The sequence below is a fragment of the Ruegeria sp. genome, assembly GCF_965199275.1.
Taxonomy (GTDB): domain Bacteria; phylum Pseudomonadota; class Alphaproteobacteria; order Rhodobacterales; family Rhodobacteraceae; genus Ruegeria.
In genome coordinates, this window is the sequence record NZ_CBDAQX010000008.1 from 392,681 (window position 1) to 504,067 (window position 111,387).

The 111,387-nt window shown below is 58.5% G+C and carries 115 protein-coding genes, 1 tRNA gene and 4 pseudogenes (2 of these 120 only partly in view); 67 read left to right on the forward strand and 53 right to left on the reverse strand.

Going from position 1 to position 111,387, the window contains the following annotated elements:
• From ACOERD_RS04155 to ACOERD_RS04175, 5 genes are all read left to right on the forward strand, one after another.
• On the forward strand, positions 1–301 hold the final stretch of the coding sequence (locus ACOERD_RS04155) for an AAA family ATPase (RefSeq protein ID WP_170466382.1). 545 nt of this gene lie to the left of the window's left edge; only the last 301 of its 846 coding nucleotides appear in the window; its start codon lies beyond the left edge, outside the window; its stop codon occupies positions 299–301.
• Positions 302–360: 59 nt separating this feature from the next.
• Positions 361–828, forward strand: coding sequence for an N-acetyltransferase family protein (locus tag ACOERD_RS04160; protein ID WP_419738347.1), 468 nt, complete (start codon positions 361–363; stop codon positions 826–828).
• Between the two features lie 205 nt (positions 829–1,033).
• Positions 1,034–2,188: a DUF2927 domain-containing protein gene (locus ACOERD_RS04165; protein WP_419738142.1), complete on the forward strand. Its 1,155-nt coding sequence runs from the start codon at positions 1,034–1,036 to the stop codon at positions 2,186–2,188.
• 7 nt (positions 2,189–2,195) lie between these two features.
• Positions 2,196–2,366, forward strand: coding sequence for a hypothetical protein (locus ACOERD_RS04170; RefSeq protein ID WP_170373958.1), 171 nt, complete (start codon positions 2,196–2,198; stop codon positions 2,364–2,366).
• A gap of 3 nt (positions 2,367–2,369) precedes the next feature.
• Positions 2,370–3,554, forward strand: coding sequence for a vWA domain-containing protein (locus tag ACOERD_RS04175; protein ID WP_419738143.1), 1,185 nt, complete (start codon positions 2,370–2,372; stop codon positions 3,552–3,554).
• Positions 3,555–3,735: 181 nt separating this feature from the next.
• Here the strand turns inward: ACOERD_RS04175 and ACOERD_RS04180 are convergent, their stop codons facing one another.
• Positions 3,736–3,894, reverse strand: coding sequence for a hypothetical protein (locus ACOERD_RS04180; RefSeq protein ID WP_419738144.1), 159 nt, complete (start codon positions 3,892–3,894; stop codon positions 3,736–3,738).
• Between ACOERD_RS04180 and ACOERD_RS04185 the strand changes: the two genes are divergently transcribed.
• From ACOERD_RS04185 to ACOERD_RS04195, 3 genes are all read left to right on the forward strand, one after another.
• The gene (locus ACOERD_RS04185; RefSeq protein ID WP_419737624.1) at positions 3,887–5,629 is read left to right on the forward strand and encodes an IS1634 family transposase; all 1,743 of its coding nucleotides are present in this window, start codon (positions 3,887–3,889) and stop codon (positions 5,627–5,629) included. The two genes, ACOERD_RS04180 and ACOERD_RS04185, sit on opposite strands and share 8 nt — an antisense overlap.
• An 80-nt stretch (positions 5,630–5,709) precedes the next feature.
• Positions 5,710–8,364, forward strand: a complete 2,655-nt coding sequence (locus ACOERD_RS04190) for a nucleoporin (protein WP_419738145.1) — start codon at positions 5,710–5,712, stop codon at positions 8,362–8,364.
• A gap of 85 nt (positions 8,365–8,449) precedes the next feature.
• Positions 8,450–9,136 (forward strand): M48 family metallopeptidase, encoded by a 687-nt coding sequence (locus ACOERD_RS04195; RefSeq protein ID WP_419738146.1) that lies wholly within the window; start codon positions 8,450–8,452, stop codon positions 9,134–9,136.
• A 70-nt stretch (positions 9,137–9,206) separates the two neighbouring features.
• On the opposite strand, the gene ACOERD_RS04200 is transcribed toward ACOERD_RS04195, so the two are convergent.
• The 5 genes from ACOERD_RS04200 to ACOERD_RS04220 are packed head-to-tail and all read right to left on the reverse strand — an operon-like array spanning position 9,207 to position 14,514.
• Positions 9,207–9,749, reverse strand: a complete 543-nt coding sequence (locus ACOERD_RS04200; RefSeq protein WP_419738147.1) for an RSP_2648 family PIN domain-containing protein — start codon at positions 9,747–9,749, stop codon at positions 9,207–9,209.
• Positions 9,746–10,948 (reverse strand): RSP_2647 family RNA methyltransferase, encoded by a 1,203-nt coding sequence (locus ACOERD_RS04205; RefSeq protein ID WP_419738148.1) that lies wholly within the window; start codon positions 10,946–10,948, stop codon positions 9,746–9,748. The genes ACOERD_RS04200 and ACOERD_RS04205 overlap by 4 nt, the downstream gene beginning before the upstream one ends.
• Positions 10,949–10,987: 39 nt before the next feature.
• Positions 10,988–11,260: a hypothetical protein gene (locus ACOERD_RS04210; protein ID WP_419738149.1), complete on the reverse strand. Its 273-nt coding sequence runs from the start codon at positions 11,258–11,260 to the stop codon at positions 10,988–10,990.
• Positions 11,244–14,039: a glutamine-synthetase adenylyltransferase gene (locus ACOERD_RS04215; protein ID WP_419738150.1), complete on the reverse strand. Its 2,796-nt coding sequence runs from the start codon at positions 14,037–14,039 to the stop codon at positions 11,244–11,246. The genes ACOERD_RS04210 and ACOERD_RS04215 overlap by 17 nt, the downstream gene beginning before the upstream one ends.
• Before the next feature lie 49 nt (positions 14,040–14,088).
• A complete protein-coding gene (locus ACOERD_RS04220) occupies positions 14,089–14,514 on the reverse strand; it encodes a DUF4440 domain-containing protein (RefSeq protein WP_419738151.1) in 426 nt (141 codons plus the stop codon).
• A gap of 104 nt (positions 14,515–14,618) precedes the next feature.
• Here ACOERD_RS04220 and ACOERD_RS04225 point away from each other — a divergent pair, with 104 nt between their 5' ends.
• The 6 genes from ACOERD_RS04225 to ACOERD_RS04250 all read left to right on the forward strand — a co-directional run bounded on the left by ACOERD_RS04225 (position 14,619) and on the right by ACOERD_RS04250 (position 18,980).
• Positions 14,619–15,041, forward strand: a complete 423-nt coding sequence (locus ACOERD_RS04225; protein ID WP_419738152.1) for a DUF2852 domain-containing protein — start codon at positions 14,619–14,621, stop codon at positions 15,039–15,041.
• A 66-nt stretch (positions 15,042–15,107) separates the two neighbouring features.
• A complete protein-coding gene (locus ACOERD_RS04230; protein WP_419738153.1) occupies positions 15,108–15,539 on the forward strand; it encodes an RDD family protein in 432 nt (143 codons plus the stop codon).
• A gap of 75 nt (positions 15,540–15,614) precedes the next feature.
• Positions 15,615–16,439: an arginyltransferase gene (locus ACOERD_RS04235; RefSeq protein ID WP_170676309.1), complete on the forward strand. Its 825-nt coding sequence runs from the start codon at positions 15,615–15,617 to the stop codon at positions 16,437–16,439.
• Positions 16,440–16,446: 7 nt separating this feature from the next.
• Positions 16,447–16,740 (forward strand): VOC family protein, encoded by a 294-nt coding sequence (locus tag ACOERD_RS04240; protein ID WP_419738154.1) that lies wholly within the window; start codon positions 16,447–16,449, stop codon positions 16,738–16,740.
• An 85-nt stretch (positions 16,741–16,825) separates the two neighbouring features.
• Complete coding sequence (istA, locus tag ACOERD_RS04245; RefSeq protein WP_419737605.1) at positions 16,826–18,334, forward strand: IS21 family transposase; 1,509 nt, start codon at positions 16,826–16,828, stop codon at positions 18,332–18,334.
• Complete coding sequence (locus ACOERD_RS04250) at positions 18,321–18,980, forward strand: ATP-binding protein (protein WP_419737964.1); 660 nt, start codon at positions 18,321–18,323, stop codon at positions 18,978–18,980. The genes istA (ACOERD_RS04245) and ACOERD_RS04250 overlap by 14 nt, the downstream gene beginning before the upstream one ends.
• 6 nt (positions 18,981–18,986) lie before the next feature.
• Here the strand turns inward: ACOERD_RS04250 and ACOERD_RS04255 are convergent, their stop codons facing one another.
• The gene (locus ACOERD_RS04255) at positions 18,987–20,729 is read right to left on the reverse strand and encodes an IS1634 family transposase (protein ID WP_419737624.1); all 1,743 of its coding nucleotides are present in this window, start codon (positions 20,727–20,729) and stop codon (positions 18,987–18,989) included.
• Positions 20,730–20,844: 115 nt separating this feature from the next.
• Between ACOERD_RS04255 and istB (ACOERD_RS04260) the strand changes: the two are divergent.
• Positions 20,845–21,342: pseudogene (istB, locus tag ACOERD_RS04260) on the forward strand (IS21-like element helper ATPase IstB); the annotation flags it as partial.
• A gap of 132 nt (positions 21,343–21,474) precedes the next feature.
• Here the strand turns inward: istB (ACOERD_RS04260) and ACOERD_RS04265 are convergent.
• The 6 genes from ACOERD_RS04265 to ACOERD_RS04290 all read right to left on the reverse strand — a co-directional run bounded on the left by ACOERD_RS04265 (position 21,475) and on the right by ACOERD_RS04290 (position 27,645).
• Positions 21,475–22,092, reverse strand: a complete 618-nt coding sequence (locus tag ACOERD_RS04265) for a hypothetical protein (RefSeq protein ID WP_419737607.1) — start codon at positions 22,090–22,092, stop codon at positions 21,475–21,477.
• Between the two features lie 55 nt (positions 22,093–22,147).
• Positions 22,148–22,501: an IS66 family insertion sequence element accessory protein TnpB gene (tnpB, locus tag ACOERD_RS04270; RefSeq protein ID WP_419737608.1), complete on the reverse strand. Its 354-nt coding sequence runs from the start codon at positions 22,499–22,501 to the stop codon at positions 22,148–22,150.
• The gene (gene tnpA / locus ACOERD_RS04275; RefSeq protein ID WP_419737609.1) at positions 22,498–22,908 is read right to left on the reverse strand and encodes an IS66-like element accessory protein TnpA; all 411 of its coding nucleotides are present in this window, start codon (positions 22,906–22,908) and stop codon (positions 22,498–22,500) included. The genes tnpB and tnpA overlap by 4 nt, the downstream gene beginning before the upstream one ends.
• Positions 22,909–23,143: 235 nt before the next feature.
• Positions 23,144–25,498, reverse strand: coding sequence for a TRAP transporter large permease subunit (locus tag ACOERD_RS04280; protein ID WP_170640715.1), 2,355 nt, complete (start codon positions 25,496–25,498; stop codon positions 23,144–23,146).
• A 17-nt stretch (positions 25,499–25,515) separates the two neighbouring features.
• On the reverse strand, positions 25,516–26,442 hold the full coding sequence (locus ACOERD_RS04285) for a TRAP transporter small permease subunit (protein WP_419738155.1): 927 nt from the start codon (positions 26,440–26,442) through the stop codon (positions 25,516–25,518).
• Positions 26,443–26,562: 120 nt separating this feature from the next.
• Positions 26,563–27,645 (reverse strand): TRAP transporter substrate-binding protein DctP, encoded by a 1,083-nt coding sequence (locus ACOERD_RS04290; protein WP_170373973.1) that lies wholly within the window; start codon positions 27,643–27,645, stop codon positions 26,563–26,565.
• 248 nt (positions 27,646–27,893) lie between these two features.
• Here ACOERD_RS04290 and ACOERD_RS04295 point away from each other — a divergent pair, with 248 nt between their 5' ends.
• Both ACOERD_RS04295 and ACOERD_RS04300 read left to right on the forward strand, forming a co-directional pair.
• Positions 27,894–29,327, forward strand: coding sequence for a cache domain-containing protein (locus ACOERD_RS04295; protein WP_419738156.1), 1,434 nt, complete (start codon positions 27,894–27,896; stop codon positions 29,325–29,327).
• A complete protein-coding gene (locus ACOERD_RS04300; protein WP_419738157.1) occupies positions 29,324–29,962 on the forward strand; it encodes a response regulator transcription factor in 639 nt (212 codons plus the stop codon). The genes ACOERD_RS04295 and ACOERD_RS04300 overlap by 4 nt, the downstream gene beginning before the upstream one ends.
• Positions 29,963–30,041: 79 nt before the next feature.
• Here the strand turns inward: ACOERD_RS04300 and ACOERD_RS04305 are convergent, their stop codons facing one another.
• Positions 30,042–30,425 (reverse strand): bleomycin resistance protein, encoded by a 384-nt coding sequence (locus tag ACOERD_RS04305; protein WP_419738158.1) that lies wholly within the window; start codon positions 30,423–30,425, stop codon positions 30,042–30,044.
• 46 nt (positions 30,426–30,471) lie between these two features.
• Positions 30,472–30,816, reverse strand: a complete 345-nt coding sequence (locus tag ACOERD_RS04310) for a hypothetical protein (protein ID WP_419738159.1) — start codon at positions 30,814–30,816, stop codon at positions 30,472–30,474.
• On the opposite strand from ACOERD_RS04310, the gene ACOERD_RS04315 reads away from it, so the two are divergent.
• A complete protein-coding gene (locus ACOERD_RS04315; RefSeq protein WP_419737624.1) occupies positions 30,809–32,551 on the forward strand; it encodes an IS1634 family transposase in 1,743 nt (580 codons plus the stop codon). The two genes, ACOERD_RS04310 and ACOERD_RS04315, sit on opposite strands and share 8 nt — an antisense overlap.
• Before the next feature lie 85 nt (positions 32,552–32,636).
• Here ACOERD_RS04315 and ACOERD_RS04320 read toward each other — a convergent pair whose 3' ends face one another.
• Both ACOERD_RS04320 and ACOERD_RS04325 read right to left on the reverse strand, forming a co-directional pair.
• Positions 32,637–32,957, reverse strand: coding sequence for a VOC family protein (locus ACOERD_RS04320; RefSeq protein ID WP_419738160.1), 321 nt, complete (start codon positions 32,955–32,957; stop codon positions 32,637–32,639).
• 46 nt (positions 32,958–33,003) lie between these two features.
• Positions 33,004–33,849 carry a HalD/BesD family halogenase gene (locus ACOERD_RS04325; RefSeq protein WP_419738161.1) on the reverse strand — a complete coding sequence of 282 codons (846 nt, stop codon included), beginning with the start codon at positions 33,847–33,849 and terminating at the stop codon, positions 33,004–33,006.
• A gap of 425 nt (positions 33,850–34,274) precedes the next feature.
• Here ACOERD_RS04325 and ACOERD_RS04330 point away from each other — a divergent pair, with 425 nt between their 5' ends.
• From ACOERD_RS04330 to ACOERD_RS04340, 3 genes are all read left to right on the forward strand, one after another.
• A complete protein-coding gene (locus ACOERD_RS04330) occupies positions 34,275–36,026 on the forward strand; it encodes an acetolactate synthase 3 large subunit (protein ID WP_419738162.1) in 1,752 nt (583 codons plus the stop codon).
• Between the two features lie 66 nt (positions 36,027–36,092).
• A complete protein-coding gene (gene ilvN, locus ACOERD_RS04335; protein ID WP_170373979.1) occupies positions 36,093–36,653 on the forward strand; it encodes an acetolactate synthase small subunit in 561 nt (186 codons plus the stop codon).
• Positions 36,654–36,918: 265 nt separating this feature from the next.
• On the forward strand, positions 36,919–37,626 hold the full coding sequence (locus ACOERD_RS04340) for a helix-turn-helix domain-containing protein (RefSeq protein WP_419738163.1): 708 nt from the start codon (positions 36,919–36,921) through the stop codon (positions 37,624–37,626).
• Between the two features lie 2 nt (positions 37,627–37,628).
• Here the strand turns inward: ACOERD_RS04340 and ACOERD_RS04345 are convergent, their stop codons facing one another.
• The 6 genes from ACOERD_RS04345 to ACOERD_RS04370 form a co-directional block, all read right to left on the reverse strand.
• A complete protein-coding gene (locus tag ACOERD_RS04345) occupies positions 37,629–38,402 on the reverse strand; it encodes a DUF2189 domain-containing protein (RefSeq protein WP_170688831.1) in 774 nt (257 codons plus the stop codon).
• Positions 38,403–38,425: 23 nt separating this feature from the next.
• Positions 38,426–39,826 (reverse strand): amidase, encoded by a 1,401-nt coding sequence (locus ACOERD_RS04350; RefSeq protein WP_419738164.1) that lies wholly within the window; start codon positions 39,824–39,826, stop codon positions 38,426–38,428.
• A 190-nt stretch (positions 39,827–40,016) separates the two neighbouring features.
• Entirely contained in the window at positions 40,017–41,141 is a 1,125-nt protein-coding gene (gene prfB, locus ACOERD_RS04355) for a peptide chain release factor 2 (protein ID WP_170373982.1), read from the reverse strand.
• A 112-nt stretch (positions 41,142–41,253) separates the two neighbouring features.
• On the reverse strand, positions 41,254–43,743 hold the full coding sequence (locus tag ACOERD_RS04360) for a penicillin-binding protein 1A (RefSeq protein WP_419738165.1): 2,490 nt from the start codon (positions 43,741–43,743) through the stop codon (positions 41,254–41,256).
• Positions 43,744–43,837: 94 nt separating this feature from the next.
• Positions 43,838–45,058: an N-acetylmuramoyl-L-alanine amidase gene (locus ACOERD_RS04365; protein WP_419738166.1), complete on the reverse strand. Its 1,221-nt coding sequence runs from the start codon at positions 45,056–45,058 to the stop codon at positions 43,838–43,840.
• A 66-nt stretch (positions 45,059–45,124) separates the two neighbouring features.
• Positions 45,125–46,285, reverse strand: coding sequence for a pyridoxal phosphate-dependent aminotransferase (locus tag ACOERD_RS04370; RefSeq protein WP_419738167.1), 1,161 nt, complete (start codon positions 46,283–46,285; stop codon positions 45,125–45,127).
• Between ACOERD_RS04370 and ACOERD_RS04375 the strand changes: the two genes are divergently transcribed.
• Genes ACOERD_RS04375 through ACOERD_RS04385 form a run of 3 tightly spaced genes read left to right on the forward strand, consistent with a single transcriptional unit; the run spans position 46,284 to position 49,450 of the window.
• Entirely contained in the window at positions 46,284–47,666 is a 1,383-nt protein-coding gene (locus ACOERD_RS04375; protein ID WP_419738168.1) for a M48 family metalloprotease, read from the forward strand. The two genes, ACOERD_RS04370 and ACOERD_RS04375, sit on opposite strands and share 2 nt — an antisense overlap.
• Positions 47,663–48,421 (forward strand): DsbA family protein, encoded by a 759-nt coding sequence (locus tag ACOERD_RS04380; RefSeq protein WP_419738169.1) that lies wholly within the window; start codon positions 47,663–47,665, stop codon positions 48,419–48,421. The genes ACOERD_RS04375 and ACOERD_RS04380 overlap by 4 nt, the downstream gene beginning before the upstream one ends.
• A gap of 54 nt (positions 48,422–48,475) precedes the next feature.
• Positions 48,476–49,450, forward strand: a complete 975-nt coding sequence (locus ACOERD_RS04385) for an agmatine deiminase family protein (RefSeq protein WP_419738170.1) — start codon at positions 48,476–48,478, stop codon at positions 49,448–49,450.
• Positions 49,451–49,456: 6 nt separating this feature from the next.
• Here the strand turns inward: ACOERD_RS04385 and ACOERD_RS04390 are convergent, their stop codons facing one another.
• Positions 49,457–51,199: an IS1634 family transposase gene (locus tag ACOERD_RS04390; RefSeq protein ID WP_419737624.1), complete on the reverse strand. Its 1,743-nt coding sequence runs from the start codon at positions 51,197–51,199 to the stop codon at positions 49,457–49,459.
• Between ACOERD_RS04390 and ACOERD_RS04395 the strand changes: the two genes are divergently transcribed.
• Positions 51,192–51,431, forward strand: a complete 240-nt coding sequence (locus ACOERD_RS04395) for a hypothetical protein (protein WP_419738171.1) — start codon at positions 51,192–51,194, stop codon at positions 51,429–51,431. The genes ACOERD_RS04390 and ACOERD_RS04395 overlap by 8 nt on opposite strands.
• Positions 51,380–52,141 (forward strand): agmatine deiminase family protein, encoded by a 762-nt coding sequence (locus tag ACOERD_RS04400; protein WP_419738348.1) that lies wholly within the window; start codon positions 51,380–51,382, stop codon positions 52,139–52,141. Before ACOERD_RS04395 ends, ACOERD_RS04400 begins: the two co-directional genes overlap by 52 nt.
• Here the strand turns inward: ACOERD_RS04400 and ispG are convergent, their stop codons facing one another.
• A complete protein-coding gene (ispG, locus tag ACOERD_RS04405) occupies positions 52,142–53,263 on the reverse strand; it encodes a flavodoxin-dependent (E)-4-hydroxy-3-methylbut-2-enyl-diphosphate synthase (RefSeq protein ID WP_419738172.1) in 1,122 nt (373 codons plus the stop codon). It abuts the gene before it with no gap.
• A 71-nt stretch (positions 53,264–53,334) separates the two neighbouring features.
• Positions 53,335–54,531 carry a helix-turn-helix domain-containing protein gene (locus tag ACOERD_RS04410; protein WP_419738173.1) on the reverse strand — a complete coding sequence of 399 codons (1,197 nt, stop codon included), beginning with the start codon at positions 54,529–54,531 and terminating at the stop codon, positions 53,335–53,337.
• 211 nt (positions 54,532–54,742) lie between these two features.
• On the opposite strand from ACOERD_RS04410, the gene ACOERD_RS04415 reads away from it, so the two are divergent.
• The 4 genes from ACOERD_RS04415 to ACOERD_RS04430 all read left to right on the forward strand — a co-directional run bounded on the left by ACOERD_RS04415 (position 54,743) and on the right by ACOERD_RS04430 (position 59,024).
• Positions 54,743–55,756 (forward strand): ISNCY family transposase, encoded by a 1,014-nt coding sequence (locus tag ACOERD_RS04415; protein WP_419738174.1) that lies wholly within the window; start codon positions 54,743–54,745, stop codon positions 55,754–55,756.
• A gap of 69 nt (positions 55,757–55,825) precedes the next feature.
• Positions 55,826–56,839, forward strand: a complete 1,014-nt coding sequence (locus tag ACOERD_RS04420) for an ISNCY family transposase (protein WP_419738174.1) — start codon at positions 55,826–55,828, stop codon at positions 56,837–56,839.
• 69 nt (positions 56,840–56,908) lie between these two features.
• Positions 56,909–58,090 carry an ISNCY family transposase gene (locus tag ACOERD_RS04425; RefSeq protein WP_419737631.1) on the forward strand — a complete coding sequence of 394 codons (1,182 nt, stop codon included), beginning with the start codon at positions 56,909–56,911 and terminating at the stop codon, positions 58,088–58,090.
• Between the two features lie 244 nt (positions 58,091–58,334).
• Entirely contained in the window at positions 58,335–59,024 is a 690-nt protein-coding gene (locus ACOERD_RS04430; protein ID WP_419738175.1) for a glutathione S-transferase N-terminal domain-containing protein, read from the forward strand.
• Between the two features lie 28 nt (positions 59,025–59,052).
• Here ACOERD_RS04430 and ACOERD_RS04435 read toward each other — a convergent pair whose 3' ends face one another.
• Both ACOERD_RS04435 and ACOERD_RS04440 read right to left on the reverse strand, forming a co-directional pair.
• Positions 59,053–59,901: a hypothetical protein gene (locus ACOERD_RS04435; protein ID WP_419738176.1), complete on the reverse strand. Its 849-nt coding sequence runs from the start codon at positions 59,899–59,901 to the stop codon at positions 59,053–59,055.
• Positions 59,846–60,058 (reverse strand): hypothetical protein, encoded by a 213-nt coding sequence (locus ACOERD_RS04440; protein WP_419738177.1) that lies wholly within the window; start codon positions 60,056–60,058, stop codon positions 59,846–59,848. Before ACOERD_RS04440 ends, ACOERD_RS04435 begins: the two co-directional genes overlap by 56 nt.
• Between ACOERD_RS04440 and ACOERD_RS04445 the strand changes: the two genes are divergently transcribed.
• Positions 60,051–61,793, forward strand: a complete 1,743-nt coding sequence (locus ACOERD_RS04445; RefSeq protein WP_419737624.1) for an IS1634 family transposase — start codon at positions 60,051–60,053, stop codon at positions 61,791–61,793. The genes ACOERD_RS04440 and ACOERD_RS04445 overlap by 8 nt on opposite strands.
• An 85-nt stretch (positions 61,794–61,878) precedes the next feature.
• Here the strand turns inward: ACOERD_RS04445 and ACOERD_RS04450 are convergent, their stop codons facing one another.
• Positions 61,879–62,142 carry a hypothetical protein gene (locus tag ACOERD_RS04450; protein ID WP_419738178.1) on the reverse strand — a complete coding sequence of 88 codons (264 nt, stop codon included), beginning with the start codon at positions 62,140–62,142 and terminating at the stop codon, positions 61,879–61,881.
• Between the two features lie 101 nt (positions 62,143–62,243).
• Entirely contained in the window at positions 62,244–62,450 is a 207-nt protein-coding gene (locus ACOERD_RS04455; protein WP_419738179.1) for a hypothetical protein, read from the reverse strand.
• Here ACOERD_RS04455 and ACOERD_RS04460 point away from each other — a divergent pair.
• Complete coding sequence (locus ACOERD_RS04460; protein WP_419737624.1) at positions 62,443–64,185, forward strand: IS1634 family transposase; 1,743 nt, start codon at positions 62,443–62,445, stop codon at positions 64,183–64,185. The genes ACOERD_RS04455 and ACOERD_RS04460 overlap by 8 nt on opposite strands.
• Before the next feature lie 97 nt (positions 64,186–64,282).
• Positions 64,283–64,444 (forward strand): hypothetical protein, encoded by a 162-nt coding sequence (locus ACOERD_RS04465; protein WP_419738180.1) that lies wholly within the window; start codon positions 64,283–64,285, stop codon positions 64,442–64,444.
• Positions 64,445–64,529: 85 nt separating this feature from the next.
• Here the strand turns inward: ACOERD_RS04465 and ACOERD_RS04470 are convergent, their stop codons facing one another.
• Together ACOERD_RS04470 and ACOERD_RS04475 are read right to left on the reverse strand one after the other, a co-directional pair.
• Positions 64,530–64,793, reverse strand: a complete 264-nt coding sequence (locus ACOERD_RS04470; protein WP_419738178.1) for a hypothetical protein — start codon at positions 64,791–64,793, stop codon at positions 64,530–64,532.
• 101 nt (positions 64,794–64,894) lie between these two features.
• Positions 64,895–65,275, reverse strand: coding sequence for an OB-fold nucleic acid binding domain-containing protein (locus ACOERD_RS04475; protein ID WP_170376367.1), 381 nt, complete (start codon positions 65,273–65,275; stop codon positions 64,895–64,897).
• A gap of 127 nt (positions 65,276–65,402) precedes the next feature.
• On the opposite strand from ACOERD_RS04475, the gene ACOERD_RS04480 reads away from it, so the two are divergent.
• Positions 65,403–65,726, forward strand: a complete 324-nt coding sequence (locus tag ACOERD_RS04480) for a 2Fe-2S iron-sulfur cluster-binding protein (RefSeq protein WP_170677577.1) — start codon at positions 65,403–65,405, stop codon at positions 65,724–65,726.
• A gap of 65 nt (positions 65,727–65,791) precedes the next feature.
• Entirely contained in the window at positions 65,792–66,493 is a 702-nt protein-coding gene (locus tag ACOERD_RS04485) for an FG-GAP repeat domain-containing protein (RefSeq protein ID WP_419738181.1), read from the forward strand.
• 140 nt (positions 66,494–66,633) lie between these two features.
• Here the strand turns inward: ACOERD_RS04485 and purD are convergent, their stop codons facing one another.
• On the reverse strand, positions 66,634–67,896 hold the full coding sequence (gene purD / locus ACOERD_RS04490; protein WP_419738182.1) for a phosphoribosylamine--glycine ligase: 1,263 nt from the start codon (positions 67,894–67,896) through the stop codon (positions 66,634–66,636).
• Between the two features lie 76 nt (positions 67,897–67,972).
• On the opposite strand from purD, the gene xseA reads away from it, so the two are divergent.
• Positions 67,973–69,457, forward strand: coding sequence for an exodeoxyribonuclease VII large subunit (gene xseA / locus ACOERD_RS04495; protein ID WP_419738183.1), 1,485 nt, complete (start codon positions 67,973–67,975; stop codon positions 69,455–69,457).
• 3 nt (positions 69,458–69,460) lie between these two features.
• On the opposite strand, the gene ACOERD_RS04500 is transcribed toward xseA, so the two are convergent.
• The gene (locus tag ACOERD_RS04500; protein ID WP_419738184.1) at positions 69,461–69,856 is read right to left on the reverse strand and encodes a hypothetical protein; all 396 of its coding nucleotides are present in this window, start codon (positions 69,854–69,856) and stop codon (positions 69,461–69,463) included.
• Positions 69,857–69,985: 129 nt separating this feature from the next.
• Here ACOERD_RS04500 and ACOERD_RS04505 point away from each other — a divergent pair, with 129 nt between their 5' ends.
• The 4 genes and pseudogenes from ACOERD_RS04505 (at position 69,986) to ACOERD_RS04520 (ending at position 73,415) form a co-directional block, all read left to right on the forward strand.
• Positions 69,986–70,624 carry a lysoplasmalogenase gene (locus ACOERD_RS04505; RefSeq protein ID WP_419738185.1) on the forward strand — a complete coding sequence of 213 codons (639 nt, stop codon included), beginning with the start codon at positions 69,986–69,988 and terminating at the stop codon, positions 70,622–70,624.
• A 59-nt stretch (positions 70,625–70,683) separates the two neighbouring features.
• The gene (ftsY, locus tag ACOERD_RS04510) at positions 70,684–71,805 is read left to right on the forward strand and encodes a signal recognition particle-docking protein FtsY (RefSeq protein WP_419738186.1); all 1,122 of its coding nucleotides are present in this window, start codon (positions 70,684–70,686) and stop codon (positions 71,803–71,805) included.
• Between the two features lie 86 nt (positions 71,806–71,891).
• Positions 71,892–72,793 (forward strand): annotated as a pseudogene (locus ACOERD_RS04515) (EamA family transporter).
• 16 nt (positions 72,794–72,809) lie between these two features.
• Positions 72,810–73,415 (forward strand): inner membrane-spanning protein YciB, encoded by a 606-nt coding sequence (locus ACOERD_RS04520; RefSeq protein ID WP_170376332.1) that lies wholly within the window; start codon positions 72,810–72,812, stop codon positions 73,413–73,415.
• 190 nt (positions 73,416–73,605) lie between these two features.
• On the opposite strand, the gene ACOERD_RS04525 is transcribed toward ACOERD_RS04520, so the two are convergent.
• The gene (locus ACOERD_RS04525; protein ID WP_419737631.1) at positions 73,606–74,787 is read right to left on the reverse strand and encodes an ISNCY family transposase; all 1,182 of its coding nucleotides are present in this window, start codon (positions 74,785–74,787) and stop codon (positions 73,606–73,608) included.
• A gap of 157 nt (positions 74,788–74,944) precedes the next feature.
• On the opposite strand from ACOERD_RS04525, the gene ACOERD_RS04530 reads away from it, so the two are divergent.
• From ACOERD_RS04530 to ACOERD_RS04545, 4 genes are all read left to right on the forward strand, one after another.
• Positions 74,945–75,073: a hypothetical protein gene (locus tag ACOERD_RS04530; protein WP_419738187.1), complete on the forward strand. Its 129-nt coding sequence runs from the start codon at positions 74,945–74,947 to the stop codon at positions 75,071–75,073.
• 111 nt (positions 75,074–75,184) lie between these two features.
• On the forward strand, positions 75,185–76,693 hold the full coding sequence (gene istA / locus ACOERD_RS04535; RefSeq protein WP_419737605.1) for an IS21 family transposase: 1,509 nt from the start codon (positions 75,185–75,187) through the stop codon (positions 76,691–76,693).
• On the forward strand, positions 76,680–77,411 hold the full coding sequence (istB, locus tag ACOERD_RS04540; RefSeq protein WP_419737606.1) for an IS21-like element helper ATPase IstB: 732 nt from the start codon (positions 76,680–76,682) through the stop codon (positions 77,409–77,411). Before istA (ACOERD_RS04535) ends, istB (ACOERD_RS04540) begins: the two co-directional genes overlap by 14 nt.
• A 189-nt stretch (positions 77,412–77,600) precedes the next feature.
• The gene (locus ACOERD_RS04545) at positions 77,601–78,158 is read left to right on the forward strand and encodes a Crp/Fnr family transcriptional regulator (protein ID WP_419738188.1); all 558 of its coding nucleotides are present in this window, start codon (positions 77,601–77,603) and stop codon (positions 78,156–78,158) included.
• 224 nt (positions 78,159–78,382) lie between these two features.
• Here the strand turns inward: ACOERD_RS04545 and ACOERD_RS04550 are convergent, their stop codons facing one another.
• From ACOERD_RS04550 to rpiA, 6 genes are all read right to left on the reverse strand, one after another.
• Positions 78,383–79,819, reverse strand: a complete 1,437-nt coding sequence (locus ACOERD_RS04550) for a Do family serine endopeptidase (protein ID WP_419738349.1) — start codon at positions 79,817–79,819, stop codon at positions 78,383–78,385.
• A gap of 185 nt (positions 79,820–80,004) precedes the next feature.
• Entirely contained in the window at positions 80,005–80,199 is a 195-nt protein-coding gene (locus tag ACOERD_RS04555; RefSeq protein ID WP_419738189.1) for a DUF2065 domain-containing protein, read from the reverse strand.
• Positions 80,199–81,077: a protease modulator HflC gene (hflC, locus tag ACOERD_RS04560; RefSeq protein ID WP_170470136.1), complete on the reverse strand. Its 879-nt coding sequence runs from the start codon at positions 81,075–81,077 to the stop codon at positions 80,199–80,201. The genes ACOERD_RS04555 and hflC overlap by 1 nt, the downstream gene beginning before the upstream one ends.
• On the reverse strand, positions 81,077–82,222 hold the full coding sequence (hflK, locus tag ACOERD_RS04565) for an FtsH protease activity modulator HflK (RefSeq protein ID WP_419738190.1): 1,146 nt from the start codon (positions 82,220–82,222) through the stop codon (positions 81,077–81,079). Before hflK ends, hflC begins: the two co-directional genes overlap by 1 nt.
• Positions 82,223–82,294: 72 nt before the next feature.
• On the reverse strand, positions 82,295–83,653 hold the full coding sequence (gene gor / locus ACOERD_RS04570) for a glutathione-disulfide reductase (RefSeq protein WP_419738191.1): 1,359 nt from the start codon (positions 83,651–83,653) through the stop codon (positions 82,295–82,297).
• A gap of 124 nt (positions 83,654–83,777) precedes the next feature.
• Complete coding sequence (gene rpiA / locus ACOERD_RS04575; protein WP_419738192.1) at positions 83,778–84,566, reverse strand: ribose-5-phosphate isomerase RpiA; 789 nt, start codon at positions 84,564–84,566, stop codon at positions 83,778–83,780.
• A 169-nt stretch (positions 84,567–84,735) separates the two neighbouring features.
• Here rpiA and ACOERD_RS04580 point away from each other — a divergent pair, with 169 nt between their 5' ends.
• Genes ACOERD_RS04580 through ACOERD_RS04595 form a run of 4 tightly spaced genes read left to right on the forward strand, consistent with a single transcriptional unit; the run spans position 84,736 to position 88,210 of the window.
• Positions 84,736–85,437: a glutathione S-transferase family protein gene (locus ACOERD_RS04580; RefSeq protein ID WP_419738350.1), complete on the forward strand. Its 702-nt coding sequence runs from the start codon at positions 84,736–84,738 to the stop codon at positions 85,435–85,437.
• A gap of 1 nt (position 85,438) precedes the next feature.
• Positions 85,439–86,812, forward strand: a complete 1,374-nt coding sequence (locus tag ACOERD_RS04585) for an L-serine ammonia-lyase (protein ID WP_419738193.1) — start codon at positions 85,439–85,441, stop codon at positions 86,810–86,812.
• 21 nt (positions 86,813–86,833) lie between these two features.
• Positions 86,834–87,250, forward strand: coding sequence for a GFA family protein (locus tag ACOERD_RS04590; RefSeq protein ID WP_419738194.1), 417 nt, complete (start codon positions 86,834–86,836; stop codon positions 87,248–87,250).
• Between the two features lie 45 nt (positions 87,251–87,295).
• Positions 87,296–88,210: a DMT family transporter gene (locus tag ACOERD_RS04595; RefSeq protein ID WP_419738195.1), complete on the forward strand. Its 915-nt coding sequence runs from the start codon at positions 87,296–87,298 to the stop codon at positions 88,208–88,210.
• On the opposite strand, the gene ACOERD_RS04600 is transcribed toward ACOERD_RS04595, so the two are convergent.
• On the reverse strand, positions 88,155–88,862 hold the full coding sequence (locus tag ACOERD_RS04600; protein WP_419738196.1) for a thiamine diphosphokinase: 708 nt from the start codon (positions 88,860–88,862) through the stop codon (positions 88,155–88,157). The genes ACOERD_RS04595 and ACOERD_RS04600 overlap by 56 nt on opposite strands.
• Before the next feature lie 123 nt (positions 88,863–88,985).
• On the opposite strand from ACOERD_RS04600, the gene ACOERD_RS04605 reads away from it, so the two are divergent.
• Positions 88,986–90,599: a hypothetical protein gene (locus tag ACOERD_RS04605; protein WP_419738197.1), complete on the forward strand. Its 1,614-nt coding sequence runs from the start codon at positions 88,986–88,988 to the stop codon at positions 90,597–90,599.
• 178 nt (positions 90,600–90,777) lie between these two features.
• Positions 90,778–91,338, forward strand: a complete 561-nt coding sequence (locus ACOERD_RS04610; protein ID WP_170765697.1) for a GNAT family N-acetyltransferase — start codon at positions 90,778–90,780, stop codon at positions 91,336–91,338.
• A 151-nt stretch (positions 91,339–91,489) separates the two neighbouring features.
• On the opposite strand, the gene ACOERD_RS04615 is transcribed toward ACOERD_RS04610, so the two are convergent.
• The 5 genes from ACOERD_RS04615 to nthA form a co-directional block, all read right to left on the reverse strand.
• Positions 91,490–91,732: a DUF2842 domain-containing protein gene (locus ACOERD_RS04615; protein WP_170642268.1), complete on the reverse strand. Its 243-nt coding sequence runs from the start codon at positions 91,730–91,732 to the stop codon at positions 91,490–91,492.
• Positions 91,732–93,027, reverse strand: coding sequence for an adenylosuccinate synthase (locus ACOERD_RS04620; RefSeq protein WP_419738198.1), 1,296 nt, complete (start codon positions 93,025–93,027; stop codon positions 91,732–91,734). The genes ACOERD_RS04615 and ACOERD_RS04620 overlap by 1 nt, the downstream gene beginning before the upstream one ends.
• 219 nt (positions 93,028–93,246) lie before the next feature.
• A complete protein-coding gene (locus ACOERD_RS04625; RefSeq protein ID WP_419738199.1) occupies positions 93,247–93,576 on the reverse strand; it encodes a nitrile hydratase accessory protein in 330 nt (109 codons plus the stop codon).
• Positions 93,573–94,250, reverse strand: coding sequence for a nitrile hydratase subunit beta (gene nthB / locus ACOERD_RS04630; RefSeq protein WP_419738200.1), 678 nt, complete (start codon positions 94,248–94,250; stop codon positions 93,573–93,575). The genes ACOERD_RS04625 and nthB overlap by 4 nt, the downstream gene beginning before the upstream one ends.
• Entirely contained in the window at positions 94,247–94,861 is a 615-nt protein-coding gene (gene nthA, locus ACOERD_RS04635; protein ID WP_170765706.1) for a nitrile hydratase subunit alpha, read from the reverse strand. The genes nthB and nthA overlap by 4 nt, the downstream gene beginning before the upstream one ends.
• A gap of 150 nt (positions 94,862–95,011) precedes the next feature.
• Here nthA and secG point away from each other — a divergent pair, with 150 nt between their 5' ends.
• On the forward strand, positions 95,012–95,377 hold the full coding sequence (secG, locus tag ACOERD_RS04640; protein ID WP_170376300.1) for a preprotein translocase subunit SecG: 366 nt from the start codon (positions 95,012–95,014) through the stop codon (positions 95,375–95,377).
• Between the two features lie 192 nt (positions 95,378–95,569).
• Here secG and ACOERD_RS04645 read toward each other — a convergent pair whose 3' ends face one another.
• Together ACOERD_RS04645 and ACOERD_RS04650 are read right to left on the reverse strand one after the other, a co-directional pair.
• Entirely contained in the window at positions 95,570–96,751 is a 1,182-nt protein-coding gene (locus ACOERD_RS04645) for an ISNCY family transposase (protein ID WP_419737600.1), read from the reverse strand.
• A 222-nt stretch (positions 96,752–96,973) separates the two neighbouring features.
• Positions 96,974–97,159: a hypothetical protein gene (locus tag ACOERD_RS04650; protein ID WP_419738201.1), complete on the reverse strand. Its 186-nt coding sequence runs from the start codon at positions 97,157–97,159 to the stop codon at positions 96,974–96,976.
• Here ACOERD_RS04650 and ACOERD_RS04655 point away from each other — a divergent pair.
• Positions 97,152–98,894: an IS1634 family transposase gene (locus ACOERD_RS04655; protein ID WP_419738202.1), complete on the forward strand. Its 1,743-nt coding sequence runs from the start codon at positions 97,152–97,154 to the stop codon at positions 98,892–98,894. The two genes, ACOERD_RS04650 and ACOERD_RS04655, sit on opposite strands and share 8 nt — an antisense overlap.
• A gap of 85 nt (positions 98,895–98,979) precedes the next feature.
• Here ACOERD_RS04655 and ACOERD_RS04660 read toward each other — a convergent pair whose 3' ends face one another.
• Positions 98,980–99,255 carry a helix-turn-helix domain-containing protein gene (locus ACOERD_RS04660; protein ID WP_419738203.1) on the reverse strand — a complete coding sequence of 92 codons (276 nt, stop codon included), beginning with the start codon at positions 99,253–99,255 and terminating at the stop codon, positions 98,980–98,982.
• 203 nt (positions 99,256–99,458) lie between these two features.
• Here ACOERD_RS04660 and ACOERD_RS04665 point away from each other — a divergent pair, with 203 nt between their 5' ends.
• The 9 genes from ACOERD_RS04665 to ACOERD_RS04705 all read left to right on the forward strand — a co-directional run bounded on the left by ACOERD_RS04665 (position 99,459) and on the right by ACOERD_RS04705 (position 105,123).
• Positions 99,459–101,102 carry a CTP synthase gene (locus ACOERD_RS04665; protein ID WP_419738204.1) on the forward strand — a complete coding sequence of 548 codons (1,644 nt, stop codon included), beginning with the start codon at positions 99,459–99,461 and terminating at the stop codon, positions 101,100–101,102.
• A gap of 97 nt (positions 101,103–101,199) precedes the next feature.
• On the forward strand, positions 101,200–101,976 hold the full coding sequence (locus ACOERD_RS04670; protein ID WP_419738205.1) for an isocitrate lyase/PEP mutase family protein: 777 nt from the start codon (positions 101,200–101,202) through the stop codon (positions 101,974–101,976).
• 62 nt (positions 101,977–102,038) lie between these two features.
• Positions 102,039–102,332 (forward strand): DUF1330 domain-containing protein, encoded by a 294-nt coding sequence (locus ACOERD_RS04675; RefSeq protein WP_170470190.1) that lies wholly within the window; start codon positions 102,039–102,041, stop codon positions 102,330–102,332.
• A 42-nt stretch (positions 102,333–102,374) separates the two neighbouring features.
• Entirely contained in the window at positions 102,375–102,824 is a 450-nt protein-coding gene (locus tag ACOERD_RS04680) for a TerB family tellurite resistance protein (protein ID WP_209250414.1), read from the forward strand.
• Between the two features lie 20 nt (positions 102,825–102,844).
• Positions 102,845–103,282: a TerB family tellurite resistance protein gene (locus tag ACOERD_RS04685; RefSeq protein ID WP_170376289.1), complete on the forward strand. Its 438-nt coding sequence runs from the start codon at positions 102,845–102,847 to the stop codon at positions 103,280–103,282.
• Between the two features lie 5 nt (positions 103,283–103,287).
• Positions 103,288–103,770 (forward strand): phosphate/phosphite/phosphonate ABC transporter substrate-binding protein, encoded by a 483-nt coding sequence (locus tag ACOERD_RS04690; protein WP_419738351.1) that lies wholly within the window; start codon positions 103,288–103,290, stop codon positions 103,768–103,770.
• 36 nt (positions 103,771–103,806) lie between these two features.
• Positions 103,807–104,031, forward strand: coding sequence for a hypothetical protein (locus ACOERD_RS04695; RefSeq protein WP_419738206.1), 225 nt, complete (start codon positions 103,807–103,809; stop codon positions 104,029–104,031).
• 125 nt (positions 104,032–104,156) lie between these two features.
• Complete coding sequence (locus ACOERD_RS04700; protein WP_419738207.1) at positions 104,157–104,933, forward strand: ABC transporter ATP-binding protein; 777 nt, start codon at positions 104,157–104,159, stop codon at positions 104,931–104,933.
• Positions 104,934–104,967: 34 nt separating this feature from the next.
• Positions 104,968–105,123: a hypothetical protein gene (locus tag ACOERD_RS04705; RefSeq protein ID WP_419738208.1), complete on the forward strand. Its 156-nt coding sequence runs from the start codon at positions 104,968–104,970 to the stop codon at positions 105,121–105,123.
• A 6-nt stretch (positions 105,124–105,129) separates the two neighbouring features.
• Here ACOERD_RS04705 and ACOERD_RS04710 read toward each other — a convergent pair whose 3' ends face one another.
• Positions 105,130–106,872, reverse strand: coding sequence for an IS1634 family transposase (locus ACOERD_RS04710; protein ID WP_419737624.1), 1,743 nt, complete (start codon positions 106,870–106,872; stop codon positions 105,130–105,132).
• On the opposite strand from ACOERD_RS04710, the gene ACOERD_RS04715 reads away from it, so the two are divergent.
• The 6 genes and pseudogenes from ACOERD_RS04715 to ACOERD_RS04740 form a co-directional block, all read left to right on the forward strand.
• Positions 106,865–107,122 (forward strand): hypothetical protein, encoded by a 258-nt coding sequence (locus tag ACOERD_RS04715; protein ID WP_419738209.1) that lies wholly within the window; start codon positions 106,865–106,867, stop codon positions 107,120–107,122. The two genes, ACOERD_RS04710 and ACOERD_RS04715, sit on opposite strands and share 8 nt — an antisense overlap.
• Positions 107,061–107,756: a transporter substrate-binding domain-containing protein gene (locus ACOERD_RS04720; RefSeq protein ID WP_419738210.1), complete on the forward strand. Its 696-nt coding sequence runs from the start codon at positions 107,061–107,063 to the stop codon at positions 107,754–107,756. The genes ACOERD_RS04715 and ACOERD_RS04720 overlap by 62 nt, the downstream gene beginning before the upstream one ends.
• A gap of 81 nt (positions 107,757–107,837) precedes the next feature.
• On the forward strand, positions 107,838–108,725 hold the full coding sequence (locus tag ACOERD_RS04725; RefSeq protein ID WP_170376284.1) for an ABC transporter permease subunit: 888 nt from the start codon (positions 107,838–107,840) through the stop codon (positions 108,723–108,725).
• Positions 108,722–109,216 (forward strand): annotated as a pseudogene (locus ACOERD_RS04730) (ABC transporter permease subunit); the annotation flags it as partial. The gene ACOERD_RS04725 and the pseudogene ACOERD_RS04730, both read left to right, overlap by 4 nt.
• A 31-nt stretch (positions 109,217–109,247) precedes the next feature.
• Positions 109,248–110,429 (forward strand): ISNCY family transposase, encoded by a 1,182-nt coding sequence (locus tag ACOERD_RS04735; RefSeq protein WP_419737631.1) that lies wholly within the window; start codon positions 109,248–109,250, stop codon positions 110,427–110,429.
• 137 nt (positions 110,430–110,566) lie between these two features.
• Positions 110,567–110,944, forward strand: a pseudogene (locus ACOERD_RS04740) (ABC transporter permease subunit); the annotation flags it as partial.
• Between the two features lie 80 nt (positions 110,945–111,024).
• Here the strand turns inward: ACOERD_RS04740 and ACOERD_RS04745 are convergent.
• Together ACOERD_RS04745 and ACOERD_RS04750 are read right to left on the reverse strand one after the other, a co-directional pair.
• Positions 111,025–111,101: transfer RNA gene (locus ACOERD_RS04745), tRNA-His, on the reverse strand.
• 47 nt (positions 111,102–111,148) lie between these two features.
• Positions 111,149–111,387: the final stretch of an N-acetyltransferase family protein gene (locus ACOERD_RS04750; RefSeq protein WP_419738211.1), read on the reverse strand. It continues 244 nt past the right edge of the window; 239 of the gene's 483 nt are visible here — the last part of the coding sequence; its start codon lies off the right edge, out of view; its stop codon occupies positions 111,149–111,151.

Genomic DNA, 111,387 nt, shown 5'->3' on the forward strand with positions numbered 1-111,387 from the left:
GGATGAGGCCACGATGCGCCGCATTGTCGAAGTCCATCATCCTGGTATCAAGGACGCGCTGCTGACCACCGCGCTCACGCAATTCTACGAAATTCGCGACACCCAGGGCCTCAAGAAGAAACCCTCAACCTCCGAGGTTCTGGACTGGTTGAAATTGCTGCTCGCCGAGGATCTGAGTGCCGAAGACCTCAAACGCGACGGGGCTAACGCGCTTCCTAAACTGCACGGCGCGCTGCTGAAAAATGAACAAGACGTGCATTTGTTTGAGCGATTGGCCTTTATGGCGCGCAGTCGACGTTGAACAGGATGTGAGCGCGGCTTGCTTCTTGGCAGTCCGGGTGTCAGCATCCCAGAAACCAAATAAGCAGGACGCATCGCTTGGCCAAAGACCTCAAAATCCGCCCACTGACCGCCGAGGACAAGGCCCAATGGGCCGAGATGTGGCGTGATTATCTTGCATTCTACGAAACCACCCTGCCCGACGCCATCTACGAGACGACATTCGAACGTCTACTGGGCGATGACCCGCAGGATTTCTCGGGCTTTGTTGCCGAACAGGACGGCAAGCTGGTCGGATTGACGCACTTCCTGTTTCACCGTCATGGCTGGAAGGTGGAGAATGTCTGCTATCTCCAGGACCTGTTCGCCCGCCCCGAGGCGCGCGGAACCGGCGTCGGGCGCGCCCTGATTCAGGCGGTCTATGATGAGGCCGATCGCCAAGGCGCTCCGTCAGTCTATTGGCTCACGCAGGAGTTCAATCACACCGCACGCCAGCTCTATGATCGGATTGGCACCGTGACGCCGTTCATAAAGTACAACCGCGCATGAAGCGGTATGTCGCCTTCGTTGCAGTGTTGGCGCTGTCAGCCTGTACAACGGTCGAACGGATCGAATTGCCGGACAACGTCAAGGTCGTTGAGCAATCCCTGCCCCCACCAAGTCGTTCTCGGCGTCGCGGCCAACGCCCCCTGCGCGGTCCAATACGAACATTGCCGCCGATTTCCTGGACCTGCATTTTGCGCTGGAAAGCGGCGTGGAACTGCCGGTTTTCACCCGGTTCGAAACGCCCGTCACCGTGCGCCTGACCGGCGCCCCTACGGCCAGCATGCAGCGCGACCTGACCAGCCTGCTTACCCGCATTCGACGCGAGGCCAGGATCGACATTCGGCAAATTCCCGAAGGTCAGGCCAACATCACCATTGAGGCCGTCACCCAGCGCGATATTCAACGCATCCTGCCCAATGCCGCCTGTTTCGTGGTCCCCAATTCGTCGAGCCTAGAAGAATACCGCCGCGACCGCCGCAAGCCCAAAAGCAGCTGGACCGAGTTGCAACGGCGCGAGCGTCTGGGCATTTTCATCCCTGCAGATGTCAGCCCGCAGGAAATTCGCGATTGCCTGCATGAGGAACTGGCGCAGGCGCTGGGGCCGCTCAACGACCTTTATCATCTGCCCGATTCCGTGTTCAACGATGACAATATCCACACCGTTCTGACTGGGTTCGATATGTTGATCCTGCGGGCGGCCTATTCGCCAGAACTGCGCTCGGGCATGACCCGTGAACAGGTCGAGACCGTGATCCCCGGCCTGCTCAGCCGCCTCAACCCGCGCGGCGACCGGCTGCCGTTGCAACCGCTGACCGAAACCCCGCGCGAATGGGTCGACGCAATCAATAAAGCCCTCGGCCCCGGTCCCGGATCCCCCAGACAGCTGCGCGCAGCAAAACGTGCAGCCGAGATCGGACGGCAGCAGGGCTGGACCGACCACCGCCGTGCCTATCCGCACTACCTGATGGGCCGCATGATCCAGTTTCGCGACCCCGCCGCCGCCTTGCGGAACTACCAGATCGCGCTGCAATTCCTGAATGCCACCCCCGGAACCGAGGTTCACCGCGCGCATGTCACGGCCCAAACCGCCTCTTTTGCGCTGGCTCAGGACAGAGGGCCCGAAATCCTGCCCGATCTGAACTCCGCAATTGACGTGATAACACGGGCCGAGAACGCCTCGCTTCTGGCGACGTTGCTGTTGTTGAAATCCGAGGCCCTGAAACAAGCCGGACAAGAGCAGCAGGCACGTGCCGTCAGGCTGGACAGTATCGGATGGGCGCGATACGGGTTTGGCTCGGATCTGGTGGCCCGGTCTCTGGCCGAAGGCGACGCTGGAACGTCGAGAAACAATACAGGCGGATGACAGACGAATGCTCGTAGTAGTGGGAATGGCTGTTTTGGGTGCGATCCTGGGCGTAATGGCCGCGCGCAAGCGCAACGGCAACCGGGCCGACATGGCGCAATACGCGGCCGGTTACGGCATAGCCTTTGCGCTTTTGGGCCTGATCCTGTCGCTAATCCTTGTGCGGTTCTTGGTGTAGCCCATGTTCCTGCCCTTTTTCGAAAACCTTAGAAAAGCAGGCATCCCCGTCTCACTGCGGGAATATCTGACCTTTCTGGAGGGGATGAAAAAGGGCCTGGCCACCTATGATGTCGAAGCGTTCTACTACCTCGCCCGTGTCTCGATGGTCAAGGATGAGCGCAATATCGACAAGTTCGACCGCGCTTTTGCCGCCAGTTTTGAGGGGCTGGGTGAGATCAGTTTTGATCAGGTGCTGGAGGCGGTGGACATCCCCGCAGACTGGCTGGCCAAGATGGCCGAAAAACACCTCTCGGACGAGGAAAAGGCCGAGATCGAAGCACTTGGCGGCTTTGACAAGCTGATGGACACTTTGCGCGAACGCCTGAAAGAGCAGCAAGGCCGTCACCAAGGGGGGAACAAGTGGATCGGCACGGCCGGGACCTCTCCGTTCGGGGCCTATGGCTACAACCCCGAAGGCGTGCGGATCGGCCAGAAGGAAAGCCGCCACCAGCGTGCGGTGAAGGTCTGGGACAAGCGCGAATTCAAGAACTTAGACGATACTGTTGAACTGGGAACGCGCAACATCAAGGTCGCCTTGAAGCGTCTGCGCCGCTGGGTCCGCGAGGGCGCGGCAGAGGAGCTGGACCTGGACGGCACCATCCGCGCCACTGCCGAACATGGCTATCTCGACGTCAAAACCCGGCCTGAGCGGCATAACGCGGTCAAGGTCCTGCTGTTTCTCGACGTCGGCGGTTCCATGGACCCGCATATCAAGGTTGTTGAAGAGCTGTTCTCGGCCGCACGGACCGAATTCAAGCATCTCGAATACTACTACTTCCACAATTGCCTCTATGAAGGCGTCTGGCGCGATAATCGCCGCCGTTGGGACCAACAGATCCCAACTCACGAGGTGCTGCGCACCTATGGCGGCGACTACAAATGCATCTTCGTGGGCGACGCCTCGATGAGTCCCTACGAGATCGCCTATCCCGGCGGCGCTAACGAGCACTGGAACCAAGAAGCAGGCCAAGTCTGGCTGCAACGCGCGCGCGAGCAGTGGACGTCAAACCTTTGGATCAACCCGGTGCCCGAGAAATACTGGGGCTACACCCACTCCATCGGCATGATCCAAGAGATTTTCGAGGACCGCATGGTGCCAATGACGCTGGCTGGGTTGGAACAAGGCATGCGAGAGTTGACTCGCTAGTCGTCACTGCGCGCCGAAGTAGATCAACGCTGCTAAAAACAAGACAAAGTCTTAGATTTTCCCCTCGAAATAGCTTCAGAGGAAACAATCGAAGCGATACTCCCCACATTTTTGAGATTCGTGGTATAACCCAGATGGATCGATGCTGGGGGGCTGAGATGACCAAATCTAAACTTCGCAATTACCTGACATCTTCCTGACTTCCGACCTTTTTGTTGATCTGACTGGGTTTTTGGTTTGTTTTCAGGTGTGGTTGCTCAGAGGCGCGTTGTAGTGCCCCATTATTATAAAAAGTATTGACATGGGCCTTCAGATGGCTAACCTCTTCGCCCATGTTCATCCGCACCAAACATGACGCAAAGCTCAACCGCACACGGATCCAGATCGTTGAATCCGTCCGCACCGGCTCCAAGGTACGCCAGAAGATCCTGCGCCATGTGGGTGTGGCCCATAACGACAGCGAGATTGAGGATATCAAGCGTCTGGCGGGCCGCTTGATGGAGCAATTACGCATTGATCGCTCGCCGCAAATGGAACTGTTCACGCCCACGGAATATGCCGATCTGCAGGCGCTGGTGCGCCGCGCTCCGCGGCCGGACAAGCTTGGCGTTGATCTTGCCGAGTGCCGTGAGGAGGCGCGGGTCTCTCTGGGTCTGCGGGATGTCATGGGGACGATGTATGACCAACTGGGTTGGGGGGCCCTTCTGGGGGCGGCGCGTAAAAGTGCCAATCGCATTGTGAAAGAGCTGGTTATGGCGCGGATCGCACAGCCCGAGAGCAAGCGCGCGACCGTGGAGGCGTTGGAGAACCAGGCAGGCATCACGCTCAATCTGGACGTGGTCTATCGGAGCATGGATTACATCAATACGCCGGTGATAGACGGGATTTGCAAAACCTCTCACGCGGCGGCAGAGAAGTTGCTGGGCGGGCCAGTGACCGTGCTGTTCTACGATTGCACGACCCTGGCCTTTGACACCGAGCGCGAGGACCCGGCCGAGGATGCGGACGGGGTCGAGCAGGATCATCTTCTGGCCAAGGGCTTCAGCAAGGATGGCAAGCATCACCGCGCTCAGGTCATGCTGGCGCTGATCGTCACCTCCGATGGGCTGCCTGTGGGCTATGAACTCTTCCCGGGAAACACCTGGGAAGGTCATACGCTGGAAGCTGCGCTGAAGGCGTTGGAGGGACGCTTCGACGTGGCCAGGGTCACGTTCGTGGCCGATGCCGCCATGCTCAGCAAGGACAACCAGCAGATGTTGCAGAACAAGGGTCTGCCCTACATCCTCGGCTATCGCATGAAGTCCGCCCCGGCCGCCGTGAAGGCGAACATTTTGAGCCCGGAGGGACGCCAGCCTTGGGCTGGACACGGTTCTGAAGAGGCAACCGAGAAGGGCTGGTACAAGGTGATCGACCAGGAGGGAGCGCGGGTCATTGTGACCTGGTCACCCACCCGGGCACGCAATGATGCCCACAAGCGCGACAAGGCAATCGAAAAGCTGCACAAGAAGCTCAAGCGCTCTCGCAAACCCGGCAGCTTCAGCAGCCGGGGATATGGCCGCTTCCTGGCCTTCCCCGACAGCGGGGACGTCACGCTGGATGATGCAAAGATCAAGGCAGCGGCACAATGGGACGGGCTGCATGCCATTGTTGTTCATGGTGCGGACGAACTGGAGGCACAGGACGTCATTGCCCGCTATCACCAGTTGTGGGAGATCGAAGCCTGCTTCCGCACCAACAAGCACGATCTGAAAATCCGGCCCATCTATCACTGGTCGCCGCGTCGGGTCCGGGCCCATATCGCCATCTGCTACATGGCCTTCTGCTGCCTGCAGCACCTGCGCAAGCATCTGGACCTGCTCGGACACCCGATGAGCCCGGCTCGTATCCGCAACGAGTTGAACGCATTGCAGCTCTCGATCCTGCGCCACAAAGGCACCCCTGACCGCTACGGCATGCCAAGCCATGCCACGGTCGATGCCAGACGCATCCTCACCTGCGTCGGCCTGACCTGGAACGAAGCCCCTTTCAAGATACCCCCCGGGCGCACCCGAAAAACTGGCCAGACCAAAGCCTGAGCTCCCTCAACACTCCGAAACAATCGCTGGCGAAAAAAGTCCGTGTAGTGCCTTTTGGCAACCAAGGCATAATAATATCAATGACTTATACGAAAAAATGTCGGAAGTCAGGAAACAATCGAAGCGATACTCCCCACATTTTTGAGATTCGTGGTATAACCCAGATGGATCGATGCTGGGGGGCTGAGATGACCAAATCTAAACTTCGCAATTACCTGACATCTTTTTTGACCATTTCTGCATTGGTGCTGGCGTCCGGTGCCGTTGCGACTTTTGCCTTTGCGCCGGATGCGGCTTACGCAAAAAACGATAAAGGCAACGGCAAATGCAAGGGGAACGGAAGGGGCAACGGAGGTGGCAAGGGGAATTCCGGTAAGGGAGGAAAAGACGGAGGCAAGAGCGGCGAAAAGGGAAAATCTGGCAAAAGCAACGGCGCAAAAAATGCCGGTAAGGATCATGGAAAAGCCAAATCCAAAACCCAGAGTTCTCGAAATCTATTCGGAAGTAGCAATAAGCAGAAAGTGAAGTCCAAAACCCAACGCTCTGGCAACCTATTTGGAAATGGCAAAAAGCAAAAAGCCAAGTCCACAACTCAACGCTCTCGCAACATATTCGGAACTGGCAACAAGCAGAAAGCGAAGTCCCAAAAACCTTCCAACAACAAGTCGCGAAGCGGCAAAGTTCAGAAAACAACACTTGCGAACGTTGGGCGAGAGTTCAAACGCGATGTGGAAGAACTGTTCGGCAAACGCTCACGCGTGAAACCCAAGGCCAGCGGAAAACGCGTAAACAAAGCCTACCGCAAAGCGTCCATTGCTCCGGTCGAATACTCCCCGCGACCGGTTGCTCGCTCGGACTATCGCACCAAGCGATACGACGAACAAAACCCGGACAAGCGAAGATACCGCGATCCGCTTGTGGGTGCGATTACCGACCCCTATGGCTCGGACAAGTTGCGCAATCTGAACGCATCGAAAGCGGCAGCTCCGGCGTTTCGCAACGCGTCTCCCAACAGCAATGTCGGCAAGATCGCGACCTATCAGGCCGCTGCGGAAGCCTATTATGACCTGCGCGGGGATCTCTATGACGCACGGCGCGAGTTGCGGGACCTGAACGAAAGCTATGACGGTCGTAGCAGCGACGACATTGCCGACGACATCGCCGCGCTTGATCCCTCGGCCCCCAACTACCAAGACGACCTGAACGCGCTTGAAGACGAACTGCGCGACGCAGAAACCTATGAAGAGACACGTGACGACTTGCGCGCAGATGTAAGGGATTTGCGCCACGAAACGCGCGACGCCCTGCAAGACGCAGAGACCGCCTTCTTTGACGCGTCCAAAGGCCGGACAGTGACCAAAGGCACTTTGTCTCAGTTCCACGGCTACTTGGATCTGCCGCAGCCGCGGCATCGCTACAAGGATGGAGTAACAATCCAGCCCGTGCCCTACGATCCTGATCGTTACAGATACACCAAAGACGATGCGACGTACGAACAGTGGGATGATCGGCGGGATGTATATGACACCTATTCGCATCAAAAGAAGGATCGGTATCGCTACTACCGCGATCCGCTTGTGGGTGCGATTACCGACCCCTATGGCTCGGACAAGTTGCGCAATCTGAACGCATCGAAAGCGGCAGCTCCGGCGTTTCGCAACGCGTCTCCCAACAGCAATGTCGGCAAGATCGCGACCTATCAAGCCGCTGCGGAAGCTTACTATGACCTGCGCGGAGACCTCTATGACGCACGGCGCGAGCTGCGGGACCTGAACGAAAGCTATGACGGTCGTAGCAGCGACGACATTGCCGACGACATCGCCGCGCTTGATCCCTCGGCCCCCAACTACCAAGACGACCTGAACGCGCTTGAAGACGAACTGCGCGACGCAGAAACCTATGAAGAGGCGCGTGACGACCTGCGCGCAGATGTAAGGGATTTGCGCCACGAAACGCGCGACGCCCTGCAAGACGCAGAGACCGCCTTCTTTGACGCGTCCAAAGGCCGGACAGTGACCAAAGGCACTTTGTCTCAGTTCCACGGCTACTTGGATCTGCCGCAGCCGCGGCATCGCTACAAAGATGGAGTAACAATCCAGCCCGTGCCCTACGATCCTGATCGTTACAGATACACCAAAGACGATGCGACCTACGAACAGTGGGATGATCGGCGGGATGTTTATGACACCTATTCGCATCAAAAGAAGGATCGGTATCGCTACTACCGCGATCCGCTTGTGGCTGCGATTACCGACCCCTATGGCTCGGACAAGTTGCGCAATCTGAACGCATCGAAAGCGGCAGCTCCGGCGTTTCGCAACGCGTCTCCCAACAGCAATGTCGGCAAGATCGCGACCTATCAGGCCGCTGCGGAAGCTTACTATGACCTGCGCGGAGACCTCTATGACGCACGGCGCGAGCTGCGTGATCTGAACGAAAGCTATGACGGCCGCAGCAGCGGCGACATTGCGGACGACATTGCCGCGCTTGATCCTTCAGACCCCAACTACCAAGACGACCTGAACGCGCTTGAGGATGAACTGCGTGACGCCGAAACCTATGAAGAGGCGCGTGACGACCTGCGCGCGGATGTCAGGGACTTGAGAGTGGATGCACTGGTCGCGGAGAAGGAGGCAGAACATGCCTTTTTCGAGGCTTCAAAAGGTGCCACGTTAACGAAACAGTCTCTCTCTGAATTCCATTCCAACTTGCAGCTTCCTCTGCCGGGTAGGTAGGTTCAGCATTCGGGGCATGTTTTGACCTAGGACTTAACTGCAATTGCGGCTTGCCTAGACTGGGTGAGCCGCCCATATCTATGTCATGCTTCGCTTAACTCCGATCCTTTTGGCGATCGCCTATGGGCTTGTGATGTACCGGATTTCCATCTGGCGCACCCATCGTGAATTGGATCAGAAGTCGACTGAACTGGCGGACCCTGCCCTCAAACGGATGACGGACAGGCTTGCCGCCGCGTTAGAGATCGCGCGGGTGCCGGTTTATATCTACGAGATTGATCCGGTGAACGGGTTGGCGGCTCCGGACGGGCGGATCTTCATCACGCGTGGGTTTTATCGCGAGTTTCGCAACGGTGAGGTCTCGGCCGAGGAGATGGCAAGCGTGATTGCCCATGAGCTGGGTCATGTGGCCTTGGGGCATGCGAAGCGGCGGATGATTGATTTCTCGGGTCAGAACGCAATGCGGACCGCGTTGATCATGGTGTTGAACCGGTTCATTCCCTTCATAGGGGCCATGATTGCGAATGCGTTGACGTCGTTGCTGGCCTCGCGTTTGTCTCGGCAGGATGAGTATGAGGCGGATGAATATGCTGCGGCCTTGCTGACCAAAGCCGGGATTGGGATCGCACCGCAGAAATCTCTGTTCCACAAGTTGGAAGACCTGACGCAGCAGCGCGCAGGGATGCTGCCTGCGTGGCTGATGAGCCATCCAAAGACGGATGAGCGGATTGCGGCATTGGAAGCTCTGGAGCAGCGTTGGGCGCGTGGCTGAGGGTGCGCAGCGAGAGGCCAGCCTCTCGCGCTCTCCGAGGTATTTTCAGCCAGATGAAGGGGGACCCTGCTTAGGTGGTCAGGGCTTTGCCAAGGCGCGGCAGGCGGGCCTTTTTCATGAGCGCGCGCAGGGTCCATTGATCGCCGGACAGGCGGTTGGCTTCGGACAGGACCGCGTTGGCGGCCTCCGTCATACTTGTGGGGTCGGTTTGCCAGAAGCTGTGGAGCAGGCTGTCTGGGTCGCGGCGCTCAAGGCCTTCTTCGGACAGGATGTTTCTGGGGAAGTCCTTGGCGTTGACGGTGACGATGACATCCGCCGAGGCCTCAATGGCCGTTGCCAGAACGTGGATATCGGCCTTGTCGGGCAGCCAAAGACGTTGCTCTATACCCGATGCGACCTTGCGTTCGGCTTTAGGCCATTGCGCTTGGGCCAGAGCGATCTCGGCGCGGGCCTGTGCTTCGCCTTCGGGGCCCAGTTTGCGGGCGGCGCGGGCCCATTCTTCAAGGATACGCGCGGACCAGATAGGGGTGAAGTGGCCCAGATTAGCCGCGCCCAACAGCATCTCTCGCATCACCGTCGGGTAGATGACGCAGGTATCCAGTACCGCAATCACAGCCGGTAGAAAACGGCTTTGAGGTACCCGCTTTCGGCCAGTTGAGGCAGTTGCGGGTGATCGGGTCCGGCAAAGCCGGTGTGGATCAGTTGCGCCTGCCGCCCGGCTCGCCCTATCCCGCGGGATGAGGCGTCGCGGAAGCGGCCCAGATCTGCGGCATGGGAGCAGGAGCAGAGGCCCAGATAGCCACCGGGTTTGACCAGTGGAGCAGCGAGGCGGGCGATGCGTTCATAGGCGCGCAGGCCGGCGTCGAGGGCTTGTTTCGAAGGTGCAAAGGCGGGCGGGTCGCAGATGACGACGTCGAACTGTGCGCCCTCTTCGCCCAGTTGTGTCAGCACATCGAAAGCGTCGCCTTGGCGGGTCTGGAACCTGTCAGCACATCCGCTTGCCTCGGCCCCTTTGGTGGCAAGATCCAATGCAGCGGCAGACCCATCGACGGATAGGGCCCGTGCCGCCCCTCCAGCCAGCATGGCGAGGCCGAAGCCGCCCACATGGCTGAACACGTCCAGCACCTGAGCATCGAGATGCACCAAACGCGCCGCAAAAGCATGGTTGGGACGCTGATCGTAGAACAGGCCGGTTTTCTGGCCGCCTGCTAGGTCGGCCATGTAGGTCGCGCCGTTCATGGGAACGGGCAGAGCCGCGTCGGGCTCGGTTCCCCGCAGGGTTTGGTTCACGTCGTCCAACCCCTCCAACCCGCGGGTCCGGCCCGAGGCGTTCTTCAGAACGGTTGTCACGCCGGTCACCTTGACCAGCGCGTCGGTTAGCACCTCCAGATGCGCCTCAGCCCCGGCGGCGTTAGGCTGGATTGCGCAGGCATCGCCGAAACGGTCAATGATCACGCCGGGAAAGCCATCGGCCTCGGCGTGGATCAGGCGGTAGTATGGCGCGTCGAACAGGCACTCGCGCATCTCAAGCGCGCGCTGCAGGCGGGATTCGAACCAGTCCGCGTTCAGATCGGCCTCAATATCGCGATCCAGAACGCGACATATGATCTTCGACTCGGGGTTGACCGCGACCAGAGCGATCGGCGCGCGTTTGTCATCCTCAAGCACGGCCAGTGCCCCGGCGGGGATTTTGCGCGTGCGCCGGTCAGTGACGATGTCATTGGCATAGACCCATGGGAAACCATGGCGCAGCCCGCGCGCATTGGCTTTGGGTTTCAGGCGGATACGGGGGCGGTCTACGGCTTGGGTCATGACCGCCTCATAGTCGCGAACAGTCCGAAGGAAAACCCCCTAGCGCGGCCGAGAGCGCCAGCCGCCGCGCCGCTTTGGCGCTTGGGCGGCCTGCAGCCCTTCGGTCATCACCTGCGTCATGGGATGTTCGGGCTCCTGCGCGGAATAGGCCGCATGCAACTCGGCCAGAGCTTGTTTCTGGTCTACCCCGTCAGACAGGCTGAGCGCCCAGTCCAGAAAGATGCTGCGGCATTCGGGCATGGCGATGCCGTCGATGTTATACGCCTCGCGGATCAGGCCCTTGGGGTCGTTCGGATCAGTGCTGCGCGCCATCTTCATCCTCTTTGATAACGCTGCCGATGATTTCGGCGGCGGTGGAATAGCTGTCCTGCAATGCCGATTGCAGCGCTTCGACCTGTTCGAACCCGGTGGCGCGGCACAGGAAGGCCGCTCCGCCCTCGCCGATCTTATCCGCCTCGATCACCTTGCCCGAAAGCAGCCGCGCTGCGCATTGTACCGACCAGCATAAATCGTAGCTGTCCTTCAATGTTTGTGCCTGCGCGACATCCAACAAACCGGCAGCGACCGCCCCGTCGAGGCCAGACTTCACATCCCGGTTTGCGAGGCCTGCCATCAGCGCTCCGGTCTCGGCCATCAACTCGATATCCATCATCCGGCCCGGGCCGTTTTTGGCATCCCAAACGCCTGCCGGGGCTTTGGCCGCAGCCAGGCGCGCCCGCATTTCGGCCACTTCGCTCAGAACTTTGTCTGCCTCCCGAGGGCGCGACAACAGCTCGGTTCGGAAGGTCTCGATGTCCTGAGCCAAGCCCGCGTCTCCGGCGACGACATGAGCGCGTGTCAGGGCGAGATGTTCCCACACCCAGGCCTCTTCCTGCTGGTAATGCGTGAAACTTGCCCAACTGGTGGCCACCGGCCCCTGATTGCCAGAGGGGCGCAAGCGCATGTCGACCTCATAGAGCCGCCCCTGAGACATCGGAGCCGACAGCGCCGTGATCAGCGCCTGCGTGAACCGAGCGTAATAGGTGCGCGTGGCCAGCGGGCGGGGACCGTCAGACATGTCCTGATCAAGCGGATCGTAAATCACAATCATATCCAGATCAGATTGCGAGTTGATCCGCCCTGCCCCCAGCGACCCCATGCTCAGAATGGCCGCTCCACGCCCCGGTGCTGGGCCGTGTTTGCGGGCGAAGGCGTCGGTCACATAGGGTAGTATCGCGGCGATAACGGCTTGCGCCAGCTCTGCATATTGTCGGCCTGCCTGCGCCCCGTCGATCAGACCGCGCAGGTGGTGAACGCCAATGCGGAAATGCCATTCCTTGCACCAGCGTCGCGCCAGATCGAGTTGCGTTTCATAGTCGGCTTCCTGCGCCAGTGCCTCCACCAACTCGGCTTGCAAAACCTCCAAACCGGGCCAATCGCTGAAGAAACTGCCTCCGATCACCGCGTCAAAAACGGAAGCGTTGCGCGAAAGGTGTGACGCCAGCGCATGCGAGGTGCCGACGATGTCGATCAACAGGTCGATCAGATGTGGGTTGGCCTCAAAGAGCGAGAACAACTGAACACCCGCAGGCAGGCCTGCGAGAAAGCCATCCAACGCTAACAGGGCCTCATCGGGTTGCGAGGTTTTGGCAAGGCGCGATAGGAGCTCGGGCTTCAATCGGTCGAAGATGCGCCGCGCGCGCTGGGACCTCAGGGCCGGATATGTGGCCCAGCGGGCGAGGATATTCTGGTCGAACGTCACCTCAGGCGTGGGCGTCGGCGCTGGCCCAGCGCCCGGTGCAAAGAAGCCCTCGGTCAGCTCATGCACCTCGGTCAGGCGACGGGTCAGGTCCGTGGTCAGATCATCGCTACTAAGCCCAATCAGACAGGCGACCCGTTCGATCCCATCGTCTGATTGAGGGACCTTATGGGTCTGAGCGTCATGGATCATCTGAATGCGATGTTCGACCTCGCGATGCGCGCGATAGTGATCGGTCAGCTTTTCTGCAACCTCTTCCGGCACCCAGCCCTTTTGCGCCAGAGCCGCCAGCCCGGGCACCGTGCCGCGCACGCGCAGATCGGGGTCGCGCCCCCCTGCAATCAACTGCCGGGTCTGGGTGAAAAACTCGATCTCGCGAATACCGCCCTGCCCCAGTTTCATATCATGGCCGGGGATCGAGAGACTACCGCCGGTCCCTTTGTTTTCACGTATGCGCAGGCGCATGTCATGGGCGTCCTGAATGGCGGCAAAGTCCAGATGCCGACGCCAGACAAAGGGTTTCAGGGTGTCCAGAAACCGCTCTCCGGCCGCAATATCCCCCGCGCAGGCGCGCGCTTTGATATAGGCGGCCCTCTCCCATGTGCGGCCGAGGCTTTCATAGTACCGCTCTGCCGCCTCCATCGCCATGCAGACCGGGGTCACCGCCGGGTCGGGCCGCAGGCGCAGATCAGTGCGGAAGACATAGCCATCGGCGGTCTTGTCGCTGAGCGTGGCGCAAAAATTGCGCGTGGCCCGCACCATCCCGTGCCGGGCTTCGTAGAAGTCATCCGGTTCAAAGCGCGTTTCATCAAACAGAACGATCAGGTCGATATCCGAACTGTAGTTCAGCTCATGCGCGCCCATCTTGCCCATCGCGAGAATGACCATCCCGGCAGCGGTTTCGACATCATCCTCGGTCATTCCGGGCAGCTTCTTTCGGCGGATCAGGGCGGCAATCTCGGCCTTTGCGGCCACATCCGCCGCCAGTGCGCCAAAATCAGTCAGCGCTGCTGTGACCTTTTCCAGCGGCCAAAAGCCTGCGATATCGGCCAAAGCGGTCAGTACCGCCATCCGCCGCTTGGCCAGCCTTAACCCCGGCTTGAGCTGATCTGGTGCCAAGGCGCGCGCGGCCTCCATCACCTCTGCCAAGGCGTGGTCAGGCTGATGCAAGGCCTGCGGCAGCCACTCTCTCTCTTGCTCGATCAGGCCCTTCAGATATGGGCTGGAGCCTGCCGTTCCGGCGATCAAATCGCCTTGCTCAGTCGTCAGATCGGCAAGCAAAGCGCGGGTTTCATCGCCCAAGGATTGGTCGAACGCGCGCGGCAGACGGTTGATGGTCAAACTCTCTGTCATAACCGGACCCTGCGCACCGCTGGGCGGCAAGGTCAATGCGGCAAACGCATTATTCCTGTTCGACCGGAGTGTCCTGACTGAAACTGTTGATCCAAGCGCCTGCCCGACGTTCCCAAAGGGAGGATATGAGCATCGCCTCCCACTCGTCTGCGCCTGGTCGCACATAATCAGCCCGATAGGACAGCAATACGATATCCGGGGTCAAAATCCGCGGGCGCTCTTCGCTCAACTTGAAATCGGCCATTGTCGGAGCCTCAGCGAACTGCCCGACATGGTCGTCCCGATTTGCAAAGCCCGAGGGGTAGACACCCAGGAAATCAGCGCTCAGAAGCGCCCTGTCAGCGCGGGCGTCGCCTGTCACCAAAGCAGACCATACCTGCTTTTCCAGCTCCAAGATCTCTGCAAGCGTCGGCGCATTTATGTTCTCAGTCATCATGCCATCACCCTGCTGCCCGAGGCCTGCGCCGTCAACCAAATCCGAAAATGTAAATCTTTTTCATATCGACCCCTTGCAACCCCGAAAGCGCTCCCCATCTAGATCATGTGAAAGGAATTTACATCAACCCCAGGAGAGACCACATGACCGCATTGTCCGAACCCGCCGCACCCGCAAATCCGGGGTGGCTCTATCGTGCCGAGGCTTGGATGGACGACAAAGGCAAAGGCGCCTGGATCGCCGCCATGGTTCTTGGGTTCATCTTCTTCTGGCCCGTGGGCCTCGCCCTTCTGGCCTATATGATCTGGAGCAAACGCATGTTCAGCAAGTCCTGCACCCGCCGCAAATCCTGGCACAGTCACATGAGCGCAATGAAGCCATCAGGCAACAGCGCCTTCGACGCCTACAAGGCCGACACCCTAGCCCGTCTGGAGCGTGAACAGCAGGATTTCGAAGCCTTCCTGCGCCGCCTGCGCGAAGCCAAGGACAAAGCCGAGTTCGACCAGTTCATGGATGAACGCGCCCGTGAAAACCACGAAGACGACGCCAAAGGCGAACCGGCCTGAATTGACTTGCCCTGTCCTGACCATTCGGGACAGGGTAACACGACCTACCCTTTCGGAAACCAGACCATGAACCACCTGCCCGATCCCGATACTCAACCCGAGTTCTACCAATCCGTTGCAACCAAGCGCTTTGTCGCATGGTTGTTCGACATCGCTTTTATCTCACTTCTGTGCATCGTCCCCGTCTTCCTGACGCTCGGGGCCGGACTGTTCTTTTTGCCGCTGATCTATGCCGTGATCAGCTTTGTCTACCGGGTCATCACGATCTCGAACGGGTCTGCCACGCTTGGCATGCGGTTCATGGGGATCGAGCTGCGCGACGCATTCGGCGAACGGATGGATATGGGCAAAGCGGTGGCCCACACGGCCGGATACTTCCTCAGCATGGCGTTCTTCGTGGTTCAGATCGTGTCTGTCATCATGATGCTGACCAGCGCGCGGTGCCAGGGCCTGACGGATGCATTCCTTGGCATAGTCATGATCAACCAGCGGGCCTGAACGCAACACACTTGAATCACTTGGCGGCTTGAAAATCCGTTGCTATCATCCGGTCCGAGGCTACATGGGACCTTCATGCGACACACGCTGCCAATTGCGCCACAATTCTATGTGACGGCCCCCCAGCCCTGCCCTTATCTTGAGGGCAGGATGGAGCGCAAACTCTTTACCGCTCTGCAAGGCGCAGGCGCGGATCAGTTGAACAATTCACTGTCCCAACAAGGGTTTCGCCGATCGCAAAACGTTCTCTATCGCCCATCCTGCACCGATTGCGCTGCGTGCCTTTCCGCCCGGATCGACGTCTCGGCCTTCCGCCCGACCAAAAGCCAGAAACGCGCAGCCAAACGCAATGGCTACCTTGAACGCCGCGCAACCTCGCCCTGGGCCACCGACGACCAGTACGAGCTGTTCCGTCGCTACCTCGATACCCGCCACGCCGATGGCGGCATGGCCGATATGGACGTTTTCGAATTCGCCGCGATGATCGAGGAAACCCCGATCCGCAGCCGCGTTGTGGAATATGCCGACCCCGAGACCGGAAACCTGATCGCCGTCAGTCTGACCGATGTTCTGGATGACGGCCTCAGCATGGTTTATTCTTTCTACGACCCAAACCAGCCTCAAAACTCTTTGGGCACCTACATGATCCTCGACCATATCGAGATCGCGCGTGAGGCCGGCCTGCCCTATATCTACTTAGGCTACTGGGTCCCGGGCAGTCCGAAAATGGGCTACAAAGCCAAGTTTTCCGGGCTAGAGGCCTATGTTCGGGGGCGCTGGGAGAAAATCTCCAACCCCGAGGCTTTCGCAGATGCCTCGCACCACCCTCTCGCCTCGGCCCCTATAGCCGAGCAAGTGGCAAACATCCAACTGCCTGACCGCCACCCCACTAAAGGCTGATCCTTTCATGAAACAGAGCCTGCACGCTGTCACCCTTGTGGTGCCTGACTACGATGCTGCGATCAATTTCTACACCGAAAAGCTAGACTTCACTCTTTCCAAAGATATTGATCTGGGAGGCGGAAAACGCTGGGTCCTCGTCACGCCGCCGGGTTTAGGAGAGGCCTCCTTACTGCTGGCCAAAGCCGACGGTCTTGAACAAGAAACTGCTATCGGCAACCAAACCGGGGGGCGTGTTGGGTTCTTTCTGCAAACAGATGACTTCCAACGTGTAGAAAAGCGTGCAATTTTGACCCCCTAAGCGGGGAAATCGGCGTCCAAATTTGACCCCTCCCTATGGTTGTAGACATCCTTTTCATTGAGCAGTCGATGGAGAGGCAAGCGGGATGATTTGCGTGGAAACTATTAGAAAAGTGCGTCGCTTACACCTGATCGAAAAAAAGAGCATCAAGGAAATTTGCCGTTCGCTCAATTTGAGCCGTGCAACGGTTCGAAAGATAATCCGATCGGGAGTGACGGAGTTCAAATATGAGCGCAAATCGCAGCCATACCCGGTGCTCGGGCCTTGGCGCGCGCGTCTGGATGAAACGCTTGAGGAGAACGAGGCGCTTCCGAAGAAACACCGCAAGCGGATGACCAAAATCTGGAAGGAACTCTCCGATGATGGTTTTGGCGGCGGGTATGACAGTGTTCGACGCTACACAAAGAATTGGCGCATTGCGCACGGCCGACAACAGGCGCAGGCGTTCATCCCGCTGATCTTTGATCCTGGGGAGGCGTACCAGTTCGACTGGAGTGTGGAGACGGTTTTGATGGACGGTGCACTCACGACCGTGAAGGTTGCCCATTTCAAACTTTGCCATAGCCGCATGCCATTCTCCATTGCCTATCCGCGCGAGACGCAGGAGATGGTCTTTGATGCCCACGACGAGGCCTTCAAATTCTTTGGTGGAGGCTGCATCAACGGGATCTACGATAACATGACGACCGCCGTCGATGCGATCCTGTCGGGCAAGGAAAGAAAGTTCAACAAGGCATTCTCCCGGATGTGTTCTCATCATCTGGTGAACCCGATCGCCTGTACGCGCGCGGCCGGTTGGGAGAAGGGTCAGGTTGAGAATCTGGTCAAGGAGAGCCGCGCCTATAGTTTTACACCGCGTCTGGAGGTGGCCGACTTCGATGAATTGAATGCCCGGCTGCAAAAAGACGCGATCAAACGCGCAAAAGAACTGCGGCATCCGGAAAACCTGGAGGTGACGGTCTGGGAGGAGTTCCAGCAGGAAAAGCCGCTGCTGACGCATCTGCAGAAGCCCTTCGTCGGGTTCCGTGAAAAGACGGTCGCCGTGAGCCGAACCTGCCTGATCAACTTCGAAAGAAACAAATACAGCGTTGAGGCAAGAGCTGTTGGACGTCAGGTCCAGTTGCAGGTCTACGCCACGCGGATTGTCCTGCGCCAAGACGGTGAGATTGTCGGAGAGCACGAACGGTGCTTCGGCCGAGGAAAAACGATCTTCAACCCTTGGCACTATGTGCCCGTCCTCAAGCGCAAGCCTGGCGCTCTGCGCAATGGAGCACCGTTCCGTGACTGGGACCTACCACCGGCAATGACGCAGATCTGGACCCATCTGCGGGGCACATCCGACGGAGACCGGCAACTTGCCGATATTCTTTTCGCTGCTTACCAGCACGACATTGATGTGGTCGAGGCTGCCTGCGAAGAAGCTCTAAAATCTGGCCTGCGCAAGGCCGATGCGATCCTGAACATTGTCTCTCGGCGCACCAATCCCCCGCCGCCAAAGGCGATTGAGCCGCCTGCCCACCTGCAGCTGAAAATGGCACCGATCGCGGATTGCGCTCGCTATGACAGGCTTGGAGGCTCCCATGCAACTGCGTAAGGAAATTCTCGAACTTGCCCGTCAACTGAAGTTGCCAGGCATCGTCAACTGCTTTGACGAAGTGATGCAGGCCGCAGCCAAAAACAACTGGCGGCCCCAACAGGTCGTGGCCGAACTCCTCACGGCCGAACTGGCCGAAAAGACTGCGCGCTCGATCCGGTATCAGATGGGTGCCGCAAAGTTCCCGGTCTGCAAGTCCTTACCTGAGTTCGACTTCACGGTCAGCCCCGTCAACGAGGAAGTCGTGCGCAATCTTCATGACGGCGATTTTATGGACCAGGCCAGGAATGGCGTGCTGGTCGGTGGAACCGGATCGGGCAAAACGCATCTCGCAACAGCGATCGGGGGCCACGCGGTCAATAACCGCCGGCGGGTCAGGTTCTTCAGCGCTGTGGATCTCGCGAACAAGCTGGAGGCTGAACATCGCGAAGGCAACGCCGGGCGGCTCAGCGAGCAGCTGATCCGCGTCGACCTCGTGATTATAGACGAACTCGGTTATCTGCCGTTCGCAGAGTCTGGTGGACGATTACTCTTCCATCTCCTGACTTCCGACATTTTTTCGTATAAGTCATTGATATTATTATGCCTTGGTTGCCAAAAGGCACTACACGGACTTTTTTCGCCAGCGATTGTTTCGGAGTGTTGAGGGAGCTCAGGCTTTGGTCTGGCCAGTTTTTCGGGTGCGCCCGGGGGGTATCTTGAAAGGGGCTTCGTTCCAGGTCAGGCCGACGCAGGTGAGGATGCGTCTGGCATCGACCGTGGCATGGCTTGGCATGCCGTAGCGGTCAGGGGTGCCTTTGTGGCGCAGGATCGAGAGCTGCAATGCGTTCAACTCGTTGCGGATACGAGCCGGGCTCATCGGGTGTCCGAGCAGGTCCAGATGCTTGCGCAGGTGCTGCAGGCAGCAGAAGGCCATGTAGCAGATGGCGATATGGGCCCGGACCCGACGCGGCGACCAGTGATAGATGGGCCGGATTTTCAGATCGTGCTTGTTGGTGCGGAAGCAGGCTTCGATCTCCCACAACTGGTGATAGCGGGCAATGACGTCCTGTGCCTCCAGTTCGTCCGCACCATGAACAACAATGGCATGCAGCCCGTCCCATTGTGCCGCTGCCTTGATCTTTGCATCATCCAGCGTGACGTCCCCGCTGTCGGGGAAGGCCAGGAAGCGGCCATATCCCCGGCTGCTGAAGCTGCCGGGTTTGCGAGAGCGCTTGAGCTTCTTGTGCAGCTTTTCGATTGCCTTGTCGCGCTTGTGGGCATCATTGCGTGCCCGGGTGGGTGACCAGGTCACAATGACCCGCGCTCCCTCCTGGTCGATCACCTTGTACCAGCCCTTCTCGGTTGCCTCTTCAGAACCGTGTCCAGCCCAAGGCTGGCGTCCCTCCGGGCTCAAAATGTTCGCCTTCACGGCGGCCGGGGCGGACTTCATGCGATAGCCGAGGATGTAGGGCAGACCCTTGTTCTGCAACATCTGCTGGTTGTCCTTGCTGAGCATGGCGGCATCGGCCACGAACGTGACCCTGGCCACGTCGAAGCGTCCCTCCAACGCCTTCAGCGCAGCTTCCAGCGTATGACCTTCCCAGGTGTTTCCCGGGAAGAGTTCATAGCCCACAGGCAGCCCATCGGAGGTGACGATCAGCGCCAGCATGACCTGAGCGCGGTGATGCTTGCCATCCTTGCTGAAGCCCTTGGCCAGAAGATGATCCTGCTCGACCCCGTCCGCATCCTCGGCCGGGTCCTCGCGCTCGGTGTCAAAGGCCAGGGTCGTGCAATCGTAGAACAGCACGGTCACTGGCCCGCCCAGCAACTTCTCTGCCGCCGCGTGAGAGGTTTTGCAAATCCCGTCTATCACCGGCGTATTGATGTAATCCATGCTCCGATAGACCACGTCCAGATTGAGCGTGATGCCTGCCTGGTTCTCCAACGCCTCCACGGTCGCGCGCTTGCTCTCGGGCTGTGCGATCCGCGCCATAACCAGCTCTTTCACAATGCGATTGGCACTTTTACGCGCCGCCCCCAGAAGGGCCCCCCAACCCAGTTGGTCATACATCGTCCCCATGACATCCCGCAGACCCAGAGAGACCCGCGCCTCCTCACGGCACTCGGCAAGATCAACGCCAAGCTTGTCCGGCCGCGGAGCGCGGCGCACCAGCGCCTGCAGATCGGCATATTCCGTGGGCGTGAACAGTTCCATTTGCGGCGAGCGATCAATGCGTAATTGCTCCATCAAGCGGCCCGCCAGACGCTTGATATCCTCAATCTCGCTGTCGTTATGGGCCACACCCACATGGCGCAGGATCTTCTGGCGTACCTTGGAGCCGGTGCGGACGGATTCAACGATCTGGATCCGTGTGCGGTTGAGCTTTGCGTCATGTTTGGTGCGGATGAACATGGGCGAAGAGGTTAGCCATCTGAAGGCCCATGTCAATACTTTTTATAATAATGGGGCACTACAACGCGCCTCTGAGCAACCACACCTGAAAACAAACCAAAAACCCAGTCAGATCAACAAAAAGGTCGGAAGTCAGGTCGTGCGCAATCTTCATGACGGCGATTTTATGGACCAGGCCAGGAATGGCGTGCTGGTCGGTGGAACCGGATCGGGCAAAACGCATCTCGCAACAGCGATCGGGGGCCACGCGGTCAATAACCGCCGGCGGGTCAGGTTCTTCAGCGCTGTGGATCTCGCGAACAAGCTGGAGGCTGAACATCGCGAAGGCAACGCCGGGCGGCTCAGCGAGCAGCTGATCCGCGTCGACCTCGTGATTATAGACGAACTCGGTTATCTGCCGTTCGCAGAGTCTGGTGGACGATTACTCTTCCATCTCATCAGCAAACTGTACGAGCGAACGTCTATTCTGCTAACAACCAACCTCGCATTTGCTGAATGGCCGAGTGTGTTCACAGATGCCAAAATGACCACTGCTCTCCTGGATCGACTGACACACCATTGCGATATCATCGAAACCGGGAACGAAAGCTGGCGAATTAACCACCGCGACTAACCTCGAAATCGGGGAATAAATTCAAAACAGACAGCAGGTCAAACCTTCAGTCGAGCTACGCTCTCTTTTCGGTTTGACCTGCTGTCCACCCCCTCCTGAATCAACCTAAACACGACCCCCTCAACGCCCCTCTTAGCTCCAAGGGGGGTCAAATTTGGACGCCGATGGGGGGTCATTATTCAATGCCGATTGACAACTGCGATCTTCACCAATCTTATGCATCGCGCCGCATCCGCACGGACATTCAACACTGTCAGGTTCGATCACCTGTTCGATCCGCGGCAGATCTTCAGGCAGATTGCCGATATTGCGCTCAGGCGCTTTCCTGGGCTTTGCCTTTTTCTCTTTGTCACAGGATTGAGTGGCTGCCTCGCTTGAGGCCTCCGCCTCGCTGAGCGCAACTTCAAGATCTTCGGCCCCGAGATTACGCTCGTCCTGAGTTAGTTTTTCCGATTTCTTGCCGTAAAGCGCCCGCTTCAATTCCGCAATCAGGCTTTCATAACGAAGGATCAAAGCGTTTTGCTCTGCAATCTGTTGGTCTTGACCCGTTATCTGCCGATCTTGATCCGATATTTGCTGGGCCTGATCTGCAATGTGCGCCCCCTGATCTGATATGCAGGCGCTCTGCTTGGTTGTCAGTTCCTCCAACTCGGCAACCCGACGTGCATTGTCCTCGACAAAGGCCTGAACAGCCTCTTTATGTTCGGCGGGCAGAGCATCAAGATTGAAACCATTGGAGTCGGCAGTCATACCTGCGAGCATACACAGCCCGAACTTCTAAATCCTGCCCAATCAACCGCCTGATTCACTCTGCCGCAGTTGGCCGCCGCGTCTCGACAGGTTTGACCTTCCGCCAGTCCAGACCAGAAAAAAGCGCCTCAAACTGTGCTCTGTTCAGCGTCATCACCCCATCGCGAATAGCAGGCCAGACGAAGTCTGTATCTTCCAGACGCTTATAAGCCATAACCAGACCTGACCCATCCCAAAAAACCAGCTTCAGCCGATCCGTTCGCTTCGCGCGAAATACGAACACCGTCCCGCTGAACGGGTCTTCCCGCAGAACCGACTGCACCAGAGCACATAAGCCATCATGACCCTTGCGAAAATCCACCGGCTGTGTGCTGACCAGAATGCGCAACTTCTGTGCAGGGAAAATCATTCAACAACCCCAACCGCTCGGGCAATCTCGGCAATTCGCTGTGCCGATGTATCGGTGCCCAAATTGATCGACACCCCGCGGAAAACGATCTCGACCTTTTCCGCTGGTGACGATGGCGGGCGAACCTGCGGCTGAACACTTGCCTCATCACCGTCACAAAGAACCACGGGCGCAAACTCAACATGTTCATCAGGCTCCGGAGCTGGAAGCACCAGTTTCCCATCTTTTGCCAGACAACGCCATTCCGACAATCGGTTCGCATTGACCCCGAATTTACCAGCCACAGCTTTTACCGTCGCCCCCGGCTTCAAAGTCTCGGCAACAATGTATGCCTTCGCATCATGCGACCATCGGCGACGGCCATCAACTTGATACTCAACGCCCAACGAGCGGAGGAACTCCGTCATCGACTCCATGGAGAAAATCCTTATCCCTGTTACGATAAGGAAAATCTGACAGCGCAGGGGCTAGCGCGCGAGGCAAAAAATGGGTGAGCACCTCGTTACGCTTACGCATGATCCCGTTCATCCGGCCGAAGATAACTCTTTTAAAGTCCGCGCAAGCTCTTCGCCTTAAACCTAAAATAAGAAAGTAAAAGGGGGCCTTCCAGGCCCCCTTTTTCATTTGGACTACACTCAGTGATCAGTTCGGAATCAGATCCGGCACGATGGTCACAATGGTCGGGAAGAACCATAGGATCGCAATACCGACGACCTGAATGATCACGAACGGTACGACGCCACGATAGATATGGCCCGTCGTCACCTCTTTCGGGGCGACCCCTCGCAGGTAGAACAAGGCGAACCCGAAGGGCGGCGTCAGGAACGAGGTCTGCAGGTTCACCGCCACCATGATGGTCACCCATTTCGGATCGAACGACCCGCCATAGATCACAGGCCCAACAATCGGGATCACGATGTAGATGATCTCAAGGAAGTCCAGCACAAAGCCCAGAATGAACAGCACCAGCATCACGATCAGGAAGACCGTGAACTCGTTGTCGAAGCTGCGCAGGAACTGCTGGATGTAATGCTCACCCCCGAAGGAGATCACCACAAGGTTCAGCAACTGCGACCCGATCAGGATGGTAAACACCATCGAGGTCACCTTCGCCGTCTCGCGCACCACGGGCGTCAGAACCCCGCTGGAGAAAAGGACCCAGCAGCCGAACAACAGACCGAACAACGCGTAGAGATACGTCGCATAAGCCAGAATGAAGGCGATCCAGGTCTCAACCGGGACATTGCCCTGATTGATACGCAGATCGAAATTCACCCCCATCAGCAAACAGATGATGACGGCAAAGGTCGACCAGATGATCACACTCCCGGACCGGCCCTGATCCTGCAGCTTGCGGTACGCAGCCAACATGATCGCACCACCGGCACCCAGTGCCGCAGCAGGTGTCGGATTGGTAACACCGCCAAGGATCGAACCCAGCACCGCGATGATCAGAACCAGCGGCGGGAACACAACTCGGATCAGATCGTTGGTGGCACAACGCGCGGCAGCCTCCTTACAGCCGTAGATCGCGATGGCGAAGGGAATCGCCAGCAACACGAATGTCGCCCCGGATGAGGTTGTTGGCTGGATGAAGAGAATATCCACCAACAGCATCAACAACAGGCCAATCGCCCCAACGATCAGAGGTTGCGGCGAGCGCGACGGCGCGATGCCACGACCCAGAACCAAGGTCAGCGCCAGCAGCACCACCACAATCGAAACGCCAGTTCCGATCGGAGCCGCATTTGCGATCTTGGCGTCACGGGCGGCGGCGAGTTCTTCCTCGCTCAGGCGCTCGGCGCTGGCAACACCACCGGCGGCGTCGATTGCCTCTTGCTCGGCCACGGCCTGATCCCAGGCGGATTGGCCATGCAGATCGATCATCGAGGCCTGACACTCAGCCGAGACATTCGTGCGCAAAGACGCACCCTGCCCCACATCCGAGAAGGCCGAGACCGAGATGTTCTGGCTACCGATCACACCCGCGCTGCCCAAAAGCACCGCACCCACGATGATCGCAACCGGCGCACCCAGCAGCCAGGTCAGACCCTCAGAGCGGGTGATCGTCTCACCAGAGCCACCCGACAGCTCAACCGCCGGAGCTTTGTCCGGGTTCAGCAGTGCATAACCGAAGGCATAAAGCGCGTAGAGCAGCGCCAGCATGATCCCCGGTAACAAAGCCGCTTGGAACAAGGTTCCAACCGAGACCACCGCAGGTTCCCCCAAAAAGGTCAGCGCATCGGTACAGCCCGCCTCGACCGCACGCTCTTCCTGTGCCGTCGAATAAAGGTCACCCGCCAGCGTACCCAGAAGAACAATCACGATCGAGGGTGGGATGATTTGCCCAAGTGTCCCCGAGGCCGCGATCACACCTGTCGCCAACTCGGGCGAGTAGTTGTTTCGCAACATAGTCGGCAGCGCCAAAAGGCCCATGGTCACCACGGTCGCACCAACAATCCCGGTCGAGGCGGCCAGAAACGCACCCACGACAACAATCGACACGGCCAGACCACCGGGCAGCGGGCCAAAGACACGGGCCATCGTTGTCAGCAGGTCATTGGCGATCTTGGAACGCTCCAGCGTGATTCCCATCAGAACGAACATCAACACGGCCAGAAGGGTTTCAATCGACTGACCGGCCAGAACCCGTTCGTTCATGCGGTTCACGATGAAGGAAACATTCCGGTCCAGCGCGGTTTCCCAACCTGAGGGGAAGACCGGCTCGCCTATCCTTGGTAGGTCCGGGTATCGGAAAACCGAGACCGTATCGGGTTTCACCCCGGAATTCACTAGGTCTCGATAAGCTTGTGAGCCAGTGTCAATCGCCTGGTGGATAAGCAGTCCAGCGCTGTCCAGCGCGGCGATGATCCCGAAGGAGATCACACCTGCCCCACCGATGGCGAAGGCCACCGGGAAGCCTGAAAGAATGCCTCCGAAAAGGCAAAAGAATACGATAATGAGGCCTATCTCGACGCCATCAAGTCCGAATAGCATTGTCTTGGTCTCCGTCCTTAATGTGCGCCTTCGTAGGCTTCTTCACCCTCACCAAGGCTATCCTTGTCGAGGTATTTTCCCGCGCTTTCCGGCCCTTCCACGTATTCCAGATACGACCGCCACAGAAAGGCAACCGCGTGCAGGAACACCATGCCCGCAAAGATCACGAGCAGGATTTTGAACAGGAAATACGCGTTGAACCCGTTCGGGCTGAAGCCGATGGTTTCCACGTTCCAGCGCAGGGCGCGCGACTTGGCGACCAGCCTGTCCAGCGTGTCACTAGCCGAGGGTTTCGGTACGATCAGGTGCCGCCACATGAAGTACCAGCCATACATCCAGGTCAGTACGGCCATTGGCATCATGAACAACACCGCTCCACACATATCGACCACCCGCTTGGCGCGGTGGCTGATACCAGCATAGATCAGGTCAACCCGCACATGCCCGCCCTGCACGAAGGTGTAGGTGCAGCACAGACAAACGACCATCGCGTTATAGAGCTTCAGCTCTTCGGCAAACCAGCTGATGTCCTGATTGAAGGGGATACCCAGACCAAAAGACATATCGGGCCGGGCAAAGACACGCTGCATGAACACGATAACGATCTGCTGGATGACCATCAGCAAACCCGCCCAAGCAAAGAAACGCCCGGTTGTGTTGGCGAAAGCCTCCAGTCCGCGCACCATGCCCCACATCACGTTTCGGTAGTAGAGGCCGATGGCCGTAAGAACCAGAAACAGCGTGAACACCACGAAGAAGAACTCGACCGAGCCTCCGTAGTAGACAAAGCGCATGATGGATTCTTTGTCGGACCAATCCAGCCACAGCTGCGGATGCGCGATCGCATATCCAAAATTATAGAAGGCTTCGGCAATGTTCTGAATGAACCAGATCAGTCCATTCCACAGGGCGCCGAAAAACGAGATACCGTTATCGTCCTGCATGTTGTCCCCGGGTCACGTCAGTTGCACTGCAAATTATAGCGGCATGATGGGTCCGCGCATATGCAACAAGAAAGGCTCCCCCGCGATTGCGGGGAAACCGTTTGGTCAGTTCACTTGGGATTAGCCGCGAACGCGGTCGCGCTGAGCGGTGTAGGCACCCGACGACAGGTTCAGCCAGCCCGAGGACGATGCCATCGACGCCATTGCGCTGTCGTGGATCTTCTTGAACAGCTCGTCGCCCATGTTCTCGTCCAGAACCTCCTGCGAAGCCTGACCGAACGCATCCCAAACGCTGTCTGGGAATTCCATGACCTTCACGCCACCCGACTGCAGACGCTGCAGGGCTGCGCCGTTGTTGGCCAGGAACTGCGCCAGGTTCCACTGGTGCGCTTCGGCAGCTGCGATCTCGATGATCTTCTGCTGGGCCGGTGTCAGTTCGTCGAACACGTCGCGGTTGGTTGCCAGCGACAGACCTGCGCCCGGCTCGTGGAAGCCCGCGGTGTAGTAGGTCTTGGTGATTTCCTGGAAGCCCGCTTTTTCGTCCGCCCAGGGCCCAATCCACTCGGTGCCGTCAATCGCACCCGAGGACAGCGCCTGATACACTTCCGAACCCGGAATGTTCTGAACCGATGCGCCCAGTTTGCCCAGCGCCTGTCCACCCAGACCCGGCATACGGAACTTCAGACCCTGGAAATCCTCGGGGCCGTTGATCTCTTTCGAGTACCAGCCGCCTGCCTGCGCGCCGGTGTTACCGGCCAGGAAGGATTTCAGGCCGAAGATCGAGCCCAGCTCGTCATGCAGCTCCATACCGCCGTCGTGGTAGTACCAGTTCACCAGTTCCTGCGCGGTCATGCCGAACGGAACAGCGGTGAAGAAGGCATAGCCCGGGTGCTGACCCACAAAGTAGTAGTCTGCCGCGTGGTACATGTCGGCCTGACCGGACGAAACGGCGTCGAAAACTTCGAACGCGCCAACCAGCTCGCCTGCTGCTTTGATTTCAACATTCAGGCTGCCATCCGACATCGCGTTGATGCTGTCGGCGCAGCGCTGCGCGCTGTCGAACACGCCGGCCAGACCACGACCCCACGAGGTCACCATGGTCAGGGTCCGCTGACCCTGCGCATAAGCCGGTGCCGCCAGTGCGGTTGCCGCAGCTGCCGAGCCGCCCAGAGCAGATTTCTTCAGAAATGAACGACGATCCATATGAGTGTTCCTCCCCTTCATAAGTCATCACCCGGAGGTGTCCGGGCCTGTCGCTTTCAATGGATCGGAGCCTAGAGGCAGGGATATGAAAGGGAATACCTACTACTGCGTAGAAACCCGAATTTCTGCTCGTTTTTCGCAGATAAAATCGGCAAAAAAGCCAGCCATCCCATGTTCCCGAGGGCATTTATCCCCAGAAACGCTCAATCTTTTTGCATTTTCGCCGCCGCTTGCGTATCGATTCGACCATGCAAAGACTCCGACATCTGGTTTCGCTGACTTTTGCGCAGAAACTGTCTTTGGTTGCGGCCATCCCTTTGGTCGTTGCCGTCGCGGCCATTGCCTTTCTGGTTGCCTATCAGGCCCGTGCGACATCCGAGCGCGAAATTCAGGCGCTGGAGCTGCGCCTGATCGAGGCCAAGAAGGAAGAGCTGAAGAACTATGTCACACAGGCGCGCAACGGGTTTGCCTATATCTACGGGCGTGCCGAACCCGATGATGATGTCGCCAAAACTCTGGTCACACAGATCCTTTCGGCGATGATCTACGGGCAGGACGGGTTCTTCTTCGTCTATGATTACGACGGCACGAACCTGGTCAGCCCCCGCCAGACCCAGTTCATCAACCGCAATTGGGACGGTCTGACCGACAGCGACGGTACTCCGGTCGTGGATGAGTTCATCCGTCTCGCACGCCAAGGCGCAGGCTGGCACAGTTTCATGTGGGAAAAGCCTTCGACCGGGGAAGAGGCGCAGATGATCGCCTATGTTGTGGGCCTGCAGGATTGGCGTTGGGCCGTGGGCACCGGTGTCTTCATCGACGACATATTGGCCACCGTCGCCAATGCCCGCGCCGAGGTCGAGGACCGGGTCCAGCGCACCTTCATGTATATCGGCGCCATCGTTGTGGCCTCGGTTCTGATTGTCTTCGCCTCGGGCATGTTGCTGAACATACGCGAGCGTCGGCTTGCAGATGCCAAGCTGAAAGAGCTAACCCAGCGGGTCTTCGACGCCCAAGAAGAAGAACGCGGCCGCGTCGCGCGCGAGCTGCATGACGGGATCAGCCAGATTCTTGTCGGTGTCCGCTATGCGCTAGACAATGCGCGAAGGCGCTTGTCCCGAGGCGACGACGCCGGCGCGCAGGCCCCATTGGACAAGGGCATTGATCACCTTGGCACGGCGATCACCGAAGTGCGCCGCATCAGCCGCGACCTGCGCCCTGGCGTGCTGGATGATCTGGGCCTCGGCCCGGCTCTCAAGGCGCTGACCGATGACTTCCGCGAGCGCACCGGGATCGAAACCGAGTTTTCGACCGTTGTCTTCCGCAACCGGCTCGATCAGGACAGCAAGATCGCCCTCTACCGCATCGCTCAAGAAGCTTTGACCAATATTGAGCGCCACGCAGACGCCTCGCATGTTACAATCGACCTGCGCGGGCACAAGAAAGGCGCGACTATGCGGATCACTGATGACGGGCGCGGTCTGCGCTCTGAACCAGATCAGATCGGCACCGGCATCGGGCTACGCAACATGCAGGAACGGATCGAACAGCTTGACGGCACGTTGCGTATTCTGTCATCACGCGGTCCGCACGGGGGCACGGTGATCGAAGTCAGCCTGCCCCTCAGCCACCTGCTGCCGCCGCAGGAAGACGCAACACCGAACCGAAAGGCCGGGACATGACCATCCGAGTCCTCATCGTTGACGATCACCCCATGGTAGCCGAGGGCATCCAGTCGATCCTCGAAAGCTATGATGAGATCGAGGTCGTCGGCACTCTGGGCAGCGGTCAAGCCGCCGTTGATCACGCGGCCGAGTTGAGGCCCGACGTGATCCTCATGGACCTCAACATGCCCGGCCTCGGCGGCCTGAGCGCGACCGAACTGATCCTCGAACGCCTGCCCGAGACCCGCATTCTGATCTTGTCGATGCATGACAGCCCCGAATACATCTCGACTGCGCTCAGCCACGGGGCCAAAGGATATGTGCTGAAAGACGTCCCCACGGATGAGATCAAAGAGGCGATTGATGCCGTGATGAAGGGCGAGCAATATCTATGCACCGGCGCCAGCGGGTCCTTGAAGCCCAAAGGCGACAGCGCCCGCGAAGCCCTTACCGGGCGCGAACAGACCATCCTTTTGGAACTGGCGCAGGGCAAATCCAATAAGGAAGTCGCTCAGGCGCTCGATATCTCGGTCCGGACGGTCGAAACCCACCGCAAAAACATCAAACGCAAACTGGGCATCTCCTCAACAGCGGGCCTGACCCGCTATGCGCTGGAACATGGCGTGTTACAGGGTACCGGCGTCGGCTTCTGAGCCACCCGCAGCGCGGCACGCGCTGCCCGGCCCAACCAGAGGAGGCGCGCCGCAGGCGCTTTGACGATGGGCGGGAGGGTTACCCGCGCGGCCTGATATCCTCACCGAAAAAGATCAATGTCCCATCCTCGTCAATGACGTGAAACTCGCGTTGCTGATAGGGCTGATCAAACGGAGGGCGCACACGTCCGTCGGGCAGATCTTCCAAACCCGGTTTGAGGCTGTCATACAGCGCATCAACCCCCTCGACATCTATGTAAAAGGACTGCTCTTCACCCAGCAGCTTGCCATCGTCTCGCGGCGGGCATTCCAGCAGCCGAATAGCCACCGGTCCGCGCGAAAGAAAAGCATAATTGTCCTGTTGAAACCCGCAGCTGAATCCCAAACGGTCGCAATAGAAATCAATCTGGTTCTGCAACGACGAACACAAAACAAACGGAGTGAGTTGCAATATACTTGCCATGCCAAAGCCCTCTCTGAATGGGCCCTAGCCTACCTTTGCCGGCAACTCAGTCCAACAATTCATCGGCCCGGCGGCCCTCACGCGCGTAGTGATGCGGTAAAACCCGGCCATAGAGCTGCCGCGTCCTCTCAACCCCGCCGCACATGCCTTCGGTATCCACAAACGAGAAGATGCCAACATAGCGCTTGCGCGCGCCTTCAACCGGCGCAACTCGGTGCAGGGCATAGCGACCTTGGAATATTTGCACCTGACTTCCGACCTTTTTGTTGATCTGACTGGGTTTTTGGTTTGTTTTCAGGTGTGGTTGCTCAGAGGCGCGTTGTAGTGCCCCATTATTATAAAAAGTATTGACATGGGCCTTCAGATGGCTAACCTCTTCGCCCATGTTCATCCGCACCAAACATGACGCAAAGCTCAACCGCACACGGATCCAGATCGTTGAATCCGTCCGCACCGGCTCCAAGGTACGCCAGAAGATCCTGCGCCATGTGGGTGTGGCCCATAACGACAGCGAGATTGAGGATATCAAGCGTCTGGCGGGCCGCTTGATGGAGCAATTACGCATTGATCGCTCGCCGCAAATGGAACTGTTCACGCCCACGGAATATGCCGATCTGCAGGCGCTGGTGCGCCGCGCTCCGCGGCCGGACAAGCTTGGCGTTGATCTTGCCGAGTGCCGTGAGGAGGCGCGGGTCTCTCTGGGTCTGCGGGATGTCATGGGGACGATGTATGACCAACTGGGTTGGGGGGCCCTTCTGGGGGCGGCGCGTAAAAGTGCCAATCGCATTGTGAAAGAGCTGGTTATGGCGCGGATCGCACAGCCCGAGAGCAAGCGCGCGACCGTGGAGGCGTTGGAGAACCAGGCAGGCATCACGCTCAATCTGGACGTGGTCTATCGGAGCATGGATTACATCAATACGCCGGTGATAGACGGGATTTGCAAAACCTCTCACGCGGCGGCAGAGAAGTTGCTGGGCGGGCCAGTGACCGTGCTGTTCTACGATTGCACGACCCTGGCCTTTGACACCGAGCGCGAGGACCCGGCCGAGGATGCGGACGGGGTCGAGCAGGATCATCTTCTGGCCAAGGGCTTCAGCAAGGATGGCAAGCATCACCGCGCTCAGGTCATGCTGGCGCTGATCGTCACCTCCGATGGGCTGCCTGTGGGCTATGAACTCTTCCCGGGAAACACCTGGGAAGGTCATACGCTGGAAGCTGCGCTGAAGGCGTTGGAGGGACGCTTCGACGTGGCCAGGGTCACGTTCGTGGCCGATGCCGCCATGCTCAGCAAGGACAACCAGCAGATGTTGCAGAACAAGGGTCTGCCCTACATCCTCGGCTATCGCATGAAGTCCGCCCCGGCCGCCGTGAAGGCGAACATTTTGAGCCCGGAGGGACGCCAGCCTTGGGCTGGACACGGTTCTGAAGAGGCAACCGAGAAGGGCTGGTACAAGGTGATCGACCAGGAGGGAGCGCGGGTCATTGTGACCTGGTCACCCACCCGGGCACGCAATGATGCCCACAAGCGCGACAAGGCAATCGAAAAGCTGCACAAGAAGCTCAAGCGCTCTCGCAAACCCGGCAGCTTCAGCAGCCGGGGATATGGCCGCTTCCTGGCCTTCCCCGACAGCGGGGACGTCACGCTGGATGATGCAAAGATCAAGGCAGCGGCACAATGGGACGGGCTGCATGCCATTGTTGTTCATGGTGCGGACGAACTGGAGGCACAGGACGTCATTGCCCGCTATCACCAGTTGTGGGAGATCGAAGCCTGCTTCCGCACCAACAAGCACGATCTGAAAATCCGGCCCATCTATCACTGGTCGCCGCGTCGGGTCCGGGCCCATATCGCCATCTGCTACATGGCCTTCTGCTGCCTGCAGCACCTGCGCAAGCATCTGGACCTGCTCGGACACCCGATGAGCCCGGCTCGTATCCGCAACGAGTTGAACGCATTGCAGCTCTCGATCCTGCGCCACAAAGGCACCCCTGACCGCTACGGCATGCCAAGCCATGCCACGGTCGATGCCAGACGCATCCTCACCTGCGTCGGCCTGACCTGGAACGAAGCCCCTTTCAAGATACCCCCCGGGCGCACCCGAAAAACTGGCCAGACCAAAGCCTGAGCTCCCTCAACACTCCGAAACAATCGCTGGCGAAAAAAGTCCGTGTAGTGCCTTTTGGCAACCAAGGCATAATAATATCAATGACTTATACGAAAAAATGTCGGAAGTCAGGAAACGGAGGGCGCACACGTCCGTCGGGCAGATCTTCCAAACCCGGTTTGAGGCTGTCATACAGCGCATCAACCCCCTCGACATCTATGTAAAAGGACTGCTCTTCACCCAGCAGCTTGCCATCGTCTCGCGGCGGGCATTCCAGCAGCCGAATAGCCACCGGTCCGCGCGAAAGAAAAGCATAATTGTCCTGTTGAAACCCGCAGCTGAATCCCAAACGGTCGCAATAGAAATCAATCTGGTTCTGCAACGACGAACACAAAACAAACGGAGTGAGTTGCAATATACTTGCCATGCCAAAGCCCTCTCTGAATGGGCCCTAGCCTACCTTTGCCGGCAACTCAGTCCAACAATTCATCGGCCCGGCGGCCCTCACGCGCGTAGTGATGCGGTAAAACCCGGCCATAGAGCTGCCGCGTCCTCTCAACCCCGCCGCACATGCCTTCGGTATCCACAAACGAGAAGATGCCAACATAGCGCTTGCGCGCGCCTTCAACCGGCGCAACTCGGTGCAGGGCATAGCGACCTTGGAATATTTGCAGATCACCGGGCTGCAAGTCGATCCTGCGAACGGCCTGCATATTGCCATCCAAAACAGCCCTTACCGCCGAAAAATTCTCGTCGTCTGAACTGCGCAGATCCGGGGCATATTCAAACGCACCGCCTGTCTCGGCGTTCTGAATGGCCAGAGTCACCGTGTAGTTGTTGGTGTCGAAATGCCAGGGAAATCCCTGCCCCTCTTCCACGACATTGATGATGACATCCGCCAACGGATCATCATAGCGAAAGAACCGATCCTCAGGCTCATCCAGCGCATCGCGAATGAAGGGCAAAAAACCGTCGAACTCGTAGATGCGCCGCAAAGGCCCTGATCCGGGGAAATTATCCGCAGGTACAAACGCATTCGACCTATCATAGAACCGACGCACCGGATGCCCGATCCCATAGCTGGGGTCATCCTTGGTGAAATAGACATTCGTACGGTTGAAGGACCGGTGAGCCTTGGGCGCGACGGCATCTGCCTCTGCCAGTAATTGCTCCAACCCGGCCTCGTGCACAAAGCCCGGCAGAACCGCGCAACCGTCATGTTCCAGCTCTCGGCGCAGATCACCGATCAACTGGCGGTACGCGCTCGAGTCCGGACGATCAATCGGATAGCGTCCCAAATCCACGAGTTCCTGCAGCAAGGCCGACCCCCCTGTTTGCCCCTCATACAAGGCAGCCTGCCGCAGCACCTGGCGCGCTTCTGGTTCATTTCAGACATCGTGTTGGCGGATTTAGACAAGTCGGAAATCCGTCAAAACACCACGCGAGCCACTCTATTTTGCCGGAAATTCCCGACATGCGTCATTTTGCGCAACAAAATGTCGCAAATTTCATCAATCCGGTCATGAAATTCATACGATTGACTGTTGACGCTCCTTCGTGCCGAACATAATGTCCCCTGCAAGCTGATAAGGAGCCTCTGGCGATGAACACGCTAGTCGTAATCGTAGGAAACATGCGTATGGGCCGGTAACGGAAAACCACAATCGAACCCATGCGCCTCCGAAAACCTCGGGGGCTTTTTTTTGGCAAACGCAAGACACATGTCGCGAACGGAGCAAAGCAGATGACACGTGAGATGACCGGCGCAAAGATGGTGGTTCAGGCCCTCAAGGATCAGGGCGTGGACACAGTATTCGGATACCCCGGTGGCGCCGTCCTACCGATCTATGACGAGATCTTTCTGCAAAACGACATTCGCCACGTCCTGGTGCGGCATGAGCAAGGCGCAGTCCACGCCGCCGAAGGCTACGCCCGCTCGACGGGTAAACCCGGCGTTGCGCTGGTGACATCCGGCCCCGGCGCGACCAACGCGGTCACAGGTTTGACGGATGCGCTGCTGGACTCGATCCCGATTGTTGTTCTGACCGGTCAGGTCCCGACCTTCATGATCGGCTCGGACGCGTTCCAAGAGGCCGACACCGTTGGCATCACCCGCCCCTGCACCAAGCATAACTGGCTGGTGAAGGACACGGATTCGCTGGCTGAAACCATGCACGAGGCGTTCCATGTTGCCACCTCGGGCCGTCCGGGTCCGGTGCTGATCGACATTCCGAAGGACGTGCAGTTTGCATCGGGTGACTATACCGGCCCCAAGACCTCGACCTCTCGCTATCAGCCTGTTCTGAAGGGCGATCTGGAAGAAATCACCGAACTGGTCGCCGCGATCGAAACCGCCAAGAAACCCGTTTTCTACACCGGCGGCGGCGTCATCAACTCGGGCCCCGCAGCCAGCCAATTGCTGCGTGAACTGGTGGATGCCACTGGTTTCCCGATCACCTCGACCCTGATGGGCCTTGGCGCTTATCCGGCGTCAGGTGAGAACTGGCTGGGCATGCTGGGTATGCATGGTCTCTACGAGGCCAACTTGGCGATGCATGACTGTGACCTGATGATCAACATCGGCGCGCGGTTCGACGACCGGATTACCGGCCGTATCGACGCGTTCTCGCCGAACTCGAAAAAGGCGCATATCGACATCGATCCTTCGTCGATCAACAAGGTGATCCGCGTCGACATCCCGATCGTCGGCGACGTTGCGCATGTCCTGGAAGATATCCTGAAGGTCTGGAAATCGCGCGGCCGCAAGACCGACGTGGCTTCGGTCGCCAAATGGCAGGAGCAAATTGCCGACTGGCGCAAGGTCAACTGCCTCGCCTACACGAACAGCGAAAAAACGATCAAACCGCAATACGCGCTGCAACGCCTTGAAGAGCTGACGAAAAACCACGATCGCTACATCACGACCGAAGTTGGTCAGCACCAGATGTGGGCCGCGCAGTACCTTGGGTTCGAAGACCCCAACCGCTGGATGACCTCAGGCGGTCTGGGCACGATGGGCTACGGCACTCCGGCTTCGATCGGTGTGCAGATGGCGCATCCCGACGCCCTGGTGATCAACGTCGCAGGTGAGGCCTCGTGGTTGATGAACATGCAGGAAATGGGCACCGCCGTTCAGTACCGCCTGCCCGTGAAACAGTTCATCCTGAACAACGAACGCCTCGGCATGGTCCGCCAATGGCAGGAGCTGCTCCATGGTGAGCGTTACTCGCATTCGTGGTCCGAGGCCCTGCCCGATTTCGTCAAACTCGCCGAGGCCTTCGGGGCCAAGGGCATCCTGTGTTCCGACCCCGCCGATCTGGACGACGCGATCATGGAGATGATCAACTACGACGGTCCGGTGATCTTTGACTGCCTTGTTGAAAAGCACGAGAACTGCTTCCCCATGATCCCGTCGGGCAAAGCCCATAACGAGATGCTGCTGGGCGAGGCCGAAACGCAGGGCGTGATCGATTCCAAAGGTTCGGTTCTGGTTTAACAACATTCGTCGGAATTGACCGGGCGCCCGACGCCCGGTTTTCGCAAGATGATGAAAGGGACGTAAATGTCTGCCCTACATATCAAAAAAGGCTCTACCCGCCACTCGGCCTACAACCTACGCCCGACCTTTTCGGACGTGCAGGAGCGCCATACGATTGCGGTTCTGGTTGAGAACGAGCCGGGCGTTCTAGCCCGCGTGATAGGCCTGTTCTCGGGCCGTGGCTACAACATCGAAAGCCTGACCGTGGCCGAGGTCGACCACACTGGGCACCTTAGCCGCATCACCATCGTGACCACCGGCACCCCGCAGGTGATCGAACAGATCAAAACACAGCTGGGCCGTATCGTGCCGGTTCACGAGGTCCATGACCTGACTGTCGAAGGCCCCTCGGTCGAGCGGGAACTGGCGATCATCAAGGTCGTTGGCGAAGGCGACAAGCGGGTCGAGGCGCTGCGTCTGGCCGATATCTTCCGCGCCAATGTGGTCGACAGCACGTTGAACTCGTTCATATTTGAGATCACGGGCGCTCCCGACAAGATCGATGCTTTTGCTGACCTCATGCGCCCGTTGGGGCTCGTCGAAATCGCCAGAACTGGCGTTGCTGCCCTGTTGCGCGGCGACTGACAACTGCAAGGTCCCGGCAGGGCATCGCCGGGACCCTTCGCTTTTTTCGGCAAATGTCTATTTGATACTTCGCGCAAAAAAGCCTGCAAATAAACTGTAAAGGTCACCCCCAGTAGACAAATACCTATTGCCTTTACCCAACGTCGGATTAGCATCTCTGGTGCAACGCGGCGTGGGGAAACGTTGCTTTGGGGTCATCTTTACGATTTCGGTCACACATCCGGTCTGCCGATCTGCACCGCTGTTTTCACGACTGAAACCGCCGATGCAGGGGGAACCGATGCCAGAGGATACGCGCAGCCCGGACGAACTTCGCGCCATGTTCGGCGCGAACCTCAGACGCTTGGCGCGAAACTACCCTTCGATTTCTGCATTGTGCCGCGAACTAGGCATCAACCGAACGCAGTTCAACAGGTATCTTGCGGGCGAGAGCTTTCCGCGCGCGGATGTTCTGGACCGGATATGCCGCTTCTTTGATGTGGATGCCCGTATCGTTCTGACCCCGCTTGACGACATCCCGGATGCCAATACGCATCATGTGAACGCCACTCTGACGCAATTCCTCGGCTCGGGCGCTCAGGCCACCCACGACTGCACCTTTCCGCCAGGGTTTTATGCGGCGACGGACACCCGGACGTCCATTGTTTTGCACGCCAAACGGCTGCCACAATGCACGTTGATCCGTGGCTTCACACCGCGCAGCGTGATGCCCGGCAGCCCATCCATGGCACGAGAGGTGCGCGGTATAGCGAGCTGTTCCGGCGATTATGTCTACATGCTGATTTCCGGTCGTAACGGCCAAAACAGCCGGGTCTATGTGGTCAGCAAGAAAGATACCCTCTGGCAAGGTACAAGCTACACGCGCCCGGACAAAGACGACGCGCGCCCCGTGACCCTAACCCGGCTGGGGCAGGATGCAACAGATGCGCTCGGCGCCGCGCGCAAGCTGATAAAGGCCCACAGGCCCGACTAGCGCTAGCTCGGGTCATCCTCGCAGATCAGGCGATACAGGTGCCAGCTTGCGTGACCTAAAAGCGGCAGCACCAGCAGCAATCCCAGGAACCACGGCACCATCGCGACAAACGTCAGCACGGCGATGAAAATGCCCCACCCGATCATGACCGGAAAGTTGGCCTTCACGTAAGAGAAGCTCTCGATCATTGCCGTCACGAAATCCAGCTCGCGGTCCAGCAGCATCGGGATGGACAGCACGGTGATCATGTAGAGGATGGTGGCAAAGACCGCCCCGACGGCCGACCCTACGGCCAGCATCATCAACCCGTTCGACGTCAGATATACCTCGAGCGACGAAGACACGTTCGTCAGCGTCGACAGCCCCATGAACAGGGCAAAGATCATATGACCCAGAAAGAACCAGAACAGAAACATCACCACGATGATCGCGGAGATTGAGGGCAACTGGCGGCGGCTCTGTTGTAAAACGACTCCGAATATCGCCTTGAAATCAAGCTCCTCCCCCGCCTCCAAGCGACGTGAGACCTCATAAAGCCCGACCGCCGCAAACGGTCCGATCAGAGGGAACCCGATCGCGGCGAGGACCAGCCAATAGCTTGTTCCCGTCCGAAGGGTCACCCAGGCGATCGCCCAGCCCGCCAGCACATAAAACCCCGCAAATATCAAGCCGAACAGCGGCGCCCTGCGGAGGTCAACCCACGCCCGCCGCATCGCCTGTTTCAGCATCCCACTGTCAACAGGGCGCATCTGAGGCGCTCCGAAAGGTCTTTCCATCTATTTCTCCTCCCCGTCTGGCCCTATCTCATCGCGGGCCTTTTCTGCGGACATGTCGTTGCCTCGTGATACGCCGCACCCATGGACAATAGCCGGGCGTCCGACCCTTTGGGCCCAAACAGCTGAAAGCCCATTGGCAGGCCTTCCGCTCTGAACCCGGCAGGCGCAGCCAGACAGGGCAAACCAATCAGGCTGACTGGTACCGTCACCTGCATCCAACGGTGATAGGTATCCATCGCCCGTCCTTTGATCTCGCTCGGATACGGCGTCTCAATATCGAACGGCCAGACCTGTGCGGCCGGCAAAACCAGAGCATCGTAGTCCTGAAACAGCTCAGCCGCCCGCCGGAACCACTCCGACCGAGCAACGCTGGCCTCATGTACTTGCATCGCGGATAGCGTCAGGCCACGCTCCAACTCCCACTGCGCGCTGTCCTTCAAGGCCTCTGATTTGCCCAGCAACGGCTGCAGTCCCGCTGCCACCGACCAAGACCGCAGGGTAACCCAACTGTCCCACATCTTTTCCGCATCGAAGGGCGGAGACACATCTTCGACCACTGCGCCTTGGTCTACGAAAACGCTTAGGGCATCGCGGCAAAGGTCCAGAATGCCGTTCTCAACCGGAAACGCGCCGCCCCAATCTCCCAACCAGCCAATCCGAACCCCGCGAAGATCAGCGGCTTGAACGGGGCTCACATGCCCGGCATCCGTGACCAAAGGTGACCGGGGATCAGCGCCCGAGATCACGTCGAGCAATAGCCCCAAATCCTCAGGGCTGCGCGCCATTGGCCCCAGAGTCGACAACTGATGCAGAAACCCATCTCCAACGGGTTCCGAAGGTACCCGCCCCCAGCTTGGGCGAAATCCATAGACGTTATTCCACGCGGCCGGATTTCGAAGGCTTCCCATCATATCCGAGCCATCGGCCAACGCGACCATCCCAGTCGCCAACGCAACCGCCGCGCCGCCAGACGACCCGCCACAGGTACGCGCGCCGTCATAGGGGTTCCGGGTCGCGCCATAGACCGGGTTGAACGTGTGCGAGCCAAGTCCGAACTCGGGCGTGTTGGTCTTACCAATCAAGATTGCCCCCGCCGCGCGCATCCGCGCTGCAATCAGATCGTCCTGTTCGGGCACAAAATCGCGAAACAGCGGCGATCCCTGCGACGACACTATCCCAGCGACATTGACCAGATCCTTCACTGCAATCGGCAACCCATACAGTGGCCCCCGATTGGTGCCCGCATCCAGTGCCACCGCCTCGGCCATCAGATCATCCGCGTCGCGCAACGCCACAATCGCGTTGACTGTTCCATTCACGGCCTCGATCCGCTCCAGCGTCGCAGCCATCACCTCGACCGCTGAAACAGCACCAGATGACAGCTGATTGACAAGCGTCTTTGCGGAAAGCTGAGTGACATCCATCCGTGTTTCAATCGCCTCGATCTTTTTGGTTCAGATCCAGCCTAGCCGCGCACCCCGACCAATAAAACCCATTGTTTAAATACATCTTTTCCCGAATGGCCAAGCACCACCCGGATCTCCTTCATCTGGCTAAAAATATCTCGGGGGAGTTGCGGCTTGCCGCGGCGGGGGCAGCGCCCCCTGCCCAACCTTAGTCGCCTTGCGCCTCGGACCGGCTTTTACCGGCCACGTTCAACGCCAGGGTCGCCGCCATGAACCCATCCAGATCCCCGTCCAACACACCTTTGGTGTCCGAGGTCTCATGATTGGTCCGCAGATCCTTCACCATCTGATAAGGCTGCAAGACGTAGGATCGGATCTGGTTGCCCCAGCCCGCATCCCCTTTGGCTTCATGCGCCGCGTTGATGTCGGCGTTCCGGCGGTCCAGCTCTTGCTGGTAGAGGCGCGATTTCAGCGCCTTCATGGCGATATCGCGGTTCTGGTGCTGCGACTTCTCGGACGACGTCACAACGATCCCGGTCGGGATGTGCGTGATCCGCACGGCCGAGTCCGTGGTGTTCACGTGCTGACCACCCGCACCCGAGGACCGATAGGTATCAATCCGAATATCGGCCGGGTTCACCTCAATCTCGATATTGTCATCGACCACGGGGTAGACCCAGACCGAACTGAACGATGTATGCCGCTTGGCCGCCGAGTCATAAGGCGAGATTCGTACCAGACGATGCACGCCGCTTTCCGATTTCAGCCAGCCATAGGCATTGTGACCGGAAATCTTGTAGGCTGCCGACTTGATCCCGGCTTCCTCGCCCGCGGTCTCAGATTGCAGCTCGACCGTATAGCCCTTCTTCTCCGCCCAACGCACATACATCCGCGCCAGCATCGAGGCCCAGTCGCAGCTCTCGGTCCCGCCCGCGCCCGAGTTGATCTCGAGGAAGGTATCGTTGCTGTCAGCCTCGCCATCGAGCAGAGCCTCCAGCTCTTTCTTGGCGGCTTTGTCCTTCAGAGACTTGATCGAGGCTTCGGCGTCCTGAACAACCTCTTCATCCTCTTCCATCTCGCCCAGCTCGATCAGCTCGATATTGTCGCTGAGATCGGTTTTGATGGACTCGTAGGTCTCGATCGCGTCGACCAGCATCTGCCGTTCGCGCATCAGTTTCTGTGCGTTCTCGGGGCTGTCCCATAGGTTCGGATCCTCGACTCGCGCATTGAACTCCTCAAGCCGATGGGGCGCGGTTTCGTAGTCCATGCGCTGTGCCAGCAGCTCTAGCGACTTTTCGATTTCCGCCACGATATTCTGGGTTTCGGCGCGCATGGTCTTGCCCCAACTTGGTCAAACAGGACTGCGTGATAGCAAGAGCGGAAGGCCACCACAAGACGGGCCAGACGGGATTACACGTCTGGCCGCTAGAGATTTTACAAAGCGATCAGTAAAGGCCGCCAGTGCTCAAATCCCCTTGCGAGGCTTTGGGACCAACAGTGACAGTGCTACCGGTCGAGGTTTGGACCTGAACGCCTGCGCGTTGCGCCTCTTCGAACAGCGGAAGGTCCGATCCGATGGCAAAGCCGCCGTCATAAACGCGGTCGATAAACCCATCCACACCATCCCGGAAGAACTCGGCCACGACATATTCGCCGGATGCATCCGCAGGCAGGCGCGCACCGCTGAAACGGTCGATCTTGATGAAGTGACCACCCTCGGGCACCTCGAACGGACCACCGCCGTATTTCTCAACGGCTTTTTCCATGAAGCTCTGAAAGACCGGCCCGCACATGGTACCACCATAGGCCCCCCGGCCCATCGGACGCGGGCGGTCATAGCCGATATAGCAACCGGCCACGATGTTCGAGGTGAAGCCGATGAACCACGCATCCTTGGAGTCGTTGGTGGTTCCGGTCTTGCCCGCCGTCGGCACCGGAAGGTTGACATAGCGCGACGCCGTTCCGCGATCCACAACTCCCTTCATCATCGAGGTCAGCTGATAGGCGGTAATCGCATCCATGACCTGAGAGCGATTGGTTTCAATGGTCGGCGACTCGTTTGGCTCGAGCCAGGTCGAGTTGCAATCGAGGCACTGGCGATCGTCATGGCGATAGATCGTCTTACCAAAGCGGTCCTGAATCCGGTCGACCAGAGTAGGTTCGACCCGCTCACCGCCATTGGCGAACATCGCGTAGGCCGCAACCATTTTATACAGCGTGGTTTCTTCGGATCCCAGCGAGTTGGCCAGGAACGCACCCATTCGGTCATACACCCCAAACCGTTCCGCATAACCCGCGACGACGGGCATCGTGACCTCTTGCGCCAGACGGATGGTCATCAGGTTCCGCGACTGTTCGATCCCGGTGCGCAGTGGCGTCGGGCCGTAGAATTTGTTCGACGAGTTTTTGGGGCGCCACAGGCCCTGAGGGGTATTCACCTCAATCGGAGCGTCCACAACGATTGTTGCGGGGCTATAGCCACTGTCGAGCGCGGCCGCGTAAACGAACGGCTTGAACGAGGAGCCCGGCTGACGCTGCGCCTGCGTGGCGCGGTTGAACACGGTATCCTGATACGAGAACCCGCCCTGCATCGCCAGAACGCGGCCCGAGTTCACGTCCATCGCGACAAAGCCACCCTGCACTTCTGGCACCTGACGGGCGGACCACTGCCCCCCTTCCCCGGCCATGACAAGGATCACATCGCCGCGTTTGAAATTGTCGAAGAAGTTGCCCTGCATCCATTTGATGTCAGAGCGAGGAATGGTGCCATCGGCGGGGCCATCCTCGATGCCTACGGTCAATTGTTGCTCGGCCACATCCAGCACAACAGCGGGATACCATTGGGTCGGCAGGACGACGTCACGGGGAATCTCCATCTGCGCCAATGCATCGCGCCATTGGGCTTCATCCCCCAGCTGTTCTTCGGCGATCACCTCGCCCGTGCCACGCCATCTGCCACGTGACAGGTCGTATTTCTGCAATGCCTCACGCAGCGCACGCGCGGCCTCGACCTGCATCTCTTCGTCGACCGAAGCGCGCACGGTGAAACCGCCGGTAAAGAACTCACCCTCGCCGAAGTCTTCGCTCAGCTGACGGCGGATTTCATCAGTGAAGTAATCGCGCGGCGGCAACGCAGTCCGGAAGCTTTCGAAATCCCCGTTCTGGACCGAACGCAGTGGCATCTCGACCTCTGTCTCATAAGTCGCCTGATCAATGTAACCGTTCTGGTTCATCTCGCGCAAAACGTAGTTGCGGCGGGCCAGCAGACGTTCCTTCTGGCGGACTGGGTGGTAGTCCGACGGCGCTTTAGGCATCGCGGCCAGCATCGCTGCCTCATGCGGAGCCAGTTCCTGCAGGGTCTTGTTGAAATAGGTCTGCGCCGCAGCGGTCACACCATAGGAGTTCTGACCCAGAAAGATCTCGTTCATGTAAAGCTCGAGGATCTGTTCCTTGTCGAGCGTGTCCTCAAGCCGGGTGGCGAGGATGATTTCCTTGATCTTACGCTCGGCCCGGCGGTCGCCCGACAACAGAAAGTTCTTCATCACCTGCTGTGTGATGGTTGAGGCCCCGCGAACAGTTTCACCTTTGGTGCGTACAGCTTCGACACCAGCAGCGATGATGCCGCGCGGGTCATAGCCCTGATGGGTGTAGAAATTCTTGTCTTCCGCCGAGATGAAGGCCTGTTTCACCAGATCGGGGATTTCCTCGGACGGGGTGAACAGACGGCGTTCCTGGGCAAATTCGTCGATCAACTGACCTTCGCCGGAATAGATCCGGCTGATCGTGGGCGGCTTGTACTGGGCCAGCGACTCGTGGCTGGGCAGATCGCGGCCATACATCCAGAAGACCGCGCCGATCACCAGCGCAACCATGAAGATACCCAAAGTCACGAGGCTGAAAACTGCCCCGAAAATCGATAGAATGAACCGGATCACGTCACTGCCTTTTTTTCGCGCTGCCGCCTATATAGGGATGCCAAGCCCGAGGGTCAAAACCACAAGCGCATTCTAGCCGTTTTGCGTCGTCAGGTCACTGTCCAATCATGGACCGTCTGATCACATCTTGCTGCCGCCAGTCCTCGAGCCCCTGATAAATCCCCAGCGCCATTTTGGCGCGCCATTCGGGATTTTTGATGTTTTTCAAGTCTCTGGGGCTGGAAAGAAACCCAAGCTCGACCAGAACGGATGGGATATCCGCCGCCTTCAGCACCGAGAATGAGGCTGTGCGCAGCGGTTTGCGATTCATCGGCCCGCCCTGTTGCGCCATGCCATTGGCAATCGCGCCCGCAAGCGATGTGGTGCGGGGTTTGGTCTCCTGCCGCGCCATATCCAGCAGCACATCAGTTACTTGATCATCTGCCCCGTTCAGATCGACCCCGGACAAAAGATCGCCCCGATCATGACGCTCTGCCAGTTTGACGCTGGCCACGTCCGAGGCATCCTCGGACAAGGTATAGACCGCCGCGCCGTGGGCCTGCCCGTCGGAGAGGGAATCGGCATGCAGCGAGATAAACACATCTGCACCCGCCCTGTGTGCCAGAGCGATACGACGCTCTAGTGAGACGAACTGATCCTCGACCCGGGTCAGTACTACCTCGTAACCACCTGACCGCAAAAGTAATTCGCGCAGTTCGCGCGCGAAGGTCAGCATCATGGTTTTCTCGTCAATGCCGCCAAACTCGGCGCCCGGGTCGATACCGCCATGGCCGGGGTCCAGCATCACCCGCATGACCTGCGCCACATTGCGCGGGACCTCGGACGTGGTGACGGCGGGTTCTGGAAGATCCCAGCCGTGGTTCTGCGGCACGCCAGCGGACGCGTTGAACGTGTCAAAATCGGTACCGACCAATTGAAGGGTCAACAGCGCCGCCCCCGAGGCCTCATCCAAACGCAACTCGGCCGTGTCCACCGCCATCGGTGCGCCCAGTTCCAGCACCATACGGGACCAGCCGGGGACATAGGCCCCGAACTGCACGCCGCTGATCCGGTCGGTTTGCGGAAATTCTCCGGCATTGAGGCCAGTCCAGTCGACCTCCTGAAAGTCGAGAACCATGCGGTAGGGATCGCGCAGCGTGAAGATCCGGTAAGGCACCCCCTGACTGACGCCAAGATCGACCTGAACCGCTGTGCGACCAGAATCGATGATGCGGCTTTGGTCCGGCTGCACGCGCGCCAACGCAGTAAAGTCCTGCGCCAATGCGGCACCGGACAGCGCCCAGATCAGCGCGATGCAATAGAAAATCCTGCTCATGGCCTCAAGTTTTCCCGAGATCGTTTGAGCGCGACCCTAGCGCATCCGCCCCCTCTTGTGAACGCTTTACACCGGCTGCAACGCGCCGCGTTCGGCCATGAAGCTGCGCAGACGCTCTAACCCGTCCTGAATATCCGCCGTGGCCCGCGCGTAGGAGAATCGCAGGGTCGTATGCCCGCGCTCAGGATCGAAATCCAAACCGGGCGTGACAGCGACACCGGCCTGTTCAAGAATCTCGGCGGCAAAGGCGCGGCTGTCATCTGTCAGGTCAGAGACATCGGCATAGACGTAGAACGCCCCGTCTGGTGGCGCGATATTCGTAAAACCGGCCTTGGGTAGGCCTTCGAGCATCAGCTCGCGGTTGCGGCGGTAAACATCGAGATTGGCCTGCAGCTCCTCATCGCAATCCATCGCGGCCAAGGCGGCCACCTGGCTGGCATGGGGCGCGCAGATGAACATGTTCTGGGCGATCCGCTCAACCACTCGGACCTGATCCGCGGGAACGACCATCCAACCGACGCGCCAACCGGTCATCGAGAAATACTTCGAGAACGAGTTGATCACGTAGCACTCATCCGTCAGCTCCAGCGCAGTGACGGCTTTGGCCTCATATTCCAGCCCGTGGTAGATCTCGTCGCTGATGAAAGAGGCACCCTGCCCCTGCGCGGCGTCGATCAACGCGCCCATCGAGGCATGATCCAACATAGTGCCGGTCGGATTGGCGGGTGACGCGACCATCAGGCCCTGAAGATCAAGTCCGGCAAAATCCGAAGGCACCGGTTGCAGCCGATTCTCGGGCAAGGTCGGCAGGTCGACGGGCACCAGCCCAAGCGCCTTGAGGATCTGACGGTAGGACGGATAGCCTGGCGCACCGATCCCCACGCGATCCCCGCTGTCGAACAGCGCGGTAAAGGCAAGCAAGAACCCGCCGGAAGACCCCGGCGTCACCACCACCCGTTCGGGGTTCAGATCGACATTGTACCACTCGCCATACATCTGCGCGATCCGCTGGCGCAGAGCGGGCAGTCCAAGCGCGACGGTATAGCCTAACGGGCCTTGCTCCATTGCCTTTGCGAGGGCTTCGGTCGCTCCTTTCGGGGCGCCGGTTCCGGGCTGGCCGACCTCCATATGAATGATGTGGCGTCCGGCCTCTTCGGCTTTGCGCGCGGCCTCCATCACGTCCATCACAATAAACGGATCGACCCCGGACCGGGTTGAGTTTCTCATGCCCATCTCCCATGTTGCAGCCATGGCTTTTGAACGCGTATCCCGGCTGGCGTCAATCCCAGCCCTGATACTTGCGGCTGTCCTCTGGCTGACGGCGGCAGCGCAGAGCCACGCCCAAAGCCTGATCCGCGATCCCGATATCGAGTTTGGCCTGCGTGAACTGGCCTTTCCGGTGCTGCGTGCCGCCGGGCTAAGCACCAATCAGGTGCGTATTCTGGTGGTCAACGACAACACCTTCAACGCCTTCGTGATCGACTACAACGCGATCTACCTGAACTACGGCCTGATCCTGTCGGTCGACAGCCCCGAAATGCTGCAAGCCGTCATCGCCCATGAGGCCGCCCATATCGCCAACGGTCATCTGGCCCGCCGTCACCAGAACCTGCAGGACGCGCAGCGCAAGGCGAGCCTCGGTACGGCGCTTGCCTTGATCGCAGCCGCTGCGGGCGGAGGGGAAGCTGCTGCCGGGATTGCAGCCGGCACGCAGGGCGCGGCCATTCGCAGCTTTCTGGGGCACACACGGGCCGAGGAAGCCTCGGCCGATCGCAGCGCGGCCAGCTATCTGCGGTGGGCTGGAATCTCACCCAAGGGGATGGTCGCGATCCACCGGAAATTCGCAGGTCAGGAGTTGCTGAGCACGGCCAATCAAGACCCCTATATGCGCTCGCACCCCACCAGCCGGGACCGCTTGCGCGCGGCTGAGGCGTTTCTGGACGAGTTTGGCGATCAGACCCAACCCAATGAAACCGCCGACTATTGGTTTGCACGGGTGAAGGGCAAGCTCTCGGCCTTTCTGCGCTCTCCAAGCTGGACAATGCGCCGCGCGAAAGAGGAAACGGCGTACGATATCAGAATGATGCGCGAGGCGTCGGCCCATCACCAGAACCGCGATCTGGCCCGTGCGCGCGCAGCGATAGATGAAGCCTTGAAAATTCGGCCCCAGGATCCCTTCTACTATGAACTGAAAGGGCAAATCCTTCTGGAAAACAGGCAATTATCCGATGCTGTTAATGCATATGCCCAAGCGGTTGAAATGGCGCCGCACGATGCGTTGATCCTTGCAGGATACGGACGAGCGCTGCTGCTACAAGGCCAGACCGACACGGCGTTGGAAGCGCTTGAGAAAGCCCGCGCCCGCGACTACCGCAACGCGCGGCTGATGCGAGATTTGGGAGTGGCCTATTCCAAGGTTGGCAATAACGGGATGGCTTCGACCGTCACCGCAGAACGATACGCCTTACAGGGCCGACTGGCCGATGCAGGCATTCACGCAAGACGGGCCATCGGGCAACTTCCCGAAGGCTCACCGGGTTGGCAAAGGGCACAAGATGTGTTGATTGCCTCAAAACGCGCAGAGAAAGCGAAAAGGAAACGCAAATGATCCTGAAACATGCAGCCCCCGCCCTTTTGGGGCTTTCCCTGATATCGACTTCGGCGCAGGCGCTGGACCTCAACGCGCTGAGCGATGCCGAAAAGGCCGAGTTCGGAGCACAGGTGCGCGAGTATCTGCTGGAAAACCCCGAAGTGATCATCGAAGCGATCACCATTCTGGAGGAGCGCAACGCAGCGACCCAAGAACAAGCCGACCGTGATCTGGTCGCCTCGAACGCGGATGAGCTGTTCAATGATGGCTATAGCTGGGTGGGCGGCAACCCGGAGGGCGACATCACCTTGGTCGAGTTCATGGACTACCGTTGCGGCTATTGCCGCCGTGCCGTGCCCGAGGTGGCCAGCCTGCTGGCAGAGGACGGCAATATCCGCCTTGTGATCAGAGAGTTCCCGATTCTGGGCGATGCCTCGGTTCTGTCCTCACGCTTCGCCGTGGCGACCAAACATGTCGCCGGGGATGACGCCTATAAACAGGTCCACGACGCCCTGATGGAATTCAGCGGAGAACCCAGCGAAGTGACCCTGCGCCGTATCTCAAACGGGCTTGGCCTGGACAGCGACGCCATCATCGCCGCGATGGACAGCAACCAGGTCACCGAAGAGATCACCCGCACCCGAGAACTGGCACAACGGATGCAGATCACCGGCACGCCCTCGTTTGTGCTGGGCACCGAAATGCTGCGCGGCTTCCTACCAGCGGATCAGATGAAGCAGATCGCAGACGGAGTGCGGGCTGAACAAGGGTAGACTCCCGAAGTGAATCGTCGACAGCTTTTGATTGCCGGAGGGGCGCTGGGAGCTATGGGTTTGCCAAGTCAATCCTCAACCCAGCCTCGTTCTGGCTACTACGTACCGGCCGAGGAAATGCGTCATCAGCGCACTTTCATGCAATGGCCCAGCAGTAGAAAAGTCTATCGCGACCAGATATTTCTAGACTTGGTACAACAGACAATTGCGGACATTGCCAACGCGATCGCGGCATTTGAGCCTGTAACGATGTTGGCTGCGGCAGAACATCAAAACGCCGCCCGCAGGAGGCTTTCTTCGCAGGTCGAGTTTTGGGACATCCCTACCGAAGACCTTTGGTGCCGAGACTCCGGTCCGGTTTTTGTCGTAGACGGACAAGGCAAACTGGCCATCAGCCAAATCCAATTCAATGGCTGGGGGCAAAAGCAACTCCACGCCCTCGATGCAAAAGTAGCCAGCAGGGTCGCGGATCGGCTGGGCCTAACTCTGCGACCCACCGGTTTGCAAGGCGAGGCTGGTGGGGTCGAGCAGGATGGGCATGGGCTGCTCATGGCGCATGAAAGCTCTTGGGTGAATGAAAACCGCAATCCTGGCATGGCACACGCCGAAATCGAAAGCCGTCTGCTGGCAGCTTATGGCGCTGACCGCATCATTTGGTCCGAGGGTGTCTTGGGACAAGACATCACCGACTACCATATTGATAGCCTAGCCCGCTTTACAGGGCCGGGGCGCGTTCTCATCAACCTTCCAGATGAACCGGACATGGGTGATCCGTTTCACCTTGCTGCACTGGACACTCACGATCGGCTTGCGGACGAAGGCTTGCAGATCGACGTCATCCCCGAACCTTTCGAACGACGTGTTCATGACCCGGAATTCGTAGCCTCATATGCAAACTACTATGTCTGCAACGGTGCAGTGTTCCTGACTTCCGACATTTTTTCGTATAAGTCATTGATATTATTATGCCTTGGTTGCCAAAAGGCACTACACGGACTTTTTTCGCCAGCGATTGTTTCGGAGTGTTGAGGGAGCTCAGGCTTTGGTCTGGCCAGTTTTTCGGGTGCGCCCGGGGGGTATCTTGAAAGGGGCTTCGTTCCAGGTCAGGCCGACGCAGGTGAGGATGCGTCTGGCATCGACCGTGGCATGGCTTGGCATGCCGTAGCGGTCAGGGGTGCCTTTGTGGCGCAGGATCGAGAGCTGCAATGCGTTCAACTCGTTGCGGATACGAGCCGGGCTCATCGGGTGTCCGAGCAGGTCCAGATGCTTGCGCAGGTGCTGCAGGCAGCAGAAGGCCATGTAGCAGATGGCGATATGGGCCCGGACCCGACGCGGCGACCAGTGATAGATGGGCCGGATTTTCAGATCGTGCTTGTTGGTGCGGAAGCAGGCTTCGATCTCCCACAACTGGTGATAGCGGGCAATGACGTCCTGTGCCTCCAGTTCGTCCGCACCATGAACAACAATGGCATGCAGCCCGTCCCATTGTGCCGCTGCCTTGATCTTTGCATCATCCAGCGTGACGTCCCCGCTGTCGGGGAAGGCCAGGAAGCGGCCATATCCCCGGCTGCTGAAGCTGCCGGGTTTGCGAGAGCGCTTGAGCTTCTTGTGCAGCTTTTCGATTGCCTTGTCGCGCTTGTGGGCATCATTGCGTGCCCGGGTGGGTGACCAGGTCACAATGACCCGCGCTCCCTCCTGGTCGATCACCTTGTACCAGCCCTTCTCGGTTGCCTCTTCAGAACCGTGTCCAGCCCAAGGCTGGCGTCCCTCCGGGCTCAAAATGTTCGCCTTCACGGCGGCCGGGGCGGACTTCATGCGATAGCCGAGGATGTAGGGCAGACCCTTGTTCTGCAACATCTGCTGGTTGTCCTTGCTGAGCATGGCGGCATCGGCCACGAACGTGACCCTGGCCACGTCGAAGCGTCCCTCCAACGCCTTCAGCGCAGCTTCCAGCGTATGACCTTCCCAGGTGTTTCCCGGGAAGAGTTCATAGCCCACAGGCAGCCCATCGGAGGTGACGATCAGCGCCAGCATGACCTGAGCGCGGTGATGCTTGCCATCCTTGCTGAAGCCCTTGGCCAGAAGATGATCCTGCTCGACCCCGTCCGCATCCTCGGCCGGGTCCTCGCGCTCGGTGTCAAAGGCCAGGGTCGTGCAATCGTAGAACAGCACGGTCACTGGCCCGCCCAGCAACTTCTCTGCCGCCGCGTGAGAGGTTTTGCAAATCCCGTCTATCACCGGCGTATTGATGTAATCCATGCTCCGATAGACCACGTCCAGATTGAGCGTGATGCCTGCCTGGTTCTCCAACGCCTCCACGGTCGCGCGCTTGCTCTCGGGCTGTGCGATCCGCGCCATAACCAGCTCTTTCACAATGCGATTGGCACTTTTACGCGCCGCCCCCAGAAGGGCCCCCCAACCCAGTTGGTCATACATCGTCCCCATGACATCCCGCAGACCCAGAGAGACCCGCGCCTCCTCACGGCACTCGGCAAGATCAACGCCAAGCTTGTCCGGCCGCGGAGCGCGGCGCACCAGCGCCTGCAGATCGGCATATTCCGTGGGCGTGAACAGTTCCATTTGCGGCGAGCGATCAATGCGTAATTGCTCCATCAAGCGGCCCGCCAGACGCTTGATATCCTCAATCTCGCTGTCGTTATGGGCCACACCCACATGGCGCAGGATCTTCTGGCGTACCTTGGAGCCGGTGCGGACGGATTCAACGATCTGGATCCGTGTGCGGTTGAGCTTTGCGTCATGTTTGGTGCGGATGAACATGGGCGAAGAGGTTAGCCATCTGAAGGCCCATGTCAATACTTTTTATAATAATGGGGCACTACAACGCGCCTCTGAGCAACCACACCTGAAAACAAACCAAAAACCCAGTCAGATCAACAAAAAGGTCGGAAGTCAGGCGCCGCCCGCAGGAGGCTTTCTTCGCAGGTCGAGTTTTGGGACATCCCTACCGAAGACCTTTGGTGCCGAGACTCCGGTCCGGTTTTTGTCGTAGACGGACAAGGCAAACTGGCCATCAGCCAAATCCAATTCAATGGCTGGGGGCAAAAGCAACTCCACGCCCTCGATGCAAAAGTAGCCAGCAGGGTCGCGGATCGGCTGGGCCTAACTCTGCGACCCACCGGTTTGCAAGGCGAGGCTGGTGGGGTCGAGCAGGATGGGCATGGGCTGCTCATGGCGCATGAAAGCTCTTGGGTGAATGAAAACCGCAATCCTGGCATGGCACACGCCGAAATCGAAAGCCGTCTGCTGGCAGCTTATGGCGCTGACCGCATCATTTGGTCCGAGGGTGTCTTGGGACAAGACATCACCGACTACCATATTGATAGCCTAGCCCGCTTTACAGGGCCGGGGCGCGTTCTCATCAACCTTCCAGATGAACCGGACATGGGTGATCCGTTTCACCTTGCTGCACTGGACACTCACGATCGGCTTGCGGACGAAGGCTTGCAGATCGACGTCATCCCCGAACCTTTCGAACGACGTGTTCATGACCCGGAATTCGTAGCCTCATATGCAAACTACTATGTCTGCAACGGTGCAGTGTTGATTGCCGAGTTCGGAGATAGTGAAACGGACAAAATTGCGCGCAATGCCCTTGGGCGTCACTACCCCGGGCGCGAGGTCGTTTCATTGAATGTCGACACGTTGGGCGAACTGGGCGGAGGCATTCATTGTGCGACGCAGCAAATGCCCGCAGTATAGCTACTCTGCAGCCTCCTCTGCCGCATCCAGTTCAGAGGCCTTTTTCTCGACCTCTTCCACGATATGATCGATCATCTGATCGTTCGACATCTTGTGGCTAGCCTTGCCCGCCAGATAGACCATGCCCGACCCTGCTCCACCGCCAGTGAAGCCGACATCGGTCATCAGTGCCTCGCCTGGGCCGTTGACGACGCAACCGATAATCGACAGGGACATCGGCGTTTTGATGTGTTCCAGGCGGTGCTCCAGCGCCTCGACGGTTTTGATCACGTCAAATCCCTGACGCGCGCAGGACGGACAGGAAATGATGTTGACGCCGCGATGGCGCAGGCCCAACGATTTAAGGATTTCAAAACCGACCTTGACCTCTTCGACCGGGTCGGCGGACAGGCTGACGCGGATCGTATCTCCGATCCCCATCCACAGCAGGTTGCCCAGACCGATGGCGGATTTGATGGTGCCGCTGACTAGCCCGCCGGACTCGGTGATGCCCAGATGGATTGGTGCATCGGTAGCCTCGGCAATGCCCTGATAGGCCGCCGCCGACAGGAACACGTCGCTGGCCTTCACGCTGATCTTGAATTCGTGGAAATCATTATCCTGCAGAATGCGGATATGTTCCAACCCGCTCTCGACCATCGCCTCGGGACAGGGCTCGCCGTATTTCTCAAGCAGGTGTCGCTCTAGCGAGCCTGCATTCACCCCGATCCGGATCGAACAGTTGTGGTCCCTTGCGGCCTTGATGACCTCTTTCACACGTTGTTCGTTGCCGATATTGCCCGGGTTGATCCGCAGGCAAGCGGCGCCGGCTTCGGCCGCTTCGATGCCACGGCGATAGTGAAAGTGAATGTCAGCCACGATGGGAACCGGGCTTTCGCGCACGATCTCTTTCAGCGCCTTGGCCGAGTCCTCGTCCGGAACGGAAACCCGCACGATATCGGCACCAGCCTCAGCCGCCGCCTGAACCTGCGCGACCGTCGCCGCCACATCAGTGGTCAGGGTGTTGGTCATGGTCTGAACGGTAATCGGAGCATCGCCTCCGACCGGCACGTTGCCGACCATGATCTGGCGGGATTTACGGCGGTAGATATCGCGCCAGGGACGTACGTGGTTGAGCGACATGAAGAGTGGTCCGCATCTAGCCTAGGTTGCCTCATAGATAGTTCGGCAACCGCAGTTGAGCAATGGCAAGACTATTCGGCAGGCTCGTCCGCTGCTTGCGTCTGAAGCTCGGCCACCAATTGCTTGAGGGCGCTGTTCTGCTCCGCCTCGAGATCGGCGACGGCATAGGTCTCAGCCACTGCGTCCTTGGACAGGACGACGCCTTTCGCCACAGTGCCCGGCGCACCAACCGGACCAAAATGTTCACCGTTCATCGAGAAGAACACCGAACCCGATGCCCCGGCCCGCAACAGCGGGGGTTCTTCGGTCAGCGGCACTTCGAAAACACTGCCCTGTTCAACCGTGCCCAGCGTGCCTTCGAAGATCACACTGCCATCGGCGGCCGTGACGCGCATCCACGCAGGGTTCACGGCGACAATTTTCAACGTCGTATCCAACTGCTCGACCACCTGCGGCAAGGCCGGTCGTTCAACCGTATGCAGTTCGGCCACCTGAACCTCAGGCAGTTCCGGCGGACGGAATGCGCCGACAGTCCGTGGATCAAGCGTGGAAATCGGAGCATCCCGTGCGACCATCACCGGAACATCCAGCGCTTGCGGGCGATAGAGGCGATCCAGTGCTTCGGTTGAAGCAGTCTCGACAGTTTCTGCGCTACGTGCCGCATCAAGGGGGTCGAGGTCCGACAGAACAACAGGTGCTTGCTCAACCGGGCTGACCTGCACCTGCTGGATCTTGTTCAGCACGGCCCAGCCGCCATAGCCAATACCGCCGATAACGGCCAGCAACACTAGGGACGAGCCAATCGCGCGTGGTTCAACCTGACTGACGAAGGATTCTTTACCAGGGATATAAGGCGTGTTCGGAGACACAAACGGATCCCGCCCCATCGGGCCGCGGGCCGGAAGATCTCCGGTCGGTTTGCGAACAACGGATGCTTCGGCTGACATGCCATGCGCGACCTCAAAGCCGCTTTCCTTGCAGAAGGCGGCAAAGGTCTCATCCGGGTTCATGCCTAGATACCGGGCGTAAGAACGCACATACCCGGCGATGAAGCCGGGTGTATCGAACGCATCAGGATCGGCGTTTTCGATAGCAGCGATGTAGTTGGCTTTGATCCGCAGCTCGCGCTGAACATCCAGAAGGGATTTGCCCATGGTGGCGCGTTCGCCGCGCATCTGATCACCAAGCCGTACTTCGTAGTCGTCAAACCCCTTTGGTCTGACTTCTACTCCTTCTTCGGAATCGCGCTGTGATCTGCGCCCAATCATTCCTGCCGCCCCATTTTGCCTGTCGCGTGTTTCACGCTAATGGCGAATCGTCCCCATAACGATTCGTCCACTTATTTTGTTAGCGTAAGCTTAACACGCGGCAAACACGTTGCACACTTTAGCGTGAGGTTAATGTCGCTAACACGCGATATGTCCGGTGTATGTAACATGCGATCTGTCCGGTTCTATTCTGTCTCTGAGAGGAGGCGTTATGAACCGAGCAGAAGTGTTACAGGAAGTTCGACTGATGAAGTTTGAAGATGTGTATTCGCGGCGAAGCGCGAACAAGCTGACGCAAGAACAGGCGGCTGAGATACTGGGTGTATCCGTGCGCACCGTCAGGCGTTGGGAGGATCGATTTGAGGCGGATGGTGCAGAAGGTCTGTACGACCGTCGGCTTGGCAAACTGGCCAACAATCGTGTTGCCACGGATAAGGTCATGGAGATGCTTGAACTGTTTGATACCAAGTACTGGGATTACACGCCGAAGCATTTCCACGAGAAGCTGGTGGCCCACCATGGTTTCACACAGAGCTACAACTGGGTGCGGCTTACACTGCAGCGCCACGGCCGGGTTCAGGCAGCACCCCGACGAGGTGCCCATCGGCGCAAGCGGCCCCGCCGTCCGATGGTTGGCATGATGTTGCATCAGGACGGCTCCAGCCATGAATGGGTTCCGGGTCAGTGGTGGGATCTGATCGTCACCATGGACGATGCCACCAACCGGGTTTATTCGGCATTCTTTGTCGAGGAAGAAGGGACGATGAGCAGTTTTCAGGGGCTGACAGAGGTGATCGAGGCGCAAGGTCTGTTTTGCTCGCTCTATGCCGATCGGGGCTCTCATTACTGGCATACGCCCGAAGCGGGCGGCAAAGTGGACAAGGACAATCTGACCCAGGTCGGGCGCGCCTTGCAGCAACTCGGCATTGAGCTGATCCCGGCCTATTCACCGCAGGCCCGTGGACGGTCTGAACGCATGTTTGGCACGTTCCAGAACCGATTGCCGCAGGAACTGCGGTCCCATGGGATCACAACCATTGAAGAGGCCAATCAGTTCCTGAAAGAGGTCTATCTTCCCGAACACAATGCCCTGTTTGCAAAGGAGCCGGAGGATACGACCTCGGCCTTCGTGCCGTTTACAGGCAATGTGCGCGACACCCTGTGTGTGCAGGAAGACCGCGTCGTCGGCAACGACAATACGGTGCGCTACAAGGGCTGTCGCTAACACGCGATATGTCCGGTGTATGTAACATGCGATCTGTCCGGTTCTATTCTGTCTCTGAGAGGAGGCGTTATGAACCGAGCAGAAGTGTTACAGGAAGTTCGACTGATGAAGTTTGAAGATGTGTATTCGCGGCGAAGCGCGAACAAGCTGACGCAAGAACAGGCGGCTGAGATACTGGGTGTATCCGTGCGCACCGTCAGGCGTTGGGAGGATCGATTTGAGGCGGATGGTGCAGAAGGTCTGTACGACCGTCGGCTTGGCAAACTGGCCAACAATCGTGTTGCCACGGATAAGGTCATGGAGATGCTTGAACTGTTTGATACCAAGTACTGGGATTACACGCCGAAGCATTTCCACGAGAAGCTGGTGGCCCACCATGGTTTCACACAGAGCTACAACTGGGTGCGGCTTACACTGCAGCGCCACGGCCGGGTTCAGGCAGCACCCCGACGAGGTGCCCATCGGCGCAAGCGGCCCCGCCGTCCGATGGTTGGCATGATGTTGCATCAGGACGGCTCCAGCCATGAATGGGTTCCGGGTCAGTGGTGGGATCTGATCGTCACCATGGACGATGCCACCAACCGGGTTTATTCGGCATTCTTTGTCGAGGAAGAAGGGACGATGAGCAGTTTTCAGGGGCTGACAGAGGTGATCGAGGCGCAAGGTCTGTTTTGCTCGCTCTATGCCGATCGGGGCTCTCATTACTGGCATACGCCCGAAGCGGGCGGCAAAGTGGACAAGGACAATCTGACCCAGGTCGGGCGCGCCTTGCAGCAACTCGGCATTGAGCTGATCCCGGCCTATTCACCGCAGGCCCGTGGACGGTCTGAACGCATGTTTGGCACGTTCCAGAACCGATTGCCGCAGGAACTGCGGTCCCATGGGATCACAACCATTGAAGAGGCCAATCAGTTCCTGAAAGAGGTCTATCTTCCCGAACACAATGCCCTGTTTGCAAAGGAGCCGGAGGATACGACCTCGGCCTTCGTGCCGTTTACAGGCAATGTGCGCGACACCCTGTGTGTGCAGGAAGACCGCGTCGTCGGCAACGACAATACGGTGCGCTACAAGGGCTGTCGCTAACACGCGATATGTCCGGTGTATGTAACATGCGATCTGTCCGGTTCTATTCTGTCTCTGAGAGGAGGCGTTATGAACCGAGCAGAAGTGTTACAGGAAGTTCGACTGATGAAGTTTGAAGATGTGTATTCGCGGCGAAGCGCGAACAAGCTGACGCAAGAACAGGCGGCTGAGATACTGGGTGTATCCGTGCGCACCGTCAGGCGTTGGGAGGATCGATTTGAGGCGGATGGTGCAGAAGGTCTGTACGACCGTCGGCTTGGCAAACTGGCCAACAATCGTGTTGCCACGGATAAGGTCATGGAGATGCTTGAACTGTTTGATACCAAGTACTGGGATTACACGCCGAAGCATTTCCACGAGAAGCTGGTGGCCCACCATGGTTTCACACAGAGCTACAACTGGGTGCGGCTTACACTGCAGCGCCACGGCCGGGTTCAGGCAGCACCCCGACGAGGTGCCCATCGGCGCAAGCGGCCCCGCCGTCCGATGGTTGGCATGATGTTGCATCAGGACGGCTCCAGCCATGAATGGGTTCCGGGTCAGTGGTGGGATCTGATCGTCACCATGGACGATGCCACCAACCGGGTTTATTCGGCATTCTTTGTCGAGGAAGAAGGGACGATGAGCAGTTTTCAGGGGCTGACAGAGGTGATCGAGGCGCAAGGTCTGTTTTGCTCGCTCTATGCCGATCGGGGCTCTCATTACTGGCATACGCCCGAAGCGGGCGGCAAAGTGGACAAGGACAATCTGACCCAGGTCGGGCGCGCCTTGCAGCAACTCGGCATTGAGCTGATCCCGGCCTATTCACCGCAGGCCCGTGGACGGTCTGAACGCATGTTTGGCACGTTCCAGAACCGATTGCCGCAGGAACTGCGGTCCCATGGGATCACAACCATTGAAGAGGCCAATCAGTTCCTGAAAGAGGTCTATCTTCCCGAACACAATGCCCTGTTTGCAAAGGAGCCGGAGGATACGACCTCGGCCTTCGTGCCGTTTACAGGCAATGTGCGCGACACCCTGTGTGTGCAGGAAGACCGCGTCGTCGGCAACGACAATACGGTGCGCTACAAGGGCCTGGTCATGCAGATCGCGGCAGACAGGCACCGTCATCATTTCGTCAAGGCGAAGGTCAGGGTCCACGAATACCCCGATGGTCAACTGGTCATCTTCCACGGCCCGAGATGCATTGGCCGCTACCAGCCTGACGGATCACCCATCACACAGGAGGATAGCAAACACAAAGTCGCGTGACCCGCTTCGACGTGGCGCGAACGCGGTGGCCCAAATCTACGGTCGCCTACGGCTCCCTCCGAATTGGGCCACCGCGCAATCAACTGAAGCGGACAATTGGCATGTTACCTACACCGGACAATTCAGAATGTTCTCGACAGATCATCTATGACACGCTCAAGAACGGCTGGGTCTTCGACGATTTTGCCGAATTTAAAATCAAACAAAATCAATGCCCTGCTTGACAATCATCATAGGAGACATCATGATCGACCTGTATTTCTGGCCAACCCCAAACGGTTGGAAAGCCTCCATCGCCCTGGAAGAGATGGAGCTGCCCTACAACACGCATCTGATCAATATCGGCAAGGGTGACCAGTTCGAACCGGAGTTCCTTAAGATCTCGCCCAATAACCGCATGCCCGCTATCGTCGATCCGGACGGCCCCGATGGTGCGCCGATCACGGTTTTCGAAAGCGGCGCGATCCTGATGTATCTGGCGCGCAAGACCGGCCGGTTTTATGGCACGACCGAACGGGACAGGGTTGCGGTAGAAGAGTGGCTGATGTGGCAGATGGGCGGCGTTGGTCCGATGGCGGGTCAGGCGCATCACTTCCTGAAATACGCCCCAAATCTGGAGCCTCCGCAGGACCTGCCCTATGCGAAAGACCGCTACCGGACCGAAGTCGCCCGGCTTTACGGCGTGCTGGATCGGCGTCTGGCCGAGAGCGAGTATGTCGCGGGTGATTTTTACTCGATCGCGGATATGTCGATCTGGGGTTGGGCGAGCCTTTGGGAAGGTCAGCAGCAGGTTCTGGACGATAAGCCTCACTTCGCCCGCTGGCTAGAGGCTGTGAGCGCCCGCCCGGGCGTGCAAGCCGGACGCGCCTTGTATGCAGAACTGCGCGGGGATCACAGCAGCAAGCAAGCGCAGAGTGTTCTGTTCAAGCGATAGCTGAGGCCAGTTCGCCAACATTCGAAGCCTACGCGAAAACGTCGGCCATGTTGCGAACAACCGGTTTCTGACGCGCCACTATAAGAGCGATACTTGTCAGGCCAAACACAATGAACGGCGCCATCAAAACGTTTTCAACCCACGGGTAAACTGAATCCCGCTCTGACAAGTCCTCGAACAGACGAGTGTGAAACAAAAAGGCCCGAGTTGTGAGCTTGGTGGCAAAAAGCGCGGACATAGCGACGCAGAACTGCAATGCGATGTTCCAAAGACTGATCGGCTTTTCGAAGTTCCTCACGCTGAGTTTCGATGTGCCAAGCAGAGTCGCGAATATCCACATTACGATACAAACTCCGACCGTGGTGGTCGTCGTCGGACTATTGAGGAATATGACAGACCCCAGAATTGCGCCAGCGATGACAAAGGCAAATGAACACGCAATCAGCCGGGCGGAATAGTGCACTTTTCGCAGCGTTCTGAACTGACCCCAAGGATCTTCATCACCCTCTGGCCAAATTGCACGAAAGGCCCCCAATACAGCAAGGCAACAGTACGAAGCGGCACACCCCAAAATGAAAAACGGCGCGACGTCGTTGGGCGCGACCCAAGAGATCAACGGGGCATCAAGGACGATAAATCCACTCAATATGACCAGAGCGGCGCCGCACAGGCATATCACGGCGTGAAACAGAACATATCCAACTGTACCGGGCGCAACCACGTGCTCCATCAGTCTCGGCACGGCTAAAAATGCCAGAATGAATGTCAGACCCGCAACGGGAAAATAGGCCTGAACGTCCAAATCAGTTCTGATGTTTCTATCAAGCTGCTGCATGAAAAACGAAATGGACAGGGCGATCACAATCAGAGTGATCACTACGGCAAATCTCCTGACTTCCGACCTTTTTGTTGATCTGACTGGGTTTTTGGTTTGTTTTCAGGTGTGGTTGCTCAGAGGCGCGTTGTAGTGCCCCATTATTATAAAAAGTATTGACATGGGCCTTCAGATGGCTAACCTCTTCGCCCATGTTCATCCGCACCAAACATGACGCAAAGCTCAACCGCACACGGATCCAGATCGTTGAATCCGTCCGCACCGGCTCCAAGGTACGCCAGAAGATCCTGCGCCATGTGGGTGTGGCCCATAACGACAGCGAGATTGAGGATATCAAGCGTCTGGCGGGCCGCTTGATGGAGCAATTACGCATTGATCGCTCGCCGCAAATGGAACTGTTCACGCCCACGGAATATGCCGATCTGCAGGCGCTGGTGCGCCGCGCTCCGCGGCCGGACAAGCTTGGCGTTGATCTTGCCGAGTGCCGTGAGGAGGCGCGGGTCTCTCTGGGTCTGCGGGATGTCATGGGGACGATGTATGACCAACTGGGTTGGGGGGCCCTTCTGGGGGCGGCGCGTAAAAGTGCCAATCGCATTGTGAAAGAGCTGGTTATGGCGCGGATCGCACAGCCCGAGAGCAAGCGCGCGACCGTGGAGGCGTTGGAGAACCAGGCAGGCATCACGCTCAATCTGGACGTGGTCTATCGGAGCATGGATTACATCAATACGCCGGTGATAGACGGGATTTGCAAAACCTCTCACGCGGCGGCAGAGAAGTTGCTGGGCGGGCCAGTGACCGTGCTGTTCTACGATTGCACGACCCTGGCCTTTGACACCGAGCGCGAGGACCCGGCCGAGGATGCGGACGGGGTCGAGCAGGATCATCTTCTGGCCAAGGGCTTCAGCAAGGATGGCAAGCATCACCGCGCTCAGGTCATGCTGGCGCTGATCGTCACCTCCGATGGGCTGCCTGTGGGCTATGAACTCTTCCCGGGAAACACCTGGGAAGGTCATACGCTGGAAGCTGCGCTGAAGGCGTTGGAGGGACGCTTCGACGTGGCCAGGGTCACGTTCGTGGCCGATGCCGCCATGCTCAGCAAGGACAACCAGCAGATGTTGCAGAACAAGGGTCTGCCCTACATCCTCGGCTATCGCATGAAGTCCGCCCCGGCCGCCGTGAAGGCGAACATTTTGAGCCCGGAGGGACGCCAGCCTTGGGCTGGACACGGTTCTGAAGAGGCAACCGAGAAGGGCTGGTACAAGGTGATCGACCAGGAGGGAGCGCGGGTCATTGTGACCTGGTCACCCACCCGGGCACGCAATGATGCCCACAAGCGCGACAAGGCAATCGAAAAGCTGCACAAGAAGCTCAAGCGCTCTCGCAAACCCGGCAGCTTCAGCAGCCGGGGATATGGCCGCTTCCTGGCCTTCCCCGACAGCGGGGACGTCACGCTGGATGATGCAAAGATCAAGGCAGCGGCACAATGGGACGGGCTGCATGCCATTGTTGTTCATGGTGCGGACGAACTGGAGGCACAGGACGTCATTGCCCGCTATCACCAGTTGTGGGAGATCGAAGCCTGCTTCCGCACCAACAAGCACGATCTGAAAATCCGGCCCATCTATCACTGGTCGCCGCGTCGGGTCCGGGCCCATATCGCCATCTGCTACATGGCCTTCTGCTGCCTGCAGCACCTGCGCAAGCATCTGGACCTGCTCGGACACCCGATGAGCCCGGCTCGTATCCGCAACGAGTTGAACGCATTGCAGCTCTCGATCCTGCGCCACAAAGGCACCCCTGACCGCTACGGCATGCCAAGCCATGCCACGGTCGATGCCAGACGCATCCTCACCTGCGTCGGCCTGACCTGGAACGAAGCCCCTTTCAAGATACCCCCCGGGCGCACCCGAAAAACTGGCCAGACCAAAGCCTGAGCTCCCTCAACACTCCGAAACAATCGCTGGCGAAAAAAGTCCGTGTAGTGCCTTTTGGCAACCAAGGCATAATAATATCAATGACTTATACGAAAAAATGTCGGAAGTCAGGAACATATCCAACTGTACCGGGCGCAACCACGTGCTCCATCAGTCTCGGCACGGCTAAAAATGCCAGAATGAATGTCAGACCCGCAACGGGAAAATAGGCCTGAACGTCCAAATCAGTTCTGATGTTTCTATCAAGCTGCTGCATGAAAAACGAAATGGACAGGGCGATCACAATCAGAGTGATCACTACGGCAAATCTCAACAACAAACGATGCGTGTGGAAAATAAATGAACTCATAGCTGCCGCGTAGTCAGGGAATTGGGCGAAACTAAGACCTTACGTTTTCTTTGAGCGCGACTAGTGGCGGTCGAATGGCAAGCATATAAGAATTGGAATTTTCAGGCCAACGCCCCCTCTCCCCGCACCAGCACATCCAGCATTCCCGAGATATCCTCGATCTCCTGACTTCCGACCTTTTTGTTGATCTGACTGGGTTTTTGGTTTGTTTTCAGGTGTGGTTGCTCAGAGGCGCGTTGTAGTGCCCTATTATTATAAAAAGTATTGACATGGGCCTTCAGATGGCTAACCTCTTCGCCCATGTTCATCCGCACCAAACATGACGCAAAGCTCAACCGCACACGGATCCAGATCGTTGAATCCGTCCGCACCGGCTCCAAGGTACGCCAGAAGATCCTGCGCCATGTGGGTGTGGCCCATAACGACAGCGAGATTGAGGATATCAAGCGTCTGGCGGGCCGCTTGATGGAGCAATTACGCATTGATCGCTCGCCGCAAATGGAACTGTTCACGCCCACGGAATATGCCGATCTGCAGGCGCTGGTGCGCCGCGCTCCGCGGCCGGACAAGCTTGGCGTTGATCTTGCCGAGTGCCGTGAGGAGGCGCGGGTCTCTCTGGGTCTGCGGGATGTCATGGGGACGATGTATGACCAACTGGGTTGGGGGGCCCTTCTGGGGGCGGCGCGTAAAAGTGCCAATCGCATTGTGAAAGAGCTGGTTATGGCGCGGATCGCACAGCCCGAGAGCAAGCGCGCGACCGTGGAGGCGTTGGAGAACCAGGCAGGCATCACGCTCAATCTGGACGTGGTCTATCGGAGCATGGATTACATCAATACGCCGGTGATAGACGGGATTTGCAAAACCTCTCACGCGGCGGCAGAGAAGTTGCTGGGCGGGCCAGTGACCGTGCTGTTCTACGATTGCACGACCCTGGCCTTTGACACCGAGCGCGAGGACCCGGCCGAGGATGCGGACGGGGTCGAGCAGGATCATCTTCTGGCCAAGGGCTTCAGCAAGGATGGCAAGCATCACCGCGCTCAGGTCATGCTGGCGCTGATCGTCACCTCCGATGGGCTGCCTGTGGGCTATGAACTCTTCCCGGGAAACACCTGGGAAGGTCATACGCTGGAAGCTGCGCTGAAGGCGTTGGAGGGACGCTTCGACGTGGCCAGGGTCACGTTCGTGGCCGATGCCGCCATGCTCAGCAAGGACAACCAGCAGATGTTGCAGAACAAGGGTCTGCCCTACATCCTCGGCTATCGCATGAAGTCCGCCCCGGCCGCCGTGAAGGCGAACATTTTGAGCCCGGAGGGACGCCAGCCTTGGGCTGGACACGGTTCTGAAGAGGCAACCGAGAAGGGCTGGTACAAGGTGATCGACCAGGAGGGAGCGCGGGTCATTGTGACCTGGTCACCCACCCGGGCACGCAATGATGCCCACAAGCGCGACAAGGCAATCGAAAAGCTGCACAAGAAGCTCAAGCGCTCTCGCAAACCCGGCAGCTTCAGCAGCCGGGGATATGGCCGCTTCCTGGCCTTCCCCGACAGCGGGGACGTCACGCTGGATGATGCAAAGATCAAGGCAGCGGCACAATGGGACGGGCTGCATGCCATTGTTGTTCATGGTGCGGACGAACTGGAGGCACAGGACGTCATTGCCCGCTATCACCAGTTGTGGGAGATCGAAGCCTGCTTCCGCACCAACAAGCACGATCTGAAAATCCGGCCCATCTATCACTGGTCGCCGCGTCGGGTCCGGGCCCATATCGCCATCTGCTACATGGCCTTCTGCTGCCTGCAGCACCTGCGCAAGCATCTGGACCTGCTCGGACACCCGATGAGCCCGGCTCGTATCCGCAACGAGTTGAACGCATTGCAGCTCTCGATCCTGCGCCACAAAGGCACCCCTGACCGCTACGGCATGCCAAGCCATGCCACGGTCGATGCCAGACGCATCCTCACCTGCGTCGGCCTGACCTGGAACGAAGCCCCTTTCAAGATACCCCCCGGGCGCACCCGAAAAACTGGCCAGACCAAAGCCTGAGCTCCCTCAACACTCCGAAACAATCGCTGGCGAAAAAAGTCCGTGTAGTGCCTTTTGGCAACCAAGGCATAATAATATCAATGACTTATACGAAAAAATGTCGGAAGTCAGGAAAGGCACCCCTGACCGCTACGGCATGCCAAGCCATGCCACGGTCGATGCCAGACGCATCCTCACCTGCGTCGGCCTGACCTGGAACGAAGCCCCTTTCAAGATACCCCCCGGGCGCACCCGAAAAACTGGCCAGACCAAAGCCTGAGCTCCCTCAACACTCCGAAACAATCGCTGGCGAAAAAAGTCCGTGTAGTGCCTTTTGGCAACCAAGGCATAATAATATCAATGACTTATACGAAAAAATGTCGGAAGTCAGGAACATATCCAACTGTACCGGGCGCAACCACGTGCTCCATCAGTCTCGGCACGGCTAAAAATGCCAGAATGAATGTCAGACCCGCAACGGGAAAATAGGCCTGAACGTCCAAATCAGTTCTGATGTTTCTATCAAGCTGCTGCATGAAAAACGAAATGGACAGGGCGATCACAATCAGAGTGATCACTACGGCAAATCTCAACAACAAACGATGCGTGTGGAAAATAAATGAACTCATAGCTGCCGCGTAGTCAGGGAATTGGGCGAAACTAAGACCTTACGTTTTCTTTGAGCGCGACTAGTGGCGGTCGAATGGCAAGCATATAAGAATTGGAATTTTCAGGCCAACGCCCCCTCTCCCCGCACCAGCACATCCAGCATTCCCGAGATATCCTCGATCTCTTCCGCAATTACATGGATCACGGCGTCGGCCTTCTGCATTCGGCCCGTGACCCTCAGCAACCGTCCCGATATCACCGCGCGACGGAATTGCTCGTAGATCTTGCGCCAAACCACGATGTTCACGATCCCCGTCTCATCCTCAAGCGTCAAAAAGATCACCCCTTTGGCGGTTCCGGGCCGCTGTCGCAGGATCACCAGACCCGCCACCGCCACCCGCGCGCCTTCGGGGGGCTGATCCAGCCGGTTGGCAGGCAAACAGGCAGGTGGGCGGGGCCAGGTTCGGTTTGAAACATCAGGACAAGTCGCGGCAACAAGCATGAGAACAAAAATAGAACAATCGCACAGAAAGTCCAGACGCGGCGCACAGAGTCGCAAATGAGGCTAGAAAGACCTAAATGCCTTGATTAAGGAAGAATTCGAACATCGCAAAAGGAAGACGCAAGCCATGGCAAAGATCACCTATGTCGAGCATAGCGGTACTGAACATACAGTCGACGTCGCCAATGGGCTGACCGTTATGGAAGGGGCCCGAGACAACAACATTCCCGGCATCGAGGCCGATTGCGGCGGCGCTTGCGCCTGCTCGACCTGCCACGTCTATATCCACCCCGACTGGGTCGAGAAAATCCCCGCCAAGGATGACATGGAAGAGGACATGCTGGACTTTGCCTATGAGCCCGACCCCGCCCGCTCGCGCCTGACCTGCCAGATAAAGGTCACGGAAGCACTGGACGGTCTGGTCGTGCAAATGCCAGAAAAACAGATCTGATGCCCTCCAAAGCGCCGCGTCTCCCCGCCTGCCCCTGGCACCGTCGGGCACGCGGCGCGACACTGATGTTGTGCCTGTGGCTGGCCGGCGTGGGCTCTGCCGCGGCATCAGAGGAAATCATCGACGCCCGATTTACCGAACCCACAACACGCTATGCCCATGGCGTATTGGGTGACGACGTGGAATACGGCGCATTGGAACTCCGGGTCGAAACGCGCGGTGCAGACAGCGCGCAAACGTTGCGGACGATACGCCTGCCCCGAGATCGGGTTTTCGAAGACCTTTCTCCGCGACTGGTGGACATGGACTCGGACGGAAAGCCCGAAGTAGCCGTGGTCGAGTCCCACGCTCAACTTGGCGCACAACTTGCAATCTACGACGCAAGCGGCACAAAGATCGCTGCCACCCCGCATATCGGAACCCGCTTCCGCTGGCTTGCCCCGATCGGAGCTGCCGACCTGGATGGTGATGGCTATACCGAGATCGCTTATATCGACCGCCCCCACCTCGCCAAAACCCTGCGCATCTGGCGCTACAAAGAGGGCGCGTTGGCCGAGATCGCCTCTTTGCCCAGTCTGACCAACCATCGCATTGGTGAAGACTACATCTCTGGCGGCCTGCGTGACTGCGGCGAGACGCCAGAACTGATCACAGCCAGCGCCGACTGGTCACGCATCATCAGCGTCACTTACAACAGAGGATGGACCACGTCAGACCTCGGCCCCTTCACTGGCCGCCAAAGCCTGAACCAAGCCTTAGAGTGCTGATCCGCTCTTCATCTGGCTAAAAATATCCTGGGGGGCGAGCAGCCCGAACGAAATCGTCCAGTGGACGATTTGGGCTGCGAGCGCACAAAGTGCCGGGAGGCCGCAGACAGAGGGGCAAAGCCCCCTGACCCACATCAAAGTCAAAGCGCCCGCCAGCCAATATCTCGGCGATAAAAGCCCTCGGGCCAATCCACCCCGTCAACCATGGCATAGGCCCGATCCCGCGCCTCTTGCAACGTCGCACCTCGGGCGGTGACATTCAGAACACGGCCGCCAACAGCTTGAATTTGTCCCTCAACCGCCTTTGTACCAGCGTGGAACACCATGTTGCTGCTGTCTTCAGGAAGTTTGTCCAAACCTTTGATAACCGAGCCTTTCTCATAAGCACCCGGATACCCGTTGGCTGCCATAACAACGGTCATCGCATGATCATCGGCCCAGTTCACGCGCGTCTCGTCCAAGCGTCCTTCGGCTGCGGCATGCATCAGGTCCATCGCTTGCGCGCCAAGACGCATCATCAAAACCTGACATTCGGGATCACCAAACCGGACGTTGTATTCCACCAAACGCGGCTGCCCGTCCTTGATCATCAGACCAGCGTAGAGAACCCCTTGGAACGGCGCGCCCCGGCGCTTCATCTCGGCCATGGTTGGGCGGATGATTTCATCCATCGCTCGCGCCTCAATCTCGGCGCTCAGAACCGGAGCCGGGGAATAGGCCCCCATCCCACCGGTGTTCAGACCTGTATCCCCCTCGCCCACGCGCTTGTGATCCTGCGCGGTGCCGATGGACAGGATGTTCTCTCCGTCGCAGAGAACGAACAGTGAGGCTTCTTCTCCGTCCATAAACTCTTCGATGACAACCTCGGCACCCGCCCCACCGAAGGCCCCGCCAAACATGTCGTCAATTGCGTCCAGAGCGGTCTGCTCGTCCATCGCCACAATCACGCCCTTGCCCGCCGCCAGACCATCAGCCTTGACCACGATCGGAGCGCCCTGCTCTTGGATGTAGGCCTTGGCGGGCGCGGCTTCGGTGAACCTTGCATAGGCGGCGGTAGGCGCGCCCGAGGCATCGCAAATCTCCTTGGTGAAACTTTTCGAGGCTTCCAATCGGGCCGCTTCGGCAGAGGGGCCAAACACCAGCACACCGGCTTCACGCAAGCGGTCGGCCACGCCAGCGGCCAAAGGCGCCTCGGGGCCAACAATCACGAAGTCAATCGCGTTGGCCTCGGCGAAATTGACAACCGCACCGCCATTCTCGATATCCAGCGACGCGCATTCGGCGATCTGGGCGATCCCGGCATTGCCTGGCGCAACGATCAGACGGTCGCATTTGGGGTTCTGCATCACCGCCCAAGCGAGGCTGTGTTCACGCCCACCGCTGCCGAGAATAAGAATGTTCATAAGGTCGTCTCCGATCTGCTTGGCCTCGCCTGCGCGGCATTCTAAGCTGGCACGGCATTTGACACAAGGCGCTGAAATGTCCGACCTGCTTGACGACCCAATTCCCGGCCAAAACACTCCCGAATACTCAGTTTCCGAGATTTCTGGCGAGGTGAAGCGCACGCTAGAGGGCTCGTTCGGGCGAATCCGTGTACGCGGCGAGGTCGGCCGCGTGTTCAAGGCGCGCTCGGGTCATTTGTATTATGACATCAAGGACGACCGGAACGTTCTGGCCTGTACCACCTGGAAAGGTCAGATTTCCGGCCTGTCCGTTGTGCCCGAAGAAGGGTTGGAGGTCGTCGTCACCGGCCGCCTGACCGCATTCGGAGCGCAATCTAAATACAACATGAATGTTGATGAGGTCGCAGTCGCCGGCCAAGGCGCGCTTATGGCACTGCTGGAAAAGCGCAAAAAGCAGCTGGAAGCCGAAGGGCTGTTCGCGCCCGAGCGCAAGAAACCACTGCCCTACCTGCCCCAGATCATCGGTGTCGTGACCTCTCCATCCGGGGCGGTGATCCGCGATATTCTGCATCGCCTGCGGGACCGGTTTCCCCGCAAGGTTCTGATCTGGCCCGTCGCGGTGCAAGGTGCAAATTGTGCCCCCGAGGTGACCCGCGCCATCGAAGGTTTCAACGCGCTGACGCCCGGTGGCGCACTGCCGCGCCCCGATCTGATCATCGTTGCACGCGGAGGCGGCTCAATCGAAGACCTATGGGGGTTTAACGAAGAAAGCGTGGCCCGCGCGGCTGCTGCATCAGAGATCCCGTTGATCTCGGCCGTGGGGCATGAGACAGACACGACGCTGATCGACTTTGTCTCCGACCGCCGCGCGCCCACCCCAACAGCCGCAGCCGAATTGGCCGTCCCCGTGCGGATGGAGTTGATGGCCTGGACCAACGAACAAGGCGCGCGCCTGTCGCGGGCCGCGAGCGATGCGGTTCAACGCCGCGCGCAACGCCTGCGTGACGTCTCGCGCGCGTTGCCACGCCCGGAAAGCTTGTTGAACTCCCCACGACAACGCCTTGATCTAATTGCGGAACGCCTGACACCGGCATTGAATCGCGGGGTGCAAAACCGCCGCCTGCAACTGGTCGAGATGTCGGCTCATCTGCGCCCATCGACTTTGCGAAGCGTCGTCTCCTCCCGTCAGGAACACCTGCGTAACCTGTCGTCGCGCCTCTCCCTCCGCCCGATCCAGCGCGAGATTGAACAACAGCGCCAGGCCACCACCCGACTGGCTGAGCGGCTGGACGCGGCCCAAACCGTCCGACTTGAGCGCCTGCGCCAGCAACTGAGCGCAACCGACCGCCTGCGTGAAACGCTCAGCTACAAGGCAACGCTGGCGCGGGGCTATGCTGTTGTGCGCGCCGAGGGCGATGTCGTGACCACCAAGGCTCAGGCTGGCAAACACGCGGCGCTTGAGATCGAATTCTCGGACGGCCGCCTGATGACTGGTCCTTCTGGCCGCCCTGCTGCGAAAAAATCCAAACCCGACGCGCCGGATCAGGGATCGCTGTTCTAGAGGTTAAACTCCGACCTCGGGACCCAGGCACACCATCTCTTCCCCGAGGTCTTCCGCCTCATAGAGTTCAGTGGCCTGTGGGTCGCCTTCGAACTGTGCGATTAGCCCACCGCCCGAGCGGGTGAATACCCAGCATTGCGGGTCCAACCGGTCCTCGTAGACGAAACAGATCTGATCCTCACGCTGGTACCATACGCCTTCTTTGCACTGGCCATCCAAAAACGACCAGATCACCCGGCGATTGGGCAGATACCGCTCGACTCCGTAAACCTGCCCTTCAAAGCCATAAAACAGGGTTTTGCCCTGCGTGTACTCGTCGAACTCGGCGCCGGACAGCGCCGTTTGCGCGTCCGCCGTCTGCGCCGACAGCGCCAATAGAATCACAAGATGCCTCAACATTAGGCCATAGTGTCAGATGCGGGCGGGCATGGCCAATCACCACGCCGGTATTCGCCTGCCCCCACGTCATTATTGTGCCGCGTGCCACCGCAAAGAACAGTGGTCCCGAACACGACAAAGGGGACCGATGTGACATACCTGCTATTCTGGCTCGCCGCCGCTTGCGCCTTGGCCTATTTGCCGCTGTCCTCGCGCCCGGCAGGCATACTCCGCACGGTTCTGAAAACCGCGTCGGTTGCTGTGCTGGCCCTCGTCGCCCTCCTCAGCGGAGGCGCGACCTTGCTCGTTGTCGCCTTCGGCCTCTGCTCGGTTGGGGATGCTCTGCTGTCTCGAGAGTCCGACACCACCTTCATCGCGGGTATCGGCGCGTTCGCCGCGGGGCATATCGCTTATATCGCATTGTTCCTGACGCACCCTGGCAGCAACTTTGACCTCATTCTGGAACGGCCGGGATATTTCTGGTCGCTTCTCATTCTGGGGATCGTTGCCGCCACTTTGCTAGCCCCGCGCGCTGGAGAGCTAAAACTCCCGGTTCTGATGTACATCCCGATCATCCTCGGCATGGGCGTCGCAGTTCTATCTTTGCCCGAGACCGGAATGCTGCGTTGGGCCTTGCCTGCAGCACTGGCCTTCATCGCATCGGACCTCGTGCTTGCGACCGAGAAGTTTCTGCTGCTCCAAGACCACCCAACACTGAAGCTGACGCCCTATCTGGTCTGGCCGCTTTATTGGGCTGCGCAGGCTGGATTGCTGATCGCTTTCACCTGACCCTTTGCAACTCAGGCAAATCCACATTAGGTGGAGGGGAACACCTGCGGAGACCGAAAATGGCGTTTTTTTCAAAGCTGAAGGACAAGCTGTTCAAATCCTCATCTCGTCTTGAGGAAGGGCTGGACGCCATTGTCGAAGACGGAGGCGAAGAAGCCACCGCACCAGAGCCGGTGGCGCATACGCCCGAACCCGCCCCGCAGCCGCAGCCGCAGCCGCAGCCGCAGCCGCAGCCGCAGCCGCAGGAAGCTGCGCCGCTACCAGAGACTTTGCAAGAAAATCAGACCGCATCCAGCGGATTGCTGGGTCGCCTGTTCAGCCGCACGGAAACCAAGGCCGAAATCCGCCGGACGCTGGATGACGATATGCTGGAACAGCTCGAGGAGTTGCTGATCGCCTCGGATATGGGCGTCGACACCGCCCTGCGCGTTACCTCGAACATGGCCGAGGGGCGATTTGGCCGTAAACTCTCGTCCCGAGAGATCAAGCAACTGCTGGCGCAGGAAGTGGCCCGCGTGATGGAGCCGGTCGCCCGCCCCCTGCCAATCTACCCCAAACGCCCGCAAGTGGTGCTGGTGGTAGGCGTCAACGGGTCGGGCAAGACCACGACCATCGGCAAACTGGCCAGCCAGTTCAAATCCGCTGGCAAGAAAGTCGTGATCGCCGCCGGAGATACCTTTCGCGCCGCCGCCGTGGAGCAACTGCAGGTCTGGGGTGACCGCGCTGGCGTCCCGGTTCTGACCGCGCCCGAAGGCTCGGACCCCGCTAGCCTTGCCTTTGACGCCCTGACCAAAGCGCAACAGGACGGTGCCGACCTTCTGATGATCGACACTGCAGGCCGCCTGCAAAATCGTGCCGACCTAATGGAGGAACTGGCCAAGATCGTCCGCGTGATCCGCAAAGTCGATGAGACCGCGCCGCACAACACGCTGCTTGTGCTGGATGCGACCACGGGCCAGAACGCCCTCAGCCAGGTGGAAACCTTCCGCAAACTCGCCGACGTGTCGGGCCTTGTGATGACCAAACTGGACGGCACAGCCAAAGGCGGCGTGCTGGTCGCGCTTGCCGACAAGTTCGGCCTGCCCATCCACGCCATCGGCGTCGGAGAGCAAATAGACGACCTCGCCCCGTTCGACCCCGAAGAATTCGCGGCCGCGCTAACAGGTCTCGACCAAAACTGATCCGCCTCTTCATCTGGCTGAAAATATCCTCGGGGGTCTGGGGGCAGACGGCCCCCAGCCTCGTCACACCAAACAAGTTCTGACAATTGAGCGACTGGCTGATCTCACTCGAAGGCACCGAAGCGGGCCACACCCTCGCCCTTGGCCTGGCGTTGATGGCCGCCTTCCTGCACGCAGTCTTCGGAGCACTGCAAAAGGGCGCCACGATCCGTGGCTGTCCCGCGGGGCCATCGACGCCTGCTATTGCCTGATGGCCATCCCCTTTGCTCTATTCGTCGTGCCGTGGCCCGAACCCTATATGTGGCCCATCTTCGGCATCGTCTGGCTGATCCACATCACCTACAAGATCCTTCAGGCCTTGGCCTATACCAAAGGCTCCTACACGGTGGTCTACCCGGTTGTTCGTGGTACCGGCCCGCTGTTCACCGTGATCGGAGCCTACCTTCTGTTCGGAGAAACCTTCACAGCCACGCAATGGTTCGGTGTGGCCGTCCTTTTGGCCGGTATCTTCGGGCTGGCTGCCTATAACTTCCGGTTTCTGGAAACCAATCGTGAGACTCTAGGCATCGCTCTCACCCTGGCGATTGCCACCGGTCTCTTCGTGGCGCTCTATACGACCTATGACGCCTATGGCATCCGCGCCACCGCCGATCCGTTCACCTTTCTGGCTTGGTTCTTCATGATCGACGGATTCGCCATGCCGATCTACGCGTTCCTCAGGTGGCGCGCTATGATCAACCGCCCTTCCCTAGGTCCGCTGATGCTGCGCGGGCTCGCAGGCGGCTTGATCGCACCACTGTCATTCGGAGCCATTATGCTGGCCACCCGATTGGACAAAGTCGGAGAAGCCGCTGTACTGCGCGAAACATCAACTGTATTTGCAGCCTTGATCGGCTGGCTTGTTTTGAAAGAAACCGTTGGCCCAAGACGCATCGCCCTGATGGCACTGATTGCATTGGGCGCTGTAATCGTTGAAATGGGCGGATGAACAGCAGGACACCACGATGACAGGCAAAAAAGAGATCAACCCGTTTCTGAAACAGGTGCTGGAGTTGGGGCCCCCGCTGGCCTTCTTCTTTATCTACCTGCGACTGCGAGATGACAGCTTTCTGATCGGCGGCATCGAGTATTCAGGCTTCATTATCGCAACCATCCTCTTTGTCCCGCTGATGCTGGCGGCAATGGGCATCTTGTGGTTTCTGACAGGCAAGCTCAGCCGGATGCAGATATTTACCGCCTTTATGGTGATCTTCTTTGGTGGCCTGACCGCCTGGTTCAATGATGAGCGGTTCTTCAAGATGAAAACCACGCTGGTCTACGGGTTCTTCTCGGTCATCCTCGGGATCGGGTTGTTGCAGGGCAAGTCCTACCTCGCCTACGTTCTAGACGAGATGCTGCCGATGAAGCACGAAGGTTGGATGATCCTGACGCGGCGCCTCTGTGCCTGCTTTGCAGTTCTGGCCATCGCCAATGAGATTGTCTGGCGCACGATGTCCACCGATCTGTGGGTCAAGATCGAAACCTTCGCCTTTCCAATCGCGCTAATGGCCTTCCTGATGTACCAGTTCCACCGCCTGCAAAGCTATCTGGAAGACCCCGATCGCCAATAGTCGACCCAAAGCCCCTTTAGTATCAGTTTGACACTCATCCAAGGAAACCACTGTCGAGAACATTCTGAATTGTCCGGTGTAGGTAACATGCCAATTGTCCGCTTCAGTTGATTGCGCGGTGGCCCAATTCGGAGGGAGCCGTAGGCGACCGTAGATTTGGGCCACCGCGTTCGCGCCACGTCGAAGCGGGTCACGCGACTTTGTGTTTGCTATCCTCCTGTGTGATGGGTGATCCGTCAGGCTGGTAGCGGCCAATGCATCTCGGGCCGTGGAAGATGACCAGTTGACCATCGGGGTATTCGTGGACCCTGACCTTCGCCTTGACGAAATGATGACGGTGCCTGTCTGCCGCGATCTGCATGACCAGGCCCTTGTAGCGCACCGTATTGTCGTTGCCGACGACGCGGTCTTCCTGCACACACAGGGTGTCGCGCACATTGCCTGTAAACGGCACGAAGGCCGAGGTCGTATCCTCCGGCTCCTTTGCAAACAGGGCATTGTGTTCGGGAAGATAGACCTCTTTCAGGAACTGATTGGCCTCTTCAATGGTTGTGATCCCATGGGACCGCAGTTCCTGCGGCAATCGGTTCTGGAACGTGCCAAACATGCGTTCAGACCGTCCACGGGCCTGCGGTGAATAGGCCGGGATCAGCTCAATGCCGAGTTGCTGCAAGGCGCGCCCGACCTGGGTCAGATTGTCCTTGTCCACTTTGCCGCCCGCTTCGGGCGTATGCCAGTAATGAGAGCCCCGATCGGCATAGAGCGAGCAAAACAGACCTTGCGCCTCGATCACCTCTGTCAGCCCCTGAAAACTGCTCATCGTCCCTTCTTCCTCGACAAAGAATGCCGAATAAACCCGGTTGGTGGCATCGTCCATGGTGACGATCAGATCCCACCACTGACCCGGAACCCATTCATGGCTGGAGCCGTCCTGATGCAACATCATGCCAACCATCGGACGGCGGGGCCGCTTGCGCCGATGGGCACCTCGTCGGGGTGCTGCCTGAACCCGGCCGTGGCGCTGCAGTGTAAGCCGCACCCAGTTGTAGCTCTGTGTGAAACCATGGTGGGCCACCAGCTTCTCGTGGAAATGCTTCGGCGTGTAATCCCAGTACTTGGTATCAAACAGTTCAAGCATCTCCATGACCTTATCCGTGGCAACACGATTGTTGGCCAGTTTGCCAAGCCGACGGTCGTACAGACCTTCTGCACCATCCGCCTCAAATCGATCCTCCCAACGCCTGACGGTGCGCACGGATACACCCAGTATCTCAGCCGCCTGTTCTTGCGTCAGCTTGTTCGCGCTTCGCCGCGAATACACATCTTCAAACTTCATCAGTCGAACTTCCTGTAACACTTCTGCTCGGTTCATAACGCCTCCTCTCAGAGACAGAATAGAACCGGACAGATCGCATGTTACATACACCGGACATATCGCGTGTTAGCGACAGGAAACCACTTGGCTTGTTGACCTTGCTGTGAATAATTGAGTAACCACTCACCATCCTACTCCGGAGATTAGTACCCGAATGGCGGTATTCCCAAATAGCGGCTTCCTGTCCGATGCATCCGAAGGCCTGCGCGAGATGCTCTCGGCGCTGGCGACGGAAATCTCTTTGGATAAAAACGAAACCCTGTTCGATCAGGACGATGTGTAGAAAAGCGTGCAATTTTGACCCCCTAAGCGGGGAAATCGGCGTCCAAATTTGACCCCTCCCTATGGTTGTAGACATCCTTTTCATTGAGCAGTCGATGGAGAGGCAAGCGGGATGATTTGCGTGGAAACTATTAGAAAAGTGCGTCGCTTACACCTGATCGAAAAAAAGAGCATCAAGGAAATTTGCCGTTCGCTCAATTTGAGCCGTGCAACGGTTCGAAAGATAATCCGATCGGGAGTGACGGAGTTCAAATATGAGCGCAAATCGCAGCCATACCCGGTGCTCGGGCCTTGGCGCGCGCGTCTGGATGAAACGCTTGAGGAGAACGAGGCGCTTCCGAAGAAACACCGCAAGCGGATGACCAAAATCTGGAAGGAACTCTCCGATGATGGTTTTGGCGGCGGGTATGACAGTGTTCGACGCTACACAAAGAATTGGCGCATTGCGCACGGCCGACAACAGGCGCAGGCGTTCATCCCGCTGATCTTTGATCCTGGGGAGGCGTACCAGTTCGACTGGAGTGTGGAGACGGTTTTGATGGACGGTGCACTCACGACCGTGAAGGTTGCCCATTTCAAACTTTGCCATAGCCGCATGCCATTCTCCATTGCCTATCCGCGCGAGACGCAGGAGATGGTCTTTGATGCCCACGACGAGGCCTTCAAATTCTTTGGTGGAGGCTGCATCAACGGGATCTACGATAACATGACGACCGCCGTCGATGCGATCCTGTCGGGCAAGGAAAGAAAGTTCAACAAGGCATTCTCCCGGATGTGTTCTCATCATCTGGTGAACCCGATCGCCTGTACGCGCGCGGCCGGTTGGGAGAAGGGTCAGGTTGAGAATCTGGTCAAGGAGAGCCGCGCCTATAGTTTTACACCGCGTCTGGAGGTGGCCGACTTCGATGAATTGAATGCCCGGCTGCAAAAAGACGCGATCAAACGCGCAAAAGAACTGCGGCATCCGGAAAACCTGGAGGTGACGGTCTGGGAGGAGTTCCAGCAGGAAAAGCCGCTGCTGACGCATCTGCAGAAGCCCTTCGTCGGGTTCCGTGAAAAGACGGTCGCCGTGAGCCGAACCTGCCTGATCAACTTCGAAAGAAACAAATACAGCGTTGAGGCAAGAGCTGTTGGACGTCAGGTCCAGTTGCAGGTCTACGCCACGCGGATTGTCCTGCGCCAAGACGGTGAGATTGTCGGAGAGCACGAACGGTGCTTCGGCCGAGGAAAAACGATCTTCAACCCTTGGCACTATGTGCCCGTCCTCAAGCGCAAGCCTGGCGCTCTGCGCAATGGAGCACCGTTCCGTGACTGGGACCTACCACCGGCAATGACGCAGATCTGGACCCATCTGCGGGGCACATCCGACGGAGACCGGCAACTTGCCGATATTCTTTTCGCTGCTTACCAGCACGACATTGATGTGGTCGAGGCTGCCTGCGAAGAAGCTCTAAAATCTGGCCTGCGCAAGGCCGATGCGATCCTGAACATTGTCTCTCGGCGCACCAATCCCCCGCCGCCAAAGGCGATTGAGCCGCCTGCCCACCTGCAGCTGAAAATGGCACCGATCGCGGATTGCGCTCGCTATGACAGGCTTGGAGGCTCCCATGCAACTGCGTAAGGAAATTCTCGAACTTGCCCGTCAACTGAAGTTGCCAGGCATCGTCAACTGCTTTGACGAAGTGATGCAGGCCGCAGCCAAAAACAACTGGCGGCCCCAACAGGTCGTGGCCGAACTCCTCACGGCCGAACTGGCCGAAAAGACTGCGCGCTCGATCCGGTATCAGATGGGTGCCGCAAAGTTCCCGGTCTGCAAGTCCTTACCTGAGTTCGACTTCACGGTCAGCCCCGTCAACGAGGAAGTCGTGCGCAATCTTCATGACGGCGATTTTATGGACCAGGCCAGGAATGGCGTGCTGGTCGGTGGAACCGGATCGGGCAAAACGCATCTCGCAACAGCGATCGGGGGCCACGCGGTCAATAACCGCCGGCGGGTCAGGTTCTTCAGCGCTGTGGATCTCGCGAACAAGCTGGAGGCTGAACATCGCGAAGGCAACGCCGGGCGGCTCAGCGAGCAGCTGATCCGCGTCGACCTCGTGATTATAGACGAACTCGGTTATCTGCCGTTCGCAGAGTCTGGTGGACGATTACTCTTCCATCTCATCAGCAAACTGTACGAGCGAACGTCTATTCTGCTAACAACCAACCTCGCATTTGCTGAATGGCCGAGTGTGTTCACAGATGCCAAAATGACCACTGCTCTCCTGGATCGACTGACACACCATTGCGATATCATCGAAACCGGGAACGAAAGCTGGCGAATTAACCACCGCGACTAACCTCGAAATCGGGGAATAAATTCAAAACAGACAGCAGGTCAAACCTTCAGTCGAGCTACGCTCTCTTTTCGGTTTGACCTGCTGTCCACCCCCTCCTGAATCAACCTAAACACGACCCCCTCAACGCCCCTCTTAGCTCCAAGGGGGGTCAAATTTGGACGCCGATGGGGGGTCATTATTCAATGCCGATTGACAGACGATGAAGGCGATGCACTTTATGCCATCGTCGAAGGGACGCTCGAAGTGTCGTTCCTGGCGATGAGCGGCCGAAAGCTAGCGCTGACGCTCATGCGTCCGGGCGAGGTCTTCGGTGAGATTGCCTTGTTCGACAGCGGCCCTCGCACTGCCACTGTTGCGGCTGCTGAACCTTCTCGGGTTCTGCGCGTGCGTCGCAGGGACGTGATGGAGCAAATCCGTCAGCACCCCGATCTTGCGGTTGATATGGTCCGTTTGGCTGGATTGCGGATGCGGTCGATGAGTTCACAGTTGAACGAGCAGGTCTTTCTGCCGATGCCGATTCGACTGGCGCGCAAACTGCTGCACCTGTCGTCTCTGCAGGACGATCCCACCGAACGCATTACCCTGTCGCAAAGTGAATTGGCCGAATTCGTTGGGGCCACGCGTGAGGCCGTCTCGAAAACCATTTCGATCTGGAAACGGGACAATGTGGTCGAGGCATCGCGGGGCGGATTGCTGATCCACGACATCGAAGCTTTGCGCGCTTTGGCTGAATCGGACCTGATCTAACCTTTTGTGATCTTGTTCACAGACGACTCGGAAGACAGTGCCCTAGGGTAAACCTGTTACCGTAGGAGGTCAGTAATCATCCCCGATATCTGTCCACTGATCTCTCCCTGTACCTAAGCCATATGCCCAAAAGGCATATGGCTTATTTTCTTTCTGCCGGGCCTAAAAGGACATGAAAAAGGCCGGGGAAATCCCCGGCCCTTTTCGGTAGCTATGTGATGAGCTTAGTTCTCAAGGCTCAGCGCGACGAAACGAGGGTCGCCGCCACGGCGTACCAGCAGCAGCAGCGATTTGCGCCCGGCTTCGGTAGCTTCTTCAATACGCGCCTCAAGGTCGCTGATGGATTCGACTTTCTGCTGTCCGGCTTCGGTGATCAGGTCACCTGAGCGCAGACCTTTCGCAAAGGCCTCCGAGGCTTCATCAACCTCGGTCACGACCAGACCGTCCGCCTCAGCGTCCAGGCCCAAGTCTTCACGCAGCGTATCTGTAAGCGGTGCAATGGTCAGGCCGAGAATGTCGGCGTTTTCATCACTTGGCGCGTCCGAAGTGTCTTCTTCACTCATTTCGGCACGCTCCGCATCCTCACGGCGCCCGAGTGTGACCAGAATAGTCTGAGTGCCACCGTCGCGATGTACGACCACACGAACCGATTTGCCTACGGTCGTCTCGCCGACCTGACGCACCAGACCGCGCGTGTCTTCGACCTCGACCCCGTCAAAGCTGAGGATCACGTCCCCTGCTTTCAGACCAGCCTCTTTCGCGGGACCCTCTGGCACATCGCTGATCAGTGCGCCGCCGGGTTTATCCAGCCCCATCGCCTCGGCCATGTCTTCGGTCACGTCCTGAATGCGCACGCCCAGCCAACCCCGGCGAGTTTCGCCGAACTCACGCAGCTGGTCGACGACCTTGGTTACGACATTGGAGGCCATCGAAAAACCGATACCGATCGAGCCGCCGTTGGGCGACAGAATCGCGGTGTTCACGCCGATGACCTGACCATCCATGTTGAACAGAGGACCACCCGAGTTACCCCGGTTGATCGCCGCATCGGTCTGAATGTAGTCGTCATAGGACCCGCTCAGCGCGCGGTTACGGGCCGAGACGATCCCCGCCGACACCGAGAACCCCTGCCCTAGCGGGTTTCCCATGGCAATCACCCAGTCGCCAACACGCGCCGTGTCGCTGTCGCCGAACTGAACGTATTGCAGAGGCCCAGAGGCCTCGACCTTGAGCAGCGCGATATCGGTTTTCTCATCCGTGCCGATCACCTTTGCAGGCAGTTCCTTCACGGGCTGACCATCGCCAGGGAAGAACTCGATCAGGATCTCATCGGCCTCGGCGATCACGTGGTTATTGGTGACGATAAAGCCGTCTTCCGAGATCACGAAACCCGACCCCAACGCGTTGCTGCGGCGCGGGCGGTCGCCATTGTCGCCGTTGCGATCCTGAAACTCGCGGAAGAAATCTTCGAACGGAGAGCCCTCGGGCACGATCCCCTGCGGCCCGGTCTGGCCTTCGATCAGGGTCGATGTGGTGATATTGACCACCGCCGGGCTGATCTGTTCCGCCAGCGGCGCAAGGCTTTCCCCACGCGCATACGCCGCAACAGTTTGTGCTGCGATCAGAACCATCGATCCGAAGGCCAGCCACATCAGTCGCATGAAACCAACACCATCGTCCCGCCGGACGGAAATACTGCGCGCTTGTGCCTGCACTTGGGAACTCCTTGTCGTCAATCTCTTACAGACCGCCCTAAGGCAGACTATCTTTCCACCCAATGTAGTCGGTTTGATCACGCTCGCAACTGAGGATCGCGGGGAAATCACCGGCAAGTGAGGTCAGGGCGTCAAAACCCCAGCTGATAGGCGCCCCAAAGCAGCACAAGACCGCTGACGACACAGAGCAGCCCTGCCAAACGCCGCGCCTGTTCCGGCAGCGTGCGCAGCGCCTCTAACATACGTTCAATAAGCGAAGGGGCCAGCGCGTAGGCCAGCCCCTCGACAATCAGCACCAGCACGAAGGCCAGAAGGATCATACCCATTACTGGGTCGCCTGCCCGGTGGGCGATTTCAGGTAGTTGAAGAACTCCGAATCCGGGCTGAGGACCATCGAGCTGTTCCCGCCCTGCAAAGCGCGTTCATAAGCTGACAGTGAACGGTAGAATTCAAAGAACTCTGGGTCTTGTCCAAACGCTTCAGCGAAGATCGCGTTGCGTTCGGCGTCTGCCTCACCGCGGATGATCTCGGCCTCGCGGTTGGCGTCCGAAACCAGTTCAACCACGGTCCGGTCGGCCTGCGCGCGGACACGCTGCGCAGCTTCGTTACCACGGGCGCGTTCGTCGGTCGCCTCACGTTCCCGTTCGGCTTTCATCCGGTCAAAGGTCGCTTCAAGGTTCGCCTGCGGCAGGTCAGTGGCTTTAAGGCGCACGTCGATGACATTGACGCCCAGCGCCCGCGCTTCCGCAATTGCGCTGTTGCGGATCCGCAGCATGAGGGCCGCACGGTCAGAGCTGAGGATATCCCGCGAGGAGACCGAACCCAGAACTTCCCGAGTTTCCGCACGAAGGATACGGTCCAGACGGTCCTCGGCCACCGGAATACCGCCAACACCAACGGCCTGACGGAACTGCTCCAGATCCGAAATCCTGTAACGCGCGAAGGCGTCAACCACCAGACGGCGGTCATCCAAAGGCGTGACTTCAAGCGGTTGAACATCGATCGACAGGATGCGGTCATCATAGCGCACAACCTCTTGAATCAGAGGGATTTTAAACGCCAATCCGGGCTCTTCCTTGACCGCAACAACGCGACCAAACTGCAGAACCAGAGCGCGTTCACGCTCATCCACGATGAAGATCGAGGACAGAACACCGACAATCGCGAGGAAGACGACGGGAAGGATAAATGTCGTTTTACGCATCAGTTGCTCTCCGCTGCAGGGGTACGACGCAGTTCGTTCAACGGCAGGTACGGCACAACGCCCTGCCCCGAGCCACCGGTGTTTTCGTCCAGGATGATCTTGTCCACGTCACCCAGAACCTGCTCCATGCGCTCCAGATACAGACGCTTGCGGGTCACATCTGGTGCTTTGGAGTATTCCTCCAGAACCGCGCTGAAACGGCTGGCCTCACCTTGAGCGCTATTGATCTGTTGGGCGCGGTAGGCTTCGGCCTCTTCCAGAACCTGAGCAGCTTCACCGCGCGCTTCCGCGAGAACACGGTTAGCATAGGCATCCGCGACGTTCTGCAGACGGTCCCGTTCCTGCGCAGCGGCCTGAACGTCACGGAACGCGGCAATCACGTCCTGAGGCGGGTCAGCCTTGTCGAAGTTCACGCGGACGATGTTCACGCCCGAATCGTAGCTGTCCATTGTCGCCTGAATCAGCTCTTGCAGACGTTCTGCGATAATGCCGCGATCTCTGTTCAGGATCGGAGCAAGTTCGCTTTGCGCAATAATCTCACGCATCGCCGATTCCGACACCGCCTGAATCGTTTGGCGGGGGTCACGCAGGTTGAAGAGGAATTTGGCGGGGTCGTTGATATTCCAAACGACTTGATAGTCGATATCGACCACGTTTTCGTCACCGGTCAGCATCAGACCATCATCGCTGCCACGAGCGCCGCCCATGTCTTCGTTCTGTTCCCGCGTAACAGGAATGACCTCGGCAGTTACAAACGGCCATGGCGCAAAGTTCAGACCGGGATTTCCAACAGCCGAGAATTCGCCAAGGAACAGTTCAACCGACTGTTCTTCGGGCTTAACGGTGTAAAAGCTGGCCGCAGCCCAGAGGCCGATCGCGACCAATGCGCCAATTGCCACGGTGCCTTTGGTAAAGATCGGGCCACCGCCGCCACCGCCTGAACCGTTGCTGCCACGGCCGCCGCCGCCGCGACCGCCCATGAGGACGCGCAGCTGCTCTTGCCCTTTTTTCATCAGCTCATCGATCTCGGGGATCTGCGGGCTCTCCCCTTCGGGAGGCTTGCGCCCGTCACCGCTATTACCCCGATTTCCTCCGCCACCAGAAGAGCCTCCGCCCCCCCAGGGGCCACCGCTGTTGCCCGCCATATGTGTCTATTCCCTTGTGTTTGACCGTGTGATCACGGTGTTCCTTGTAACTTGGTTGCGCGCAGTTGCAAATCAAGCCGTGCGTACAGGTTGCCGCATTGTCACCAGTTCTTCGGCCATGACCGGGTGAACTGCAACCGTGCGGTCGAAATCTTCCTTGGTCGCGCCCATTTTGACGGCAATGCCCGCCAGCTGGATCATCTCACCCGCGCCAGGCGCCACGATGTGGCAACCCAACACCTTGCGCGTCGCCTGAGAAACGATCAGCTTCATCAGAACCCGCTGAGTACCACCGGCAAAGGATTTCTGCATCGGCTTGAACGAAGTCGCATAGACCTCAATCGGTTCCTGCGCGGCCGCCTCTTCCTCGCTGAGGCCTACGGTTCCGAATTCGGGCTGGGTGAAAATCGCGGTCGGGATCAGCTCATGATCCACTGGGGTCGGGTTGCCTTTGAAGACGGTCTCTACAAAGGCCATGCCTTCGCGGATCGCAACCGGGGTCAGATTCACGCGGTCGGTCACATCACCAATCGCATAGATCGAGGGCACGCCGGTCTGGCTGTATTCATCCACGACGATCTCACCCTTGCGGCCACGTGCGACTCCCACGTCCTCTAGCCCCAGATTGTCCGCGTTCGGAGTGCGCCCGGTGGCATACATGACCACGTCGAAAGGATCCTCGGTCCCGTCGGTGGCTTTGACGCGAATCTTGTCGCCCTCTTTCGTCATCTCAAGCACATTGGTGCCCAGACGCACGTCGATACCGTTCTGGCGCATCTCTTCACAGATCAGGCCACGCGCTTCTTCGTCAAAGCCACGCAGGATCTGCGCACCGCGGTAGAACTGAGTGGTCTTGACGCCCAGCCCGTTCATGATCCCGGCAAATTCACTGGCGATATAGCCGCCACCGACGATCAGGATGCTTTCGGGCAGCTTCTCAAGGTGGAAGATTTCATTCGAGGTGATCGCCAGATCCGAGCCGGGGAAGTCCGGCACAACCGGACGGCCACCCGTTGCAATCAGGATATGTTTGGCAGTTTTGCGTGTGCCATCGGCAAGTTCAACCGTATGCGGGTCGACCACTTTGGCGCGCTGATCGAAACTCTCGACACCGTTGTTTTTCAGGATGTTGCGGTAAATACCTTCCAAACGATCCAGTTCCGTCACCAGCTTGCCGTGGAAGGTGTTCCAGTTGAACGCTCCGGGCTGAATGTCCCAACCATAAGCCTGTGCGTCACCGACCATACCCGAATATTCGCTGGCGAAGACCATAAGTTTCTTTGGAACGCAGCCGCGGATAACGCAAGTGCCGCCGTACCGATCCTCTTCCGCCAGAGCCACTTTGGCACCGTTTTCGCCCGCCGCTACGCGCGCCGCGCGGACCCCACCCGAGCCTCCGCCGATTACGAAGAGGTCATAGTCAAAGCTCATGCTGGGTTCCTTCATTCAGCTTGCAAAATTCTTTGGATATCTGGGCGCAAAAACCGCCCTGCCAACCCCCAAAGGCGTAAATTTCCAGTATATTCCAACACGTCCTTGGGATGGCGCCTTCCACTCAGTCCGAAAAATCCGAAAACAGGTTGTCCTTGGCGCCATCAAGGAACTGGTCCAACTCAACGGTTCCGGCATTGATATCGCGCAACTCGACCCGACCATCGCCGTAGCCCACAACGACCTTGTCGCAGATATCTATGAACAGCCCGTTCTCGACGACACCCGGCACCTGGTTCAAAACCAGCGCCATCTGCCGGGCATTGCCGATCCGCTGCAGATGCAGGTCGAGGATATGGTTACCCTCATCGGTCACAAATGGGGCCTCACCATTCATGCGAAGGGCTGAATTGGTGCCAAGCACATCCATCGTATCCAGAACTTCTTCGATCAGCGTTCGAGTGGTCTGCCAGCCAAATGGGATCACCTCGACCGGCAGCGGGAATGCGCCGAGCGTTTCGACCTCTTTCCCGGCATCAGCGATCACCACCATCTGGTCGCTGGCCGTTGCCACGATTTTTTCCTGCAGATGCGCACCGCCACCGCCCTTGATCAGGTTCAGATCACCGTCGAACTCATCCGCGCCGTCAATCGTCAGGTCCAGCCACCCCGCTTGATCCAGCGACACGACCTCGATCCCGACTTCACGCGCCAATTGCGCGGTTCGGGTTGAGGTGGGTACGCCCTTGATACGCAGGCCTTCTTGCTGGACACGCTCGCCCAAACGGCGAACAAGCCAGGCGGCGGTCGAGCCGGTGCCCAGCCCCACCCGCATTCCGTCTTTGACCATGTCAGCCGCGCGGTACGCCGCAACGTATTTGGCTGTGTCGATTGGCGACAAATCCGCGGTCATTGGCAGTCTTCCCCAAATAGTCTGCAAGACTTATATGCAATGCTCCACCCAACTTCGAGACCCAATTCACGTCGCCCGGATGCGAAAGATGTCGCTCAATTGCGCGTTTCCTATCGGAAACGTCGCAAACAAGGCTTTTCAGGTTTCGGTTGCTGTATATCTAGTCCGTATGATGACGCCCTATCGCCTGCACTATGCCCCTGATAACGCCTCGCTGGTGATCCGGCTGGTACTGGACGAAATGAGCCAGCCCTATGAGACCGTGCTGGTTGATCGTAGTCAGAACGCGCAAGACAGTGCAGCCTACCGAGCGTTGAACCCGAACGGGCTGATCCCGGTTCTCGAAACTCCTCAGGGGCCGATATTCGAGACCGCAGCCATTCTGCTGTGGCTGGCCGACAGCCATGGGCAACTTGCACCCGCGTCGACCAGCCCTGACCGGGCCGCCTTTCTGAAATGGCTATTTTTCGCGTCAAACACGCTCCATGCCGATCTGCGCATCCTGTTCTATGCCGAGAAATACATAGACCCAGAACAGGCCGAGACCCTGCGGGCCGGGATACGTCCAAGGCTGCGCACCCATCTTAAAAATCTGGACGCGGTCGCTGCGCAGGCACCGGAATGGCTGAGCGCTGATCGGCCGTCAGTTCTGACATACTATATCGCGTGCATGATGCGTTGGATGGCGCTTTACCCATCCAATGCGGACCGCAGCTGGTACCAACTGGCCGATACGCCCTATCTTCAGCGCATCCTGACACAGCTAGAGATGCGTCCCGCAACGCGAACGGCAATAGCCGCCGAAGGTCTTGGGGCCACGCCGTTCACCTCACCCATCTATGCCAACCCTCTTGAAGGCTCAGCTATCTGACATGTTCCTCTCTGTCTTCGATATGTTCAAAGTGGGCATCGGCCCGTCCTCATCTCACACCATGGGTCCCATGGTCGCCGCCGCACGTTTTCTGGACATGATGCGCGCATCGCCTTTTGAATTTGCTGGGCTGCGCGGCTCACTACACGGCTCGCTGGCCTTTACCGGGGTGGGTCATGCCACCGATCGCGCCACCATCCTTGGCCTCGCCGGATTCGTGCCGGACACCTATGACAACGACAAGGCCGAGGCCGCGCTGGCCGCGATTGCTGAGACGCACAAGGTAACGCCCGAAGGGCTACCGACGCTGACCTTCAACCCCAAGACCGATCTGGTCTTTGACTACGACCACAATCTGCCCGGCCACGCCAACGGTATGATCCTGATGGCAACCGACGCGCAGGGCGATGTGATCCTGCGGCAGGTTTTCTACTCGATCGGCGGCGGCTTTGTTCTGACCGAAGAGGAACTGGCCGCTGGCAAGGCCACCGACGAAGGCGCCCCAGTGCCCTTCCCCTTCAAATCGGCTGTCGAGATGTTGGAGATGGCCAAGTCCAGCGGCAAATCCATTGCCGAAATGAAGCGTGCCAACGAAATCGCACGTGGCTGCGCGGATAGCTTTGCCAAAGGCTCTGCCCGGCTGTGGCAGGTGATGAACGACTGTATCGAGCGTGGTCTGACCACAGATGGCATCCTGCCCGGCGGCCTCAGCGTGCGCCGCCGCGCCAAGGGTATCTATGATGCACTGATGGCCGAGCGTGGCATGAACCTGACCGCGCCGCACACTATCAACGATTGGATGAGCGTCTATGCCATGGCCGTGAACGAAGAAAACGCGGCCGGAGGCCAGGTGGTCACCGCTCCAACCAACGGCGCGGCGGGCGTTCTGCCTGCAGTGCTGCGTTATTACCTCGACCACGTGCCTGGCGCATCGGAAAGCCATATTGAGGATTTCCTTCTAACCGCAGCCGCCATTGGGGGGCTGGTGAAATTCAACGCCTCGATCTCGGGGGCTGAGGCTGGATGTCAGGCCGAAGTGGGCAGCGCCTCAGCGATGGCCGCGGCTGGTCTCTGCGCCGTCATGGGTGGCACGCCCGAGCAGGTGGAAAACGCCGCCGAAATCGCGCTGGAGCATCATCTGGGTATGACCTGCGATCCGGTTGCAGGGCTGGTTCAGGTGCCGTGCATCGAGCGCAACGGCCTTGGCGCGATCAAGGCGGTTTCGGCCGCGTCACTTGCTTTGCGCGGAGATGGGCAGCATTTTGTGCCCCTAGATGCGGTGATCGAGACCATGCGTCAGACCGGCCATGATATGCATGAGAAGTACAAGGAAACCTCATTGGGTGGTTTGGCCGTAAACGTCCCGAACTGCTGAGGTGAGACAGGAGGTAACGAAATGCGAGGACATTGTTTGTGTGGCAAGGTCGCGTATGAAGTTGATCCTCCGGTCTTGTCCTGTGTCTCCTGTCATTGCGACAGTTGCCGCCGCCAGTGTGCCGCCCCTATGACGACCTATTTCGGGGTGCGCGACGGCGAATGGCGCTGGACCGGAGAAGAACCGAAGCACTTCAACTCTTCGCCTGGGGTCGAGCGGAGCTTCTGCCCACATTGCGGAACACCGATCTCATTTCGGTCGACCAAGATGTCGGACGTTCTTCACCTCTATGTCGCGACGCTAGAGAGCCCCGAAGCCTTAGAGCCAACTCTTCATGTGTCACACGAAGAGAAGCTGACCTGGCTGAAACTGGGCGATGATTTGCCCACATGCATCGGCCCGGACTACACCAAGGTTCAACCCCTTCCGAAGGCTTGAGAACAGAGCTTTTCTCGGCCTTGGGAAACCGCTAGCGTCGCGCCCATGACTCAGGATCGTCCCGTATTCGGCATCGTGTTGATGCTTGGTTTCTGCGTGCTTGCCCCGATGGGGGATGCGCTGGCAAAGCTTTTGGGGGAAACAACGCCACTGGCACTGTTGGTTTTCGCGCGTTTTGCCATTCAGGCGGCGATCCTTGTGCCCTTGGTCGCGATGACCGGCAGGCCGTGGCGCATGCGGGGCCGTGTTCTGCGGCTGACCGTGATCCGCACGCTTTTGCACATCGCGGGCATCACCGCGATGTTCTCGGCGTTGCAATTCCTGCCCTTGGCGGACGCGGTCGCCATCGCCTTCGTGATGCCCTTCATCATGCTGCTGCTCGGGAAATACATACTGAACGAAGAGGTCGGGCACCGCCGCCTTGCAGCATGTATCGTCGGCTTCGCCGGAACGCTTCTGGTGATTCAGCCCAGCTTTGCCGAAGTCGGTCTACCCGCGCTTTTGCCCCTGATCGTCGCAGTTGTCTTTGCATTGTTCATGCTGGTCACGCGCCAGATCGCCAAAGAGACCGACCCGATGTCGCTGCAGGCTGTCTCGGGCGTGTTTGCCACGATCCTGCTACTGCCCCTTCTAATCTGGGGAACGCAGTCCGAAATCTGGGAGCTGTCATTCACCCTCCCCTCGGGCAGCGAACACTGGCTGCTTCTGTCCATCGGGATATTGGGCACCGTCGCTCATCTGCTGATGACGTGGTCGCTGCGCTATGCGCCCTCGGCCACGCTGGCACCGATGCAGTATCTTGAGATCCCCGTCGCCACCCTGATCGGCTGGCTGATCTTTCACGACCTGCCGAACGGTCTGGCTGCGCTTGGCATCCTGATCACGATCGCCGCAGGGCTCTATGTTATTCTGCGTGAGAGGGCCACGGCGCGCTCTGCCCCGACAGAAACGCCTGCATGACCTGATCCAGAGCGCTACGAGGCAACATCACCAACATTCCCGGGCCGTCCATCTGAAGCTCAAGCCTTGAAATGACACGGTTCGAGGTGCCTACCTGCCCGCTCGGATCAAATTGAAGTCCCTCGATCGGCCACTCCAACCCGCGGCTGCGCCCCGTGACTTGTTTCAGAGGAAAGAGAGAAACAACCGCCCCCAGTGTCAGATCCAACACGATGCTTGGCGGTACGTGGAACACAACCTCATGCGCGCCGATCAGAATACAAGCTTTGTCCGGATACCGGACCAGAGTGTTCAAGACCGCCAATTGATGGTCCAGCCGGTCGCCCAAAAACCCTGCCCCCAACACCAAGGGGGCCTCTACGTTCCGCAGCGCCTTGTCGAAATCCGTGCTGTCCTGTTCCGCAATCGGAAAAAGGCGATCCTGGGGAATACGAGCTCTGATTTCGGGGGACAACGAATCGAAATCACCAATCACGGCATCCGGAATCCGCCCCGAATCGACCAGCACCGAGGCTCCGCCGTCTGCTGCGACTGCAATTATGACGCTATTCAGCACCAAATTCAGGTCTTCTGGGCCGATCTGCCCCCCTCCAAACAACCCGATTGGGCCATTTGAACGTACAATTGCCCCATTTTTTCTAAGATTGATCATTTTTCCCGGATTTGGACACATTGAGACCACAAAATGATAGGTTCATGCAGTTAGTTCCGAGTCGATCGGGTTGCCCCTGTCCGGGCGGATCGGCTCAGTTAGTTTGTAAAGGACGCATGTCTGATGGTACAGAACAACAAGGTATTGACCGTTTCCTATGGGACTTTCTCGTGCACTTTGGAAGGGTTCGACGACTCTTTCGAGACTATGAAAGCCATAGCCGAATACTTCCGCGATCTTGCGGCAGAAGACAGATACTTTGGATCTGAACCCCCGCCACCTGACGCCGAAATGCTGACGCGGATTGCACAGCGCGACAACGCGCAAAAGGTAGAAGCGCGCCCAAGCGATACCGGCCTGCTTCTGCGCGCCACGGAAACACCCCCCCGTACTGAAACGCCCCCCGCCCCTGAAGCGACCCTGCCACAGGATAACGCCATGCCCCAATCGCCCGATCTGAATGTTGTCCAGCCGACCCCCTCTGCGACAGCTGAAACAGAAACCGCCGCATCTTTCTTTTCCGAAGCTGCGCCGGTCGATGCCGACGCGGACCCGGCGCCCGATAGCTTGGCCGCCAAGCTGCAACGCATCCGCGCGGTAGTTTCCCATTCGGATGTGGATACGGACAACTATGCCGAGGAAGAGGTCGCCCCCCTAACGGCCGACGCCCCCGCGCCGATGGACGCTGTCTCAGCCGCCTTTGCAGCAGGTTCGCTGAGCCCCGAAGATCTGGCCCCTCAGGCCCCGGCCCCTACCGAGGCACCTGCCGTCGAAGCCGTTGAAGAGGCATACGCGCCGGAACTGCCGGATGCGCCAGCCATGGAATCGGCGCCGCTCGATTTGCAAGATGAGACCCCAATGCAAATCGAGTTTAAAGACTCAGAGGAAGAAGAGGCCCCCGAGGTGATCTTCGACGAAGACACCGAGACGGCGACCGATGACGGCGATGAGGTTGAGAATATCCTTAGCCCAGCAGACGAAGCAGAAGACGACCAGCAAGGTGTTCTGACCGCTGAGGATGAAGAAAGCCTGTTCATCGAGATTGACGAGATCGAAGAGGAAATGGATGCGCAAGCGACCACGGCTTCCTCGGATCTGGATCAGGATGTCTCGCGCCTGATGGCAAAAGCAGATGAGCAGATGGACGACCCGGCCACTAGCGGCACGCGTGAGGCCTATTCACATCTGCGTACGGCCGTTGCTGCAACCTCGGCGGAAGATGTGGCCAAGCAGGCCGCGACTGATGAAGAGTATCGTGGCGATTTGGCCTCGGTCGTCAGCCCTCGCCGCCCAGACGATGTTCAGGTCACCAGCAAACGCCCTGATGCAGACATGGCGGCCCCTCTGAAGCTGGTCGCCGAGCAGCGTATTGACGCGCCCAACGCGGATACAGGCCCGGTGACCCCCCGCCGTGTCACCTCGGATCAGTCTGAGGACGCGTCAGAAGAAAGCGGCTTTGCACAATTTGCACAGGATCAGGGCGCGCAGTCTCTGTCCGACCTTCTCGAAGCGGCTGCGGCGTATTTGTCCTTCATCGAAGGGCAGGAACAGTTCTCGCGCCCGCAATTGATGAACAAGGTTCGCTCGCTGAAACAGGATGAGTTCAATCGCGAAGAAAGCCTGAAGTCCTTCGGACAGCTTCTGCGCGACGGCAAAATCGAAAAAGCTGGCGGAGGGCGCTTTGCGGCTTCCAGTGACATCGGTTTTCGCCCAGAAGGCGAACGCGCCGTAGGCTGATATCCTCTATTTCGCTATCTAGAGTGGGTCGGAGATTTCTTCGACCCATTTTCTTTTTGCACTTACCCTACGGAATCTCGATGCGGACATGATGTCGCTATGCTGCATTGCAGAAAAATGATATCGTCTGAGTAAAGGTAAAAGATCTTTCAGTTCGTGTTCAAATCAAGGCTCCGCCATGTATGAACTACCTATTCGACGCCTCAGAGCATTCGACAAACCCAAAATAGAAAGCCATTTCAAGAGTCTCGATGCAGAAGCACTGACATCTCGATTTGGCGTACCGGTCAGCCCGGCCTTTGTTGAGAATTATCTCTCAGGCATATTCAAAAATTCTGCGCTGGTATTTGGCGCATTCCCCGATTCCTGCCTGCGTGGTGTCGGAGAGTTGCGGGCTGTTCCTGACAGCCACAACCATGTGGCCGAACTGGCCTTTACCGTTGAAACAGTCTGGCAGGACCTAGGGATCGGCGATGCACTGCTGTCGCGGATAGTCACTGCAGCCCGCAATCGTGGATTTCGCGAAGTCCACATGTTGTGCCTTGCCACCAATCAAAAAATGCGCCGTCTGGCTGCAAAACACGAGGCCGAGCTTAAACTGACGACAGGACAGATCGAGGCGACCCTGACAGCGCCCTGGCCCACCCCCTTCAGTGTCGCCGAAGAAATCTCGGGCGAGTATCATGCCATGGCCCGAGCGATCCTAAGTTGGTCGGGAAACGATCGACGAACCGGCTAAGAACAGACATAGACGCGCAGCGCCTATGACGACCTACGGCACTCGTAGAAGCGGACAGCCCGAAGCTGAAACTTCGGACTTGCCCTCATCTCACTGTCTGGGTGTTGCGCAGGGAAATGACGCGAGCCTGTTATCCAATCACAGATACTGATCAGTCGGGCTTTTGGTCAGGGTCCTCTTTCCCCACGCCCTTAAACACGAACTTGAAGGGCAAAGCCCACAGAATGCCCAGCGCCACGTAAACCAGCAACTCCAGCCAGATCGGGGGACGATCCAGCCAGTTCACCACCGTGACTACGGCGACAATATAGACAGGCAGGCCGATCACCAGAATGAACAGAGACCAACGCCTGCGCGCCTTGTAGCTGAGCCCGGGTGTCTTGTCGTCAGACATCAGTCTGCAAACGGGTCGGTCACCAGAATGGTGTCGTCCCGCTCCGGGCTGGTGGAAAGCAAGGCCACAGGGCATTCGATCAACTCTTCGACCCGGCGCACATATTTGATCGCGTTTGCGGGAAGATCCGCCCAGCTGCGCGCGCCTTCGGTGGATTCGCTCCAACCGGGCATCTCTTCGTAGATGGGCGTGCAGCGCGCCTGCTGATCGGCTGCGGTCGGCAGATAGTCCAGACGGTCGCCATCCAACTCATAGCCGGTGCAGATCTTGAGCGTTTCGAACCCGTCCAACACATCCAACTTGGTGAGAGAGATCCCGTTCACACCGCTCGTCGCGCAGGTCTGGCGCACCAGACAGGCATCGAACCAGCCGCAGCGGCGCTGACGACCGGTGGTCGTGCCGAATTCGTGGCCACGCTCGCCCAGTCGCTGACCATCAGCATCCTCGAGCTCGGTCGGGAACGGCCCCTCTCCTACACGGGTGGTGTAGGCTTTGACGATCCCCAGCACGAAGTCGATCGAGCCCGGCCCGATCCCCACGCCTGTCGCCGCTTGACCGGCAATCACGTTTGAGGACGTCACGAAAGGATAGGTTCCAAAGTCGATATCCAGCAGCGCACCCTGCGCGCCTTCGAACAGGATACGTTTGCCCGCCTTGCGCTTTTCGTTGAGAACCTTCCAGACCGGAGCCGCAAAAGGCAGAATTTCCGCTGCAATTTCTTTCAGTTGCGCCAAGAGAGCATCCCGGTCGACAGGTTCAATACCCAAACCCTTGCGCAATGGGTCGTGGTGCTGCAGTGCACGATCAACACGAGCTTCCAAGGTCGCCTCATCGGCAAGATCGGCAACACGCACCGAACGGCGTCCGACCTTGTCTTCATAAGCCGGGCCAATCCCGCGCCCCGTGGTACCAATCTTGGTTCCCTTGCTCGCGGCTTCCTCGCGCGCGCGGTCCAGCTCGCCGTGGATCGGCAGAATCAGAGGGGTGTTCTCGGCAATCATCAGCGTCTTAGGCGTGATCTCAACGCCCTGAGCGCGCACAGTCGCGATTTCTTTGACCAGATGCCACGGGTCCAGAACCACGCCATTGCCGATCACGCTGAGCTTACCGCCGCGTACAACGCCCGAGGGCAACGCGTGCAGTTTGTAGACCTCGCCATCAATGACCAGAGTGTGGCCAGCATTGTGCCCGCCCTGAAAACGCGCGATCACGTCTGCTCGCTCGCTGAGCCAGTCGACGATCTTGCCTTTTCCTTCGTCACCCCATTGGGCGCCGACAACAACCACGTTGGCCATATCCGGTCCTTTTCGCGAAAAGATATCAAACTCGGCTGATATAACGAGGCTCAGACGGTAGGGAAACCGATATTTCGCCGCATCTGAAAATCGCGCGGCGCGCAATGCCTCCGGCGGGGATATTTTTAGCCAGATGAAGAACGGATCCCCTGCTTCATCTGGCCGAAAATATCTCGGGGGAGTCGCCAAAGGCGGCGGGGGCAGCGCCCCCAACTCGCTTTACGGCAAACGGACCAGTTTACCATGCGGCGTGGTCATGTAAGCCCTTTCCCAAGCGCCCTGCAGCAAGGTGACCTCATCTGAGCGGGCATCTCCTTGTTCAGCCAACAAGGCCTCAAGGGTTTCAAGCCATGCGTGGAAGTAGTCGTCCCCGCCATCCAGTTCTTTGTTCAGACCGTTCCGCTTCAACGTGTTCGAAAACCGGGCGGCCCAGTCGGACCAGTCAAAACGCCCAGCCTCGTTCAGCGCGACGGTGACTGCAAAGACCTGCGCATGCCAGGGTTCTGAGAACACAGGCTCTGGCGCGGAGGCTGTGATGCAGTTGCTCATGCAGGCTCCAGATAAGATTGCCAAAGGTCCAGCACCACTTCGTCCTTGGGGTGTTCCGGATCGGCCCATAGCTCGGACGCAAGGAAAGATACGGCATAGAGAGGTTCTGGTGCCTCTCCCAAACCGTGGGCATTGGAATCGGGTAGAACATGCGTTCCGTGCAGGCGAACGATCCGCCCTTTGGCCCCAGCGGCATAGTTCGGCAAACGTGTGTGCCCACCATCCACCAAACGGTTCGCGGCGGGTCGCGCTGTTTTCACCATCTGCCCGACCTCGAATTGCGCTGCGATGTTCGAATTGCGATCAGCAGGGCCGCCTTTGGACAATGCAACTGCCACAGCTTGCGCTTTCAGCATTCGGTCTGCCAGTGGATGATCCTCGACCAAGATTTCTCCGCGCAAGTCTTCTAGGCTCAACACCCCTTTGGCGACCAACAGATCGGCCAGCCCAGAGATCCATTTCTCATAGTAGGAAAACCGGGTGTAGTCCTTCGGCGACAGCTGCTCACGCGCGTGGCGCGATGTGTCAATGTTCCATTGCCCCAAAAAGCCCGAGGCCAGCGTTACGGCCAAGGCCCGCGCGTGCCAGTCTTCGGCAAAGATGGGAGCGTCTTCAGCTTCCGGGTTGATCGGGCCGTCTCCAAACCGCCCTCCCATATCGTGAACGCGCGTCATGATGCCTCCTTGGGCAGGCCCGTGCCGATCATGCTGTCGCGCGTGACCAAAGCCGCGAGTTCCTCTTCGCCCAACCCTTCAGTCCCCTCGGGACGCATGGGCAACACAAGATAGCGAATCTCGGCCGTGGAGTCCCAGACGCGTACAGCTGCGTCCTCGGCCAGCGTCACACCAAACTCGGCCAGAACCTTGCGTGGCTCGCGCACGGCGCGGGCGCGGTAAGCGTCCGATTTATACCAGCCGGGAGGAATACCAAGCAGCGGCCACGGATAGCAACTGCACAGCGTACAAACGACCATGTTGTGCTGCTCCGGCGTGTTTTCGACCACCACCATATGTTCGCCCTGACGACCATAGTAGCCAAGCTCGGCCACGACTGGCGTTGCATCTTCAAGCAATGCGGCCTTGAACGCAGGATCGCTCCAGGCCTTCGCGACAACGCGCGCGCCGTTCTGCGGGCCGATCTTGTTCTGGTACGTGTCGATGATTTCATCCAGCGCCGCCGGGTCGATCAACCCCTTCTGGGTCAGAATCGTTTCAAGCGCTTTGACGCGCAGCGCGGGTTCGGGGGGCAACAAGGCGTGCGGGTGGTCAGAATGATCATGAGGCATGGCCGCAGGGTGCGCCAAGCTTGACCGATCTGTCCAGTCCCTTTGGCGTGATGTGCAACATCATCAACTGTGATGCCAACTCGTGACTTGCCCCCAGAACCAAACTTGCATAAGTACCACGCGATACACGCCACGCTGTACAGGACCACCATGGAAAACGTCGTTCTCATCATCCATCTTCTTCTGGCTTTGGGCCTGATCGCCGTCGTTTTGATGCAGCGGTCCGAGGGCGGCGGTCTTGGCATGGGTGGCGGTGGCGGCGGCGCCATGACAGGCCGCGCAGCTGCAACGGCCCTGGGCAAAGTGACATGGATCCTGGCTGCCTGCTTTATCGTCACCTCGATCACCTTAACGATTCTGGCAGCGCAGAAGTCCTCGGGCAGCTCGGTCATCGACCGTTTGGGCGTTCCGGCTCCGGCCGCGACTGAAGAAAGCGCACCTGCAGTTCCGTCTGCAGATGACCTGCTGCCTCCGGCACAGGGCGACAACGCTCCGCTGATCCCGCAGGCCGACTAAGCCACAAAACCTAGAAACCTGAAAGAGAACTGCAACAGCATCTTGCGGTTCTCTGTCGAGAACATTCTGAATTGTCCGGTGTAGGTAACATGCCAATTGTCCGCTTCAGTTGATTGCGCGGTGGCCCAATTCGGAGGGAGCCGTAGGCGACCGTAGATTTGGGCCACCGCGTTCGCGCCACGTCGAAGCGGGTCACGCGACTTTGTGTTTGCTATCCTCCTGTGTGATGGGTGATCCGTCAGGCTGGTAGCGGCCAATGCATCTCGGGCCGTGGAAGATGACCAGTTGACCATCGGGGTATTCGTGGACCCTGACCTTCGCCTTGACGAAATGATGACGGTGCCTGTCTGCCGCGATCTGCATGACCAGGCCCTTGTAGCGCACCGTATTGTCGTTGCCGACGACGCGGTCTTCCTGCACACACAGGGTGTCGCGCACATTGCCTGTAAACGGCACGAAGGCCGAGGTCGTATCCTCCGGCTCCCTTGCAAACAGGGCATTGTGTTCGGGAAGATAGACCTCTTTCAGGAACTGATTGGCCTCTTCAATGGTTGTGATCCCATGGGACCGCAGTTCCTGCGGCAATCGGTTCTGGAACGTGCCAAACATGCGTTCAGACCGTCCACGGGCCTGCGGTGAATAGGCCGGGATCAGCTCAATGCCGAGTTGCTGCAAGGCGCGCCCGACCTGGGTCAGATTGTCCTTGTCCACTTTGCCGCCCGCTTCGGGCGTATGCCAGTAATGAGAGCCCCGATCGGCATAGAGCGAGCAAAACAGACCTTGCGCCTCGATCACCTCTGTCAGCCCCTGAAAACTGCTCATCGTCCCTTCTTCCTCGACAAAGAATGCCGAATAAACCCGGTTGGTGGCATCGTCCATGGTGACGATCAGATCCCACCACTGACCCGGAACCCATTCATGGCTGGAGCCGTCCTGATGCAACATCATGCCAACCATCGGACGGCGGGGCCGCTTGCGCCGATGGGCACCTCGTCGGGGTGCTGCCTGAACCCGGCCGTGGCGCTGCAGTGTAAGCCGCACCCAGTTGTAGCTCTGTGTGAAACCATGGTGGGCCACCAGCTTCTCGTGGAAATGCTTCGGCGTGTAATCCCAGTACTTGGTATCAAACAGTTCAAGCATCTCCATGACCTTATCCGTGGCAACACGATTGTTGGCCAGTTTGCCAAGCCGACGGTCGTACAGACCTTCTGCACCATCCGCCTCAAATCGATCCTCCCAACGCCTGACGGTGCGCACGGATACACCCAGTATCTCAGCCGCCTGTTCTTGCGTCAGCTTGTTCGCGCTTCGCCGCGAATACACATCTTCAAACTTCATCAGTCGAACTTCCTGTAACACTTCTGCTCGGTTCATAACGCCTCCTCTCAGAGACAGAATAGAACCGGACAGATCGCATGTTACATACACCGGACATATCGCGTGTTAGCGACACAGCATCTTGCGGTTCTCTTGCGCTATTGGCGCGAATCCTTTATACGTGAAGTCCCGTGATGCAGCGGTTTTTCGGAACCGTCGGGCAGCTGATTTTGACGTCTCACGGGAGCAGCCGAAAAAACATGGCGCGTTTTATTTTCATCACTGGTGGTGTGGTTTCGTCCTTGGGTAAAGGACTGGCTCCTGACTTCCGACCTTTTTGTTGATCTGACTGGGTTTTTGGTTTGTTTTCAGGTGTGGTTGCTCAGAGGCGCGTTGTAGTGCCCCATTATTATAAAAAGTATTGACATGGGCCTTCAGATGGCTAACCTCTTCGCCCATGTTCATCCGCACCAAACATGACGCAAAGCTCAACCGCACACGGATCCAGATCGTTGAATCCGTCCGCACCGGCTCCAAGGTACGCCAGAAGATCCTGCGCCATGTGGGTGTGGCCCATAACGACAGCGAGATTGAGGATATCAAGCGTCTGGCGGGCCGCTTGATGGAGCAATTACGCATTGATCGCTCGCCGCAAATGGAACTGTTCACGCCCACGGAATATGCCGATCTGCAGGCGCTGGTGCGCCGCGCTCCGCGGCCGGACAAGCTTGGCGTTGATCTTGCCGAGTGCCGTGAGGAGGCGCGGGTCTCTCTGGGTCTGCGGGATGTCATGGGGACGATGTATGACCAACTGGGTTGGGGGGCCCTTCTGGGGGCGGCGCGTAAAAGTGCCAATCGCATTGTGAAAGAGCTGGTTATGGCGCGGATCGCACAGCCCGAGAGCAAGCGCGCGACCGTGGAGGCGTTGGAGAACCAGGCAGGCATCACGCTCAATCTGGACGTGGTCTATCGGAGCATGGATTACATCAATACGCCGGTGATAGACGGGATTTGCAAAACCTCTCACGCGGCGGCAGAGAAGTTGCTGGGCGGGCCAGTGACCGTGCTGTTCTACGATTGCACGACCCTGGCCTTTGACACCGAGCGCGAGGACCCGGCCGAGGATGCGGACGGGGTCGAGCAGGATCATCTTCTGGCCAAGGGCTTCAGCAAGGATGGCAAGCATCACCGCGCTCAGGTCATGCTGGCGCTGATCGTCACCTCCGATGGGCTGCCTGTGGGCTATGAACTCTTCCCGGGAAACACCTGGGAAGGTCATACGCTGGAAGCTGCGCTGAAGGCGTTGGAGGGACGCTTCGACGTGGCCAGGGTCACGTTCGTGGCCGATGCCGCCATGCTCAGCAAGGACAACCAGCAGATGTTGCAGAACAAGGGTCTGCCCTACATCCTCGGCTATCGCATGAAGTCCGCCCCGGCCGCCGTGAAGGCGAACATTTTGAGCCCGGAGGGACGCCAGCCTTGGGCTGGACACGGTTCTGAAGAGGCAACCGAGAAGGGCTGGTACAAGGTGATCGACCAGGAGGGAGCGCGGGTCATTGTGACCTGGTTACCCACCCGGGCACGCAATGATGCCCACAAGCGCGACAAGGCAATCGAAAAGCTGCACAAGAAGCTCAAGCGCTCTCGCAAACCCGGCAGCTTCAGCAGCCGGGGATATGGCCGCTTCCTGGCCTTCCCCGACAGCGGGGACGTCACGCTGGATGATGCAAAGATCAAGGCAGCGGCACAATGGGACGGGCTGCATGCCATTGTTGTTCATGGTGCGGACGAACTGGAGGCACAGGACGTCATTGCCCGCTATCACCAGTTGTGGGAGATCGAAGCCTGCTTCCGCACCAACAAGCACGATCTGAAAATCCGGCCCATCTATCACTGGTCGCCGCGTCGGGTCCGGGCCCATATCGCCATCTGCTACATGGCCTTCTGCTGCCTGCAGCACCTGCGCAAGCATCTGGACCTGCTCGGACACCCGATGAGCCCGGCTCGTATCCGCAACGAGTTGAACGCATTGCAGCTCTCGATCCTGCGCCACAAAGGCACCCCTGACCGCTACGGCATGCCAAGCCATGCCACGGTCGATGCCAGACGCATCCTCACCTGCGTCGGCCTGACCTGGAACGAAGCCCCTTTCAAGATACCCCCCGGGCGCACCCGAAAAACTGGCCAGACCAAAGCCTGAGCTCCCTCAACACTCCGAAACAATCGCTGGCGAAAAAAGTCCGTGTAGTGCCTTTTGGCAACCAAGGCATAATAATATCAATGACTTATACGAAAAAATGTCGGAAGTCAGGAAACAGTTCAAGCATCTCCATGACCTTATCCGTGGCAACACGATTGTTGGCCAGTTTGCCAAGCCGACGGTCGTACAGACCTTCTGCACCATCCGCCTCAAATCGATCCTCCCAACGCCTGACGGTGCGCACGGATACACCCAGTATCTCAGCCGCCTGTTCTTGCGTCAGCTTGTTCGCGCTTCGCCGCGAATACACATCTTCAAACTTCATCAGTCGAACTTCCTGTAACACTTCTGCTCGGTTCATAACGCCTCCTCTCAGAGACAGAATAGAACCGGACAGATCGCATGTTACATACACCGGACATATCGCGTGTTAGCGACACAGCATCTTGCGGTTCTCTTGCGCTATTGGCGCGAATCCTTTATACGTGAAGTCCCGTGATGCAGCGGTTTTTCGGAACCGTCGGGCAGCTGATTTTGACGTCTCACGGGAGCAGCCGAAAAAACATGGCGCGTTTTATTTTCATCACTGGTGGTGTGGTTTCGTCCTTGGGTAAAGGACTGGCTTCGGCGGCTCTGGGATCGCTGTTGCAGGCGCGGGGATACTCGGTGCGTCTGCGCAAGCTGGACCCCTATCTGAACGTTGACCCCGGCACCATGTCGCCTTTCGAGCATGGTGAAGTTTTCGTCACCGATGATGGCGCCGAAACCGATCTGGACCTTGGTCACTATGAACGCTTCACCGGTGTGGCCGCGCGCAAGACCGACTCGGTCAGCTCGGGGCGGATTTATTCCAACGTGTTGGAGAAAGAACGCCGCGGGGATTACCTCGGCAAGACTATTCAGGTGATCCCGCACGTCACCAATGAGATCAAGGATTTCATCGCCATCGGCGAGGATGAGGTCGATTTCATGCTGTGTGAGATCGGCGGTACCGTGGGCGATATCGAAGGCCTGCCCTTCTTTGAGGCTATTCGTCAATTCAGCCAAGACAAGCCGCGCGGTCAGTGCATCTTTATGCACTTGACTCTGCTGCCCTACATCAAAGCCTCGGGTGAGCTGAAAACCAAGCCGACCCAGCACTCGGTGAAAGAGCTGCGCTCGATCGGCCTGGCCCCCGACATTCTGGTTTGCCGGTCCGAGGGGCCGATCCCCACGAAAGAGCGCGAAAAGCTGGCCCTGTTCTGCAATGCGCGCCCCGATAGCGTGATCGCGGCGCAGGACCTGTCCGCCATCTACGACGCGCCTCTGGCCTATCATAAGGAAGGTTTGGATCAGGCGGTTCTGGACGCATTCCAGATCAGCCCCGCCCCCAAGCCCGATCTGGCCAAATGGGAGGACGTCAGCGACCGCATCCACAACGCCGAAGGCGAGGTGAAGGTCGCGATTGTAGGTAAATACACACAGTTGGAAGACGCCTATAAGTCGATTGCCGAGGCGCTGACCCATGGCGGCATGGCGAACCGCGTCAGGGTCAAGATCGAATGGGTCGATGCCGAGGTGTTCGACCACGAGGATGCCGCCCCTTATCTGGAAGGTTACCACGCCATCCTCGTCCCCGGCGGCTTTGGCGAACGTGGCACCGAGGGCAAGATCAAGGCGGCGCAATACGCGCGCGAGCATAAGGTGCCCTATCTGGGCATCTGTCTCGGCATGCAGATGGCTGTGATCGAAGCCGCGCGTAATGCAGCTGGTATCGCCGAGGCGGGCTCGGAAGAGTTCGATCACGAGGCTGGCAAGAAACGGTTTGAACCGGTGGTATACCACCTAAAGGAATGGGTTCAGGGCAATCACAAGGTCGAACGCAAAGTGGGCGACGACAAGGGCGGCACCATGCGCCTTGGCGCCTATAACGCAGTTCTCGCCGAAGGCTCGAAAGTTGCGAATGTCTATGGCGGCACCCAGATCGAGGAACGCCACCGCCATCGCTATGAGGTCGACATTAAATATCGCGAGCAGCTTGAAAAAGCGGGCCTGAACTTCTCGGGCATGTCCCCCGATGGCCGCTTGCCCGAGATTGTCGAATGGTCGGATCACCCGTGGTTCATCGGCGTTCAGTATCACCCCGAGCTGAAATCCAAGCCGTTCGATCCGCATCCCCTGTTCCGCGACTTCGTGCGCGCGGCTAAGGACAGCTCTCGACTGGTCTGATCCGGTCGCTGCAACGTGATGTACCGACACAATTAAGCGCTTAGGATTCCGGCGTCATGGGATTAACTGTTGAACGAGTTTCGACAGGAGATACCCCATGACGACCCAAGCCCAACGTGCTGAAACCTTCACGCGCCTGCATGTCAAAGGCGACCCGGTCATCCTGTTCAACATCTGGGACGCTGGCAGCGCCGCCGCCGTGCGCGACGCAGGCGCGCAGGCGATCGCAACAGGCAGCGCTCCGGTCGCGATGGCGCAAGGCTATGCAGACGGGCAGCACATCCCGCTGGAGGCCGCGCTGGACAACGCAAAGTGCATCGTCAGTGCCGTTGATCTGCCCGTCACGCTGGACTTTGAAGGGGCTTATGCCGTCGATCCTGCTGGCATTACCGACAATACGGCACGGGCGTTGGATTGCGGTGTTGTTGGCTTCAATTTTGAGGATCAGATCGTCGGCGGAGACGGCCTTCACACCATTCCCGATCAAGCCGCGCGAATCGAGGCGATGCGCAAAGCCTGCGACGCGGCCGGTATTCCCGCCTATATCAACGCCCGCACAGATATCTTCCTGAAAGCACCGGCAGACACGCATGATTCTGCGATGCTGGAAGACGCTATTGCTCGCGCTTCGGCCTTCCAATCCGCAGGCGCTAGCGGCTTTTTTGCCCCCGGCCTGAAAGACGAGACGATGATCCGACAGCTCTGTGAGGCCACCGAGTTGCCGGTCAACATCATCGCTCTGCCGGGAACACCAGACTCAGCGACTCTCGCCAAGCTGGGCGTGGCCCGGGTCAGCTACGGCCCGGTGCCCTATCGTCAGATGATCGCGTGGCTAACCGAACAGGCGCGTCAGGCTATCGACTACACCGGGTAAGCGCAGCTTGCAATTTTGAGGCAAACTTCGCACCCTGCCCTAAACCAAAACGGGAGAGTTCCATGAGCAAAGGCTACTGGGTGGCCCATGTCGATGTCGACGATATGGAGACATACAAGAACTACATCGCAGCGAACGCTGAGCCTTTCTCCGCCTATGGCGCCCGCTTTCTGGTGCGCGGCGGTTCGCGCGAGGTCAGAGAGGGCGCAGCACGGGCAAGAACGGTCGTGATCGAGTTTCCCAGCTACGAACAGGCCCTCGCCTGTTACGAAAGCGAAGGCTACCAAAAGGCCAAAGCGCTGCGCGATCCTGTCTCGCTCGGCGATCTTGTGATCATTGAGGGCTATGACGGGTAGTCTCAACTTGGCGCGCCACAAAATATGGATTAGATTGGCCTCATGTTGAAAAAATTCTTCCAAGCGTTTCGACCGCCACAGACAGAACACCTGCCCGACCCCGACGCCGAACTGGCGCTGGGTGCATTGATGGTGCGTGTTGCGCAAGCGGACCGGGACTACAAACTGGAAGAGATCAGCCTGATTGATCGCATTCTGGCCCGCCTCTATCAGCACAACGCGATCGAGGCCGCCAAGGTCCGCGCCACCTGCGAGAAACTTCATGCGGCGGCACCGGACACCGACACGTTCGGCAAGCTGATCCGCGAAACCACCGACCTGAACGAACGCCTCGCCGCGCTGGACGCGTTGTGGGAGGTCGTGCTGGCCGATGGCGACACGGATGAGGGTGAGGTCAAGATCGTCGAGGAGGCCCGTGTTGCGATGGGCCTCAGCTTCAATGACAGCAAATCCGCCCGTGAACGGGTGCAAAGCCGCTTGGAAGCTCACTAACCTGGCTCTATATCTATTTCATGTTTCGTGATTTTCTGTCCCGGCTGACACAGCCTGACCCCGACCCTCTGGCCGAAGATGATGCCCGACTGGCGCTGACGGCATTGTTGGTACGCATCGCCCGGTCCGACAATGACTACGCCGACTCGGAAATGGCCCGAATCGACAAAGTCTCGGTCGAACGCTACGGCTTGTCGCCTTTCGAAGCTGCAGGCCTGCGCGCCCGCGCCGAAGACCTTGAGGCCGAGGCCCCCGACACCGTCCGCTTCACCCGCGCCATTAAAGAGGCCGTCGCCTACGAGGATCGGCTGGCCGTTGTGCAGGCCATGTGGTCGGTCGCCCTTGCCGATGGGCAAAGGACCGGTGAGGAGGATTCGCTGCTGCGCCTTGTGGTCAGCCTGCTGGGTGTCAGCGACGTGGATTCAGCCCTCGCCCGTCAGAAGGCCGCCAAAGCGTGACAGCGATGCTGGGCATGTATGACATGCCCGCCCTGCGCGCCTCCAACGATCGCTTCTGGGATCTGATCAGGACGCATTTGGGGTTCGGTCCCGCCAATCTGGATCGGTCGCGCGATTTCTGGGACATTTGGCGCGATACAGATCTGATCTTTGCCCAAACCTGCGGTATGCCCTACCGAACGCAGCTTCATGATGCGGTGCAACTGGTCGGCACACCGGACTATGGTCTTATAGGATGTCCAAAGGGTTACTACAGATCCGTCTTTGTCGCCCGCGCCGATGATCCGCGCAGTCTGGCGGAGCTGACGGACGGTGTCTTTGTCTATAACGAAGCGCTGTCTCAATCCGGCTGGTCCGCTCCGATCACGCATTTGTCCCAGATGGGGCTTGCACCGAAGCACCTGCAGCAGACCGGAGCGCATGCCAATTCGGCCCAATCCGTGGCCGAGGGCATGAGCGATTTCGCCGCGCTCGACGCGCTGACCTGAGAGCTTCTTAAGGAGCATACCGATCTGGGAGACGCATTGCGCGACGTTGCCGAAACGGAACCGACCCCAGGGCTGCCCTACATCACTTCGAAATCGCAGGATGCGCTTCGGATCGCACGCGCGGTTCAGGCCGCCATTGATGCTCTGACGGATGAGGATCGAGGTAATCTGCGCATCCGTGGGTTGATCAATATTCCCGCAAGCGCGTACCTCGCTATTCCAACTGCGCCTTCGCCCAAAGCACAGTTGCGCAGCAGCTAACCAATTTGATCACGACCTTTGGTCATTTTGATTGATTCCCCGCTCGATTCTGTGTTTTGCGCATTGCATTGCGCCGGATTTTCCGCCCTATTACCGCACCAACGCCACTCATGACTGGAGCTTCCGTGACAGACGCCTCTGCCGTAATCGAGATCAAGGACCTTCACAAAAGCTTCGGTAATCTCGAGGTGCTCAAGGGCGTGGATATCACCGCGAAACGCGGCGATGTGGTCTCGCTTATCGGGTCCTCTGGCTCGGGGAAATCCACTTTGCTTCGGTGCTGCAACCTTCTGGAAGACAGCCAACAGGGTGAGATCACGTTCAAGGGTGAGCCTGTGAAATGGAGCGGCTCGGGCAGCGCCCGCCGTCCCGCCGATCCCAAACAGGTCCTGCGCATTCGTACCAATCTGTCCATGGTGTTCCAGCAATTCAATTTGTGGGCACACATGACCATTTTGCAAAATGTCATGGAGGCCCCAGTGACCGTTTTGGGCCGTGACAAGGCCGAAGTGGAAGACAGCGCGCGCAAATATTTGAAAAAGGTCGGCATCGGCGACAAATGCGATGTCTACCCTGCGCAACTGTCAGGTGGTCAGCAACAGCGCGCGGCCATCGCGCGCGGCTTGTGCATGGAACCCGAAGCGCTGCTGTTCGACGAACCCACCTCGGCACTCGACCCCGAGCTGGAGCAGGAAGTGATCAAGGTGATCAAGGATCTCGCCGCCGAAGGCCGGACGATGATCATCGTGACCCATGACATGAAGATGGCCGCCGATATCTCAAGCCACGTGGTGTTCCTGCATCAGGGCCGGATCGAAGAGGAAGGCAGGGCCGAAGATATCTTTACAGCGCCTGAATCCGAACGGCTTCGGGGCTTTCTTTCCGCCACTCAGGCGGCATAAGTTTCAAAAACAGAACCAAACTGGGGAGTAACCAATGAAAAACCTGATTCTGTCTACCGCAGCACTTGCGCTGATCGCCGGTATCCTGACTTCCGACATTTTTTCGTATAAGTCATTGATATTATTATGCCTTGGTTGCCAAAAGGCACTACACGGACTTTTTTCGCCAGCGATTGTTTCGGAGTGTTGAGGGAGCTCAGGCTTTGGTCTGGCCAGTTTTTCGGGTGCGCCCGGGGGGTATCTTGAAAGGGGCTTCGTTCCAGGTCAGGCCGACGCAGGTGAGGATGCGTCTGGCATCGACCGTGGCATGGCTTGGCATGCCGTAGCGGTCAGGGGTGCCTTTGTGGCGCAGGATCGAGAGCTGCAATGCGTTCAACTCGTTGCGGATACGAGCCGGGCTCATCGGGTGTCCGAGCAGGTCCAGATGCTTGCGCAGGTGCTGCAGGCAGCAGAAGGCCATGTAGCAGATGGCGATATGGGCCCGGACCCGACGCGGCGACCAGTGATAGATGGGCCGGATTTTCAGATCGTGCTTGTTGGTGCGGAAGCAGGCTTCGATCTCCCACAACTGGTGATAGCGGGCAATGACGTCCTGTGCCTCCAGTTCGTCCGCACCATGAACAACAATGGCATGCAGCCCGTCCCATTGTGCCGCTGCCTTGATCTTTGCATCATCCAGCGTGACGTCCCCGCTGTCGGGGAAGGCCAGGAAGCGGCCATATCCCCGGCTGCTGAAGCTGCCGGGTTTGCGAGAGCGCTTGAGCTTCTTGTGCAGCTTTTCGATTGCCTTGTCGCGCTTGTGGGCATCATTGCGTGCCCGGGTGGGTGACCAGGTCACAATGACCCGCGCTCCCTCCTGGTCGATCACCTTGTACCAGCCCTTCTCGGTTGCCTCTTCAGAACCGTGTCCAGCCCAAGGCTGGCGTCCCTCCGGGCTCAAAATGTTCGCCTTCACGGCGGCCGGGGCGGACTTCATGCGATAGCCGAGGATGTAGGGCAGACCCTTGTTCTGCAACATCTGCTGGTTGTCCTTGCTGAGCATGGCGGCATCGGCCACGAACGTGACCCTGGCCACGTCGAAGCGTCCCTCCAACGCCTTCAGCGCAGCTTCCAGCGTATGACCTTCCCAGGTGTTTCCCGGGAAGAGTTCATAGCCCACAGGCAGCCCATCGGAGGTGACGATCAGCGCCAGCATGACCTGAGCGCGGTGATGCTTGCCATCCTTGCTGAAGCCCTTGGCCAGAAGATGATCCTGCTCGACCCCGTCCGCATCCTCGGCCGGGTCCTCGCGCTCGGTGTCAAAGGCCAGGGTCGTGCAATCGTAGAACAGCACGGTCACTGGCCCGCCCAGCAACTTCTCTGCCGCCGCGTGAGAGGTTTTGCAAATCCCGTCTATCACCGGCGTATTGATGTAATCCATGCTCCGATAGACCACGTCCAGATTGAGCGTGATGCCTGCCTGGTTCTCCAACGCCTCCACGGTCGCGCGCTTGCTCTCGGGCTGTGCGATCCGCGCCATAACCAGCTCTTTCACAATGCGATTGGCACTTTTACGCGCCGCCCCCAGAAGGGCCCCCCAACCCAGTTGGTCATACATCGTCCCCATGACATCCCGCAGACCCAGAGAGACCCGCGCCTCCTCACGGCACTCGGCAAGATCAACGCCAAGCTTGTCCGGCCGCGGAGCGCGGCGCACCAGCGCCTGCAGATCGGCATATTCCGTGGGCGTGAACAGTTCCATTTGCGGCGAGCGATCAATGCGTAATTGCTCCATCAAGCGGCCCGCCAGACGCTTGATATCCTCAATCTCGCTGTCGTTATGGGCCACACCCACATGGCGCAGGATCTTCTGGCGTACCTTGGAGCCGGTGCGGACGGATTCAACGATCTGGATCCGTGTGCGGTTGAGCTTTGCGTCATGTTTGGTGCGGATGAACATGGGCGAAGAGGTTAGCCATCTGAAGGCCCATGTCAATACTTTTTATAATAATGGGGCACTACAACGCGCCTCTGAGCAACCACACCTGAAAACAAACCAAAAACCCAGTCAGATCAACAAAAAGGTCGGAAGTCAGGAAAAACCTGATTCTGTCTACCGCAGCACTTGCGCTGATCGCCGGTATCGCCATGGCCGACACCGTCCGCATGGGGACCGAGGGCGCCTACCCTCCGTACAACTTCATCAATGATGCCGGCGAAATCGACGGGTTCGAGCGTGAAGTGGGCGACGAGCTGTGCAAGCGCGCAAACCTGGAATGCGAGTGGGTCAAGAATGACTGGGACTCGATCATTCCGAACCTGGTCTCGGGTAACTACGACACCATCATTGCAGGCATGTCGATCACCGACGAGCGTGATGAAGTGATTGATTTCACTCAAAACTACTTCCCTCCTGCGGCGTCGGCCTATGTTGGCGCATCGGACGGAGTTGACGTAGGCGGCGGTATCGTTGCAGCACAGACAGCAACCATTCAGGCGGGTCACGTGGCTGAATCCGGCGCGACTCTGGTCGAATTCGCGACCCCCGAAGAAACCATCGCAGCCGTGCGCAACGGCGAAGCAGACGCCGTGTTCGCCGACAAAGACTTCCTTGTGCCGATCGTCGAAGAATCGGGCGGTGAGCTGGTATTCGTAGGGGATGACGTCCCGCTGGGCGGCGGTATCGGCCTGGGTATCCGTGAATCCGACGGCGAACTGCGCGGCAAGTTCGACGAAGCGATCACCTCGATGAAAGCGGATGGTTCGCTGAACGAACTGATCGTCAAATGGTTCGGCGAAGGCGTTCCGACCTACAACGCTGACGGCTCTGTCGTTTCCAACTGATCTGCACTAACAGGTTCGGCGTCTTGATTGCGCCGAACCTATCCCGGCCTCGCGCCGGAATTGACGTTCGAAAGACGCCACATGTTTTCCTATTGCGCTGATCCCGACACGCTGGGCACGTTCCGCTGGTTTTCGTGCTATTTGACCAACGGCGTACATTGGTCGTTCTACCTGTCCTTCCTCAAGGTGCTTGGCTTGTTGGCCGTGACCGCCCCGGTCGCGCTGAGCTTTGGCTTTGCGGGCGCGATGGCAGCCAGGTCACATGTCGCGCCGCTCAGTTGGCTGGGCAAAGGGTACATCGCCATCGTGCGCGGCGTCCCGGACATCGCGTTTTTCTTGTTTTTTGTCATCGCCCTGGATCAGGCCTTTGAGTGGACACGCCACCAGGTCATGTGTCCCGAATGGACAGATCCGGTCCGTCAAGGCAATGACTTCATCGTCTGTCAGGCCGCCAAACTGCCCTTGGGCAGCGCCCCAGAATGGGTCCACGAGACCTATGGGTTCTTCCTGGCCGTTGTCACCTTTTCCATCGTTTTTGGCGCGTTTGCGGCCAACGTTCTGTTCGGCGGTATGCGCGCCGTGCCACATGCTCAGCTTGAAACGGCCGAGGCCTATGGCATGACCCGCCGCCAGACATTCTGGCGAATTCTGGTACCGCAGATGTGGGTCTATGCCCTGCCCGGCCTGTCCAACCTGTGGATGGTGCTGATCAAGGCCACCCCGCTTCTTTTCCTGCTGGGCATCGAAGACATCGTCTATTGGGCGCGTGAGTTGGGCGGCACCAAAACGTCGCGCTTCACCGACTACCCCCATGGCGACTGGCGCATGTGGTATTTCCTGTTCCTGCTGATCTTCTACCTCGGCATGACCCGCGTCTCGGAAATTGTGCTTGAAAAGCTGATGCGCCGCCTGTCCCACGGTCAGGCCACATCCGGTGGAGAGCTGTTGCGCAAGGAGACGACGGCATGAGCTGCATCCAGACGATCCAGGACTACGCCCTGCGCTCTGTCGGGCTTGGCGAACGCCTGTTACCCAAATCAGACTTCACCCTATGCGAACAGTTCACGCTGATCGGATCGGGTATGATCTGGAATGTCTATTTCGGCATCATGGCCCTGGCGACTGGCTTCTTTTTGGCCACCGCGCTGGCCGTCGGCAAGGCATCTCCGAACAAATGGCTGCGTAAACCTTCGGAATGGTTCATCTTTCTGTTCCGAGGTTCTCCACTGTTCATCCAGTTCTTCTTTGCTTATTTCTTCTTCCTGTCGCTGAAGAAGCCCTATCCGATGTTCGACGCCCTGACGTCGGCCTGGTTGGGGGCATTGATCGTGCTGTTCCTCAACACAGCCGCGTACACGGGCGAGATATTCTATGGCGCCCTTCGCTCGATCCCCAAGGGTGATATCGAGGCCGTGTCGCTAACACGCGATATGTCCGGTGTATGTAACATGCGATCTGTCCGGTTCTATTCTGTCTCTGAGAGGAGGCGTTATGAACCGAGCAGAAGTGTTACAGGAAGTTCGACTGATGAAGTTTGAAGATGTGTATTCGCGGCGAAGCGCGAACAAGCTGACGCAAGAACAGGCGGCTGAGATACTGGGTGTATCCGTGCGCACCGTCAGGCGTTGGGAGGATCGATTTGAGGCGGATGGTGCAGAAGGTCTGTACGACCGTCGGCTTGGCAAACTGGCCAACAATCGTGTTGCCACGGATAAGGTCATGGAGATGCTTGAACTGTTTGATACCAAGTACTGGGATTACACGCCGAAGCATTTCCACGAGAAGCTGGTGGCCCACCATGGTTTCACACAGAGCTACAACTGGGTGCGGCTTACACTGCAGCGCCACGGCCGGGTTCAGGCAGCACCCCGACGAGGTGCCCATCGGCGCAAGCGGCCCCGCCGTCCGATGGTTGGCATGATGTTGCATCAGGACGGCTCCAGCCATGAATGGGTTCCGGGTCAGTGGTGGGATCTGATCGTCACCATGGACGATGCCACCAACCGGGTTTATTCGGCATTCTTTGTCGAGGAAGAAGGGACGATGAGCAGTTTTCAGGGGCTGACAGAGGTGATCGAGGCGCAAGGTCTGTTTTGCTCGCTCTATGCCGATCGGGGCTCTCATTACTGGCATACGCCCGAAGCGGGCGGCAAAGTGGACAAGGACAATCTGACCCAGGTCGGGCGCGCCTTGCAGCAACTCGGCATTGAGCTGATCCCGGCCTATTCACCGCAGGCCCGTGGACGGTCTGAACGCATGTTTGGCACGTTCCAGAACCGATTGCCGCAGGAACTGCGGTCCCATGGGATCACAACCATTGAAGAGGCCAATCAGTTCCTGAAAGAGGTCTATCTTCCCGAACACAATGCCCTGTTTGCAAAGGAGCCGGAGGATACGACCTCGGCCTTCGTGCCGTTTACAGGCAATGTGCGCGACACCCTGTGTGTGCAGGAAGACCGCGTCGTCGGCAACGACAATACGGTGCGCTACAAGGGCCTGGTCATGCAGATCGCGGCAGACAGGCACCGTCATCATTTCGTCAAGGCGAAGGTCAGGGTCCACGAATACCCCGATGGTCAACTGGTCATCTTCCACGGCCCGAGATGCATTGGCCGCTACCAGCCTGACGGATCACCCATCACACAGGAGGATAGCAAACACAAAGTCGCGTGACCCGCTTCGACGTGGCGCGAACGCGGTGGCCCAAATCTACGGTCGCCTACGGCTCCCTCCGAATTGGGCCACCGCGCAATCAACTGAAGCGGACAATTGGCATGTTACCTACACCGGACAATTCAGAATGTTCTCGACAGGGTGATATCGAGGCCGCAGATGCCTATGGCATGACCGGCTGGGCCCGCTTCCGCCGGATTGTCTGGCCGACCATGCTGCGACTGGCTTGGCCCGCCTACACTAACGAGGCGATCTTTCTGTTCCACGCGACAACGCTGGTCTTTTTCTCAGCCTTCCCGGCCTGGCAGCAACGCGGAGACGCCCTGTATTACGCCAGCTATTTCGCAGACAAGACCTTCAACCCGTTCATCCCCTATCCGATTCTGGCCTTCTATTTCATCCTGCTGACGCTGGTCATCATCTGGGGCTTTGGACTGGTCAACAAGCGACTGAACAGGCACCTGCCCGCCGCCCGGAAAAGCAAAATGAAGTTGCGCCTGAACCTGGCGCGCTGATCTCCAGCGCGCCTGAGCATCAAAATCAAACACTCTACGCCGCGCTTACAGCGCGGTTTTTTGTTCGAAAATTTGGGAAATGGTACCGCCTCCCTGGCTTGAACAGGGGACCTCTGGATCCACAATCCAGCGCTCTAACCAACTGAGCTAAGGCGGCACTTGTGAGGGGCGATTTACCGAACACGCCACGGGAATGCAAGAGGATTAAAGCCTAATTTTCCAGCTTTGTTCGACAAGGTCGACGCCGAAAGAATGCACCGGCTTGCTGTCCACCAGCTGCCATCCGGTGGACTGGTACAAGGCGCAGGCGGCCTTGTGGCTTTCATGCGTCCATAGCTGCATTTGATGGTACCCAGCCGCCTTGGCAAAGCCCATACAGGTACTCAGAAGCCGCTTTCCCAGCCCCAGACCACGCGCCTCTGGCACAAGAAGAAAAAGGCGCA

Excerpts from the sequence above, each read along its gene's own strand:
- ACOERD_RS04170 (WP_170373958.1), top strand. The coding sequence starts at position 2,196 with ATGCTCGTAGTAGTGGGAATGGCTGTTTTGGGTGCGATCCTGGGCGTA.
- ACOERD_RS04175 (WP_419738143.1), top strand. The coding sequence starts at position 2,370 with ATGTTCCTGCCCTTTTTCGAAAACCTTAGAAAAGCAGGCATCCCCGTC.
- ACOERD_RS04185 (WP_419737624.1), top strand. The coding sequence starts at position 3,887 with ATGTTCATCCGCACCAAACATGACGCAAAGCTCAACCGCACACGGATC.
- ACOERD_RS04180 (WP_419738144.1), bottom strand. The coding sequence starts at position 3,894 with ATGAACATGGGCGAAGAGGTTAGCCATCTGAAGGCCCATGTCAATACT.
- ACOERD_RS04190 (WP_419738145.1), top strand. The coding sequence starts at position 5,710 with ATGACTTATACGAAAAAATGTCGGAAGTCAGGAAACAATCGAAGCGAT.
- ACOERD_RS04195 (WP_419738146.1), top strand. The coding sequence starts at position 8,450 with ATGCTTCGCTTAACTCCGATCCTTTTGGCGATCGCCTATGGGCTTGTG.
- ACOERD_RS04205 (WP_419738148.1), bottom strand. The coding sequence starts at position 10,948 with ATGACCCAAGCCGTAGACCGCCCCCGTATCCGCCTGAAACCCAAAGCC.
- ACOERD_RS04210 (WP_419738149.1), bottom strand. The coding sequence starts at position 11,260 with ATGGCGCGCAGCACTGATCCGAACGACCCCAAGGGCCTGATCCGCGAG.
- ACOERD_RS04215 (WP_419738150.1), bottom strand. The coding sequence starts at position 14,039 with ATGACAGAGAGTTTGACCATCAACCGTCTGCCGCGCGCGTTCGACCAA.
- ACOERD_RS04225 (WP_419738152.1), top strand. The coding sequence starts at position 14,619 with ATGACCGCATTGTCCGAACCCGCCGCACCCGCAAATCCGGGGTGGCTC.
- ACOERD_RS04230 (WP_419738153.1), top strand. The coding sequence starts at position 15,108 with ATGAACCACCTGCCCGATCCCGATACTCAACCCGAGTTCTACCAATCC.
- ACOERD_RS04235 (WP_170676309.1), top strand. The coding sequence starts at position 15,615 with ATGCGACACACGCTGCCAATTGCGCCACAATTCTATGTGACGGCCCCC.
- ACOERD_RS04240 (WP_419738154.1), top strand. The coding sequence starts at position 16,447 with ATGAAACAGAGCCTGCACGCTGTCACCCTTGTGGTGCCTGACTACGAT.
- istA (WP_419737605.1), top strand. The coding sequence starts at position 16,826 with ATGATTTGCGTGGAAACTATTAGAAAAGTGCGTCGCTTACACCTGATC.
- ACOERD_RS04250 (WP_419737964.1), top strand. The coding sequence starts at position 18,321 with ATGCAACTGCGTAAGGAAATTCTCGAACTTGCCCGTCAACTGAAGTTG.
- ACOERD_RS04255 (WP_419737624.1), bottom strand. The coding sequence starts at position 20,729 with ATGTTCATCCGCACCAAACATGACGCAAAGCTCAACCGCACACGGATC.
- ACOERD_RS04265 (WP_419737607.1), bottom strand. The coding sequence starts at position 22,092 with ATGACTGCCGACTCCAATGGTTTCAATCTTGATGCTCTGCCCGCCGAA.
- tnpB (WP_419737608.1), bottom strand. The coding sequence starts at position 22,501 with ATGATTTTCCCTGCACAGAAGTTGCGCATTCTGGTCAGCACACAGCCG.
- tnpA (WP_419737609.1), bottom strand. The coding sequence starts at position 22,908 with ATGACGGAGTTCCTCCGCTCGTTGGGCGTTGAGTATCAAGTTGATGGC.
- ACOERD_RS04280 (WP_170640715.1), bottom strand. The coding sequence starts at position 25,498 with ATGCTATTCGGACTTGATGGCGTCGAGATAGGCCTCATTATCGTATTC.
- ACOERD_RS04285 (WP_419738155.1), bottom strand. The coding sequence starts at position 26,442 with ATGCAGGACGATAACGGTATCTCGTTTTTCGGCGCCCTGTGGAATGGA.
- ACOERD_RS04290 (WP_170373973.1), bottom strand. The coding sequence starts at position 27,645 with ATGGATCGTCGTTCATTTCTGAAGAAATCTGCTCTGGGCGGCTCGGCA.
- ACOERD_RS04295 (WP_419738156.1), top strand. The coding sequence starts at position 27,894 with ATGCAAAGACTCCGACATCTGGTTTCGCTGACTTTTGCGCAGAAACTG.
- ACOERD_RS04300 (WP_419738157.1), top strand. The coding sequence starts at position 29,324 with ATGACCATCCGAGTCCTCATCGTTGACGATCACCCCATGGTAGCCGAG.
- ACOERD_RS04305 (WP_419738158.1), bottom strand. The coding sequence starts at position 30,425 with ATGGCAAGTATATTGCAACTCACTCCGTTTGTTTTGTGTTCGTCGTTG.
- ACOERD_RS04315 (WP_419737624.1), top strand. The coding sequence starts at position 30,809 with ATGTTCATCCGCACCAAACATGACGCAAAGCTCAACCGCACACGGATC.
- ACOERD_RS04310 (WP_419738159.1), bottom strand. The coding sequence starts at position 30,816 with ATGAACATGGGCGAAGAGGTTAGCCATCTGAAGGCCCATGTCAATACT.
- ACOERD_RS04320 (WP_419738160.1), bottom strand. The coding sequence starts at position 32,957 with ATGGCAAGTATATTGCAACTCACTCCGTTTGTTTTGTGTTCGTCGTTG.
- ACOERD_RS04330 (WP_419738162.1), top strand. The coding sequence starts at position 34,275 with ATGACACGTGAGATGACCGGCGCAAAGATGGTGGTTCAGGCCCTCAAG.
- ilvN (WP_170373979.1), top strand. The coding sequence starts at position 36,093 with ATGTCTGCCCTACATATCAAAAAAGGCTCTACCCGCCACTCGGCCTAC.
- ACOERD_RS04340 (WP_419738163.1), top strand. The coding sequence starts at position 36,919 with ATGCAGGGGGAACCGATGCCAGAGGATACGCGCAGCCCGGACGAACTT.
- ACOERD_RS04345 (WP_170688831.1), bottom strand. The coding sequence starts at position 38,402 with ATGGAAAGACCTTTCGGAGCGCCTCAGATGCGCCCTGTTGACAGTGGG.
- ACOERD_RS04350 (WP_419738164.1), bottom strand. The coding sequence starts at position 39,826 with ATGGATGTCACTCAGCTTTCCGCAAAGACGCTTGTCAATCAGCTGTCA.
- prfB (WP_170373982.1), bottom strand. The coding sequence starts at position 41,141 with ATGCGCGCCGAAACCCAGAATATCGTGGCGGAAATCGAAAAGTCGCTA.
- ACOERD_RS04365 (WP_419738166.1), bottom strand. The coding sequence starts at position 45,058 with ATGAGCAGGATTTTCTATTGCATCGCGCTGATCTGGGCGCTGTCCGGT.
- ACOERD_RS04375 (WP_419738168.1), top strand. The coding sequence starts at position 46,284 with ATGCCCATCTCCCATGTTGCAGCCATGGCTTTTGAACGCGTATCCCGG.
- ACOERD_RS04370 (WP_419738167.1), bottom strand. The coding sequence starts at position 46,285 with ATGAGAAACTCAACCCGGTCCGGGGTCGATCCGTTTATTGTGATGGAC.
- ACOERD_RS04380 (WP_419738169.1), top strand. The coding sequence starts at position 47,663 with ATGATCCTGAAACATGCAGCCCCCGCCCTTTTGGGGCTTTCCCTGATA.
- ACOERD_RS04385 (WP_419738170.1), top strand. The coding sequence starts at position 48,476 with ATGGGTTTGCCAAGTCAATCCTCAACCCAGCCTCGTTCTGGCTACTAC.
- ACOERD_RS04395 (WP_419738171.1), top strand. The coding sequence starts at position 51,192 with ATGAACATGGGCGAAGAGGTTAGCCATCTGAAGGCCCATGTCAATACT.
- ACOERD_RS04390 (WP_419737624.1), bottom strand. The coding sequence starts at position 51,199 with ATGTTCATCCGCACCAAACATGACGCAAAGCTCAACCGCACACGGATC.
- ispG (WP_419738172.1), bottom strand. The coding sequence starts at position 53,263 with ATGTCGCTCAACCACGTACGTCCCTGGCGCGATATCTACCGCCGTAAA.
- ACOERD_RS04410 (WP_419738173.1), bottom strand. The coding sequence starts at position 54,531 with ATGATTGGGCGCAGATCACAGCGCGATTCCGAAGAAGGAGTAGAAGTC.
- ACOERD_RS04415 (WP_419738174.1), top strand. The coding sequence starts at position 54,743 with ATGAACCGAGCAGAAGTGTTACAGGAAGTTCGACTGATGAAGTTTGAA.
- ACOERD_RS04420 (WP_419738174.1), top strand. The coding sequence starts at position 55,826 with ATGAACCGAGCAGAAGTGTTACAGGAAGTTCGACTGATGAAGTTTGAA.
- ACOERD_RS04425 (WP_419737631.1), top strand. The coding sequence starts at position 56,909 with ATGAACCGAGCAGAAGTGTTACAGGAAGTTCGACTGATGAAGTTTGAA.
- ACOERD_RS04430 (WP_419738175.1), top strand. The coding sequence starts at position 58,335 with ATGATCGACCTGTATTTCTGGCCAACCCCAAACGGTTGGAAAGCCTCC.
- ACOERD_RS04445 (WP_419737624.1), top strand. The coding sequence starts at position 60,051 with ATGTTCATCCGCACCAAACATGACGCAAAGCTCAACCGCACACGGATC.
- ACOERD_RS04440 (WP_419738177.1), bottom strand. The coding sequence starts at position 60,058 with ATGAACATGGGCGAAGAGGTTAGCCATCTGAAGGCCCATGTCAATACT.
- ACOERD_RS04450 (WP_419738178.1), bottom strand. The coding sequence starts at position 62,142 with ATGAGTTCATTTATTTTCCACACGCATCGTTTGTTGTTGAGATTTGCC.
- ACOERD_RS04460 (WP_419737624.1), top strand. The coding sequence starts at position 62,443 with ATGTTCATCCGCACCAAACATGACGCAAAGCTCAACCGCACACGGATC.
- ACOERD_RS04455 (WP_419738179.1), bottom strand. The coding sequence starts at position 62,450 with ATGAACATGGGCGAAGAGGTTAGCCATCTGAAGGCCCATGTCAATACT.
- ACOERD_RS04465 (WP_419738180.1), top strand. The coding sequence starts at position 64,283 with ATGTCGGAAGTCAGGAAAGGCACCCCTGACCGCTACGGCATGCCAAGC.
- ACOERD_RS04470 (WP_419738178.1), bottom strand. The coding sequence starts at position 64,793 with ATGAGTTCATTTATTTTCCACACGCATCGTTTGTTGTTGAGATTTGCC.
- ACOERD_RS04475 (WP_170376367.1), bottom strand. The coding sequence starts at position 65,275 with ATGCTTGTTGCCGCGACTTGTCCTGATGTTTCAAACCGAACCTGGCCC.
- ACOERD_RS04480 (WP_170677577.1), top strand. The coding sequence starts at position 65,403 with ATGGCAAAGATCACCTATGTCGAGCATAGCGGTACTGAACATACAGTC.
- ACOERD_RS04485 (WP_419738181.1), top strand. The coding sequence starts at position 65,792 with ATGTTGTGCCTGTGGCTGGCCGGCGTGGGCTCTGCCGCGGCATCAGAG.
- purD (WP_419738182.1), bottom strand. The coding sequence starts at position 67,896 with ATGAACATTCTTATTCTCGGCAGCGGTGGGCGTGAACACAGCCTCGCT.
- xseA (WP_419738183.1), top strand. The coding sequence starts at position 67,973 with ATGTCCGACCTGCTTGACGACCCAATTCCCGGCCAAAACACTCCCGAA.
- ACOERD_RS04500 (WP_419738184.1), bottom strand. The coding sequence starts at position 69,856 with ATGTTGAGGCATCTTGTGATTCTATTGGCGCTGTCGGCGCAGACGGCG.
- ftsY (WP_419738186.1), top strand. The coding sequence starts at position 70,684 with ATGGCGTTTTTTTCAAAGCTGAAGGACAAGCTGTTCAAATCCTCATCT.
- ACOERD_RS04520 (WP_170376332.1), top strand. The coding sequence starts at position 72,810 with ATGACAGGCAAAAAAGAGATCAACCCGTTTCTGAAACAGGTGCTGGAG.
- ACOERD_RS04525 (WP_419737631.1), bottom strand. The coding sequence starts at position 74,787 with ATGAACCGAGCAGAAGTGTTACAGGAAGTTCGACTGATGAAGTTTGAA.
- ACOERD_RS04530 (WP_419738187.1), top strand. The coding sequence starts at position 74,945 with ATGGCGGTATTCCCAAATAGCGGCTTCCTGTCCGATGCATCCGAAGGC.
- istA (WP_419737605.1), top strand. The coding sequence starts at position 75,185 with ATGATTTGCGTGGAAACTATTAGAAAAGTGCGTCGCTTACACCTGATC.
- istB (WP_419737606.1), top strand. The coding sequence starts at position 76,680 with ATGCAACTGCGTAAGGAAATTCTCGAACTTGCCCGTCAACTGAAGTTG.
- ACOERD_RS04550 (WP_419738349.1), bottom strand. The coding sequence starts at position 79,819 with ATGCGACTGATGTGGCTGGCCTTCGGATCGATGGTTCTGATCGCAGCA.
- ACOERD_RS04555 (WP_419738189.1), bottom strand. The coding sequence starts at position 80,199 with ATGGGTATGATCCTTCTGGCCTTCGTGCTGGTGCTGATTGTCGAGGGG.
- hflC (WP_170470136.1), bottom strand. The coding sequence starts at position 81,077 with ATGCGTAAAACGACATTTATCCTTCCCGTCGTCTTCCTCGCGATTGTC.
- hflK (WP_419738190.1), bottom strand. The coding sequence starts at position 82,222 with ATGGCGGGCAACAGCGGTGGCCCCTGGGGGGGCGGAGGCTCTTCTGGT.
- gor (WP_419738191.1), bottom strand. The coding sequence starts at position 83,653 with ATGAGCTTTGACTATGACCTCTTCGTAATCGGCGGAGGCTCGGGTGGG.
- rpiA (WP_419738192.1), bottom strand. The coding sequence starts at position 84,566 with ATGACCGCGGATTTGTCGCCAATCGACACAGCCAAATACGTTGCGGCG.
- ACOERD_RS04580 (WP_419738350.1), top strand. The coding sequence starts at position 84,736 with ATGATGACGCCCTATCGCCTGCACTATGCCCCTGATAACGCCTCGCTG.
- ACOERD_RS04585 (WP_419738193.1), top strand. The coding sequence starts at position 85,439 with ATGTTCCTCTCTGTCTTCGATATGTTCAAAGTGGGCATCGGCCCGTCC.
- ACOERD_RS04590 (WP_419738194.1), top strand. The coding sequence starts at position 86,834 with ATGCGAGGACATTGTTTGTGTGGCAAGGTCGCGTATGAAGTTGATCCT.
- ACOERD_RS04595 (WP_419738195.1), top strand. The coding sequence starts at position 87,296 with ATGACTCAGGATCGTCCCGTATTCGGCATCGTGTTGATGCTTGGTTTC.
- ACOERD_RS04600 (WP_419738196.1), bottom strand. The coding sequence starts at position 88,862 with ATGATCAATCTTAGAAAAAATGGGGCAATTGTACGTTCAAATGGCCCA.
- ACOERD_RS04605 (WP_419738197.1), top strand. The coding sequence starts at position 88,986 with ATGGTACAGAACAACAAGGTATTGACCGTTTCCTATGGGACTTTCTCG.
- ACOERD_RS04610 (WP_170765697.1), top strand. The coding sequence starts at position 90,778 with ATGTATGAACTACCTATTCGACGCCTCAGAGCATTCGACAAACCCAAA.
- ACOERD_RS04615 (WP_170642268.1), bottom strand. The coding sequence starts at position 91,732 with ATGTCTGACGACAAGACACCCGGGCTCAGCTACAAGGCGCGCAGGCGT.
- ACOERD_RS04620 (WP_419738198.1), bottom strand. The coding sequence starts at position 93,027 with ATGGCCAACGTGGTTGTTGTCGGCGCCCAATGGGGTGACGAAGGAAAA.
- ACOERD_RS04625 (WP_419738199.1), bottom strand. The coding sequence starts at position 93,576 with ATGAGCAACTGCATCACAGCCTCCGCGCCAGAGCCTGTGTTCTCAGAA.
- nthB (WP_419738200.1), bottom strand. The coding sequence starts at position 94,250 with ATGACGCGCGTTCACGATATGGGAGGGCGGTTTGGAGACGGCCCGATC.
- nthA (WP_170765706.1), bottom strand. The coding sequence starts at position 94,861 with ATGCCTCATGATCATTCTGACCACCCGCACGCCTTGTTGCCCCCCGAA.
- secG (WP_170376300.1), top strand. The coding sequence starts at position 95,012 with ATGGAAAACGTCGTTCTCATCATCCATCTTCTTCTGGCTTTGGGCCTG.
- ACOERD_RS04645 (WP_419737600.1), bottom strand. The coding sequence starts at position 96,751 with ATGAACCGAGCAGAAGTGTTACAGGAAGTTCGACTGATGAAGTTTGAA.
- ACOERD_RS04655 (WP_419738202.1), top strand. The coding sequence starts at position 97,152 with ATGTTCATCCGCACCAAACATGACGCAAAGCTCAACCGCACACGGATC.
- ACOERD_RS04650 (WP_419738201.1), bottom strand. The coding sequence starts at position 97,159 with ATGAACATGGGCGAAGAGGTTAGCCATCTGAAGGCCCATGTCAATACT.
- ACOERD_RS04660 (WP_419738203.1), bottom strand. The coding sequence starts at position 99,255 with ATGAACCGAGCAGAAGTGTTACAGGAAGTTCGACTGATGAAGTTTGAA.
- ACOERD_RS04665 (WP_419738204.1), top strand. The coding sequence starts at position 99,459 with ATGGCGCGTTTTATTTTCATCACTGGTGGTGTGGTTTCGTCCTTGGGT.
- ACOERD_RS04670 (WP_419738205.1), top strand. The coding sequence starts at position 101,200 with ATGACGACCCAAGCCCAACGTGCTGAAACCTTCACGCGCCTGCATGTC.
- ACOERD_RS04675 (WP_170470190.1), top strand. The coding sequence starts at position 102,039 with ATGAGCAAAGGCTACTGGGTGGCCCATGTCGATGTCGACGATATGGAG.
- ACOERD_RS04680 (WP_209250414.1), top strand. The coding sequence starts at position 102,375 with ATGTTGAAAAAATTCTTCCAAGCGTTTCGACCGCCACAGACAGAACAC.
- ACOERD_RS04685 (WP_170376289.1), top strand. The coding sequence starts at position 102,845 with ATGTTTCGTGATTTTCTGTCCCGGCTGACACAGCCTGACCCCGACCCT.
- ACOERD_RS04690 (WP_419738351.1), top strand. The coding sequence starts at position 103,288 with ATGCTGGGCATGTATGACATGCCCGCCCTGCGCGCCTCCAACGATCGC.
- ACOERD_RS04705 (WP_419738208.1), top strand. The coding sequence starts at position 104,968 with ATGAAAAACCTGATTCTGTCTACCGCAGCACTTGCGCTGATCGCCGGT.
- ACOERD_RS04715 (WP_419738209.1), top strand. The coding sequence starts at position 106,865 with ATGAACATGGGCGAAGAGGTTAGCCATCTGAAGGCCCATGTCAATACT.
- ACOERD_RS04710 (WP_419737624.1), bottom strand. The coding sequence starts at position 106,872 with ATGTTCATCCGCACCAAACATGACGCAAAGCTCAACCGCACACGGATC.
- ACOERD_RS04720 (WP_419738210.1), top strand. The coding sequence starts at position 107,061 with ATGGCCGACACCGTCCGCATGGGGACCGAGGGCGCCTACCCTCCGTAC.
- ACOERD_RS04725 (WP_170376284.1), top strand. The coding sequence starts at position 107,838 with ATGTTTTCCTATTGCGCTGATCCCGACACGCTGGGCACGTTCCGCTGG.
- ACOERD_RS04735 (WP_419737631.1), top strand. The coding sequence starts at position 109,248 with ATGAACCGAGCAGAAGTGTTACAGGAAGTTCGACTGATGAAGTTTGAA.